Raw genomic sequence first — 115,343 nt, 5'->3', positions numbered from 1 at the left:
TGCATGGCTATTTCTTGTGCAGTGTCTACTTTATAGCCAGTCAGGACATGAAAAATATCATGATCTTCACATAATGGTTGCGGTTCGAATTTATGTTGTAATAAAAAGCAACCTAAATGATATCCTAGACTTTCTTCTGGATAGGACAGAAGCTGTCTAGTATGAACATTCCACGAGGTGCCAGTTTTAAGTTTTACATAAAGTTTGCTAGCGACTTCAAAAGAATGTAAAACAAATACCTCTCTAATTGTTATTAAAGTACTTTGAATTGCAAAGTAAAAAGATAAAAAAAATGTTTTCATAGTTTGAGATTTAAGCCATCTGAGATGGGTTTTTAACTTCGTTATTCGTTCGTATTAAAAGTTCGATTTCAAAATCATTTTTTATCCACCGATCAATTTTTCAAGTGCCTCGATGTGTTTTTTAAACTCTAATTTTCCTGTATCTGTTGCGATATATTTCGTATTAGGTTTACGACCTATAAAACTTTTTTCTACTCTAATATATTCTTCTTTTTCTAAAGCTTTTGCATGACTTGCTAGGTTGCCATCAGTTACATCTAGCAACTCTTTGAGTTCTTTAAAATCGGCATGATCGTTTACTACAAGTACAGACATGATGCCTAGTCGTATGCGATGATCAAATGCTTTATTTAGTTTGTTTATTAAACTCAAATTTGTTTTTTATCTTATTCATAATTGGCAGATTGAAATCTACCGCTATGCATTTATTTGCTTTACTTTAGGTTTGTATTATTCAGCAAAATAAACTCTGTTTTTGTTAGAGAGAATTTTAAAATCCCCATTTCTCTTAACTCTAAACTATTTATCATACTTATGATACATAACAGCACCATAAATGATATGACATATTCCAAAACCAGCTGCCCAAAAGTACAATCCATATCCTATAAATTGGGTGTTGATCAATCCTAAAATAGCACAACTTAGTCCGAGATATCTAACAGTTCCTAAAGTGTATTGTGCTGCATTAATACATGCTAATCCATAAAATACCAGCATTGCTGGTGCTACTAATCCTATCAAATTATATTGTAGTAGCGCCAACGTAAAAAACGCACCAATTGTAAGAGGCACCATAAAATGAATGACCAGTCTTATAGATGGTTTGGTCCATACTTTTTGATTGTGCTTAGCTGCCTTTGCTTTGGTGAGAAAAAAAGCGGTAACTACTGCCATTACTAAAACGGCAAATGCAACAACCAGTATCTGCAAAGATGGGTTTTGATCCCAAGCTGTAGAAAATAAACGATCTAAAGTATCTCTCTGTCCACTGCGCTGCGCATTTTTTATGATTGTATAACCAATCGCACTACCTATCAAAGCATAAATTCCAGCCATAACACCGCTCATTCCGGATAGGGAAATAAATCTAGTCGATTTATTCATAAGCGACTTGATCTCCTTAATGTCTTCTAGATATTTATCTGTGCTCATATTTAAAGTACTTTGAAATGCAAAGTAAGTCTATTTTTTGTAACGTTGCAATACTTTTTCCATTATTTTTAAATTCTAGCTGTTTTTTTATTTGTTCCGCTTTCGCGAAAGCGGAATTACCAATAACTTTAAACCATGAATCCTGTCTTAGAATGTAAAGACAATTTACCAGAGCCGTATCGTTCTATAATGATGCATTTGCACTTGATTATTGAGAGCGTGATTCCTGAAATTGAACTAAAGTATAAATGGCGTTTACCGTTTTATTACCTAGACAATACCACTATGTTTTGTTTTTAAAACTACAGAAAGACCTATGTTGATGTAGGTTTCACCTACGGTAATCGATTAATTGACGGGCATGGTGTTCTTATCGCAGGTGAAAATCGTAAAATGTTGCGATCTCTTAGATATACCTCACTTAAAGATATTGATGATGCCATTTTAATTGAAACACTTGAAGAGCTATTGAAAATATGTAAAGCCATGAAGAATAATGTTAAGTAAAAAATGGCTAGTAGGTTTTGTTATCGTACTAACTTTGTTCTTAATTATCGCTGTGATAATGAACGAGCGTTACTCTTATTATAAAAGCTCAAAGAAACCTTCTAATACCTATTTACATAAGAGAATTAAGAAATATAAGGTTCAAGGAATAGATGTGTCACATCATCAAGGTGTTATTGATTGGGATGAAGTTAAGCATCCTGATATGAATCAGTTACTCGCTTTTACTTTTATAAGAGCTACCGTAGGAACGGAGAATGATTCTCAATTTAAGAGCAATTGGAAAGGAGCAGGCGATCATGGGTTTGCTCGCGGCCCATATCATTATTATTGGAGCAATGTAAACAGCACCATACAGGCAAATCATTTTATAGAAACTGTTACTTTAGTTAAAGGAGATTTACCACCAGTGTTAGATATAGAAGATGTTTCTAATATTCAAGATAAAAAATCATTGCGCAAAGGACTTAAAAATTGGGTCAAAATAATCGAAGCACATTATGGTGTGCAACCTATTGTTTATAGTGGTGAGGCGTTTTATAAAGATGTTTTAAGATCAGATCCTTTTTTTAAAAAATACCCTAGAATATGGATAGCAAATTATAATGGAGTAGAGGCACCACGTTTCTCATGGGATTTCTGGCAATATACAGATAGATTGCCTGTGTCAGGAATACAAACACTAGTCGATGGAAATGTTTTTAATGGCTCTCAACAAGAATTCAATAAGTTACTTGTTCCTTAAATGTATTATTTAGATGTATATCAAAATAAAATGTAAATGACTAGTTTTTAGATTTTACTATCGTATAAAAAGCCCTGCTAGTAATTAAAACTAGCAGGGCTTTTTGAAGTATTTATTTTAAATTTTCTAAAAAGAAGTAATCGTTTTTCTTATAGCAACTAACCTGGTAAGAAGTCCTTCTAGATATTGAAGGTCTAACATATTTGCGCCATCACTTTTTGCATTTGCTGGGTCAAAGTGAGTTTCAATAAACAATCCGTCTACGTGATTTACAACTCCTGCACGAGCGATAGTTTCAATCATCTCTGGTCTTCCACCAGTAACTCCACTAGATTGATTAGGCTGTTGTAAACTATGGGTAACATCTAGTACAGTAGGAGCATATTCTCTCATGGTAGGAATACCTCTAAAGTCTACGATCATATCTTGATAACCGAACATAGTGCCACGATCTGTGATCCATGCTTTTTCATTTCCTGTATCTTTTACCTTTTGCACGGCATGTTTCATGGCTTCTGGAGACATGAATTGACCTTTCTTAAGATTGACTACTTTACCAGTTTCTGCGGCTGCAACCACTAGATCAGTTTGCCTCACAAGAAATGCAGGGATTTGAAGGACATCTACATATTGTGCCGCCATCGCTGCATCGCTTACTTCATGTATGTCTGTTACTGTAGGTATATCAAATGTCTCAGAAACTTTACGCAAAATTTTCAAAGCTTTTTCATCTCCTATTCCAGTAAAGCTATCAATACGGCTGCGATTTGCTTTTTTAAAGCTTCCTTTAAAAATATAAGGTATTTTAAGATGTTCTGTGATTTCAACAACTTTCTCTGCTATACGCAGTGCCATTTCTTCACCTTCAATGGCACATGGTCCAGCTAGAAGGAAAAAATTATCAGAATTTAAATTTTTAAGTTTTGGAATATCTTGAAGTTGCATGAATGCTTTTTTTGAATTAATTTTTTACGATTACTTGTCTACCGCTTTCTTCCCATTTTGCGATGCCACCGTCCATATCATAAATTAAGGTAAAGCCTTTTTCTTTTAAAATCTGAGCGCATCGTTCACTTTGTCCACCTTTATTACAATATACTAAAAGCGGTTCGTCTTTTTTCATTTGATCTAAAACACTATATAGGTCGTCATTTTCTACCTCAATATTGACCGCATTTTTCAAGTGCTTTTTATCAAAATCTAATTCGGCTCTTACATCAATAATTTTTACTTGATCTGATTCGATCAACACTGCAGCTTCTTCTGGGGTAACTAGATTTATAACACCTGCTTTTTCTTTAAAGCAACTTTGTAAACTAATAACCATTAATACAATGCACAGGATATTTGAGAAACGCATCATTATCCTAACATTGTTGTTTCTCCGTCCCAATTGCTATAACCACCGGTAAGGTTAAAAGTGTTTTTTAAACCTAGAGATTCCATCACCTGACATGCCTGAGAACTGCGACTTCCTGCACGACAATAGACGTAGTAATTTTTATTAGGATCCATGTCATTCATAGCATTCATGAATTCTTGCGGCTTGAATATATCATAATGAATGGCATTAGGAATCACTCCTTCACTAACTTCGTCATCGGTGCGAACATCAATAATTAACGCATTAGTATCTTGAGCGGTTAGCTCTTTCCATTCTTGGTTGTTGAGGTTTTTCATATCGTTTTATAAGGAACAGTTACTGGTAGCAACTATTTTTTGGTTTTTTAAATTTGTTTTTTTAATCGCAGCATATCCACCTTCTACATTTACTACATTTTTAATGTCATTAGCTTGTGCTATACTTGCATAAATTACAGATCGATAACCGCCACCACAGTAAATATGGTAGGTTTTAGTCGTATCTAAAGATGTAATTTCTTTATGAACTGCATCCAAAGTCTGTAATGGAACACTACATATATGACCTGATTCATATTCACCAGGTTTACGCGCATCTATGGGGTTTTGAATAGAATGATCTTCTAAGCCATCAATAAAACTTTGAGCAGTAATATTTTCTATACTGGTTGTGTTTGCACCGCTTTCTTCCCAAGTTGAAAATCCACCTAAAAGATAACCTTGCGCATTATCATAACCTACTCTAGCTAATCTTGTAACTGCCTCTTCTTCTCTTCCTAATGGAGCAATAAGAATGATTTTTTGATCTATGTCTTCAATTAAAGAACCTACCCAAGGAGCAAACTGTCCATCCAGTCCAATAAACCAAGATCCAGGAACTGCACCTGCAGTATATTCTTGCGGCGATCTTACATCGAGTACTAGATATTCAGGATCTTGAGCCAGAGTTTTGAACGATTCTAGTTTTAAAGGTGTCATACCTCTTGAAATCACTTCGTCTATACTAGAATTTACGCCTTTGTTCATCCAAACATTTTTGGGAAAATAGGCTGGAGGCGGCGCAATACCAGTAGTAACTTCTTTAATAAAATCTTTTTTACTTAAAGAAGTAGCTAGAGCATAATTCGTTTTCTTCTGATTACCTAAAGAATCACTAGTTTCTTTACTCATGTTTTTACCACAAGCGCTTCCTGCACCATGCGCTGGATAAACGGTAATATGATCTGGTAATGGCATGATTTGATTTCTCAAAGAATCGTATAAATGACCTGCCAGATCTTCTGTGCTTAAATCTGATTTTACAGCAAGATCTGGTCTACCTACATCACCTATAAATAGAGTGTCTCCTGTAAATATCGCTTGTTCTTTACCTTCTTCATCCTTTAAAAGGTAACAAGAAGACTCCATAGTGTGCCCTGGAGTATGTAATAATTGTAAAGTGATTTCACCTATTTTAAAAGTTTGTTGGTGTTCCGCTTTCGCGAAAGCGTAACTAGTAACAGCATTAGGACCTATAACGATTGTTGCCCCAGTTTTATCTGCTAGATCTACATGTCCAGAGACAAAGTCTGCATGAAAATGCGTAAGAAAGATATACTTTATGGTTACATTATCTTCATTTGCGCGATCTATATACTGCTGCACTTCTCTTAAAGGATCTATTATGGCAGCCTCACGATTAGACGCTATATAATAGGTTCCTTGAGCAAGGCACTTTGTATAATACTGTTCAAGAATCATTGTGAAAATTTTATGTAAAAATACGATTTATAAGTTTTTAAATCAAAAAAGCCTATGAGTAGATCACAGGCTTATATAGATAAAAATGATAGTTTTTTATTTAATTCGACATCCTATGGCTACTGACTTTGTCACGTCAATAGGTTTGCCACTTATCAAAGATTGTAGCGCATTTTCTAAATACTTGTTTTTAACAGCTTTTGCATCTTGATAATTATCATCTATGGCACCGATGTATTTAACGATATTTTCATCACCTTCTTTCTGTAGTAAGAATACGTGCGGTGTTTTTGTCGCTCCATATTGTGGATAAATTTTCTGACCTGCATCAAAAAGATAGGGAAAAGTAAATCCTTTCTCTTTTGCTCTAACTTTCATTAAATCAAAACTATCTGTAGGGTGTTCTTTAGGATTGTTAGGATTAATAGCAATTACTGGGTAACCTAAGTTTTTATATTTCTTATCAATAGCGATAATTCTATCTTCATAGGCTACACTATAGGGACAGTGATTACAGGTGAAAATGAGGATAAAACCTTTTGCATCATCAAAATCTTTTAAGGATATTTTTCTGTCATCTATGTTTTTAAGAGAAAAATCAGTTGCGGCGTCACCAATTTCATAGCCATTTACAGAACCAGTTTTGGAAGATAATTCCTTTGATCTATAATTTGGGACAGGTTTGTCTGCATAGAGGTTTTCTCTTTCAACTTTATCTAACATGCCCGTAAGAAAAGCGATTATAAGTGCGCCTACAAGAAGGGTAACTAATATCTTTAATGTTTTCATAAGAATGTATTTATAGCATCTTCTAACTGTGATCGAGTTAATGCTTTATTGTAAAACTGCTTTTTATCTTTTGAAACTATTAGGGTTACTGGTATAGCGCCATCCCAATGACTGTCTATAATTGGAATCCACTCTGCAGCATAAGGGTCATCTAAAAGTAAAACATTTGATTTGATTTGATTTTTATCAAGGAATGGTTGAACTGCGCTATCGATATTTTTTGCATCATCCAGAGAAATTAAATGAACTTCTACTTCATCTCTGTATTGATATCCTATTTCTTCAAAATAAGGAAGTTCTTCCACACATGGCGCGCACCATGTCGCCCAAAAGTTAATCACCTTAACTTTATGATCTAGTGGCTCTATCACCTTTTTCAGTCCTTGTTGATCAATAGTTTTCACTACGGCAACAGGTCGTTGATCACAGGATACAAGAGATACGAGAATAAATAAGTAAAATAATTTCCAATTCATAATATCAAATATAACAGACGCCTTGAAATTAGAAATGAAGTTTAACTAAAGTTAGCATGGAAACTATCAACAATAACAAAAATTATGTAGGAAAATTCGTAATCAGTTGTTTATTCGCGCCTTCATAAGCTCTACGACCTTAAATGCTGCTGGGCAAATGGCAGTATTCTTAACAGTCAATGTTCCAATTTGATAAATTTTACGGCGATCTGTATGTGGATATTCTCTACAAGCCTTGGGTCTTACCTCATAAATAGAGCAGTAATTATCTGCTCCTAAGAAGTGACAAGGAGTTTGTTGTAATACATAATCTTGATCTTCATCAACCTTTAGAAATTGATCAATAAAGTCACTAGGTTTCATTCTAAAATGTTTTGCAATCCTATTGATATCGTTATGAGTAAACAGAGGACCTGTTGTCTTACAACAATTAGCACATTTTAAACAATCTACTTCATCAAACACTTCATTATGAATCTCTTGAACTGCGTTATCTAAGCCTTTGGGCTTTTTTTTGCGCAGTTTTTTAAAGAAATCGGTGTTTTCTTTTTTCTTTTGCTGGGAAAGTTGTGGAAGTTGTTTGAGAAATTTTTCCATTAATTACAACTAGGCATGTGCATGGAACTTTGAAAACCTTGTTCCTTAAGCTTTGTAGTAACAGAGCATATCAACTCTTTTGACCAGTAAATACTAGCGCTTTCCTTAAGTTTATTGATTTGAGTAATGCTACCAAAAAGTTTCATTCCCGTATTAGATGTTTTAAATTCTTCTAATTCTGCAAGTTGTCCTTTTGTAAGGCCAGATCTGTCTTTTTTATACTGAACACCTGTTGAGGATTTATAAAATTTAATCAAGTTACGAATGTCTTGTTTATCTTCAAAGATAGTACGGTATTCTGAGGCCAAAATCCCTTTAAACTTTGCAAGAGATGCATTTTTACCATTATGTATTTTTTGCAGTGTAGTCGCTGGGCCTTCTTGTGTTTGATAAGCGTCTTGTGCCATTTTTACCATTCCATCATACGCTGCTTCATACTCAGAATCGATGCCGCTTACTTCAAAATACTTCATCATTAAGGACTGATATTATGCCTTTTATTGAGCATTTGAAATGCAAATGAATAACAAGAAAGTTATTATTATTTTAATACTATTGTTCATAAGCAATATATATTATTGTCAAAAATATAACTTATATGTCACAATTTAAGATTTTAAGAGCCTTTTTGTTTACTATACTACTAATAACTTTAAGTAGTTGCTCTGATGAAGAAGATTCTAGAAGTTCCAATGATGGTGCAGGATCAAATCAAAATGATAGACTTACTGGAGAAAGCGCAAATGAATTGCTTAGTGATAATCAATTCACAAATCTAGTCATTGAAGCTGTTTATATAAATGGTTTTAGACCTGAGCCTTCTTCACTTACTAACCTAATAAACTTTTTGAGTGAAAGGCTCAATAAACCAGGTGGGATTCGTCTTGTTGAGCGTGATATCCCTGCTCAAACTTTTAATACTTATTCTATTGAAGAAGTAAGACAAATAGAAGATGCAAATAGAACAGAATTTAGTATGGGAAATACTATTGCTGTTTTTGTACTTTTTACAGATCAAGCAAGTGAAAATGATATGAACAATAGAGTGGTACTTGGAACGGCCTATCGTAATACATCCTTAGTAATGTTTCAAAGTACCATTGAAAACTTTAGCGGAGGAATAAATCAACCAAGTCGAGTTAATGTGGAAACTTCTGTATATAATCACGAGTTTGCTCATATAATGGGGCTCGTTAATTTAGGTTCTACACCTCAGTCTGATCATGAAGATGCAAATAATGCACGTCATTGTAATGTTGCTGGTTGTTTAATGCAAGCTCAGATCGAAGGTGGGAATATCTTTGATATGATGGGTCTAATGGGATCAGGTGTACCACAATTAGATGCGCAATGTATTGCAGATTTGAGAGCAAATGGTGGTAGATGATAATGATAAATAGAGTTACAAAAAAAAGCTCCTTAGGATTTATTTTAAGGAGCTTTCTTGTATACTTTTTTTAATAATTACCTATTAGCAGCTCTATGACGTTCTCTAGCAAGTAGTGTATTTTTGAGTAACATTGCTATAGTCATAGGTCCTACACCACCTGGAACAGGAGTTATGAAACTTGCTTTTTTTGAAACGTTTTCAAAATCTACATCTCCAGTGATGTAATATCCACGTTCACGAGTTTCATCAGGAACACGAGTAATACCTACATCAATAATTACAGCGTCATCCTTAACCATTTCTGCTTTTAAGAATCCAGGAACACCTAAAGCGGTAATAATAATGTCTGCTTGTGATGTAATTTGTGTAATATTCTTTGTGTGGCTATGTGTTAAAGTTACGGTAGAATTTCCCGGAAACCCTTTTCTACCCATTAAAATACTCATCGGTCTACCTACAATATGCGAGCGACCTATTACCACAGTGTGTTTTCCTTTTGTATCTACTCCATAGCGATCCATTAACTCTAAAATACCAAAAGGCGTTGCAGGTATAAAGGTGCTCATATCTAAGGCCATTCTTCCAAAGTTAGTAGGGTGGAAGCCATCAACATCTTTATCTGGATCTACTGCCATCAGTACTTTTTGAGTGTTGATCTGTTCTGGTAATGGTAATTGAACAATGAAACCATCTATTTCTGGATTTTCATTGAGCTTTTTAATCTCTCTAAGTAATTCTGTTTCACTAGTCGTATTAGGCATACGAACCATTGTACTCTCAAATCCTACTCGTTCACAAGCACGTACTTTAGAACCTACATAGGTAAGACTGGCACCATCATTACCAACAATTACAGCTGCTAGATGTGGAACTTTTTCACCATTGTCTTTCATCTTTTGAACAATCGCGGTTATTTCTTCCTTTATGTCGTTACTGGTCTTTTTCCCGTCTAGAATAGTCATAATTACTTATTGTATTTTCTATTGTTGTAAAATTCATCAATAATGATCAAATAAGGAAATTTATCCTATTGCAGTTATTAGCTACTTGTTAACGATACCGTTTGCGTAGGTGATAATTGAAATAAAAAAAAATCCTAAGTTAGAACTTAGGATTTGATTTTGTTAAGATAGAAATTATCGCATATTACCTAATGCATTCATCATTGCTTTACCTTTTCCTCCTTGCATCATTTTCATCATCTTACTCATTTGATTAAATTGTTTGAGTAATTGATTTACTTCTGTTACTGTTGTACCACTTCCTTTTGCGATACGTTTTTTTCTTGAACCATTTATAACTTGTGGTTTTGTGCGTTCTTCAACAGTCATAGAATGTATAATTGCCTCAATACCTTTAAAAGCATCGTCATCAATATCTACATCTTTGAGCATTTTTCCGGCTCCTGGAATCATTCCCATTAAGTCCTTCATATTACCCATTTTCTTGATTTGCTGGATCTGAGAAAGGAAATCGTCAAAACCAAATTGATTTTTTGCAATTTTTTTACTCAGTTTCCTAGCTTCTTCTTCGTCAAATTGTTCTTGTGCGCGTTCTACCAGAGAGACAACATCTCCCATTCCTAGGATACGGTCTGCCATACGTTCTGGATAGAAAACATCTAGTGCTTCCATTTTCTCTCCAGTACCTATAAATTTAATAGGCTTGTTAACTACTGTTTTGATAGATAGGGCTGCCCCACCACGAGTGTCACCATCTAATTTTGTTAGAACAACACCGTCAAAATTTAGGCGATCGTTAAAAGCTTTGGCAGTGTTAACAGCATCCTGACCAGTCATAGCATCTACCACAAACAATGTTTCTTGTGGTTGGATAGCGGCATGTACATCTGCAATTTCAGCCATCATTTGCTCATCGACAGCAAGACGACCAGCGGTGTCAATGATAACGGCATTAAATCCATTTGCTTTTGCATAAGCAATGGCTGCTTCAGATATTTTGACTGGATTTTTTTCTTCGCGATTAGAAAATACTTCTACGCCTACACTTTCACCTACCACATGCAATTGATCTATTGCCGCAGGGCGATAAATATCACAAGCAACTAAAAGAGGTTTTTTACTCTTCTTAGTTTTTAAATAGTTAGCCAGTTTACCAGAAAAAGTTGTTTTACCAGATCCTTGAAGACCAGACATTAAAATGATACTAGGATTACCACTCAAATTCATTCCAGCAGCATCGCCACCCATTAAATCTGTCAACTCATCTTTTACAATCTTAGTAAGTAGCTGTCCAGGTTTAAGTGTGGTAAGCACACCTTGACCTAGCGCTTTCTCTTTTGCACGAGATGTAAATTCTTTTGCAATTTTATAGTTGACATCAGCATCTACTAATGCACGACGTATTTCTTTAAGAGTATCTGCAACGTTAACTTCGGTAATGCTTCCATGTCCTTTAAGGACGTGCATGGCTTTATCGAGTTTGTCAGTTAAATTATCAAACATATTTTGACTCATTTTTTGAAGAATGCAAAGATACTATTTGTGCGGTTTAACTTCAAGGTTTTAAAATGGTTTGTGCAACTGGTTATTGGCTTTTTTGAATGTTATACAGCTTTGATTTTGTATAAATTCATCATCTGGCTGTGGCAAGAGCTAACCGGTATGATTCTCTTATAATAAGAAAGCCCATTTTGCAAAAACAAAATGAGCTTTTATAATGGTAATAAGAAATCTTAGTTGATACCTACTACTTCTAGTTCAAATACTAAATCTTGTCCTGCAAGAGGATGATTAGCATCTACAACGATGTGATCTTCTTCTACTTGAGCAACTCTTAACTGGCGCTCTGTACCATCAGGATTTTGAGCCATAAGTCCCATACCTACTTCAGGCTTAACTTCACCAGGTAATTGATCTTTAGGTACTTTGTGAAAAAGCTCTTGCATTATTTCTCCATAAGCTTCTTCCTTAGGAATTTCTATAGTTTTCTTTTCATTTACTTTCATATCCACAAGACCTTTTTCAAAACCTGGGATCAATGCACCTTGACCTAATTGAGCTTCTAGCGGCTCTCTTTCGGCACTGGTGTCAAAAACTTGTCCTGTTGCTTTTAATTTTCCTGTGTAATGCACCTTTACAGTGTCATTTGCTTTTACTTGACTCATAACTATTGATATTTTGTATCAGCAGCAAAGGTATGGTTTACCATTAGATGTTAAAAACGAGAGCTGGATAATGTGGTTTTATTAAGAAAGACTTAACGATAAGAAACATAGTGAGATGTATTCCTAATTTTTTAACATGTAAAGGGGCAACTAACAAAAGCTTTACGTGCTTAAAAAGTTGCTGGATGGAAGCAAACCTGATGATACTTTTTGTGTTTTAAATGCTTAAGTCTGTAAGAAATGAGTTTTTAATTCCGCTTTCGCGAAAGCGGAATACTTAAGATCTATTTACTTATTATTTAGTTTGTTCATTACAAACACATGTGGGAACGTAATGCCGCCCAGAAAAGCAATAATAGTAGATAAGAATAAGTTGGTAAAATCGCTTAAAAAATAATAAAGCACAGCTAAGAATACTAATGCAGCGATCCAATATAGTAAGGAATCGAGGATATATTTTTTAATAGATTTTTTGTTCACCGCACCTTGTAAATATGAAATCTGACTATAGATAGATGGAATGCTATGCCACAATATAAAATATATAGCAAAGCCCCATACCAGACTAGAGGCAGAAAATAGGGTATATATAAGGAGTAGGTAAAAACATTCTTTCAATATTTCCTTCCAAGAAAATAGCCTAGCAAACTTTAAAAAGCTTAATAGCATGGTTGCTACAACTATTATTAAAGGATAGAGCAATACTTCACCTACCAGTTCACTGTTGAGTAAATCATTGATAATAAGCATGCTTTCCTCTAAATGAATCGTTAATAAGGTGAGAATTATAATGATGCCGTAGGAACCAATGAAAATTTTATAATACCAGGTGTTTTTAACTTCATATTTTTCAAAGTGCTCCTGCCCAAAGTGATAGCCACTTATTATTATAAAAAGCGTTAAAATAAATTCAGGAATGATAAAGAATAAGCCAAATCCGATGAGAACTGTTAAGGAATAAATAGATAAAAAGGTAATTTTTTTACGAATACTAAAAGTTTTTCTATTAAAATAAACTTTTAAATCATTTGCTCCATGACCTACACCTATAGTAAGAATTAAAAAATACCCCAATATAAACTCCATGCTTTCAGGTATTTGTATGGAAACCCATAAAGCAAAAAAGCTTATTACCATAATAAGGTTGTAAAGATGGGTTTTCTTTGACATTAATTTTGTTTAACATTAACATTTAAAAGGTAAACAGATTTATTTAATGTTTTGTATATTTACTTCAACATTAAAAAACCAAATTTATGAATTTTTTACTTTTAAATTTAGAAGTGGCAAAAATGGCCACAGATGATTACGTAGGATTTACGTTTTTCATTGGAAGTATGGCTATGATGGCTGCAAGTGCTTTTTTCTTTTTATCATTAAGTCAATTTGACAACAAGTGGCGTACGTCGGTGTTGGTATCTGGACTTATTACCTTTATTGCCGCAGTGCATTATTTTTACATGAGAGATTACTATGCAGCAACTGACAGCTCTCCGACATTTTTTAGATATGTGGATTGGACATTAACAGTTCCACTTATGTGTGTAGAGTTTTACTTAATTCTTAAAGTAGCAGGCGCAAAAATTGGACTTATGTGGAAATTAATCTTCTGGTCTGTTGTGATGTTAGTGACAGGATACTTTGGAGAAGTAATTGCACTAGGAAACCCTACTATGCAATGGGTTTGGGGTCTTGTTTCTGGTATTGCTTACTTCATTATCGTGTACATGATATGGTTTGGAGAGGCTAAGAAGCTTGCTCTTTCTGCCGGCGGTGCCGTGCTTAAAGCTCACAACGTGTTGTGTTGGTTCGTGCTAGTAGGATGGGCTATCTATCCTTTAGGTTATATTCTAGGGACTGAAGGTGGTCTTTTTGGATTACAATTAGTAGAAGACCCTAAAGCTGCACAAGAAGCAATGGATGTTGTATACAATATTGGTGATGCAATAAACAAAATAGGTTTCGGTCTTGTAGTTTACACGCTAGCTGTAGCGTCTACTAAAAAAGTAGAAGCATAAATTAAAATTGATTAAATTAAAAGCGGTGTCTTCTTGAAGATACCGTTTTTTTTATGCTTTAGTTTTTGTATTTACTTATTTAGATTAGGATAGATAGATGTAATTGATTTCAAATGTATATAGTGAATGTCAATTCCCACATTTTGAATTTATTTTATCCTTCCGCTCAATGGTAACTTTTTTCATAGATTTTGAGGGCGCTTATATGCCAATATTTTTCTTAAAATTAATTTGGGATGATAATTGCTTTCTATTTTCTTATAATTTGCATTGAATGATCCAACTTATAAATGTGTCCATTTGATCACATTTCATTTAAATTTCTTCTATGAAATCATCTTTTTTGTCTTTAATCCTTGCCACTTTATTTTTACAGAACGTAAATCTTGGGACTGATCCATATTTAAACAGCATAGCGGTTTATGCTTGTGAACGCATAACAAATAGTGAAATTTCAATAGAGTCACTAAGACAAAGAGATGCACTAGGTTTTTTGCACAAAAGAGGTCTTGAAGAGGTAAATAAGTCATTACAGCATCAAAAGAAAATGGCTGCCAAAGGTATCAAAGGCTTTGATTATGATGGATATGTAAATTTCTACTTATTACAAAGCTGTCCGTCCTTTGATCGGCTTTTTGAACGAATTGATATCAAACACCTTGATAATAAAAGAAAGAGAGTTAAATATATAGAGCTTCATAAATTTTCTAGAGACATCATGCAAGCAGACACTGTTGATGACCTCAATGATTATTTTGCAATACAAAATCAAGTTCAAATTCATAAAACCTTGCAACCAGTCCTTAGAAAAATGCAAGAATTGAGATGGGATATGAGTCTACAAATCTTCCCACCATTCGGTAATTCATACAGTTATGAGCTGATTTTTAAAGACGTTAATGATTTGCAACATACTTTTGAGATTTCAGTTGTTTTCAATAAAGATGGTAAAATAGGTGGTTTGATAAGTAATGAATATACTAAAGATCGTCCTAAGCCAGAAGAAGTCATCGAGACTATTGATGTAGTACCGGCTGGTCATTAAAATCAGTTCAAATATTTATGAAACGATGTGTGAACTGCTTTCAATTATTATCTGCAATTGTTCAGTAGACTATCACAGCGTTGTTTTCTACGATCTTATCAAAAATTATCCAAATAATTGACCAAGTGTCGATGGCTGATTCAATAACCAACCTGTTAAGCTATTCCTTGGTTTATTAGATGCTAATACAGCATGCGGTAGAACTGCGCTTTTAAACATCACACATCTAGATTCTATTGGCTCTACTAAAATGGACGTATCATCTTTCAAGAAGATTTCTAACTCTCCACCATCTCCTTTTTGCCATTTTTTATTCAAATAGATAATAACGCTAATGGTACGATTATTTCTATTATTAAATTGGTCTAAGTGTTTACTATAATGACCGCCTTTAGGATAATGGGCTAAATGAAACTCATATCCTGATAAACCTAGAAAACAATACCTGTTGTAGATGAAGATGGTCTCGTCAATTAAACTCCAAATTTCATTTAAATCTGAATCTCGTTTTCTATCCAGCCAGAAGGTGTAATCTCCTCGTATATCTTCTCTAACAATGTTATCGGTCAATGCTCCTACACCTGCTTTTGTAAAAGCATCATGGTGCGATTTAAAAAAAGATTGAATCTGTTCTAATCGATTTGGATCTAAAAAGTTATCTATAATAACATAATCATTTAAAGAGAGTTCATCCATCCAGGAAAGCCAGTTCTCTAGCTTATGACAATTTTTCAATATATAAAATTAGGTAAGTGAAAGTAGTTCTTTTATACATACGAATTGAAAATAATTGCATGCTAAGTGGTGTATAATTTAATACTTGATTTTGTACGTATCTTACTTCATAACAAATGATTAACAACAAAGAAATAAGTTCAGTCATTTTGGTAAATTCCTAATTTGATTCTAGAAATTTTCTAGTTGGAAGTGTAGTTGCTTACTTCATTACTATTCACCACTTCAACTATTAAGATCGAATCGGTTCTTAATTTGCTTGTTCATAGCGTATTCTATGTAATGCAGCGTCTACAAAAAGACTCAATCCTGTATTAAAAATAATTAGGGCACCTGTTCCATAGCCTACCCATTGCCACCAGTCAGCACCATTATATCTATAAAACGCTGCGTCAACTATACAACTAATTCCAGCACCTATAAGAACTAATCCTACTGGTGCTTGATATTTCCATCTGTTATAATGCTTTTGTGCTTTTTTGTTCATAAGGTAGATTTTAAGATCTAGAAGACCTGAACATGTCAGGTCTTTTCTCTATTTAGTCTTGTCTAGGAAATGACTGTTTTTGTATGTGTGACTAGTCCTAAAATAATCAATACAATTTATAAAAGTTTAAATTTATTATTTAAATCTCACTTGTTATGTTGTGAATTGCTTTCAGTTCTTATCTTTATAAGATAATTCGCAGTTAGGATCTGTAAATTTGATTTCAAACTGATGTTGTGAATTGCTTTCAGTTCTTATCTTTATAAGATAATTCGCAGTCTCGAACTTCGTCGGCTTTTTTTCTTCACTGTTGTGAATTGCTTTCAGTTCTTATCTTTATGAGATAATTCGCAGTAGCAGCTCTGCAACCTAACAGCGTTAGCGGGTTGTGAATTGCTTTCAGTTCTTATCTTTATGAGATAATTCGCAGTCTACTTTTGTTTTTGTTTTCATTATTATATGTTGTGAATTGCTTTCAGTTCTTATCTTTATGAGATAATTCGCAGTAGATTTTAGCGATAAAATAATATACAAAGCGTTGTGAATTGCTTTCAGTTCTTATCTTTATGAGATAATTCGCAGTTCGTTGCCATATTAATTAACGTTAAAGTGAGTTGTGAATTGCTTTCAGTTCTTATCTTTATGAGATAATTCGCAGTCCTCGGCTTCTGAAAAATTCGCAAAGAAGGGTTGTGAATTGCTTTCAGTTCTTATCTTTATGAGATAATTCGCAGTTAAATCTTTTGTTGTGTCTTTCATAATTTAGTTGTGAATTGCTTTCAGTTCTTATCTTTATGAGATAATTCGCAGTAAGCTCCCTTAATCGCATACAGTAGTTGCAGTTGTGAATTGCTTTCAGTTCTTATCTTTATGAGATAATTCGCAGTCGCAAACGAGTAAGTTTATTGCGTTGTACCGTTGTGAATTGCTTTCAGTTCTTATCTTTATGAGATAATTCGCAGTGCCTGGAGTTGATTGTATCCCCTTGGACGTGTTGTGAATTGCTTTCAGTTCTTATCTTTATGAGATAATTCGCAGTTTCCTTACTAAAAAGGGACACACAGAAGAGTTGTGAATTGCTTTCAGTTCTTATCTTTATGAGATAATTCGCAGTTAAGTGGAAAGCCTATCCGTAAATGGGTAGTTGTGAATTGCTTTCAGTTCTTATCTTTATGAGATAATTCGCAGTTTGTACATCTGATATACATTCAAATACATAGTTGTGAATTGCTTTCAGTTCTTATCTTTATGAGATAATTCGCAGTTTGCCGTTAAGCGTCCATTTACCGTTTATGTTGTGAATTGCTTTCAGTTCTTATCTTTATGAGATAATTCGCAGTTTCTAAGAATAGCTTAATAGCAGGAACATCGTTGTGAATTGCTTTCAGTTCTTATCTTTATGAGATAATTCGCAGTCTGATGAACTGCAAAACTTTTACCTTTACGTTGTGAATTGCTTTCAGTTCTTATCTTTATGAGATAATTCGCAGTACTCAAAAACTCCACCATCTTCAATAACTCGTTGTGAATTGCTTTCAGTTCTTATCTTTATGAGATAATTCGCAGTATTCAGGGAGTAGTTGAGCCTATTGCAGCAGTTGTGAATTGCTTTCAGTTCTTATCTTTATGAGATAATTCGCAGTCTAGTAGGTATTACAAAGATCGCTTATGCAGTTGTGAATTGCTTTCAGTTCTTATCTTTATGAGATAATTCGCAGTGAAACACGAATATACAAAGGCTTATCTTTGGTTGTGAATTGCTTTCAGTTCTTATCTTTATGAGATAATTCGCAGTAACAGCGTTGGCATAAAATCGAACGTTCCAGTTGTGAATTGCTTTCAGTTCTTATCTTTATGAGATAATTCGCAGTAAGCCTCTACTAAATCTTTGTAATCGTTTAGTTGTGAATTGCTTTCAGTTCTTATCTTTATGAGATAATTCGCAGTTCTTCCATTAATTTAATAAGCATCTTATCTGTTGTGAATTGCTTTCAGTTCTTATCTTTATGAGATAATTCGCAGTTTGTTGCCATATTAATTAACGTTAAAGTGAGTTGTGAATTGCTTTCAGTTCTTATCTTTATGAGATAATTCGCAGTAAGATAATTGATTTTATAAACGACAGTCCAGTTGTGAATTGCTTTCAGTTCTTATCTTTATGAGATAATTCGCAGTTGATAAAACCCTTCTTCATCGTCGAGTATTGTTGTGAATTGCTTTCAGTTCTTATCTTTATGAGATAATTCGCAGTATACCTGACGCATAGCGTTGGGTATCTGTGTTTTAAGGAGTTTCTTAGAATTAAGAATTTAGAGTAGTAGAATTGTTCTCGACTGCGCTCGAACTGACATTTCTGTATTCTAATATTTTTTAGAATAATTCTAGTTGTTGGTCACCAGTTTCTTTTTCTATTTCTTTTTTACCATGAAATAATTCCATCATACCAAATTGTTTATCAGTAATTTGCATGATACACACTTTACCTTTTTTTGGTAAATTGTTCTTAGTACGTTTAATGTGAACAGCACTATTCTCTCGACTAGGGCAGAAGCGCAGGTAAATAGAAAACTGAAACATATTAAAACCATCATCTAATAGTCGTTTTCTAAAACCACTCGCAGCTTTACGCTCCAGTCGCGTTTCTGTTGGTAAATCAAAAAAGACCAAAACCCACATAGACCTATACTGATTGAGTGTTTCTAGATGATTCATACTTTCTCATGTTTTATACATTCAAAAAGTTTCCATGAAACTTTGGGTATAAGATTTTACGACTGCTGCCATAAAAACATTCCCAGAGGGAATTAGTTGTGCGGCTCATCGCGTTCATCAATGGACTGTTTTTACCATCTATAAAAACATCCATCGCAGGAATCATTAACAATTGCGCTTTTAAAGCTGTACTAACTTCTTCAATATTCTCACCACTTACCACTAGTTCCCAAACAATATGATCTACAAAAGGTCGATAAGGTTCCATCACATCATCTGCTAGTGTAAAGGCGTTATATTTATTAGAATGAAAAATTCCTATGCTGGGTAATAAACCACTAGAGATGAGTGCTCTTGCTGTTACGGCTCTTAAAATGGCATAGCCATAATTGAGCAAACCATTAGGCGCAACCCCTTTTTGATTCCTGCTAAAATCTGGAATATCAAACAAATTTTGAAAATAAAATGCAGCAGCAAGTGCTTCTTGATTATTATGATCGGCTGTTTTTACTTCTTTGGCATAGCGGTGTAACCGTAATGGATTCTTACCTAATTTTTTAAAATGTAAAGCTTGGTTTTCAATTTTTGCAATAACGGTTTGTTGCCATAGGTTCTTTTTCAATGGAACACTGGCATTTAATTGATGACGATACCTTTCTGTCTGCTCACTGTGACCTTGCAGCGGTTGCAGAAAGCCAGTAGGTAAGTGCTGTGCATTACAAGTAATGACCGCCGTTTTATTATCTACCAGTTTCCTTATCAAACCTGTGGTAATGGTAATTTGTGGATGTTCTAAAACGATGTATCCTAGATCTTCAATAGGTATGGTTTTCTTTTCCTGATCCTCATCGGGAAAAGAAACTACCAGCTGATCGTTTTTAGTGCTGAGGTAGGCAGGATTACCGAAGAATAAGGTTCTTTTGATCATGATTTAATATTCTCCTATTTGAACGATTTGACCTAAGTGATTCATCCTCACTTTTACACAATTATGTAACTTCTCATCATTGAGTGATTTAATGTGGAAATACGTTATGTTTTTAAGGTTTGTATTTCCCTTAGGGGAAGCGTCAAGATGATGTCTGAAAATAAAATCTCTTATTACATTATTACCATACTTAACAATGGATATTGATTGAACATAAAATAGATATGGACTAATTACATTCATATTCTCCATACGTTTAAGGTCTAATTTGTCTAATTTAAAATCTTCATCTGGAAAAACAAACATTTCATTTTGCTTTAAACTAAATAACAATTCCCAGCCTTCAGGGTTAGTACTTCTAACGATAGATTCATTATTGTTTTTTCTAACTACAGCTTCATAAAAAGAAACCACTTCTTCATCTAAATTTCCATCTGGACTTTTGTAAATCGCCACATGATGATTATTTCCCGTACTTACGAAGTCTACTGGTATTTGATTTTCTGATTCATCGAGAATGTCATTGCCTAAATGATCTTTCTTGTGATGTAAAGATTCTGCATTACTCACTCCAGTAATCGTAACTCTTTTAATAGCTATTTGTTTTTCTTCATGCAGCCAAATAGGATTTTTGTCAAGGTCAGAAAATGCTTTTTTAGCATCGCCACCACAATCTAGAAAACGTTTTATTAATAACCTACGGATATTTCCATCTACAATTTTTTCTAATAGTTTTTCGGTTTTAAAATTATCTGGATTTACGTCTTTTCTTATCGTGTATATTTCCTCAAAACATTGCACTTCCTTAACTGGTTCATCCTTATAAATTAGAGGTAGGTTTTTTAGAGTTTTTATGTCGAAGGCGATTTCTGGTTTGTTATGATGTAATTCTAGATGTTTAAGTACTGATTTTTTAATTTCAGTATTTACTATCAGTTGAGCATCATTAAGAGTGAACTTCTTGTTTAACTTGGTTTTTTTATCTAGAATTCTTTTAGATTTTCCATAAATAGTTTCTTTGTGTAGTTGCCCTCTAGGAGTTTGCTGCCTTTTTTTATGAATAGATCCATCCTTGCCCTTGGTGGTATTCACATTCCAGGTAACGACCTTATTTTTATTCTTAAAACTGATAAGGATATCTTCAATGTGTTTTTTTGCGCTTTTGCGGAAGCGAGGTAAGGGTTTTATAAATACACGTTTACCATTATTGTTTACCGTAGTGATTTGTTTTTCAATGTTTTTAATAATGGGATGATGGTCACTTTTTTCATTACGTCTTGCGTTGTAATTATTGATGTATTGAACATGATTGCGAGTGGTAAACGCTACAGTTAACGCATCCATAGCATGATGTCTATGGTCATTCCGTTTAGACCAGTCTTTTATGACTTCATATTTCTTCATATTTCCAGACCCAAGGTCTAACCGCTCTTCGAACTTTGTAAGTCCTAAAGCACGATATTTAGGAAGATTGAGTTCTTTCATTACATTGATTAAATCCCAATCTTTGCGCAATCTATCAGTTACAGATCCACTGGTAGAAAGTACATTTTCAAATACCTCAAAAAGCATGTCCTTTGCTTTTTTTGCAATGTACTGACTGTTGCGTAAATCTCTCTCGATAAAACCATCTGGAATATCATTTTGAGTGCGTAAAAGTTTTATCTGTTTTGCCTTACTTATTGCTCCGGTTTTATAAAGCATTTCTACACGTTGCGTATAATTTTCAATACTAGATGCATATTCATTTGTTATGAAATCGATAGCAGTACGATCTGCTTTTTTAAGATTGTCTTCTCTAAATGCAAGCGTTTTATTAGAATAAGAATCATCATAAGTTAAAGCTTTAGGTATGATGTGTTCTATATCTATCTTTTTAGAAAAAAGATCTTCGTGTTTAATAGGTTGATTACGGAATATATCTTTAAACCCATTCTTCTCTAGTTCTAAAAATAAGCGATAGCGTACCACATCATTTTTAGTAGGGTTAGGGATTCCAAATGTTTTTGTGATGTACTTTTTTAAATCTTCATTACGTTTTGTAGCATCGGCAATCCCTTTGGTCATATCTGCTCTTTCTTTTGCAGATTTTTTGAGTTCTCTTGCCAGTTCTATTCTTATTTCATCTGGTTTCCCGTAAGTTTCAATCACTTGGTTAACCACATTTACCATTTGATTGAGGATTTTTTCAACAACAGAATTGCGCAGGCTATTTTTCTTAATTAAATCGAGATGAGGTTTTAATTTACGATTTTCTAACTCTTCTTTAGTTAAACTATGAGAGTGGTTGTATCCTGCTTCTTTGCAAGCATCTGGATAAATATGTCCTGTTTCTAGAAATGGCATTATTTTTCTCAATGCCTTTGCAGATAGGTTTCCATGATCTGCTGTAAAGACAACTGATGCCATCAACTTTGCATACTCTGGTTTAAAACTAAATTTGTGATGAAGTGATTTTTTTAAGTTAACACTTTCGTTACCATAGATGAGCCTGTCAGATTCTGTTATTTTATCGTCTGTTTCAGTTGCGTAAAGAAGGTGCCATAATTGATATGATGCTTGTTTATCCCAATTATCAATATAAGCGTCAAATCGAAGAATGCCTTTGTCGATTCCTATTAACGGTAGAGTGTTTTCTAGTTCTTCAAGGATGTTACTTGCAGTGGCTTTACTCCAGTCTATGCCATAACCTTCATTTGTAGAAATGGTTTGAAGTACATTGAATATTTTAGAATTAGTGTGGTTACCTTCTATGGGAAGAGCAGCTCTATCTTTTGTCTTATCATAGTTACTTTTCCAATTTCTAACTTTTCCTAAATCAATGAAGTTAGATATGATTTTTAATAATACAGTGGCAGATAAATTACCTCTTACATTAAGTTCTTGAAATAATAACTGCCTCACTTCTTCATCTAGTTCTTTAACAATGAGGGATTTACCTTCTTCCTCATTATAATACTCAAGATTGTTTAGGTTTTGCCAGATTTTAGCCTGTTGAAATAAAGGAGAAGATTTAGGAATAACTTTTCTCCCTATGGTTCTTTGTTTAGTTTTACCAGTTTCTGTGTCTATATAATCTTGTTTCCAGCTTTCAAATTTACAGTAACTTAATAGGCCTTTTTGAGATTTTACTTTGCGCTGGTAAAAGATGATTATATCTCTTACTTTTTCCTTCAGTTGCGGTGATAGAACTTCATGATATTTAGCTTGTGTTTCCCATATTTTTTCAAACTCGTCCAGATAGTCTTGTCTATAAAACACCTGGTTTTTTAGTGAGGTATTTGGATTTTTGCTGAGTTGATCATATAAATACTGACCTACCGTTTTATTCTCAAAATGCAATTCTTTACTACGGTCAGATATTTTCCCTAAATAATCACTACTGCTATTAAGTTCTCCGTTTATTTCTTGTAAAACTATAACGAGTTGTTCTAGATCTAATTTTTCTGAAAGCGCTTTTGCACGCCACTGATAGTTCTCTAGTTTCTTTTGAGATGAATTTCCAGTACGTTTTATACCTACGAGATTAAAAGGTATTTCACAAATTGCCCAAGTAGCGTTTTTATTTTTTCCTTGTAATTCTGTAAATAATGAATCTTCTAGAATCTCCTTATAATATTTTTTTTGGTAATTCCAGATTTTTTTAAATTCAGCTAGCAAATCTGAGCGATAAAAATCTGGAATGAATTTTTTACCGTTATTTAACAGTGATAAAACATATTGACCAGGAGTTAAGTTTTCATCATATAACTTTTTAGCTACGTCCATTCCGTCTATAGCTACACCATCAGTCTCTTGAACAGTTTTTCTACTACTCTTGTAGCCACGCTTTTTGTTTATTGTTATTAATACCTTTGTGAAATCTTCTAATGAGATTTCACTGGTGGCTGCTTGAGCTCTTAAGGATAGAGTTTGATGAGTTGTCCCTTTACCTATTTCAGTTAATTGAGTATTAACATCAATTATTTTGTTTTTTAGCAGAACATCGATAAGATTCTTTCTACGCAATTTATAACGTTGTAAATTTCTTCTAGCAGCTCTTTTTAAAGTCCTATCGGCATTGGTTGACAACGGTCTTCCTTTTTCAAAGTCCGTTTTTTCATCTACTGTTAAAGGATTAACTCTAACGCCTAATTTTATAATAGATGAACTCTCATCTTTTTCAGTTGCCTCATTTACAAGTGCCCATCCTATGGATGTTGTCCCTAAATCTAGTCCTAATATTTTTTTCATAATCTAATTCTATGTATTTTCGTAACACTGAAAGCAATTCACAATAAGGATTATTCCGTTGTGAAAACATTTAAAGCGGCCTGAAAGGGTCGCTTTTTTCATTTTCATATTTTCGTACAATTTTTTCTCCTCATTTTTCTCAAAATAAAAACCCCAAAAACCACTCACGTCAAGCAAGCAGTTTTCAGGGGTTTTTAAAAATAAGAAAAAGAACCTTGTTTCAGGTCAACTCCTCAGAAAAAAATATATAAAATCTTCAAAGGATAAAGTGAGAATAGTCTAGAAAGGCTTTAGTTGGATTGATTTACTAGGTGTTTGGTACACTTTCGCGAAAGCGAAATTTTAATAATCAAAAACAAGAAATAAGAGTCAAGAAGAAAGAAACAAGAAACAAGAAACAAAATCAAAACTTAAACTTAAAAGCTCACAAACTCACATCTCAACGACTCACAACTCACAAACTCACAGCTCAGAGACTAAAACCTCACAACCTCAATAACTTAAGCCATAACGATCATTTAACGTAACAAAACGTTAAATACCAATAAATAAGAGTACTTTTGCAGCCGCTTAGAAGCATTATTTTTTATGAAAGATATCAGAAACATCGCGATTATTGCTCACGTAGACCACGGTAAGACTACGTTAGTAGACAAGATTTTACACCATTGTGAAACCTTCCGTGAGAATGAAACTACCGGAGATTTAATACTTGATAACAACGATATTGAACGTGAACGTGGGATTACTATTCTTGCAAAGAACGTTTCAGTAATGTACAAAGGAACAAAGATTAACATTATCGATACTCCTGGTCACGCCGATTTTGGTGGTGAGGTAGAACGTGTATTGAACATGGCAGATGGTGTACTACTTCTAGTAGATGCATTTGAAGGTCCTATGCCACAAACTCGTTTTGTACTACAAAAAGCGATCGACCTTGGGTTAAAGCCTTGTGTAGTTGTTAATAAAGTAGATAAAGAAAATTGTACTCCTGACGAGGTGCATGAATCTGTTTTTGATTTAATGTTTGAACTAGGTGCTGAAGAATGGCAACTAGACTTCCCAACCGTTTATGGTAGTGCAAAGAATAACTGGATGTCTGAGGACTGGAAGAATGAAACTACTGATATTGAGCCATTATTAGATATGGTTATCGAGCATGTTCCTGCTCCTAAAGTGGAAGAAGGAACTACTCAATTATTGATTACTTCTTTAGATTTTTCTAACTATACAGGTCGTATTGCGATAGGTAGAGTAAAAAGAGGTTCTATAAAAGAAGGGCAAAATGTTTCTCTTTGTAAGCGTGATGGTACTATCCAAAAAACAAAAGTAAAAGAAGTTTACGTTTTTGACGGAATGGGAAAGGCCAAAACCGATGAAGTAATGGCTGGTGATATTTGTGCTGTTGTAGGACTAGAAGGTTTTGAAATAGGCGATAGTGTTGCCGATTTTGAAAATCCAGAAGCGATGGAAACTATTGCTATTGATGAGCCTACAATGAGTATGTTGTTTACAATTAACGATTCTCCATTCTTTGGTAAGGATGGTAAATTTGTAACCTCTAGACACATTAATGACCGTCTTACTAAAGAATTAGAAAAAAACCTTGCTTTACAGGTACACGATACTGGTAGTGCAGATAAATTCATGGTTTTCGGTCGTGGTGTATTGCACCTTTCTGTATTAATTGAAACGATGCGTCGTGAAGGTTATGAATTACAAATAGGACAGCCACAAGTAATCATTAAAGAAATTGATGGTGTTAAATGTGAGCCTGTTGAAGAGCTTACCATTGACTTACCAGAAGAAGTAAGTGGTAAAGCTGTTGAAATGGTAACGCTTAGAAAAGGTGAAATGACTAGTATGGCGCCTAAAGGGCAACGTATGATTTGTGAATTTAAAATACCTTCTCGTGGTATCATAGGTTTACGTAATCAGTTGATCACAGCTACTGCTGGAGAGGCGATTATGAACCACCGTTTTGTAGGTTTTGAACCATATAAAGGAGAGATAGCAGGACGTATCAATGGATCTATGATCTCTATGGAAAAAGGAACTTCTATTCCTTATTCCATGGATAAATTACAAGATCGTGGTAAATTCTTTATTTATCCAGGTGAAGAGATTTATGGTGGTCAGGTAGTAGGAGAGAATTCTAGACCAGATGATCTAGCGATTAACCTTACTAAGACTAAGAAATTATCTAACGTACGTAGTGCTGGTAATGATGATAAAGTAAAAATTGCTCCACCAGTAAAGTTTACTCTAGAAGAAGCTCTTGAATACATACAAAAAGATGAATATGTAGAAGTAACGCCTAATCACTTAAGACTGCGTAAAATCATTCTTGATGAAGGAATGCGTAAACGTGCAGGAAAGCAAGTAGGATAATATTTTATAATGTTATATTTAAAAAGGCCGTCTTAATTGACGGTCTTTTTTGTTTGAAATACTTTTTTCTGCAAAATTTAGGATTAGAAATAATGTGTGAATAATAGTAAACAGTCATAAAAAGCTTTCTAGAAATCCTGCCAGTGCTTATGTTTCCTTCTTCTTATATTTACAACAAATAAATCTTTTGAGTATTACGATCAAAAAATACCAACCAGAAAATGCTACCCATTGGAATGCTTTTTTAAAGAAGTCTATCAACGGTACATTTCTTTTTGATCGCAGTTTTATGGATTATCACAGCGATCGATTTGATGATCATAGTTTGATGATTTATGAAGAGGACCAATTGATAGGAATTGTACCTGCGCATACAAAAGAAAACTGTTTTTACAGTCATCGAGGTCTGACTTATGGTATTCCAGTTGTGTTAGAAAATAAAACTAGAGCAGTTATAGTTGCCGTTTTAGAGTACTTGGATAACTCCGCTTTCGCGAAAGCGGAATTTAATCTAACACCTCAACATTACCATAAAGATAACTATATTCTATCTTCAAAATTAGTAGAAAATGGTTTCAAAATAGGTCGAATACTTCACAATATGTCTGTCGATCTTAAAGCAAACCTGAATATATCTTCAAAAAAAAGCATCGGTTACCGAAATGGTAAATTTGAAAACCTGAAAATAGAAAGAGGTGCAGATTTTAAGTCTTTTTGGGAATTAGTCTTAGTACCTTCTTTAAGAGCACGTCATAATTCTATGCCTGTGCATAGTCTAGAAGAAATAGAATTACTGGCATCTAGATTTCCTAATCATATCATCCAGCATAATGTTTATAGCGATCAAGAATTACTAGCAGGAATAACGTTTTTTATTAAGGGTAAGGTTATCAAGTCACAGTATGCTGCCAGTTCACCTGCAGGGATGAAAACAGATGCCGTAGGTTATATTTATATAGAAGCCATGAAAGAATATAAACATATAGGATATCATGTAATGGATCTAGGACCAGTTAATACATCTGATGGTAGTATTAATGAAGGTTTGTATAGATTTAAAAAACAGTTAGGAAGTGAAATGGAAGAAGTGTTAAGACTAGAAAAAGCCTATAAATAAAAAACCGCCTTTAATAAGTAGCTATCAAACACTTATTTCAAGACGGTTATTCAACCAAACTTAACTTATTTTTCTTTTTCATAATATCAGAGGAGTTTATAATTAATTAAAGGCTAATTCAATAATCTAAACAATAGTTCTTTTAATATGATAGTACAAATTTAGAGCTATTAAGAAGTTTAAGGTACTAATTGCTTGTTAAGCAATGTTAACCAGTGTTATCAATTTTTAGCAAAAAAGCGATTATTTTTGCTACATACTTTTAACAAATGAAGCATACCAAAAGATCTTTTCATTTTGCGATAATCTCGTCAGTTTTACTAGTTGTATTTACCATTCTATCGCAAACAACAAGAACTGTAGACAACAACATTAACGACATTACTGGATATTTAATGACCTTATTTTTTGTTACAATTCTAATGGGTTTTTTCTTTAGTATTTTGAGTATCAAAGAAAATTATCACTGGAAAAAGTATTTGGGAATAGGTATTAATTTTTTCTTAGTAATCATGACAGGTATCGCAATTGCTGGTAATTTACAAGACATTATAAAAGTCTTTGGTTAGCTTAGTTTTGTTGCTGTATATTCGTTATTCTATAGTATCTAAATGATTTAAAAATAAAAACGCAAATTCCATATTTAGATTTAAAACCTTTAAACGATAGGTTTGCACGGCAGGACTTAAAAACTTTCAAAGAAATTCATACCTCTGGGAGATTTATAGGTGGTGAATGGGTCACTAGATTTGAGAAAGAATTTGCTTCTTATTGTGGTGCTGTTCATTGTGTGGGAACCGGAAATGGTCTAGATGCGTTAACTATAATTTTGAAAGCAGAAATTGCCTTAGGAAATCTTCCTGTTAATGCAAAAATATTGGTGCCAGCGCATACGTATATCGCAACTTTTTTGAGTATCATTCATGCAGGTATGCAACCTATACCGGTAGATGTAGAACAGCTCAATTTAACTGGAAATATTCTACAACAAATCACATCAGAATATGATGCGATAATAGTGGTGGACATTTATGGTAAACTGGTTGAGGATGAGGTCTACGCTTTCGCGAAAGCGAAACAAAAAAAAATCTATTGCGACACAGCACAATCTCATGGAGCAACAAATGCCTGTGGTGTAAAATCGGGAAACCTGGCAAGAGCAAGTGCTTTTTCTTTTTACCCTACTAAAAACTTGGGCGCCATAGGTGATGCAGGAGCTATCACCACAAATGATAAGGAGCTGGCTAATATGTGCCGCAAAATAGCTAATTACGGTAGGCAAAGTCGTTATAAAAATAGCGTCATAGGAGTCAACTCTAGATTAGATCCATTGCAAGCTGGATTTTTATTAAATAGATTACCACTTCTAGATTCAGATAATAAAAGGCGTGTTGAGATTGCTAATTATTACTTGGATCACATTGATAACGATAAAGTAATCGTATTATCTCATGATTTTACAAATCATAGTGCTGTACATGTATTTCCTGTTTTTGTAAAAAATAGAAATGTATTTGTTAGTTATCTAGATCATAAAGGGATAGGAACAAGTGTCCATTATGAAGTGCCACCGCATAAACAAAATGCCTTTAAGGAGTTGAATCATCTTACATTTCCAGTTACTGAAGAATTACATCGTACCGAGGTAAGTTTACCATGTCATCCATTATTAAAAGATGAAGAAGTGTTACAAATAGTAAGAGTTGTTAATGCTTACTAGATGAGAAGATTGCTAGATAAATTTAATAAAAATTTATTGCTCAAGGTTGCTGGGTTCAATTCTATTCATATTTTTCTTAAAATAGGAACAGGTGCCATCATGTCCTGGATTCTGGCTAATTATGTAGGTGCTGCAGGAATGGGTGTTTTAGGTAATTTGCGCAATTTTATGCAAGGACTATTAACCTTTTCTGTGCTAGGACTAGAGAACGGTTTAGTTAAAAATACAGCTCAATATCAAGAACAGCCGCTTCAATTAAAAAAAGTTTTTAATACCAGTTGGGTATTGAGTATTGCTGCAAGTAGTGTTGCGGCAATTATTGTTTTTTTTGCTGCTTCGTGGTTGGATCAACAGCTTATTGCTACAGATGTTGATTTTTCAATAGTTTTTAAGCTCATCGCTTTTTCACTACCGTTTTATGTGATTTTTATTTTCATCACTAGTTTGATGCAGGGATTTGAATGGTATAAGAAATTTATCATACTTAATATCATCATCAGTATTTTAGTGTTTGCCATGTCTGCAGGACTAGTTTATCAGTACAATTTAACTGGTGCTTTATATTCCTTAGTTTTTGTTCCTGTAATTCAATGTGCAGCAGCATTATTTTATTGGTTATCTCAATATGATCAACCGGTACATTTAAAAGAATTATTGGGCTTTCATTTTGATGGACGTACAAGTCGACAGTTGTTTAAATACAGTATTATGGCATTAGTAAGTGCCTTATTGATACCTCTAGTGAATATTTTAGTAAGAGAATATGTACGATCAGAGGTTAGTGATGAGGCTGCTGGCTGGTGGGAAGCTGTGGTTCGTATTTCTAGTTATTACATGCTTTTTGTGACTAGTTTAATCAGTCTTTATGTTTTACCTAGTTTGAGTAAAGACACAACTTATTCTAATTACCGATCTACGATTTTAAATTTTTATAAAACTATTTTGCCACTGGTAATCATCGGTTTAATTGCCGTTTACCTCTCTAGGAATTTCCTTATATCATTTCTTTTTACTGAAGAGTTTGAGCCATCTACTACCATGTTTAAATGGCAGTTGCTTGGTGACTTTGTCAAAATTATAACTACTGTAATGGCTTTTAGGTTTATAGCTGTTAATGATTTATGGCGCTATCTCATTGCAGAAGTTTTGAGCATTCTTTCCTTTTATTTATTCTCCTTATACTTTATACCTTTGTATCAAGAAGAAGGTGTGGTGATCGCTTACTTAGGTAACTATTTATTTTATTTTGTTCTACTTCTTATCATATTGCGTAAGGAACTTTTTACTAAACACCAACTGATTTAATTGCTATCAGGTACGCCGGTGCGTCTAACTTGTTTGATAACAGTGTCTGATTTTTTTAAATTAAGACGGTTATCTTTTTCGGTTATAATTGCCATAAAGGTATACGTCGTTTCAGCATTTTTCAATGGAATCATTTCTAGAAGACCCACTTTAGTTTTAGCTGGAATAGTTTTATTCATCCGTCGGTCTGCACGTTCTCTAATAGCCTTACTGTTTACTCTAAAAAATGATCTAGATCTTTATCAGTAGTATTCTCTGCAACATATACAATACTTCTTTTTTTTACGGATAGTAATATCTATGCCTGGTTGCATACTTTGATCGGGAGAAATGAAAAGAAGCAAGAGAATAAAACTTGTGAACTTCATAGCACTATTTTTATAAATGCTTTCAAATTTTATGCCTCGCTAGTTCGCACCAACTTATATTTGTAAAATTAGTAAATTTCTCTTTTTGCTGTTGGTGGTTGTTCCGCTTTCGCGAAAGCAGATTCATTTAATACTTATCCACATCATTATGAAACTAAACTTAAACAGACCTATTTGCTTTTTTGACCTAGAAACTACCGGTGTAAATATTTCTAAAGATAGAATAGTTGAGATTTCTATACACAAGGTTTTTCCTAATGGAGACGAAAAAACCTATACGTTTAAAGTGAATCCTACAGTACCTATACCAGCTGCAACTACTGAAGTTCATGGTATCACTGATGATATGGTTAAAGACGAGCCTACCTTTAAAGAAAGAGCACATGAAGTGCACAATATCATCAAAGATTCTGATCTGGCAGGTTTCAATTCTAATAGGTTTGACATTCCTTTACTTGCAGAAGAGATGTTGCGTGCAGGAGTAGATTTTGATATGGGCAATCGCAATGCTATTGATGTACAAAACATTTTTCATAAAATGGAGCAACGTACACTAGTTGCAGCGTACAAATTTTATTGTGATAAAGATCTTACCGATGCTCACAGTGCTGAGGCAGATACGATTGCTACCTATGAGGTGTTGAAAGGTCAATTAGATCGTTATGATAATCTAGATAATGATATGAAATCCCTTGCAGAATTTTCTACTCGTAGAAAGCCGGTTGATTTTGCTGGTATGTTAGCTTTTAATGAAGCAGGAGAAGAATGTTTTAATTTTGGAAAGCATAAGGGCAAACGTATAGTAGATGTTTTAGAAAAAGAACCAGGTTACTATAGCTGGATTCAAAATGCAGATTTCCCTCTTTATACTAAGAAAGTACTAACAGCCATAAAGCTGAGAGGTTTTAATAGTTAGATTATTGTTGAGGTTGTAGAAGCTGTTCGTGATTATAAATATGTGTTTACATGATGCTTACGTTTTTATAGTTTGATTTATGTAATGATTTTGATGTGTTATTTTTAGCTATATTTGGTTCAAATGATTTCTCTTGAAAACACAACACTACTTTTTTATTTTCTTTTTATCCTTTTTTGTTAATGGTCAAGAGTTGCCACCGATTAATAATTATGAACCATCTGACTATAATGCTGGTAACCAAAACTGGATGGTGTCAGAATCAGAGGACCATTTTATTTACGTAGCTAATAATAAAGGACTGCTGGAATACAACGGATCTCAATGGAACTTATACAAAACTCCTAATGAGAGTATCATGCGATCAGTTAAAGTTAAAGATGATCGCATATATACTGGCTGTTATATGGATTTTGGGTTTTGGACACGCACGGATACTGGCCAGTTAAGTTATACCTCTATAATCGAGACTTCAAATTTTGAACTTCAAGAGGATGAGCAGTTTTGGAATATTATTGTTAAAAATGATTACGTTCTTTTTCAGTCCCTTTCACATATCTATTCTTTTGATGTTAAGTCTGAAAAAGTTACCCAAATAGCAAAACAATCGGAAATCAATAAACTTTTTCAAGTTGGTGATTCTTACTACTATCATGTATTAGGAGAAGGTTTGTTTCAAGTCATCAATAAAAAGCCTCAGTTAAAAGGGTATTCTGATTTTTTTGTTAATGAAACGATTGTTTTGATGTTTGAATTTGGTACTCAAATTTATTTAATCACACAAGATGCTGATATTTATATTTATGATAATGGTAATGTGACACAAGTCGCTACTTCTCAATTTAAAGAGAAAGTAACTGTTTACAGTGCTGCGCTTTTAAGTGATAATAGCTTATTACTGGGTACAATTGCCAATGGAGTTATTTCTATGAATCTAAAAGGAGAAATTAATTACTCCTTAAATCAAGCAGATGGATTAGTAAACAATACCTGCTTGTTTGTATTTGAGGATAGTGCTAAAAATGTTTGGTTTGCTTTAGATAATGGAATTAGCTCTATAAATATAGACTCGCCTTATAAAATATACAGCGACAAGAACGGAAATTTAGGAACTGTTTATGCATCTTATCAATCAAATGATATTTTATATATAGGTACAAATCAAGGTTTGTTTTACAAACAAGATAATGATGAAAATTTTAAGTTTATTGATGGGACAGAAGGTCAAGTTTGGTCTATAAGTGAAATTAACGGAACTATTTTTTGTACGCATCACTTAGGTGTATTTATTTTAAATGATACGAATGCAGAGAAATTGAATAAGACCATAGGCACATGGCAATTAGAAAAGCTTCCTAATCATCCAGATAAATTACTTGCAGGAACTTATAGAGGGTTGCAAATCTTAAAATTACAAAATGATGAGTGGATATTTAGTAATAAAATAGAAGGTTTTGATATTAGTTCCAAAGGAATAGTAGCTTTTGAAGATCAAGTTTATGTTAATCATGAATATAAAGGAGTTTTTAAAATTAAGTTAGATGATCGATTTGAAAAACTTGTGAAACTGGATAAAGTAGTCACATTAGGTAAAGGCATTGCCTCTGATATTATAGATTTCAAAGGGGAATTGTTTTTTTCAAAGCGTGGTGAAATTTATGTAAATACTGATTCTAGCGACGATTTTATTAAGGACGAAGAGTTAACTAAACTTGTTGCAAATGATCAATATACATCAGGTACTTTTATTAAAAACGATGGGTATCTATGGTTGTTTACATCAGAAAATATTCATAAAATTAATATAGAAGACATTAATGGGAAGTATAATATAGAAAGCATTCCTCTTAGTTATGAGCTTAGGAAAGAAAAGATTGGATATGAGAATTTAACTAAGGTAGGTCCTAAAAAGTATTTGATTGGAACTTCTTACGGTTACACTACCTTAGATCAAAATTACGATTATACAAAAAGCCATAAAGTCTATATCAATAGTTTTGATCGAATAGACAAAAATGAAGTTTCTAATCTTAGTTTAATTACACCTTCTGAAATTCCTTATCAGGGCAATCATTTACAAATAAGTTACTCTTCTCCATTTTATCAAACTTTAAGTACGGTAGAGTTCCAATATAGGCTACTAGGGCAAAATGAAGAATGGAGCTCATGGAGTAAATCAAATAGTATTGAATTTAAAAATTTGTCTTACGGCGATTACACATTCGAAGTAAAATCAAGGGTCAATACCATTGAATCTGATAATATTGATTCACTCAGTTTTACAATCCTTAGACCTTATTACTTAACTAATTTAGCCATTATATTTTATGTTATCTTATTGGTGTTACTTATAATAGTCCTCAATGTTTTTTATATCTGGTATTTTAAGAAACAAAAAGAACTTGCGTTGCAAAAGCAGCAGAAGGAGTTAGAACTTAAGAACATGACCAACGAAAAGAATTTAGTTGAATTACGTAATGCTAAATTAAGAAGTGATATAGAACATAGAAATAAAGAGTTAGCAATTTCTACAATGGCTATGATAAAGAAAAATGAAACGCTTAACGAGCTTAAGGAAGAACTTGATAACCTTCCCAAATCCGAAGAGTCTAAATCGTTGAAGAAGATGCTAGATAAGAATTTGAATAGCAAACAAGACTGGTTGACTTTTGAAGAAGCTTTCAATAATGCAGATAAAGATTTTTTTAAGAAAATTAAGGAATTACATCCTACATTAAGTTCAGGTGATTTAAGGTTATGTGTATATTTAAGACTGAACCTCTCTTCAAAAGAAATAGCTCCTTTATTGAATATTTCACCTAGAAGTGTCGAGATTAAACGATATCGTTTGCGAAAAAAACTAGCTCTGTCTAGAGAAGAAAGTCTCACAAGTTACATTGTTGAGATTTAGATCTCGCATATTTTTTATTCATATAACTCAACATCCCTACATCAATTAGTAAATCAAAGTGATTTTTTATACGTTATTGTTTTTTTAAAGTGTTAAAAATCAGTTGAATGTGTTTTTTTATTTCTCTTTTGATATAAAAGTGTTTTTTTAACACTGTGTATGATTTTTGTTGTAGTCCATTTTCAGTTCATAAAATTTCATTACGGCTATATTTAAAACATGGAAAATCTCACTTGATTTTTTTCAATATTTTTTAAAACTGCTACCTATGAAGAATTTTTATTTCACTTTAATTTTGACATTATTTGTCTCCATTGCTTTTGCTCAAAGCCAAAAAGTTTCTATCCTAAATGATTTAAATGGTCAAACTCTATTAGTTAATGGTAAACCTTTTATGATTAATGGTATGAATTGGGATTATGTGCCAATAGGAACTAATTATTCATATAATTTCTGGACAAAGCCTGATGATTTTATTAAATCTGCTTTGGATGCAGAAATGAGCCTTTTAAAAAATATGGGAGTGAATACTATTCGTGTGTACACAGGTATGCAGCCTAGATGGGTTCAGTACATTTATGAAAATTATGGTATTTATACGATGATTAACCATTCCTTTGGACGATATGGTTTGACGCTAGATGGTAGCTGGGTTCCTAATACAGAATACTCTGATCCTAGAACAAGGAAATATCTTCTGAAAGAAGCAACCGATCTAGTAAATGAGTTTAAAAACACTCCTGGCCTTTTATTATTTATGTTAGGAAATGAAAATAACTATGGACTTTCATGGGGTGGAGCAGAGACAGAAGATATACCAATTGAGACAGAAGGCACGGTAATAACTAGAGCAAGAGCTATGTACAAGCTTATGAACGATGCTGTTGTAGCCATGAAAGCTATTGATTCCAATCACCCAATTGCTATTTGTAACGGTGACTTGCTATACGCAAATCTAGTTGCTGAGTATTTAACTGATATGGATATATATGCAACTAATATGTATAGAGGTGTTTCTTTTGGAGATGCGTTTGAAAGAGTTAAAAATGAAATAGGAAAACCTATCATGTTTGCAGAGTTCGGTTCGGATGCATTTAATGCTAAAGAAAATCAAGAGGATCAAAAAATGCAAGCTTATTACACCGTAAATAATTGGAGAGAGATTTATGAAAATGCAGCTGGCTTAGGTAAGTCTGGAAACTCTATTGGTGGATTTACTTTTCAATTTAGTGATGGATGGTGGAAAAGAGGACAAACAGAGAACCTGGATATTCATGATACTGAAGCTTCTTGGGCTGCCGGAGGTTATGATATCGATTTAGCACCTGGTGGAAAAAACATGAATGAAGAGTGGTTTGGGATATGTGCCAAAGGTCCAACAAATGAAAGAGGTTTATATACATTATATCCTAGGGCAGCATATTATGCTTTAAAAGAAGTCCACGATTTTAACCCTTATAATTCTAGTGTTACTTCAGCGTCTTTTGCCAGTTATTTTAATGAAATCAGCTTAATGGATGCAGTTTTAAGAGCTAGAGGAGATAAAGCCGCTTTGGGCGGAAGTGATTCTCAAAAACTAAGAATAAGTCAGCTTAGTGCTCGTTTTACTTCATTTAATACTGGTGGTAGTTTAATTACTACTCCAGATACTCCAGATCCAGATGCAAATGTTTTTCCAAATCAATTAGGTTTTGATCATATGCAATCCTATTTCATTGGGGTAGAAGGTAAGCCTTCTTCGAACATGAGGGCAAATGTCAACTTTAATATTATCGGTAAAGTGGCTGAAAATCCGATTGATGAGATATTTTATGAAAACAGAGCTAGGCCTATTTTTACATTGGATTCTAATGGGCAGCAAGTGCTTCAAAATGACGTCAATAGGGTCAATGTTTATGACGCAGAGTTTGAGTGGAATGCAAAGGATTTTGACTTAAGAGGATTTTATAGAACTGGTCATTACCATTGGGGTTATGAAGGAGATTTCTTTGGGTTATATCCTGAAGCAAATTATGGTCCTAATCTAGATATTTATGGTGGAGAAATTCTAGGCTTTGAAATAGACGCAAAAGGAGCAGCAAAAGGATTGAAAGCAGCATTCGGACCACAGCTATGGTGGGGCGCAAACCCAACCGCTTTAATAAAGTATAGTCGTCAGGTCGGCCAGTGGGGACTTACAGGTATTTACCATAGAGATTTTGAAACCGATATTGAGTTAGATGAAAATGGTGTTCGAGTTTTAGATCAAAATCAAGTACGTAGTGGAATCATTCCAGCTTTTCCTACAGAAAGAGCCACTCTGGTAGTAGAAAGAAATTTAGGGAGTTTTGGTATCACTTTAGGAGGGATTTGGGGTGGTAGTCCTCTTAATGGAACTTCTTATCAGGATTTTACAGGAACTGAAGGCAATTATACAGTTTTTAGTGATGTTGTTAAATCTAGTGATAATTGGGGAGGAAAAGCAAAACTTACTTATCAAGGTGGTAAAGTAAATGCTTACATCCAAGGTGGTGTTATGGGTCTAGTAGCTAACGGTGGTGCAGATCAAACGCAAACCTTTACAGGATGGAGATTAAAGGATAATGGTAGTGGTAATCAATCTAACTTCTTGGCAGGAATGACATACACATTAGGTAATTTTCAGATAGCACCTAATTTCCTATGGCAACAGCCACTAGTAGATCCGATGCCTAACGACGTAGGAGCACCTGGAAGATTAAGAAACTTTATCGATGATCCATTTGCAGTAAGAGGTAATCGAGAGACAACTGCTGGAGAATTGCTATTGACTTATGATCCTACACCGGGAACATGGATGTATGACTGGGACAGCGATAGAAAAGAAGATGCAATATTTGCTATGAGTGCAGGATTTGTTTTCCGCCATTTACCAACTACACAAGATGGACACATAGGATTTACAAACACAAGAGAGTTTTTAAGATTTGCGCAATCAGCTCCTGCTGAGGATTTATGGGAAGCTCACACACGTATTGTTTCCAAATTAAGTCCAAACTTAGGTCTTATTGGTAATTTTTTCTACGGAAACGGTCAAGCGAATGGTGACTCTGAAAGATTAATTAATCGTTACGGCGGAGACATCAGAATGATTTATAATAATATAAAGGTACAATCTCATGTTAAGTTTAATGATTGGGGCCCATTTGATTACCATCGAGATTTTAACTTGACTTATCCCGTACAATTAATGTTGGATTTGTCGACCACTCTAGGAAAGCCTGATTGGTTCATATTACCTAGTACGGTAGTGGGTATTAGAGGTACCTTCAGAACAATGGATGCTAATTCTCCAAGATATTCCCCTAATCTAGTAGCACCTAATACTTTTCCTCCAGTGCCTACAATAAGCCCAGTAGGATTCCCTGATGGCACGGAATGGGAAATTAGAACATACATACACATCAATATTGGAAATTAAAAAATGACAGCAATGAAAAATATTAAAATTAAGTATTTGAAGACTTTCAGTCTTGTGATAATGATCTTAGGCTTTATCATGGGATGTGAAAGAGATATATCTGATGAAGCAGTGTTAGCAACATTTGCCTCTACACCAGAAGTTTTTACAGATTCACCTGTTGGATTAGGAACGGACTTTTACTTTCCGTATGCAGATTCAAAGTTCACTGCGTTTTCTGTAGATAATGAAGAAGGTTATCAGAGTAACAGCTCTATTCGTATCGATGTACCTAACGAGAATGATCCTCTTGGTGCCTACGCAGGTGGGATTTTTAGAATTGACGGTGCTGGCCGTGATTTAACTAGGTATGATGCTCTTACTTTTTGGGCAAAAGCATCACAAGGTGTAACAGTAGGTGAGATAGGTTTTGGTGAAGACTTTTTGGAAAATCGATTTCAAGCGACAAGAACTAATGTAAGTGTTGGGACTAATTGGACTAAATACATTATTCCTATCCCTGATCCATCAAAACTTACAGAGGAAAGAGGTATGCTTAGATATGCGGCTGGTACGCAAGGAACTGGTGGTTCTGGATATGTTTTGTGGATTGATGAATTAAAATTTGAAAAATTAGGAACTATAGCACAACCTCGTCCATCTATTGTTAATGGTCAGGATGTAGTTGTAAGTTCTTTTATAGGGGTTACTTCTAATGTGACAGAATTGGTCCAAACCTTTAATTTAGGTACTGGTCAAGATGTTTCAATTTCTGCTGCACCAGGCTACTTTGAATTTACATCTAGTACTCCATCGGTGGCGTCTGTTAGTCCTACAGGTTTGATATCAGTAAATACAGCTGGGACGACTGAAATAACAGCTAGCCTTGGAGGTAATGATGCCTCTGGATCCATAACAATTAATTCTTTAGGTAACTTTCAACTGGCCCCAATACCGACTAGAGCGCCTAGCAATGTTGCTGCTATTTTTAGTGATGCCTATAATCAAGAGCCAGTAGATTTTTACAATGGGTTTTGGGAACCTTTTCAAACGACTTTATCAGCAGATTTTGATGTGAATGGAGATAATATTTTAAATTATACTAACTTTAATTTTGTCGGGCATCAATTTGCTAACCCTACTCTTGATATCACTGATAAGTCTAATTTACATGTTAACATGTATATCCCAGGAAGTATACCAGCAAATCTAGATTTTCTAATTTCTGTAGTGGATTTTGGAGCAGATGGAGTTGACGGTGGTGGTGACGATACGAGACAACAAATATTTTTTAATGGATCTGACTTCACAGCAGACTCATGGGCCACTCTTGATGTACCTATTACATTAGCTAATAAATCAAACATCGGATTAATCATTTACGAGAATATCAATGGATCATCCTTAAGAAATTTCTATTTAGATAATGTGTATTTTTATGGAGAGCCTACATCTCCATCAGTTCCTGCAGCAGCGCCTACAGACCCAGCTGGAAATGTCATTTCTATTTACAGTGATGCCTACACAGATGTTAATGTCGACACATTTAGAACACCTTGGTCGTCTACTTTAACAACGCTTACCGATGAAGTAATTGCCGGCGACAATGTAAAAAAATATGCCTCTTTAGGATTTGCAGGTATTGAAACTATCGTGAATACGGTGGATGCAAGTGCTATGACTCATTTAAGATTCGATACATGGTCTGCTAATTATACTTCGTTTGCCATAAAGCTAGTAGATCTTGGGGCAGATAATACCATCGGCACCGCAGATGACTCAGAACATGAAATTACGATTACAAATCCAGCAACAGGTCAATGGGTAAATCACGATATTCCATTATCAAGCTTTACTGGTCTTACTGCCAGATCTAATATTGGGCAGTACATTATCGTAGGACAACCTACAAATGCAAATGACGTATTTATCGATAACCTGTATTTCAGGAATTAGATTCATTCTCGTTTATAGATCAATTCTTTATATAGGTTGGATGATCTCGCTTTCGCGAAAGAGAAACCATTAAGAGCCTCTAAGGAAGTAATAATATATAATGAGGTGAAGAACATATCCTCACCTTAAAAACTTACAGACATGAAACATAATTTTAAATTCTCACAAATAGGGATCTTAGCCTTACTTTTTGTAACAGTATTAAGCTGTTCCACAGATGAGAAACAACAAGTAACAACACTCAATAAATTAGTGTTAGAAGATAATTTTGATGTTAACGGAGCACCAGATGCAGCCCTATGGGGATTTGATATAGGTAATGGTGCTGCAGAAGGTATTCCTGGTTGGGGAAATAATGAACTTCAATATTATACGGACCGATCGGAAAATGTAGTTGTAGAAGATGGTATGCTTAAGATTACTGCCATTAAAGAGAATTTTCAAGGTTCTGGATTTACATCTGCTAGATTATTAACAAAAGGAAAATTTCAGAAAAAGTTTGGTCGTTTTGAGGCAAGAATAAAACTTCCATGGGGACAAGGTTTATGGCCTGCATTCTGGATGTTAGGTGATGACGAGAATGGCACAGTAAGCTGGCCACAGCGAGGAGAAATAGATATTATGGAAAACAGAGGTCAAGAGCCTACTATAACTCATGGTAGTGTACATGGTCCAGGTTATTCTGGAGCAAATGCAGTAACTAAATCTTATGACCTAGTTACAGAAAGATTAGATACTGAATTTCATGTATACGGTATAGAATGGGGACCAGATTATATCAATTATTACATTGATGATGTACTGTTTAATCAAATCACTCCAGAAAGTAATGGACTAAACGGAGAATGGGTTTTTAATGACAGAGAATTTTATATGTTATTAAATGTTGCTGTTGGAGGTTCTTTTGTTGGAGCACCGAATCAAAACACAGTTTTTCCACAAACGATGCATGTAGATTACATTCGAGTTTATGAATAATTTATATGTGAGATTTTGAATTGATAGAATTGATGGCTTTTAATTCTAAACTATAAAAGCTTTTTTATCCATTTTTTATCTCATAACTAATACAAAATTTCAATTTAAGAGTAACCAATTACAAAATGACCGACAAAGAAATATTCCTTGGAAATCAAAAAGCCACTTTTCAAAAAAATGAAGTGAAAGGTGAATTAGTAGATTTCAAAAATGAGAAATACTACAAAATAAGTAATCACGATGCCATGCGCCCTTTTTTTATGAGCATAGTCAGTGATTCAAACCACTGGATGTTCTTATCGAGTAACGGTGGTCTAACAGCTGGTCGTAAGAATAGTGATGCTGCTCTTTTTCCATATTATACAGATGATAAAATTACAGAATCTGCAGATGTTACCGGTAGTAAAACCATTATTAAAATCCAGCAAGATGATCGTGAGCTGTTATGGGAGCCTTTTTCTGATCGTTACACAGGAATTTATAAAGTAACACGTAATCTCTACAAGAATGTTTATGGTAATAAATTAGTTTTTGAAGAGATCAATCACGATTTAAAACTAACCTTCAGATATTCTTGGAATTCAAGTGATATCTATGGGTTTGTAAAAAAATCAGAGTTGATAAATGATGGTTCTGACATGGTTAGAATGACTGTTTTAGATGGTCTACAAAATGTACTACCAGCAACAGTAGGAGAAGATTTGCAAAAAGCCTCTAGCAATCTTGTAGACGCTTACAAAAGATCAGAGCTTAAAAAAGAATCTGGAATAGGAATCATAACCCTTAGTGCTGTAATCGTTGATAAGGCAGAACCTAGTGAAGCTTTAAAGGCTAATATAGTTTGGGCCTTAGGTGTAGAAAATCCTAAATTTTTATTATCCAGCACTCAGTTAGATAGTTTTAGAAAAGGATATAGTATCCATGAAGAGACAGATGTAAAAGCAGAAAAAGGCGCTTACTTTATAGTTTCAGACATGTTAATAGGATCTGGCGATACTAGAGAATGGTATTTCCTAGCAGATGTGAACCAAAACATTGTTTCCATAAATGAAATCTCACATCAAATAGAGACGGATACCAATCTTATTGATAGAGTTAATAAAGATATTGAGTTAGGTTCTAATAAATTGATAGCTCTTACTGCTGCATCAGACGGTTTACAGTTAACAGAAGATCCTTTGACTAATAACAGGCATTTTGCAAACACTATGTTCAACATTATGCGTGGCGGTATCTTTGATCACAATTATGTTGTTGAAAAAGATGATTTTTTAGAATACCTTAAAGCAGCAAATATTGAAGTGTTTGAAAGCTGCAAACATTTAATTAAAAACCTAACTTCAGAATTTAATAAATCTGATTTAAAAGAGATTGTAGACTCAAGCGATGATCCAGACTTTAAAAGGTTAGTCATTGAGTATCTACCTTTAAAATTCAGTAGAAGGCATGGAGACCCTAGTCGTCCATGGAATAAATTTTCTATCAACACACGTAGTGAAGTAGATGGTTCTAAGATTTTAGACTATGAAGGAAACTGGCGTGATATTTTCCAGAATTGGGAAGCATTAGCTCATTCTTATCCAGAGTTCATAGATGGAATGATTCATAAATTTTTGAACGCGACTACCTTTGATGGCTATAACCCTTATAGAGTTACAAAAGGAGGTTTTGACTGGGAAGTAATAGAAGAAGATGATCCATGGTCTTACATAGGTTATTGGGGTGATCATCAAATAATTTACTTACTGAAATTCTTAGAATTTATACGAGATTATTATCCTGGAAAATTAGACAGCTTCTTAACTGAAGATCTGTTTGTTTATGCAAATGTTCCTTATAAAATAAAGAAGTATTCAGATATACTGCAAAACCCAAAGGATACGATAGATTTTGATTACCGCTTACAAGAAGTAATTGAGGAAAGACGTGAAGAGCTAGGAGCAGATGGAGCATTAATAAAAACTTCTTCAGGAGCTATTTATAAAGTAAATCTAGTAGAAAAACTTCTTGCAACTGTTCTAGCTAAAGTTTCTAACTTGATCCCAGAAGCAGGAATATGGTTAAATACGCAACGACCAGAATGGAATGATGCAAATAATGCCCTCGTTGGTAATGGTGTTTCCATGGTAACACTTTATTATTTAAGACGTTTCCTAAATTATTTCCAAAACTTCATTCAAAATGCAGATTTTGAAACATCGGCTGTTTCATCAGAGTTAGAAACTTTTTATGCCGCAGTTGTATCCACTTTAAAAAATCATCAAGGTCTACTTTCTGGGTCTATAGATGATGCGCATCGCAGAGCAGTTCTTGACGGTGTTTCCCAACCAGCAAGTGATTATAGAGAAAGTATTTATAAAGATAATTTCTCTGGAGATAAAAAGGAAATATCAAAAACAAACTTGTTAGATTTTATTAAAGTTACTTTAAAATATTTAGAACATAGTATTGATGCAAATAAGCGAGCAGATGGTATGTACCATGCCTATAATCTTATGACTCTTGAAGATAATGGCGATGTTAGTGTTTCTTATCTATCAGAAATGTTAGAAGGGCAAGTAGCGGTTTTGAGTTCTGGATATTTGAGCTCGCAGCAAGCTCTTGATGTAATGGATGGATTAAAATCCAGTGCTTTATTTAGAGAAGATCAATACAGTTATATTTTATATCCTAATAAAGATTTACCTGGATTTGAAGAAAAGAATATTATTCCCAAAGAGCTAGTTACAAAATCAGAATTACTGCAAAAACTAGTTAAAGATAATAACAGCCAAATCATCGTTCAAGACAATACCGGAAGTTATCACTTCAATGCTAGTTTTAATAATGTAAACAGTTTAAAAAAGGCCTTAAAAGGAATGTCAACGGGCACGTATACAAATCTAGTAAATAAAGAGCAAAAACAACTTGAAAAAACTTTTGAAGCTGTCTTTAATCATAAAGCTTTCACAGGTCGTTCAGGTACATTCTTTGGTTATGAAGGCTTAGGGTCTATTTACTGGCATATGGTTTCAAAACTATTACTCGCGGTTCAGGAATGTTGTTTAAAAGCGTTCAATGAAGGAGCAAGCGATGTAGTTATTGGTAAAATGCTAGATCATTATTATGAAATTCAAGCAGGAATAGGAGCGCATAAATCACCAGAATTATACGGTGCAATTCCTACAGACCCTTATTCTCACACACCAGCTACAAAAGGTGCACAGCAACCGGGAATGACAGGACAAGTGAAGGAAGATATTTTAAGTCGTTTTGGCGAATTAGGAATAGTCGTTAAAAATGGTGTGGTAAGCTTTGAACCTAATTTATTGCGCAAGCAAGAGTTTCTTAAGACCACACAAAAATTCAATTATATAGATCTTAATCAGAAACAACTATCTATAGTCCTTCAACCGGAATCACTTGCTTTTACTTATTGTCAAGTACCTGTTATTTATTCGTTAGATAAGCAAGCTGGCATTCAAGTAACTCTTATCGACGGTACGGTAAAAGTCTTAAATCAATTAGAGTTAGATAAATCCACAAGTAATGACCTTTTCAAACGAACAGGAAACGTAAAATATATTGAAGTAAACATTAATAAGTAATACAAATAGGTGGTTCAATTTTACGCTTTCGCGAAAGCGTATAAGAACCTATCATAAATTTTACAACTAGATATGAGAATTCAAATAACACTTTTTCTTTCAGTCCTGTTATTTACGATAACGGCATGTAAAGATGTGGTAAAGAAGGACCAGTCGGTTAAAGAAATTCCTAAGATGACAGCCAAAGAGATTTTATCAAATCCAGAATACCTAGCCATTTCATATGGTGGTTATCGTGATACCACAAGAAGTGTGCAGCCTTCATTAGTTCAGATCAAGAACGATATGAAGATTCTTGCCGCTATGAATATCAAAATATTGCGTACTTATAATATGCAATTGCCTCAGGCAACTAATGTTGTTAAAGCAATTGATCAACTTAAGAAAGAGCAACCAGGTTTTGAAATGTATGTCATGCTAGGAGCGTGGATTGATTGTAAAAATGCATGGACAGGACTCGAACCAGATCATCATATAGAAAGTGAACAAAATGCTGCCGAAATAGATAGAGCAGTAGCCCTAGCAGCTCAATATCCGGATATTATAAAAATTATTGCCGTAGGAAACGAGGCTATGGTGAAATGGGCAACTAGTTATTATGTACAACCTAATGTGATTTTAAAATGGGTTAATTATTTACAAGATTTAAAGAAACAAGACAAGTTACCTGCAGATTTATGGATCACTAGCTCAGATAATTTTGCCTCATGGGGCGGCGGCGAGGATCTCTACCACGTTCCAGCATTAAACAAGCTCATAAAAGCGGTAGATTATATTTCTATGCACACGTATCCTATGCACGATACGCACTATAACCCAGTTTTTTGGGGAACGGCTGAAAAAGATTCCTTATTGAATAAAGAGCAAAAGATTGAAAATGCCATGAAACGCTCTTTAGGATATGCCCAAAATCAATACTCTAGGGTAAAAAATTACATGAAATCAGTAGGAGTAGATAAACCTGTTCATATAGGAGAAACTGGATGGGCTACTTATTCTAGTGGTCTTTATGGTGATGATGGCTCTCATGCGGCAGATCAATACAAGTCTGGTCGATACTATCAACTAATGAGAGAATGGACCACAAAAAATAAAATCTCATGTTTTTACTTTGAGGCATTTAATGAAAAATGGAAAGACGCGGCAAACCCTAAAGGATCTGAAAATCATTTTGGTCTTTTTAATATAGATGGTGAGGCAAAATATGCAGTTTGGGATCTTGTAGATCAAGGTGTCTTCAACGGTCTTACTAGAAATGGAAATAAGATCACTAAAAGTTTTAATGGTAGCAAGAAAAAGCTCTTAGAGTATGTAAAACTACCACCTGTAAAACAAAATTTTAAAGGTTATGAATAACTGGAAGCAAATAACATTTTATGTATTGTCAGCGATAATATTGATTGCCATAATGAGTTGTAAGAATCAAAATGAGGATATAGAGACAGTAGCTTTAAAAGTAGAGGTTTATGAAACTTCAGCATCTGGTAATAACTTGACTAAATTGATGCCGTTTAATGTCAAAGACAGCGTTTCTATCATTACGATTAATGAAAATAAAACCTATCAAAAAATCACTGGTTTCGGCGGTGCATTTACAGAGTCTTCTGCCTATTTACTAAATAGATTGAGCAAGGAAAATAGAGATGCTATCATTAATGCATATTTCTCACGAGAAGGGGCAAATTACTCACTCACGCGCACTCACATGAATAGTTGTGACTTTTCCTTATCACAATACTCTTACTCACCGGTAGAAGATGACATGAAGCTGGAGCATTTTAGTATAGAAGAAGATCGCGATGATTTAATACCTATGATTAAAGATGCCATGGCGGCTTCAGAAGATGGTTTTGACATATTTGCCTCTCCATGGACAGCAGCGCCATGGATGAAAGATAATAACGCATGGGTAGGAGGAAAGCTTTTACCTAAATATTATGACACTTGGGCGCTTTTCTTTTCTAAGTACGTAGATGCTTATGAGGCCGAAGGAATTCCTATCTGGGGTTTTACCGTAGAAAATGAGCCGCACGGCAATGGGAATAACTGGGAAAGTATGCATTTTACACCTAAAGAAATGACAGACTTTGTTCAGTTTCATTTAGGTCCTAAATTGGAAGCAGATGGTTATGGAGATAAAATTATTTTAGGTTATGATCAAAATAGAGCTGGAATTAGAGAATGGGTCGATGAGATGTATCGAGATGAAGCATCTTCTAAATATTTTGATGGTACAGCTATTCACTGGTATGAAAGCACCTATGATTACTTTCCAGAAGAACTACAGTATGCGCATAATAAAGCACCAGATAAATACTTAATCGAGACAGAAGGTTGTGTAGACTCTGAAGTACCAGCCTGGAAAGATGATAACTGGTACTGGTCTAAAGAAGCAACAGATTGGGGTTGGGATTGGGCAAGTGAAGAAGATAAGCATTTACATCCTAAATACGCTCCAGTTAATCGATATGCCCGTGACATCATAGGCTGCATGAACAATTGGGTCGATGGTTGGGTAGACTGGAATATGGTTCTTGATAAGCAAGGAGGCCCCAACTGGTTTGAAAATTGGTGTGCTGCTCCGGTAATTGTAGATCCAGATAATGATGAGGTGTATTTCACGCCCTTGTATTATACCATGGCACATTTCAGCAAATTTATAAGACCTGGTGCTGAGGTGATCGAAGCAAATAATACAGATAAAGACTTGATGGTTACCGCCGCAAAAAACCCTGATGGAACCATTGCCGTAGTAGTTTTTAATGAAGGCATGGAAGATAAAAGTTACGAACTACGCTTTCGCGAAAGCGACATTAAAATACAACTAGGTCCACAAAGTTTACAAACTGTAATTATTCCAACTAAAAACTAATACTTATGAGTACAACTGCACATAAAGTTCCTTTCGGTCAGAAAATTGCTTTCGGTTTAGGAATGCTGGCTAACCAGATGTTTCCTGCTATACTTGGGATTTTTATGGTAGTGTTAGTAGAAGACTTAAAGTTTACTGGTTTGTTATGGGCCATGATTTATCTATTCCCGCGATTATTAGATGCTATAACAGACCCAATAATGGGATTTATTTCAGATAACACTAGGTCAAGATGGGGAAGAAGGCGCGTTTATGTATTTCTAGGAGCTATCGTAATGGGTGTTGCATACATATTTATGTGGCAATTATTTAAAGAAAACTCTGTAGAGTATAATTTTTGGTATTTCTTCTTCTGGTCCGTTATTTTTTATTTAGGGTTGACTTTATTTAGTGTTCCTTACGTAGCTATGGGTTATGAAATGAGCGATGATTTTCATGAGCGAACGGATATAATGGCAATTGCGCAGTGGATAGGTCAGTGGGCTTGGGTAATTGCTCCATGTTTTTGGGTAATTATGTACGATCCAGAATGGTTCCCGTCTGCAGATGTGGCAGCACGTGAACTTGCAATTTGGGTAGCGATTCCTTGTGCTATATGTGCAATGGTTCCAGCTATTTTTATCAAAAGTAAATCTACTCTTGATGAAGATTATGAGACCTTAAGTTTTTCTAACATAGGAGGTAGTCTTACATCGATTATTAAAAGTTTTAGTGAAGCTTTTAAGATAAAAGAGTTTAGAAAATTATGTTTTGCTACCTTTTTTATTTTCAACGCTTTTAATACGGTAGCATCTCTTACTTTTTTTGTTATTGTTTATAAACTTTTTAACGGTGACGCAGGTGATGCGGGAATATGGGTAGGGCTTTTTGGTGGATTAGGAGCCTTGGGGACCACATTCATAGTGATCCCAGTGGTCACTGCACTTTCTAAAAAATTAGGGAAGAAAAAGGCATTTATGGTGTCACAGAGTATTTCTATTGTTGGATACATTGCGCTCTATTTCTTATTTATACCAGGTAAACCTTGGATGTACATATTTGCCTTACCACTTTTTTCTTTTGGTATAGGAAGCTTGTTCACAATAATGATGTCTATGACGGCCGATGTTATCGATATAGACGAATTAAATACTGGTAAGCGACGAGAAGGGACCTTTGGAGCGATTTATTGGTGGATGGTAAAAGTAGGTTTTGCCATTGCTGGTGCGTTGAGTGGTTTGATCATTTGGGTAGTAGGTTTTGATTCTGATCTAGCAACAGTAGATCAACAAGGGGCTGTTGATGGATTACATGCCTTCTTTTGTTTTTTTCCTATGCTAGGTACTATTGCGGCTATGTTGATTATGCGTACTTATGATGTTACAGAAGAGAAAGCCACTAAAATCAGTGAGCAACTAGCTCTGAGAAAAAAGAATAAAAAAGAACCGATAAGCTCTTCTAATTATGATTTGAATAAATTATTATCCTTAGGTTCTTTTGATGATGAAATTACCTATCCAACAGACCTTAAAATAAATATACCATTTTTAGAATTGGATGCGCAATTCAAAGTTACTTTAAATGATGGATTACACGGTATCTGCTTTAGTCCCTATAAAGAAGGTCAGGATGTAGGTCATCAATTATCAGGCACACAAATCGATAATAGGATGGAGATTATTAGTCCATATGTTAAATGGATCCGTTCTTTTTCTACAACAAAAGGAAATGAACTTACTCCACTTTCTGCACGTTCTAAAGGTTTGAAAACTATGGTAGGAGCATGGATTAGTGGTAACAAAAAACAAAATGAATTAGAGATTCAAAATCTATTAGAACAGGCCAAAAAAGGAATGGTCGATATTGCTGTAATAGGTAACGAGGTGCTATTAAGAAAAGAATTACCCTTGGATGAAATCTTAGATTATATCAATAGGGTTAAACAAGAAATTCCAGATATTCAAGTAGGATATGTAGACGCTTATTATCAATTTATTGAGAATCCTAGACTGATAGAAGCATGTGATGTTATTTTAACTAATTGTTATCCCTTCTGGGAAGGATGTCATATAGATAATGCAATAGCATATCTTAATGAAATGCATAGCATGGTTGTCGCAGTTGCCAAAGGTAAATCGGTTATAGTTACTGAAACAGGATGGCCCAACCAAGGTGAGGTAAATCAAAACGCTGTTCCTTCTAAATCAAATGCCATGAAATACTTCATTAATGTGATTAATTGGGCAAAGGATAAAGGAGTAGAAACTTTCTATTTTTCTTCTTTTGATGAATCCTGGAAAGTACGTCATGAAGGAGAAGTAGGAGCGAGATGGGGTTTGTGGGATAAAAATGAAAATTTAAAGTATTAACAATGTCATTTAGAAAAAAACATTTTTTAAAAGCAAACACAGCGCACTTTGCAGATTCAGAAGGTATTGATCTTATAGATCATAACAGGGAAGATCTTCAACAGTTGTGGCGCCACACTATTGATAATGGTATGCACGGTATATGCTTTAGTATGTATGAAGATGGTCAGGAGCCAGGAGATATTATTACAGAAAATCAAGTAGAACGACGTATCAAGATTTTAAAACCCTATACCAAATGGATTAGATCATTTTCATGTATTGAAGGAAATGAATTTGTTCCTCAAATGGCTAAAAAAAATGGTCTAAAAACGCTGGTAGGCGCTTGGTTAAGTGATGACTTAGAAAAAAATGAATTAGAAATAGCAGCTCTAGTTGATCTTGCAAAAAAAGGTTTTGTAGATATTGCTGCAGTAGGTAATGAAGTACTTTATCGCAATGACCTTTCGGTAAATCAATTACTGGCTTATATAAAAAGAGTTAAAGATGCAATTCCTGATACTCCTGTAGGTTATGTAGATGCTTATTATGAGTTTACTCTTCATCCAGAACTAGTTGAACAGTCTGATGTTATTCTAACCAATTGTTACCCTTATTGGGAAGGAACTTCTATAGAAAATTCTTTAGACCACATGAACGACATGTTTAATAAAGTACTCAATGTTAGTAAAGGTAAGAGAGTAATAGTTACAGAAACTGGTTGGCCTAGTCAAGGAGAAAGTCTGGGCGGTGCAAACCCTTCTTCTATAAATGCGATGAAATACTTTATAGATACACAAAACTGGTCACATGATCATAATATCGATGTCTTTTACTTCTCATCCTTTGATGAGTCTTGGAAAAAAGGAGATGAAGGAGAAGTAGGGGCTTACTGGGGACTTTGGGACAAAGACGAGGTGCTAAAGTTTTAGTAGAAACATGAATAGAATGATAAACAGAACTTGTTAGACAGATTATTAACCTGCCTAACAAGTTTTTGTTTTTAGTAAAATTGATAAGTATCTCGCTTTCGCGAAAGCGAGATGAATACATTAACCCATATAAATTTAAATCTATTAAGATGCCTGATCTTCCCAAATCTATTGTTCTAGCTTTTGTCATTTTCATGTTTTGTTGTATTTCATGTAAGAATAACAATGAGCGTAATCTTGTAAATCAACAGATGGCCAACGATAAGAAGAGTGTAATTGATCAAAAAGTAGACTCTTTGCTTAGTCTTATGACTTTAGAAGAGAAAATAGGGCAAATGAATCAATATAATGGCTTCATGGATTTTACAGGTCCAGTTCCTAATGAAGAAGATATAGAACGAAAGTTTGAGCATATTAAAAAGGGATATGTTGGGTCTATTTTAAATGTAAGAGGTGTAGAAGAAATTAGAGCGGTTCAAAAAATTGCAGTAGAACAGTCTAGATTAGGTATTCCTTTGATTTTTGGTTTTGATGTCATTCATGGATATCAAACAATGAGCCCCATTCCTCTTGCAGAGGCTGCTAGTTGGGATTTAAAAGCAATAAAAGAATCTGCTAGACTTGCAGCAAAAGAAGCTGCAGCAGCGGGAATTAATTGGACATTTGCTCCTATGGTAGATATATCTAGAGATGCCAGATGGGGTAGAGTTATGGAAGGTGCTGGAGAAGACCCTTATTTAGGTAGTAAAATTGCAACGGCTAGAGTAAAGGGTTTTCAAGGAGATGATCTTTCTGATAAAGAGTCAATTATAGCATGTGCAAAACATTTTGCGGCTTATGGTTTTCCAGAATCAGGAAGAGAGTACAATAATGCTGACTTAGGAACTTCAACTCTCTATAATGTTGTGTTACCTCCATTTCAGGCAGCAAATAGTGCAGGTGTCAGAACTTTTATGAATAGTTTTAATCAACTTAATGGTATTCCAGCAACGGCAAATTCATTTTTGTTAAGAGATATTTTAAAGGAAAAGTGGTCTTTTGATGGTTTTGTAGTTTCCGATTGGGGATCTGTGGCAGAGTTAATCCCGCATGGCTATGCAAGAGATGCTTCTATAGCGTCAAAACTAGCAGTAAACGCAGGTACAGATATGGATATGGAATCCTATTTTTATTTAAACGAATTAGTCAAACTGGTTAATGATGATCAGGTTAACACTTCAACTATAAACGATGCTGTTAGGCGCATTTTAAAGGTGAAGTTTGAACTTGGTTTGTTTGACAACCCATATAAATATTGCGACAAAAATCTTGAAAAGAAAATAATAGGTAGTACAGAAATAGCTAGTGGTGCACTAGATATGGCGTTAAAATCAGTTGTACTTCTTAAAAATGAAAATCAAACCCTACCTCTTAAGAAGAAAGGTCAAAAAGTGCTTTTAGTAGGTGCTTTGGCAAGTGATAAGGATAGCCCTTTAGGAAATTGGCGTGCAGCTGCTATAGAGAATAGTGCAGTAAGTATTCTCGAAGGAATGCAACAATATGATGAAAATTTAATTTATTCAAAAGGCCCTGAACTTATTCTAGGAAAAACAGAATTTGCTAAAGAAGTACAAATTAATACCCAAGATAGATTTGGCATGAAGGAAGCGATTCAGGCCGCAAAAGATGTTGATGTTGTGGTGATGGTATTGGGTGAACATGGGCTGCAAAGTGGTGAAGGTCGTAGCCGCTCTCGACTTGATTTACCTGGATTACAACAAGAATTATTAGAGAAGGTTTTTAAAGTGAACAGAAATATTGTTTTGGTTTTAAATAATGGAAGACCACTTGCTATTCCTTGGGCAAAAAAAAATATTCCAGCAATAGTTGAAGCCTGGCAATTAGGTTCTCAAAGTGGCAACGCTGTTGCGCAAGTTCTTTATGGAGACTATAATCCATCAGGTAAATTACCAATGACATTTCCTAGAAGTATAGGTCAAGTACCTATTTATTATAATCATAAGAGTACAGGAAGGCCTAATCTTCCTTCAGCGGATTTTGTGTTTTGGTCGCATTATCAAGATGAATCTAATGAACCATTGTGGGCTTTTGGTCATGGTTTAAGTTATTCAAAATTTGAATATACAGATCTAAAAGTTGTCAATAATTATAGTACAAATGGTATTGTTAAGGTTGAATTAACTTTAACAAATAACAGTAACCGTAAGGGTAAAGAGGTGGTTCAATTATACTTAAAGGATAAATTTTCTAAAGTGGTAAGACCTGTCAAAGAGCTCAAAGGATTTCAATTAATAGAATTGGCACCCAATACTTCTATTCAAGTAAAGTTTGAATTAGCTGACCGTGAATTAGGTTTTTATGATAATGAAGGGAAATGGTTCATTGAGCAAGGCGATTTTGAGGTATATGTCGGTGGTAGTTCCTCAACAGATTTGAGCCGCTCTTTTAAATTACTAAATTAAAAACATAATTCTAGTTAAGGTAATTCAAATTCATTTTAGGGTACTGAACATTATTATACTTGTTTAAGGGCTTTGTTTCATTTTGTTTGTTTTTCAATCGTTGTAGTAAAGTTAATTATGGTTTGAAATACTACAACATTTCTACAACATTACCATTTTTATGAACATACTTGGACAATTGTAAGATGTTGTAAAATAGGATAAACATCTGTAATAGAGGTGTTTAATATAGTTTTAGAAGGGTTTGGTCTTATTGTAGTCGTGTATGATTTTTGTAAAGGTGTTATATTATTAATAACTAGAACTCTTTATTTATATTTATCTTAAATTAATTATATAAAAATACTAAATCTACAACTATGCAAAAAATTACTTTTTTATTAATTCTGTTTATTACCACGTTAGGCTTTAGTCAATCTTTACCTATGGATTTCGAGGTGGCTGAGGATGACGCTTGGGGTGCTTTTAACGGTACGGTAGCGACGGTTTTGACAGATCCCACAGACTCATCAAATACTGTCCTTGAAATGATAGGTGCAGGTGTTGACTTTGATGGTGCTGCAATCACTTTAGATACATATATTGATCTTTCAGATGATGCAAATAATACTATTTCAATGCGTATTTGGGCTCCAGATGCAACTTTAAGAACTCATATATTAAAGCTTGAAGGAGGAAGTACAGGAGCTACGGAGCTAACCTTTACGACGAATATGATGGGATGGCAAACTGTAAATATTGACTTTGGCGTAGGATTAGGTACCGAATATCCAACTATGGTTATTTTCACTGATTCTACATCAGGAAACACAGCTACTGGGACTTACTATATTGACGATATAAATGGTCCTAATGGCGCTGTTATACCAGTTGACCCTATTCCTATGGGACCAGCTCCTATACCTTCAAACCCTGATGCAACCGTTTACAGTATTTATAATGATACTAATAACTATTCGACAACATTTCCAGTAGCATATTCTTTTGGAACTTTATCTGGAGAGCTGGATTTAGACTCTGGTGCTGCAGTTAATAATGCTTTGAAATTTAATTTTGCTGTTGCAGGTTGGGGACAAGGTGAAGCTTTAGATGATGTAAGTTCATATGGTTTCTTCTCTTTCAATTACTGGGCTAGTGCCGGTACAGTAGGTTTCAATATTGAACTTATCAGCAGGAATGGTGGGGCTGGAGGACCAGTAACTGGTTACATATATGAATACGGTGGTGCAAATGCTACAATAGTTACAGATTCATGGCAAACGGTTAGTATTCCTATGTCTACATTTACAGCTTTAGGATTTGATGATGTTAATTTCTTTCAATGGAAAATCGATCCTTACCAGCAAAGCGTAAATAATGCAGGTATCGTTTACTTTGATAATATCATGTTTACACAAACTACTTTAAGCGTATCAACTACCACTAATAGAGAGTTATCTATTTCCCCCAATCCTACTAATGATATATGGAATATTAGCGCACAAGATCTAGAAATAGATAGTATACAGGTGTATGATCTTACAGGTAAATTACTAATTAACGATACTAATAATAGTTCGAATGCAAGGATAGATGGAACTACTTTACGTAGTGGAATTTATATTGCACGTATTACATCTGGAGAATCCATCCAAAGTATAAAGTTGATTAAGGACTAGTCTTCTGTTTATAGCTCAATTAAATTGAAAAGGCTTGCGTTTGCAAGCCTTTTTTTTTATTGCTAATTTCTTTATTGATCATAGTATTTCATATTTGAATCAGACTAGTTTTGAAAAAACCGTTTTTGACAACTTTAGTAACTTTTCGTTAGAACAATAATTTCATAGATAATTAAAAATAAGTAGTATTTGTAATCTCATTTTAATTTACACGCTTTCGCGAAAGCAAAACACTTGACCTAATAACCATATCACTTAAAAACAATTTTAGTTATTTAAAATACCGTCATCTAATTTTAAATTGCTAATTTTGAGAAGTCCCTCAAAATATGCTTCAAAAATTTAAACTCTTTACGGTAACAAAGCAATTAATGATAATTGCTTTAATTTTTGGAGTACTTAATTTTATTGCTGTAGTTTTTTTAGATATTAACGCTTCTAGGGCGATGAGAGCTATAACTTCTGTAGTCGTTTTTATTTATTATTTATTTTTTCTAAGATGCAATCATAAATGGCTATTTACTGTTTTACTTTTAATTATTTTGACTAATATAGGCTTAGTTTTTTATGGTTTTGATTATGGGATGTTGCTATTTACAATGACTTCAGTAGTTGTATATCTTCTGTTTTCTTTAAAAGCTTTTTTGCAATTAGAATGGATGAAAGTTAAATGGTTTGAATACTTATCTTATTTATTAATCTTTGCGTTTAATCTATACAGTTTTAATTATCTATCTGATATTATAAGCCCTTTATTTGAAGAGGTGATGATGTTTTATATGCTAAAACTTATGGGATTCGTTGGTATTACAATGTGTCTCATTGTTGGATTTTACAATTCGACTAGGGCTAGTTTTAAATCGGCATATTTTATGTATGCTGTCTTTGGTTTTGTTTTCTCAGATTTTTGCGCCATGATTGCCTTTTACTTTGAGATTGCACCACAAATATTCTTTTTTCTAGACAGAGGATTGTTTTTGTTTGGGATATATTTTCTGATGCGCTATGCTTATGAGATGCATTTAGAGCAACAATCTGTATCTAATTAAAAACTTTTCCTGGATTCAATAAATTATTAGGGTCCATATGATTTTTAATGGATTGCATTAAACTGATTTCTTCCGGTGTTCTACACAATTTTAAATAGTCCTTTTTATGTGTTCCAATTCCATGTTCTGCACTTACAGAACCGCCTATTTCTTTAAGGCCATCATAAATACAATGATCAATTTTCTTTTTGAGAGAACTACTTGAATTAGATTTACCTATCATAAAATGAATGTTTCCGTCGGCGACATGCCCAAAAGCATAAACTTGCTCGACCCCATTGATTTCATTTAGGGAATTGTATCTATCAGCGATATAGTTTCCTATCATAGGAATGGGTAGGCTAATATCAAAATGCTGATCGTAATTCATGAAGTCTACTAAATTATTTACATCTTCTCTAATTCTAAAAAACCATTCTACCTCGCTTTCAGATTGCGCCATTACGGCATCTATAATTAAATTTGTTTCTAAAGCTTTTTCTAATATACTTTGAAACTCTTCTCGATCTTTTTCTTGATGACTACCTAAAGATTCAATAAGCACATAATATTGATATTCATATGGTAATGGCGGTCTTACAGCATCGCTCACACTGGTCATTTGTTGATAGCTGTTTTTCCATATAAGTTCAAAGCCGCTTAATTTTCCAGCCAGATTACTGTCAACATATTTTAAAAAAGCAACAACGTGACTATAATCATCTAAACCTATAAACGCAGCATTGCGGCTTTTAGGCGCCTCTTCAAGTTTAAGTATAGCACGTGTAATAATTCCTAAGGTTCCTTCACTTCCTATGAATAATTGCTTAATATCATAAGCACTATTGTCTTTTATAATTTTTTTCATGGAAGAGGTGATAGTTCCATTTGCTGTAACAGCCTCAAGGCCTAAAACTAACTGTCTAGTCATACCATATTTAAGTACTCTCAATCCACCTGCGTTTGTTGAGATCACACCGCCTATTTGAGCACTACCTCTTGCTCCAAAGTTTAATGGGAAAAGCAAATCTTCTTTTGATGCAGCTTCATGAATATGTTCTAGAATAACTCCGGCTTGTACTGTTATAGTTCTACTAGCAGTGTCTATTTCTTCTATATTGTTTAGGCGTTCGGTAGAGATTACTACTTCGTCTCCATTTGTTTCTGTACTTCCTACTAGATTAGTTAGTCCACCATGAACGACAACAGCAAGGTTTTGTTCATAACAAACCTTCATTATTTCACTCACTTGAATAGTGTTTTCTGGTAATACTAAACAAAATGCCTTAAGTGATACATCCATATGCCAGATATGGTGGTAACGGTCTGTTAGTTGGTCTTTTTCTAATATTTGACTTTCTTTAAGGCAATGTGAAAAAAGTTGAGAAGCAAGCATAAATTTAAATGTCAATTAAAAGTCTAAACTAAACAAATTATAAAATTAATTGTATCATTTACTAGACTGATTTAACTTAAGATTATCCGTAAAAAATTAATTATTCATACGGTTGTAGTTATTGATAGACTAACGTATTTTCAATTAATCGATTTTATTATAGTTGAGAATATGCGTTTGGTCGGCTTTTATTGTTTTTAAACGATTCAGATAAGTAGCTTTTAGATTCTTTATAATTTTATATTAAACTCAATTAGCTTGCTCAAGTTATGGGAAAAGAACGTTTTGTTCCTTTTGTAAAGGAATTTATTTTTGTCGCTTTATTGCTCTGTGCGATCAATGCAATTGTAATTTTTTCAGAAGATATATTACTATTAAAAAGCAGTCGTTTTTGTACTTCATTTTTACTCACAGGATATTTAATCGTAAAACACAAGATATATACTAAAACCGGCTTCTTTATTGGTTTTATAGGCATTGTATCGATAGACTTTTTCCTGATTTATTATGATTATTTTATTTCCAGTTTACTTGTTGGATTACTTATTCTAGTAGTGTTCAGATTTTTTTTATGGAACATCATAAAATCAATTAATTGGAAAAAAACCACCTTTTCAAATATCATAATACTCTCATTATCAATTTTACCTGAAGTTCTACTTAGTGATCTATATTTTCAAACTAATAAGTGACAATGTGGATTTACAATTGTTAAACGTATTTTACATTCATACATTAATTTCAATGGTATTTACTTTTCTTTCTGGTCTAGCTTATTTGCAGTCGGAAAATGAAGGGAATGAACACTTTGTAATCATTTCTTATACTTACTTAATTTTTAACACCTTTCTAGTGTTTGCTATTTACTCACAAAACTACTGGAGTTATTACTTTTCGAGACTTTTTTACATTATAACCGTTTGTGCAATTGGTCATTATATAATTAGTAGGTTTTTCTATAATAAATTAAGAACTTAAAAGATGAAATAGATTAAGGATAGGAATTGATTTTTTATCAATTAGATCAATTTAAATTTGCCATAGGTGTTAACTGGATATTTGCAGTGCTTAGTGTATACCCATTTTACATAAAAGTAATTACTTTTTTCTTTAATACTCCTAGTTGAATGACTAATCATTCCACAATTGACCACGATGTGGTTTTAATGCATCTCTTACTGCTGGCATGTAAATTTCTTCTAAAGCCAGGTAGGCAATATGGTGTTTGTCACTTAATTTCTCTACGCCTGTGGTGATACATGTAACTTTTTCACTTTTCACATATTCTTTAAGATGTATCAAATGATGTGCGGCTGTCATTTCTGCATCGGGACCTTTAAAATCCCATATAAGTTTTAATTTTCTCATGAATTAGTGGTAATATAGTTTTCTCTATTTTCTGCAAAGTTCTTGAAATCTTGCATATGTTGTACTGTCTGTCCTTTGAATAATTGTGGTTGTGCTTTACCAATAAGTCGCATCATACCAGTAAATTTAAAAGTACTGCTGGCATCCCATAATGTGGTTTCAATGGTTTTGTTGTTTATGATTGTTTCGCTTTCGCGAAAGCGGTTGCTTTGCATGTTTAAAACACCACTGGTTCTATAAGTAGCTTCCCATAAATGTGGAAGATCTACGGTGGTAATTTCTTCCTTCATAGTAATAGTGGTTCCAGCTACTTTTATCTTCATTTCTCGTGTACTGTTTTCTTCACCTGGTGTTCCTGATAAGTTTCTAGAGCTTATCAAACCTTTTTGCCAGTATTTAAAATAATCTTGGTTTTTGAATAATTCCATTACTTCTCTTATGGAGAGTAAAACCTCAATAGAATGTTTGCTTTTTATCATACTTCAAAAGTCGATGTAAATGCTAGAAACTTAAAGCTGATTTGAAATATTCTACCAATAGCTGCGTTTTGAAAGGCAATCTTAAATAACTATTTTTGCAACTCTTGAAAAGAAAAATTTATGAAGTTTATTAATAGCTTGTTGTGCTTAATTGTATTGTTTTTTTCTGCAGGAATTAGTGCACAAAGTTTAAAAGATAAAACATTGCTTACTATCGATGGTGTCGACTTTGATGCAGGCACTTTTATGAAGTTTTATTTCAAAAATATAGATATTGTTCAACAAGAAGAACAAAAAGATGTAAATAATTATCTAGATCTTTATATTGATTACCGTTTAAAATTGCAACAGGCTTACGAACTAGGTTTAGATAAAAAAGAGAGTCATATCAATGATATTAAAGGGACAAGAGCTAGTCTTGCACAACCTTATTTAACCGATAATAAGGTTACAGAAAGTCTAGTAAAGGAAGCTTATGAAAGGGAAAAGGAACAGATTAACGCCAGTCATATTCTAATAAAATTAAGTCGTGGCGCTTCACCTGCTGACACACTTAAGGCATGGAATAGAATTCAAGATATCTACGACCAGTTGAAAGATGGTGCTGATTTTGCTGCTCTTGCTAGAACAAAAAGTGAAGGTCCTAGTGCAGGAAATGAAGGTAAAGTAGGTTGGTTCGGTCCTTTTAGAATGGCTTATGAATTTGAAACGGCTTCCTATGAAACTCCGGTAAATACGTTTTCAAAACCTACAAGAACTGATTTTGGCTATCACATCGTTTATGTAAATGAAAGAAGACCTAATCCGGGAGAGATTACAGTTGCGCATATCATGACCTTTGATAAAAAGGATTCAAACGAAAATACTGCAACAAAGCGCATTCAAGAACTTTATACGCAATTAGAACAAGGGAAAAGATTTGAAGAATTAGCAAGAGAGTTTTCTGATGATTTAAATAGTGCACCTCGTGGTGGGAAATTGAACCGATTCGGTATAGGAGGAATTGATGAGACTTTTGCAAATGCTGCTTATGAAATAAAAGAAATAGGGGCGTATAGCGAGCCTGTTCAAACTAAATTTGGCTGGCATATCATTAAACTTTTAGAGAAACATCCTTTAAAGAATTTTGAAGAACTTGAAAAAGTTTTAATGGATAAGTTAAAGAATTCTCCTAGGTCTAGAAAAATAACAGAATCTTTTACTAATAATCTGAAGAAGCAGTATAATGTTTCAGAAAAATTACTATTACCTAAAGAGGTTTATTCATTAGTAGAGGACAGTCTGATCATGATACGTAAATATGAATTAAATAAAAACCTACCATCTAACAACACACGTCTTTTCCATATAAACGAAACTAATTTTTACGTCAAGGATTTCCTTTCTTACATAGAGAAGAGGCAATTAAAAGACGCCACAGTTTACAGCAGTAAAATAGAAAAGCTAGATGCATTCTATCAATCTTTTATTACCGATAAAATAATAGAATATTATGATACTAATTTAGAACGTGATAATGAAGATTTTAGATTCCTTTATAATGAATTTAAAGAAGGTTTTTTAGTCTTTGATCTTATAGAAACTCAAGTTTGGAAAAAAGCAGATAATGATTCTATAGGTCAACGCAACTATTACGATACTCATAAAGAAAGTTACAAATGGGAACGAAGGATAGACATCGACTTAACACAAAGTATTTCAGAAGAAGTAGCAAATGAGGTTAGCGACATGTTAAAAAAGGGTATCGCAATCGATAGTATTAAGGCACAACTTAATGTAGATAATAAAACTAAAGTAATAGTATCCTCAGGTAAGGTAGAAGAGACTTATAATCGATTACCTGAAGGTTTTGATGTAAAGTTAGGTGTGTCTGATATTTATCATGAAGATGGCGAAAGTTTTTACAAAGTTATTTCAGTAAAAGAAATTGTCGAACCAACTTTCAAAACGTTAGAAGAGGCAAGAGGTAGAGTTATAAATGATTATAAGCAAGAGTTAGAAAAAAAATGGATAGATAATTTGAGAGAAGGACACGAAATAAAAGTGCACAAAAATGTACTTAAAAAAATAAAAGCTGAAATAAAAAAACAACTTGGTTAAAAGATCGATTTACATATTACTATTTATTTCTCTTGTCTCGTGTGAGTACTTTGCCAAAGAGACAGCGCCAGATGCCGTTGTGACTTTAGGTAAACATTATTTAGATAAAGATGATTTAGCAGCCGTTTTACCTCAAGACTATAATGATCAAGACAGTGCTCGTATAGTGAGCGCTTACATTTATAAATGGGCAACAGATCATTTGTTAATGGAGAGAGCTTTAAATAATATAGATCAAGGTAGGCAGGAGGAACTGGATAGGTTAGTTAAAAATTATCATGTAGAATTATATGCTCAAGAGTATTTAGGAGAATTAACAAAGCAAAATTTAAATACACTTATTTCAGAAGATGAGATCAACTCTTACTATGAAGATCGTAAGGAAGATTTTAAACTTAATGAAGATTTAATTCAGTTTAGATACATTCAATTAGATCCACTTAACACTGATTTGCAAAAAATAACAAAACTCTTTAATAAAGGAGACTTAAATTCGTTGTCAAAATTAGATAGCCTTAAGTTAACATATCGCAATTACTTTTTGAACGACAGTATTTGGGTTAAAAAAAGTAATCTATTTGACGCTATGGATGTTATTAATCCATTAAATGAAAAGTTCTACATAAAAGAAAATAAAACGTGGAAGCTAGAAGACAGTCTTGGTGTATATTTGGTCCGATTCAATAAAATCCTTACACGCGGCGATAGAGCACCATTGTCCTATGTGAAACCAACGGTAAAACAAGTGTTACTCAATAAGAGTAAATTAGCTTATATTAAAAAATTAGAAAAAGATCTATTAAATGATGCGATTAACAGTGATCAACTTAAAATTAATAATTAAATATCTTGGGGTTATTTTAGTTTTCGCTTTCGCGGAAGCAGTAACGGCACAAACTACAACCAATGAGGAAGTAGAAAGTTCGGATAAAAAAAACTTGCAAGAAACCATTGCGGCCCTTGATAGTGTAAAGCCTTCGGCAAAAAAGAGATTTCTTATCGATGGCGTTGCAGGAGTAATAGGTGATTATGTGATCTTAGGTTCTGATATAGTTTCAGCAAAAGAGCAAACAAAAAGGCAGGCAGGAATTTCAGATATTTCAAGTTGTGAACTAATGGAAAGCCTTCTGTCAGAAAAAATGTATGCGCACCATGCTATACAAGATAGTATCGCTATAAGTGATAGAGAAATTGAAGGAAGTACTGAAGGTCAAATACAGTATTTCAAAAATGCACTTCAAACAGATGATGATCAAAAAATTGCAGATTTCTATAAGAAAGAAAATATTACACAGGTTAGAGAGGCGCTTAATCGTGTAAATCGAGATAGGCTTCTTGCACAGCGTATGCAAGAACGTATTACTGAAGCTGTAGAGATAACTCCAGAAGAAGTCCGTGAATTTTTTCAATCCATACCGGTAGATCAAAGACCTCTTTTTAATACAGAGGTAGAAATGGCGCAAATAGTCGTAATTCCTGAACCTGAACAAGAAGAGATCGACCTGGTTATTAACAAATTGAAAGGATACCGAGCAGATGTATTAGATAACGGTGCAGATTTTGCTGCAAAAGCAACCTTATATTCTGATGATACAGGTACAGAGAGACAAGGTGGAGTATTATCTCTAAAACGCAGCGACCCTTTTGTAAAAGAATTTAAAGATCAAGCATTTTCACTTCAAGAAGGAGAAATAAGTGAGCCATTTGAAACCATGTTCGGATATCATATCCTTTATGTTCAGAAAATACGTGGGCAAGTAAGAGATGTAAGACACATTCTTTTGAAACCGTATATTTCTGTGGCACAGATTGAAAAATCAAAAGAAGAATTGAATGCGATGAGAGATCGAATTATTTTAGGAGAGATTAGTTTTGAAGATGCGGCAAGAGAAATCAGTGATGAAAAAAATGCTGAAAATGGTGGTAAAATTATCAACCCAAATACTGGAACAGGTAGAGTAGAGGCAGTAAGATTAGAAGGTGATATGGCTTCAACAGTTCAGTTTCTTGAAAAAGGTGATATCAGCGGTATTATTGAAGAGACAGACCCTAGATTAGGTTCAAAATCATTTAAGATAGTTTACCTCATTGATAAAATCCCTGATCATAAAGCAGATTATGCAAACGATTATTTAAAAATTAAAGATCTTGCATTAAAGAACAAGCAGGTAGAAGCCATAAATAAATGGCGCAATGAAAAGTTAGGAGATACCTATATAAAAATTGGATCAGAATATATGGATTGCGATATCCTCAATTCCTGGAATTAATACTCTTAAACCCAACAATTCATGTCAGATGTAGCTGCAATAGATAACTTGGTTAAAAAGCACCAAGAACTTAAAAAAGAAATCGCCAAAGTAATTATAGGACAAGATAGAGTAATCGACGAGATTTTGATTTCTGTATTTTCTGGTGGTCACGCACTACTTGTAGGTGTTCCTGGACTGGCTAAAACTTTAATGGTAAATACTATTGCACAAGCTTTAGGTCTTAATTTTAAAAGAATTCAGTTTACTCCAGACTTGATGCCTAGTGATATTTTAGGAAGCGAGATACTAGATGAAAATAGAACTTTCAAATTCTTAAAAGGTCCTGTTTTTTCAAATATTATCCTTGCAGACGAGATCAATCGTACACCACCTAAAACTCAAGCAGCCCTTCTCGAGGCGATGCAAGAGAAATCAGTAACTGTTGCAGGACACAATTACCAACTGGATAAACCTTATTTCGTATTAGCTACTCAAAACCCTATCGAGCAAGAAGGGACTTATCCTTTACCAGAAGCACAGCTAGACCGATTCATGTTTTCAATTTTATTGCAGTACCCTTCTTTTCAAGAAGAAATAGATGTAGTAAAATCTACAACTAGTGATCATAAACCACATGTAAATGCTCTTTTTACAGCTCAAGAAATTGTAGATTTTCAGCAATTGATAAGACGTATTCCTGTTGCAGATAATGTAATTGAATATGCTGTAACTTTAGTAGGTAAAACAAGACCTAAGAGTGATGCTGCTCCAGATATCGTTAAAGAATATATAGATTGGGGTGCTGGACCTAGAGCCTCCCAAAATTTAATACTGGCCGCAAAAACACATGCCGCAATTAACGGAAAGTACAGTCCAGATATTGAAGATGTTAAAGCAGTAGCGACAGGTATTCTTAGACACCGTATCATAAAAAATTATAAGGCTGAAGCAGAAGGTCACACAGAAGAAAGCATTATTGATAAGATTTTGTGATTTTAAATTATATCTGATACCCCTTTAAAGCACTATTGTTAAGATGGTGCTTTTTGTTTTTATTTTTTTAAGATTAGTGTCCAATACTTTCTAGCAGAATTCAAACTGCTGTTTTAAAAAGTTAATAGGTTTTCCTTACTTTAAATGCCGTTATAGATAATATTGATCTCGCTTTTGCGAAAGCGAAAATACTGTCATCTTTTTAGTAAATTATTAAACTGATAATAATGTACTATCTAAATTATTAATTTGATAATAGTAAGCCCTCTTAAAGCACGCTATTTTGAGATTATCTAAACTACTGTGGTAGTGCAGTAACGCTTTCATTTCACGTCTCATTTTTGTAACTTCGCAAATCTTAAAAAACGATTAATAAAAATTACATATATGGCTTTTGATATTGATATGATAAAAAAGGTGTATGCTGAGATGCCAGCGCGCGTAGATAAAGCGCGTAAGTTAACTGGTAAACCACTTACACTTTCTGAGAAAATTTTATATTCTCACTTATGGGATGGAACTCCTGGTAAACCTTTTACTAGAGGGAAAGACTATGTGGATTTTGCCCCAGATCGTATCGCATGTCAAGATGCAACGGCACAAATGGCTTTGTTGCAGTTTATGCAAGCTGGAAAAACCGAAGTTGCTGTTCCAACAACGGTTCACTGTGATCATTTGATCCAGGCAAAGAATGGTGCAAGCATGGACCTTCAAAGCGCAATGAACACTTCTAATGAAGTTTTTAACTTTCTAGAATCAGTATCAGATAAATATGGTATCGGTTTCTGGAAACCAGGTGCTGGTATTATTCACCAAGTAGTGCTAGAAAATTATGCTTTCCCTGGCGGAATGATGATAGGAACAGATTCTCATACCGTAAACGCAGGTGGACTAGGAATGGTTGCCATAGGTGTAGGTGGAGCAGATGCTGTAGACGTAATGGCAGGAATGGCTTGGGAATTGAAATTTCCTAAATTAATAGGTGTAAAACTTACTGGTAAATTATCAGGATGGACGGCGCCTAAAGATGTTATTCTTAAAGTTGCTGAAATCCTTACCGTAAAAGGAGGAACAGGAGCGATAGTAGAATACTTCGGTGATGGAGCAGTTAACCTTTCTTGTACAGGAAAAGGGACCATTTGTAACATGGGTGCTGAGATAGGAGCAACGACTTCTACATTTGGTTATGACGATTCTATGGAACGTTATTTACGTGCTACAGAAAGAGCAGATATCGCAGATGCTGCAAATGAAGTAAGAGAATACCTTACTGGTGATCCAGAAGTGTATGCAAATCCAGAACAATATTTTGATCAAGTAATTGAAATCAATTTAGACACCTTAATGCCATTAATTAATGGACCTTTCACTCCAGACCTAGCTACACAGGTAGGATCTATGAATGAAAAAGCGACTAAAAATGAATGGCCGTTAAAAGTAGAATGGGGACTTATCGGTTCTTGTACTAACTCTTCTTATGAAGATCTTTCTCGTGCAAGTTCTGTAGCTCAACAAGCTATTGATAAAAAACTAGTGACTAAAGCAGAATTTGGTATCAATCCAGGTTCTGAAAAAGTACGTTATACAACAGAACGTGACGGTATTTTAGGAGTATTTGAAAAGGTGAATGCAAAGATTTTTACAAATGCTTGTGGACCATGTATAGGTCAATGGGCACGTTACAGCGATCCTAAAAATGCACCTAAAAACTCTATTATTCACTCTTTTAATAGAAACTTTGCAAAACGTGCTGATGGTAACCCTAATACACATGCCTTTGTAGCGTCTCCAGAAATTGTTGCAGCAATAGCAATTGCAGGAAGATTGGATTTTAACCCTATGACAGATACTCTAATCAATGAAGATGGAGAAGAAGTGATGTTAGATGAGCCTACTGGATGGGAATTACCTCCTAAAGGTTTTGAAGTAAAAGACGATGGTTACCTTGCTCCACAAGAAGATGGTACTGGTGTTGTTGTTAATGTTGCAGATGATTCTGATCGTTTACAATTACTAGAGCCTTTTACGCCTATAGGAACAAACTTGAGTAATGCTAAGTTGTTGATCAAGGCTTTTGGAAAATGTACTACTGATCATATTTCTATGGCCGGACCATGGTTGCGTTATAGAGGTCACCTAGATAACATTGCAAACAATACATTAATTGGTGCGGTAAACGCTTTTGGTAAGAAAACCAATTTTGTTAAGAATCAGTTGACCGGAGAATTTGGCGGTGTGCCAGATACGGCTAGAGCTTATAAGGCAGCAGGAATTCCTTCTATCGTTATAGGAGACCATAATTATGGAGAAGGTTCTTCTCGTGAGCATGCAGCAATGCAACCACGTCACTTAGGAGTTGTTGCAGTGATTGTAAAATCATTTGCGCGTATCCATGAAACCAACTTGAAGAAGCAAGGGATGTTAGGTCTTACGTTTGCAAATGAAGCAGATTATGATTTGATACAAGAAGATGATACCTTCAACTTTGTGGATTTAGCAAACTTTACTCCAGATGTTCCATTGACTGTGGAGATTACTCATGCAGATGGATCTAAGGACACGATCAAAGCAAATCATACGTACAACGCTGCTCAAATTGAATGGTTCCATAAAGGAAGTGCTTTGAATAAAATCAAAGAAGATAACGCAGCTTAAAAAAGCATTTTATCATATTCAAAAGCCTCTTGATATTTCAAGAGGCTTTTTTATATAAATAGGTTCTCGCTTTCGCGAAAGTGGAGAGTTAATCAAACTACAATTTAATAAATGAGTGATTACTTCTAAGATCACATTTATAATTCGTTTATATTCGAATTAAAAATGTTTAACTAGAAGCGCACTCGTTGCAAATACGCACGAAGGGAAATTAAATCTAGTTTATGAATGTAGTAGAACATTATTTTTTAAAATCATGAAGAAGTTAAATTTATGTTCGTAATTATTTTTGCGATTGGAATGGTTGTTTTTTTTCAGTATCAATCAAATATTACTAATGAAAATGTTTTTCAAGACTCTTTTAATGGAACTGTACAAAAGGTAGAATATAACAAAAGAGATAGACCGACTGTAACTATAAAAAATAAAAAAATTGGACTTAATGCGTTTGGAATTTATAGTGATAATAGAATAGAGGTGACTGATTCATTAGTCAAGAATGATACCTCTTCAAAGCTTTTTCATTTTAAATTAAATGAAGATGGCAAACAAATTTTATATAACACGTATCAAATTAAGAAATAATAGCCTATAAATTTCTTACGTCCCAGCTGGCGAGAGCGTCTGGCTCGTGATCTCAAAATTTATATAATAAAAATATTTCCCTACAAATAACTCTTCAAAAACAATTCTGGTGTCATAACGGCCAGTTGACTGTGTTTATAGTCTTTAATATTTCTGGTAATAATCGTGTCTATTTTTCCAGAAGCTACAGCGCTATAGTTTTGTAACGCATCTTTAAAATCTTTGAAGTTAGAGTCTAGAGCTAGAAAGACACTATTCTTATCAGTATTTAAAATATCAATATGCGTTAAGAGCTCTTTTATTTTTTGTCTCACTACTTTATCAGGATGCCATTTACGAGCAACAAAATAAATATTAGCAATTATTACCGATGTGAAGTACAGTCCTAGTTTTTGATCTAAACATTTTTCTATAGCTAGAATCGCATTTTCTCTAAAAGGTTCTCGCTCTAATAGGACATCTAATATCACGTCAGAGTCTACAAAAATACCTTTCACTTTTTCAAGTATCTTTTGATTCGTTCTTCCTGTATATCTCTATTATAATTAAAATCATAGTCTTTAGGAGCTTTTAAGCTTCCTGATAGTTTTCTAATAAAGGATATTTCTTCTTCGGCTACTTCACTTTTATTTTGATCCATGCTATATGGATTTGAAATCATCTTAAAATAATTCTCTACAATATCAGACAAACTGCGTCCTTGTTCTTTAGCATATTTTTTTGCCATTTCTATAACGGCTTTGTCCATGGTAAGCGTTAACTTAGTATTCATAATTGACACGTGTAAAGTTTATTGAAAAAGACACGTGTAAATATAATCATTTTATTAAAACGCTTTAAATCAAATAATCAACTTGTCAAAACAAATCACAACGCTTACTTTTTTTAAATACCCAAGTTTCAAGCAAAAGTTATGGGCTTTTGGTATGATGCAATTTGCCCATCGTCCCTTGAAAAAAGTGAAAGGATTACAATTTTATAAGTTATTAGGCTCTGGAAAAGAAAATTTTGACCCTAAACCAGACTGGAGCGTCTACGGATTGTTACAAGTTTGGGATAATGAAGAGGTAGCAAGAGACTTTTTTGACAACTCAAAACTTTATAAACGTTACCAAAATTACAGCGAGCAACAGCTTACTTTTTATATGAAAAGTATAAAAGCCCATGGACAATGGTCCAAACAAAATCCGTTTGAGCCTAGTGACTCTTTAGATGAGAATAACTCTTATATTTCGGTCATTACAAGAGCCACGATTAAAATAAGTATGTTGAAGAAGTTTTGGGATTACGTTCCTACTTCGCAGTTAGATTTAGTAGATAATCCTAATCTACTTTTTACTGCAGGAGTAGGAGAGCGACCAGTTACTCAAATGGCAACCTTTAGTTTGTGGAATGATGCAAGAGCCTTAAAGAAGTTTGCGTACCGCAGTCAAAATCATCGCCATGCTGTACAACAAACTCAAGCGTTACAATGGTACAAGGAAGAAATGTTTACCAGATTCCAGCCTTATAAAATTATAGGTAGTTGGCCCAATTTTGAAATCCCTAGAGATTTACAAGTTCAAAAGCTTTAAAATAACTTTCTAAAAAAGGCACTTAAAAATGGCTTAGAAGTCATAGGCAACATTATCCCAAGTTCTTCTCCAAAACTAGTTTCTTCATCCAAGAAACGAAAAATGGTATTTATGTTGTTCTTTTTATAAAGCGTATGGAATACTTGAGCGCCGCGTTCATTGTCGCCATGTAAAACATCTAGCATGATCTCATCATAAAACCTAAATTTCTTAGAAATCATTCCATAATTAAGGTCCTGATCAGCAATGATATTATCTACCAGTTGATAAGCTTTTTTCTCACTCATTTTAAAACTGTATCCAGTAGAAGGTTTTACCCAGCCGCCAGCAGTTCCTATTTTAAAAAGGTTTTTTTCATGATGCTTTTCAAATTTATAGGTAGTCATAGGTATGATGCCTTGTTCTGTTTTTTGAATGGTAAAAGAATCAATTTTTAAAAAATCACTGATATACTCTTTGAGATACTTTTCATAAGTCTCATCAGAAACCACATCTTTAGAGAAATATGTAAACTCCACTAAAGCTTCTGTAGTAGAGTGTGGTAAGACGTAAGTAAAGCTCGTTGTACCTGTATCCCTAAGGCGGTAATCCATCATTACAAATTCTTCAAGATTAAATACTGGCTCTTCCGTTTTTATCACCCAACCTTTGAAATGCTGTTTTAATGTAGTTGCATTTGTGTCTTTAAAAAATGCTGGATCAATACGGCTGTCTAATACGAGATTTGCTGTTATTTTTACCGTATCGCAATGAATCGTTCTCAGTTCTTTACCAGATACTCGTAGTACTTTTTCTTCTATTAAAGTGAAATTAGAGTCTTTTTGTAGTTCCGCTTTCGCGAAAGCGATAAAATCACGACTTTCTATAGATTTATATACATAATCGTTAAGACCAAAATCTATTCTATTATTTGGTACAATAAAGCTTCCGTTTTTCCAACTATGAGAGATCAAATGATCCCACTTACCTTTTCCTAGTTCCCAAAAAGACCATGTTTTATCTAAAGAATCTGATTTAAAATCGTCTATAACGACAACTTTAAGGTCTGTTTTACGACGCAACAATTCCTGCACCACGTGACTTCCTGCGCAGCCCATACCTATAATCGCTATATCGTAATGATGATCCATAATCCTAGTGCAAAAATGAGTTGAACTCCGTAGAGGTGATATGAGATAAGCGCATTTCCTTTGAGCTTAAATTTAAATGAGATCGCATGTAAAACAGCAGCAATTATGTACCAGCATACGTAATTAAACCATCCTGCGCCATTTTCAAAATGCCAGAAGCCAGAGAAATCGCAAATTTGTTCTAAAAAGAAGTCTAAGCCTACCATAAGTGCAGCGCCAGCAGCAATTACAGCAATAGCCGATTTGAAAAAATTCTTTGCAATTATATGTGTGATAAAAGTTAGTATCGCCCAGTTTACACCTATAAGAAGTGGTATGCCGTCTATTTTTGGACCAAAGTTTTTACCGTAATAGTAGTCTCCAAATAAACTGCCTGTGTGAACACCTATCCATTCTACACTTATTCCTATAATCATAAACAGCCCAAACAATAAAACCTTTATTTGAGTATCTATCTTAAAAAGAAGCACCATGCAAAAGAATAAATAAACTAACGTAAAAGGAGATTTAGGCAAAAAGAAATCTTCGTACCCTAATGCTATACCTACAAGTGCAGCTACATGAACAATCCATAAAAATACAATTGCGGCTAACTTCATTGTTCTTTTTTGATTAAATCTGCTGTGATCTGTGCACTCAATAAACATAAAGGGATTCCACCACCAGGATGAACAGAGCCACCTACATGATATAAATTTTTAATCTTACCATTGAAGTTAGGATGTCTTAAGAATGCTGCAAATTTATTATTACTTGCTGCGCCATACAGTGCGCCTCTATAGGAACTTGTGTTTTTCTCAATTCCTTGAGGCGTTAAAATATATTCAGTTGTAATGTGTTCGGTAATATCTACCTGAAGACATTTTTTTATTTTTTTAATAATTTGAGCTTTGGATTCTTGAACCATTAGATCCCAATTTTGTCCATAATCGCCAGGTGCGTTGATCATCACAAACCAGTTTTCATGACCGGATGGTGCATCCTTTTTTGACTCTTTACTAGTAATGTTTATATATACTGTTGGATCACTGTGTAGAGTCTTGTTTTCAAAAATTTCTTTGAACTCTGCCTTGTAATTCTCTGAAAATAGAATGTTATGCAGATCTAATTGAGGGAATTCTCTATCAATTCCCCAATAAAAAATTAGTGCGCTACTAGATCTCTCTTGACTTAATGTTTTCTCAGGAGCTTTTATATTTTTCATCAAGTTTCTATAGGTAGGAACAATATCCATGTTAGAAACGACTAGGTCAGCATGGTAATCACCATCTTTTGTCACTACACCTGTTGTCTTGTTGTTTAAGTGTTTAATACTGGTTACGCTTTCGCGAAAGCGGAAATCAATACCAACTTTTTGCGCCAGTTCATATAGCGATTGAGAAATACGGTGCATACCACCATTAGGATAAAAGGTTCCTAAACCTAATTCTAAATGAGGAATCATGGTCATGATACCTGGAGTTTGATACGGAGAAGAACCGTTGTAAGTGGCGTATCTATTAAATAGTTGTGTTAGTTTAGGGTTCTTAAATGTACTATTTTCTTCATTTAAAGTGTTGTTAAGTCCTAAAAATGGTGCGTTTATAATAGCTTTTAATGTGTCCAGTGACAAATATGTAGACGCCTTATGTAATGATTTTTCGAGAAAAAGAGTTTTGGTAAGGTCATATCTAGACTTACTTTTTTCTAAATATTTTTTTATTGACGATTTTTCTTCATTAAAAACCTCGGCAGCGTCATCTATAAATTTTGTAAAATTAGTACTTGCTTTAAATGCAGTACCATCTTCCCAAAAGTAATGGAAAGATGTTTCTTTACTCTTATAGGTAAAATCAATCTTTTGATCTGGAAATAATCTGAGAAGATTTTCTACCAAATCGGGTAACGTAAAAAGTGATGGTCCTAAATCAAAACGATAACCATCTTGTTCTATAGCATGTAACTTACCACCGGCATAATCGTTTTGCTCAAACACGGTTACAAAATAGCCTTTGTGTTTTAAACGCAAAGCGACTGCTAGACCAGCTATTCCAGCGCCTATGACAATGGCTTTTTTCATTTTATTATTTAAAATACTTGAAAGGGACTACTAACATGCCAAAATTTTCACCATCTTCTTTGCCTAAATGTTTGTGATGCATTTTGTGAGCCCGACGTAAACCTTTAGCATATTTATTATTTGCTTTACGTAGCCATTTGAACCGTTGGTGGATAAAAATATCATGTACTACAAAATATGCTATTCCATAGGCTAAAATACCTGCGCTTAATGGAAGTGCCCACCAAAGGTCTAACTCACTGTGAGCAACTTTTAATGCGATGCTTATTACTGCATAAAAAACAAAAAATAAGTCGTTCTTTTCAAACCAACTATTGTGTTTTTTGTGATGATGATCTTCATGAATATTCCATAAAAAACCGTGCATCACGTATTTATGCATCCACCATGCATTAAATTCCATAATGGAGAAAGTGCCTAGAAAAATTAAGATCCAGAGAAATACTTGCATGTGTTATATCAAATTAAGACGGTAAGCAACATATCCTTTTGAAAGTAAAAAGAATTTTTCATAATTAGGAACGCGTATTCTTTTATTTCTAATTTCTTTAGAAGGTGTACGTTCAAGTCTAGTTAATAGTCTTCTATAGTATGTGTAAGCGGTGTACACTCCTAATTTAGCTTCAATTGGTAATCTTTGAATGCCTCTTAAACCTGCGTCAAAGTCTTCCTTTATTTCCTGAATAAGTCTCGCTTTATCTTCTTCACTTAGATCATGCAAATCTGTATTTGGGAAATAACTTCTTTCTAATGTTTCTAGGTCTGCTTTGAGGTCTCTTAGAAAGTTTACTTTTTGAAAAGCGCTTCCTAGTCTCATGGCATCATCTTTTAGATCATTATATTTCTCCATATCACCTTTTACAAAAACTTTAAGTGACATTAGTCCGACAACATCTGCACTGCCATAAATGTAGTTTCTATATTCTTCATCTGTCAAATAAATTGATTTATCTAAATCCAGACGCATGCTATGAATAAAAGCACCATACATATCTGGTGTAATATCATATTTATTAACCGTTTCTTGAAATGAGTTTAAAATAGGGTTTAGGCTTATTTTTTCATCAATCGCACGTTTTACATCTTCTTCAAATCGATCTAAAAGCGTTCTTTTGTCAAAGTCATGGAAAGTGTCCACGATCTCATCTGCAAAACGAACAAATCCATAGATGTTATGAATATCTTGTCTTATGGAAGGCCCTAACATTTTACTCGCAAGTGAGAATGATGTACTGTAATTGCTAGTAACAGTTTTACTACATTCTCTAGAGACTTTATCAAATAAGCTTTTCATTATGAATTGTGTTTTTTAATTAGTTCGGCAGCTAGTTTACCAGAAATTAATGAAGGAGGAACTCCTGGGCCTGGCACGGTTAACTGACCTGTAAAATAAAGGTTTTTAACTTTACGACTTCTTAAATTAGGTCTAAGAAATGCGGTTTGTAATAAAGTATTTGCCATTCCATAGGCATTTCCTTTGTAACTATTGTACTCTGAAATAAAATCGTTTACACAGAAAGATTCTTTAAAAATAATATTTTCTCTAACGGTTTGGTCTGTTCTTGATTCAAAACGTGTCATTATTTTATCAAAATACTCTTCTCTTAGTTCTGGAGTATCTTCAAGATTTGGAGCAAGAGGGATTAAAAAGAATCCATTCTCACAACCTTCTGGAGCAGTTTCAGGATCAGATAGTGATGTGAAATTTGCATAGAATAAAGGCTCTTCCGGCCATTTAGGGTCTTCATAAATTTCATTTGCATGCTTTGTAAAGTCGGTATCAAAAAATAGGTTATGATGGTCGATATTCTTAAGCCTTTTATTAAAACCTACATAGAAAATCAGCGAACTAGGAGCAAAAGTTTTCTTTTCCCAGTAAGACTCTGAATATTGTCTATACTTTTTCGGTAATAGTGTTTCAGAATGATGGTAATCTGCTCCTGATAAAATAGTAGGATAAAGAAACTTCTGGTCATTAGTTATTAAACCTTCTGCACGCCCCATGTCATCAACTAATATTTTATCTACAGGAGAATTAGTTTTTATTACAACACCTAATTCTTTAGCTAGTTTTTCCATGGCAAGGATTACCTCATACATTCCACCTTTAGGATGCCAAGTTCCTAAACCAAAGTCGGCATAATTCATGAAGTTATAAAAGCTAGGAGTGTTTTGAGGTGTTGCGCCTAAAAATAGTACAGGGAACTCAAGTATACTTACCAATTTAGGATTAGTAAATTTTTTACGAACGTCCTTAGAAACATTACCGATAAATGCACCTACCTTTTTAGCAGTTTGTGGGGTAATTAATTCTAAAGGTGATTCTCCAGGTCGATAAACTAGGTTTTTTATGGCGATTTCATAGTTCTCTTCAGCTTTAGACATAAACTGTTGTAGAGGCTTAGAACTACCCTTTTCTACTTTTTCAAAAGTAGCTTTGATATCCTCAAGATTATCTGCTATTTCTATTTTATCGTCCTCAAAAACAACAGAATAAGCAGGGTTTAATTTATCAAGTTGATAATAATCTTGTGGTTTTTTATCAAAATCTGCAAAAAATCTTTCAAAAATGTCTGGCATCCAGTACCAAGAAGGTCCTATATCAAACGTAAAACCGTCTTTGATCAGACGCCTAGCTCTTCCTCCTACAGTATCATTTTTTTCATATATAGTTACTTCATAACCAGCTTGTGCTAGATAACAAGATGCCGCTAGGGAAGAGAACCCTGATCCTATAATCGCTACTTTACTCATGCTTCAATTAGTTGTGGTATTCTTTCTATTACTTCACCTATACCTTTAAATACCGTTTGATTTTTAGATAGGTCTTTAGGTTTTATCTTTTGTGCTAGTTGTCCTAAAATCCATAGTTCTACATCATCGTTTTTAGCAACTTTACGATTGAATTTTTTAAGGAATGACGGTGTTTCTTGCTCAGTGGGTTGAACGGTAATGTATGTTATATAAGTAGGAGAGACACCTTTGTTTATGAAATATGGTAAAGCTTCTAACACCATACTTGCTCCTAAATAAACGGTTTTACAACCTTTTTTTAATAACTCATAATTAAGAAACAGTAAACCTAGATCGTGCATTTCATTTTCAGGTAAAAACAAAACGTAAATTTTATCGTCATTTCTAGATTTTTGGTATTGTACTTTTTCTAGGTTTATTAAAACTTTCTGTTTAATTAAATGGCTTATAAAGTGTTCGTGTGCTATGTTTATAGTTTTAGATTGCCATAAGAAACCTAATTCTTCTAAGAAAGGAATAAAAAGATTATAAAAAACACCAGAAAATCCAACTTCTTTTAACACGGAATCATAAACTCTTTGAAACATAAATTGATCAAAGTTTACCATAGCAAGTTTTAATTCTTGAATGGCATGATCGTTTTTATTATTTCTTACTGCTAGATTACGAACTTGTGTTTCAATATCTTCAGTAGATAAGCTAGCTATAGTTGATATTTTGATGCCAGCATTTTTTAGATAACTCACATTGAGTATCTTACATAAAGCGCCCAAATCATAGGTTCTAATGTTAGTGTCAGTTCTATCTGGTTCTAATAGGTTATATCTTTTTTCCCAGATTCTAATAGTATGTGATTTGATACCACTTAAATTTTCCAGATCCTTGATACTAAACTTACTTTTTATCAAAATAGATTTGTTTAATTAATTTGCTGTAAAGCTAAACAAATAATTCAGAAAGATCAGAAATTGATATTTTATTAACTATTGAAGATTATGGTTAACAATAAGTCAGGTGGTATATATGATTGAAAATAGTACCTGGAATGGGACTTGAACCCACACGTACAAAGTACACACGGCCCTCAACCGTGCCTGTCTACCAATTTCAGCACCCAGGTAAATAAAAAAAGTCCTTTAAATAAGGACTTTTATAGTGATCTGGCTGGGGCTCGAACCCAGGACCCTCTCCTTAAAAGGGAGATGCTCTGCCAACTGAGCTACCAGATCTTTTTGCGTTAGCGGCTGCAAATATACAGCCTATTATTAATTACAACCTAATTTTTTTTAGATTAATTTTCCAAAAATAAATTCAAATTAAAAAAAGATAGAGAAATGGCTTTTAAAATTATTTTATTAGGTTATATGGGGTCTGGTAAAAGTACTGTGTCAAAGGAACTTGCAAAAAAATTACAAGTATCTTCGATTGATTTAGATGATGAAATAGAAAATTTTGAAAAAAGTACTATTCCCCAAATCTTTGACTCGAAAGGAGCAATTTACTTTAGAAAACTTGAAAAAACTGTTCTTGATAAAATTATCGAAAGAGATGATAGTTTTGTTTTATCATTAGGAGGTGGTACTCCTTGCTATTTTAATAACATGAAGTTTCTAAATAATCGCGAAGAAGTTCTTACTATTTATTTGGATGTAAATATCTCTACATTGATTAAAAGGCTTAAGGATGAGGTCGAACATAGACCTATACTTAATAATATTAATTCTGCACAAGAATTGACTGAATTTATAGGGAAACATCTGTTTGAAAGAAGACCATTTTATAATCAAGCTAAAGAACGTATTCAAATAGTTGATGAATCTACTGAACAAATTATTGAAAAAATTATTCCTCTGTTATTTTAAAGTAACATTATATGGTTTAGTATCTAAATTTACTTCAATATGTTCTTCCATCGTGGTGGATAAAGAGATGCCTTTAAAGTCTGCTTTTACTGGATACTTTTTATGGTTTCTATTTACTAATACCGCAGTTTTCAATCTATCTAAAGGGACATTTAAAAAGTGTTTAACGGCATAGATTAATGTTGTTCCACTATTCAATACGTCATCACAAATTATCACCCCACTATTTGTATATTCTTCTGGCTTAAGATTGGTGTTTACAGGTTGTAAAGGATCTACTTTATTGACAATAACTTTGCATAATTTCACCTCGGTAGCGATAATTCCAGAAAGCACCTTTTTTAATTCTTTGGCAAAAGTGTAACCTCCGTTTGCAATTCCAGCGAGAATAATGTGATCATGATTTAAGTATACTTCGGCAATTTGATAAGCAATTCTTCTTATTTTATGCTGAACCTGTTTGTGATCCAAAATTTCATTTTTCATCATTTTCTTTTCATTTTAATAATCAATTCTTTTCCTTGTCTAGATGTTTCAGAATTTAGACATCTGGATAGTTTGATAATTTCAAAGTAATTTTCAAACAAATTTATGTACTCTTCTCTAGATCCAGAATAGGGTGGTTCATTTCTTTCGGCCTTAAAATCAAATAAAACACCTTCTATCCAACCTTCTTTTTTTAATAATTCATAGCTTTTTTTAATATAGCTTTCGCGAAAGCGAGTCTCTAACGCACAAAAGAATGTTTGTTCTAATATAAGATCATACCTTCCGATATGGTCAAAATAATCTTCTTGAAGTACACGAAGATTTATGTTGCCAGCTAGTCTTTCTTTCAAACGAACTAATGGTTGTGATGCAATATCCAAAACCGTTACATTTTTAAAACCTTTTGCAATCAAATACTCTGCTTCATAAGAGTTTCCAGCACCAGGAAGTAGTATGGATAAATATTTGTTTTCAATTTTATCGATAATATTTTTGAGAGGTTTGGAGATGTGACCTAAATCCCAACCTGTGTTTGCCGATAAATATCTATTTTCCCAGTACTTTTCATCTAGATTCATTCTTCTTCTTGATTTAATAAATCAGTTAAATCACGGCGGTCTTTTTTAGTGGGTCTTCCCTCTCCTTTTGTTCGATAATAATCTTGATTAAGGGCAATTAGTTTTTTAGCATCAAAATTTTCTTGAGGTGTTCTATCTACTCGATATAAGTTGACTATTTTATTTCCAACACGACCATCTGGTAAATCAAGAACCTCTACTTTATATTCTATTTGATCTTTACGTAGCTCTATAATATCGCCAGCATAAACATCTCTTGATGGTTTAATGGTAGAACCATTTACCTTAATGCGTCCTTTTTTAGCGGCATCAGTTGCCTTACTTCTAGTTTTGTAGTAGCGTACACTCCATAAATATTTATCTACTCGCATAAGACGATTTGTTATTAAACGTTATCACGGTACTACAAAAATAGTGGAAAATAGTATCTTTGGATGCTCAAAAAATTAATGATGAAAAAAATAACATATTTATTAACTTTTATTATAGTCGTGCTATTCTTATTCTCATGTGGATCTGAGGATGATAGTAATGATGTTGTAGTAAGAGATCGAGGAGAAGTCTTTGCCGAAGATTTAATTGAATTACAAGCTTTTTTAGATACTCACTTTTATAATTATGAAGAGTTCGCAACTAACCCTTCAGGGACTGATTTTGTTGTAAGATTTGATACGATAGCTGGCGTAAATTCAGGAAAAATACCGCTTTCCAATCAAGTTGATACCAAATCATTGACAAGAGATGGAATTAATTATACGTACTATACTTTAAATGTACGCCAAGGCGGTGGCGCAGCACAGCCTACATTTGCGGATAGTACATTAGTTTCTTACAGAGGAACTTTATTAGATAATACCGTGTTTGACGAATCAGCAAATGCAATATGGTTTGATCTTCCTTCAGTTGTAGATGGTTTTACCGCAGGTGTCACAGAACTTAATGAGGCTGCTAGCATAACTTCAAATCCTGATGGGACACTTTCTTACGCTGATTCTGGAATAGGTGCAGTGTTTATGCCTTCTGGTTTGGGTTACTTTAATCTTTTTCAAATAGGAATACCCCAATATTCACCTATTATCTTTTCTTATCAACTGAGAAAAGTAAAAACTACCGATCATGATGCAGATGGAATATTTTCAAAGTTTGAGGATTTAGATGGGGATTTCAGTTTGAGAACTAATGGTGATGACAATACTGATGGAGATAGTGTTAATAATGGTGTATTATTTAATTATGTAGATAATGACGATGATGGTGATGGTGTCCCTACTAGACTTGAAAATGCAGATCCTAATGGTGATGGAGACCCTAGTGATGCAGAAGATCTAGACGGTGATGGTATTCCTGGATATCTCGATGCTGATGAAGTGAATATAGACATTGATGGTGATGGAATTCAAAATAGATTTGAGCAACCAGACCCTAATGGAAATGGTAATCCTGCAGATGCACGCGATACAGATAACGATGGTATTCCTGACTATCTAGATCCTGATGATGACGGTGATGGTATTCCAACTAGCCAAGAGAATGCAGATCCTAATAATAATGGAAACCCTATCGACGCTAGAGATTCTGACGGTGATGGTGTTCCTGATTATTTAGATTCAGATTCATAGGTCTAAATTTCAGTACATAATAATAAAAAAGGAGTTTTGATTATTTATCAAAACTCCTTTTTTAATGGATATCTATTTGCGTTTTTCACAAAATAATATAAATGATTTATGGATTATTACTTATGACCATGTTTTTATCGCTATAAATTTGATGATTAATTAAATCTATATCTTATGAAAACGATTCACAGTATTACATTTTTTATTTGTTTTTCATTTTTTTCTAATGCGCAGGACCTAAGTCAAAATCCATCTAATAATAATTCATTATGGCAAGGGCAAACTATTCAAGAAGTAGCGTTTTTGAAAGTAGGTTTTGGTTACTGGATGCCTAAGGGGAATTTATCTGATTATTTAGATAGCTCTCCATTGTTCGAACTCGCTTTAGTTATACCAGATTCAAAGAGAAAAAGATCTTTTGAGTTAGGGATACAATTAGCTGTTCCTCAACAGAGAAGATTTTTTATCTTAACAGATGAAATAGATGAGTTTGATATTGAGGCAACTTCTATTGTTAATGGGTATATTAAACTTAATAAATGTCTTTATCAAAAGCCTAATAATAAATTGGCTTTATCTGTATCCCTAGGAATCGCGTCTATTTTTCTAGATCCAGTACAGAATGATGGGGTTGCAGTTCTAGATTATGGCAGTGTAAATTCTGTACTTGTAGCTCCTGGTTTGTCTTATGATTTCTTGTTTAAAGATCAATCAATGCTACAACTATCATTAGACCTTCAGTACACACCATTTAAGTTAGAACGTGCCATAACAAAGAGCATCAATTCTTTTAACTTGTTGCCTAAGGTTTCTTACAGGTTCTGATTAGATGAATGATGAATAAAAAAAGTCCTCATCATTTGATGAGGACTTTATAAATAAAAGCAACGAAAAATTACTTTCTCTTTATTGCTTTTTCTGCTTTAAGTGCAATATTCTCTGCATTCAAACCATATTTTTCAAGCAATTGCGCAGGCGTCCCACTTTCTCCAAAAGTATCATTAGTAGCCACAAATTCTTGAGCAGTAGGGTGATGCAACGATAGTGTTCTTGCAACGCTTTCACCTAATCCTCCTAAGAAATTGTGCTCTTCAGCAGTTACTACACAGCCAGTTTTCTTAGCAGATTTTATAATTGCCTCTTCATCTAGAGGTTTTATTGTGTGGATGTTGATCACTTCTGCACTGATTCCTTTTTCATTTAGAACTTTTGCAGCTTCTAGAGCTTCCCAAACTAAATGTCCCGTAGCAATAATTGTTACATCCGTTCCTTCTTGAAGTATTACAGCTTTTCCTATTTCAAACGCTCCATTTACAGGAGTGAAATTTGCTACTTTAGGACGCCCAAATCTTAAATAAACAGGTCCATGATGCTCTGCAATAGCTAGAGTTGCTGCTTTGGTTTGATTGTAGTCACAAGTATTGATTACCGTCATTCCAGGTAACATTTTCATCAATCCTATGTCTTCAAGAATCTGGTGTGTAGCGCCATCTTCACCTAAAGTAAGACCTGAGTGAGAAGCACAAATTTTCACATTCTTATCAGAATAAGCAATACTTTGTCTGATTTGATCATAAACACGACCAGTGGAAAAGTTAGCAAAAGTTCCTGTAAACGGTATTTTACCACCTATAGTCATTCCGGCAGCCATTCCCATCATGTTAGCCTCTGCAATACCTACTTGAAAGAAACGATCTGGATGATTAGCTGCAAATGCGTTCATTTTAAGTGATCCAGTAAGATCTGCACAAAGTGCAACTACATCTTTATTTTTTTGTCCTAGTTCAGTAAGTCCATCGCCAAAACCTGATCTCGTGTCCTTACTTCCTGTGTTTTCGTAAATTTTCATATCTAAAAATCTGCTGGGCAGATGATTTTAATTAATAGTCGCCTAAAGTTTCTGGATTTTGTTTCAATGCCTCAGCCAGTTGCTCATCATTAGGAGCAATACCATGCCATGCGTGCGATCCCATCATAAAATCTACACCATTACCCATTTCTGTGTGCAAAAGAATACAGATAGGTTGGCCTTTTCCAGTAAGTGATTTAGCTTCGGTAAGACCTGCTAGAACAGCATCTACATCATTACCTCTTGTAACAGTGATTACTTTCCAACCGAAAGATTCAAACTTATTCCTTAAATCCCCTAATGCAAGAACCTGATCGGTACTTCCATCTATTTGTTGTCCGTTAACGTCTACAGTAGAAATTAAATTATCTACTTTATTTGCTGCTGCATACATGGCTGCTTCCCATATCTGACCTTCTTGAAGTTCTCCATCACCGTGAAGTGTAAAAATGGTTTTGTTATCACCATTTAATTTTTTTACAGCTGCTGCACCTATAGCAACACTCATTCCTTGACCTAAAGAACCACTAGCAATACGTACTCCAGGTAAACCTTCATGAGTAGTTGGGTGACCTTGTAATCTTGTATTAAGCTTTCTGAAGGTGCTTAGTTCTGTAACAGGGAAGTAACCAGCGCGAGCCAGTACACTATAAAGTACAGGAGAGATATGACCGTTAGATAAAAAGAATAAGTCTTCTTTTTTACCATCCATATTAAAAGATGGCTCATGATCCATAACCTCATTATAAAGGGTTACTAAAAATTCTGTACAACCTAGTGATCCACCAGGATGCCCGCTACTTACTGCGTGTACTTGTCTCAAGATATCGCGACGTACTTGAGATACTAAATCTTTTAAGTGCTGTGTATCAGCCATTTTAGAGTTTTTTAATGATCCTTCAAAGTTAGGTCTATTGTAGTTTGTTATAAATTTTTAAGATTATCAGTTATTAACGATATCAGGCGTTTTGTGAACAAATTGATATAAATGAAAAAAAATAAAACCTAAGTTTTAAAATAATTTTAAAATCTTGTTTGTAATGATCTCGCTTTCGCGAAAGCGTAACACTTCACAAACTCTCTACTTGAACGATTTGTTTCAAAAGCTTTCAATTTAAATTCGAGTTTATATTCGAGTTCATATAAGTATCTTTGCCATCCATGAAATTTGATTTATTACAAAACGATCCACAAAGTCAGGCGAGAGCAGGAGTTATTCATACGGATCACGGAAAAATAGAAACACCGATTTTTATGCCTGTTGGGACAATAGGTACTGTAAAAGGTGTACACCAGCGCGAGTTAGAAGAAGAGGTGAATCCAGATATTATTCTAGGAAACACCTACCATTTATATTTACGTCCTGGTACGGAAATTCTAGAGAAAGCTGGTGGTCTTCATAAATTTATGAACTGGCAACGACCTATCCTTACCGATTCTGGTGGTTATCAAGTGTATTCTTTAAGTTCTAATCGTAAGATCAAGGAAGAAGGTGTGAAGTTTAAATCTCATATCGATGGCTCTTATCATACGTTCACACCAGAACGTGCCATGGATATACAACGCAGTATAGGTGCAGATATCATTATGGCATTTGATGAATGTACGCCCTATCCTTGTGATTATAACTATGCACGACGCAGTATGCACATGACGCATCGATGGTTAAAGAGATGTATCACTAGGTTTGATAACACTCCAGATCTTTACGGTCACAAACAAACGCTTTTCCCTATAGTTCAAGGAAGTACGTATGTTGATTTAAGACAACAAAGTGCAGAAGCTATTGCGGCAGCAGACCAATTTGGTAACGCAATAGGTGGACTTTCTGTTGGAGAACCTGCAGATGAAATGTATGCAATGACTGAAGTCGTTACTGCTATATTACCTAAGGAAAAACCACGTTATCTCATGGGTGTTGGAACACCTATTAATTTATTAGAAAATGTGGCTTTAGGTGTTGATATGTTTGATTGTGTGATGCCTACTCGTAATGGTCGCAATGGTATGATTTTTACCGCAAACGGTACGATGAATATGAAAAACTTAAAATGGGCTGAAGATTTTAGTCCATTAGATCCAGCAAATTATGCATGGGTAGATACCGCTTACACTAAGGCTTACGTTAGACATTTATTTACAGTAAATGAAATGTTAGGAAGACAAATTTGTACCATACACAATCTTTCTTTCTATTTGTGGTTAATGAGAGAGGCACGCAAGCATATTCTTGCAGGTGATTTTAGAACTTGGAAAGATAAAATGGTAAAACAAATGGATAATAGACTCTAGTGTTAAGTATATTAGATAAATATATACTAAAGAGGTATTTAGGAGCATTTGCACTTTTATTAGTGCTTTTCTTGCCTATCATGGTAACAGTACATATTGCTGAAAAAGTAGGGAAAATTATAGCAAAGGATGTTCCTGCTGGTGAGGTAATCATTTACTTGTTAGACTTCACCATTTATTTTTCTAATTTCCTTTTTCCATTATTTCTTTTCATCTCTACCATGTTTTTTACCTCAAAGCTAGCGATGAATACAGAGGTAATTGCATTCCTAAGTTCTGGGGTATCTTTCAATAGATTTTTGCGACCTTACATTATAGGAGCAACTATTGTTTGTGTTTTTGCTTTAATATTTAGTGCTGTATTTGTACCCAATGCTTCTTCTGGTTTTAATGAATTTCAAAGCAAATACTTTAGAAGAGGTGATGATAAGAATACTACCAATGTCTTTAGACAAATTAATGATAATGAAAATATTTATGTAAGTAATTATCAGCCTTCTAATAAAAATGGTTTTGACTTTACCCTAGAACATTTTGATGGTATCGATCTTAAGTATAAAATTTATGCACAAAGAATCAAATTTAAAGATTCCATTTATACCTTAACTGGCTACAAAAAAAGAACCATACTAGAAAATGGCGAAATAATTGAACGTGAGCAGAAAAAGGATACTCTTTTTAGCTTTGATATAGACGAATTAACACCAACCGATTACATTGCGGAAACAAAAACATTCACAGAACTCAATAAATTTATCGAGTTAGAAGAAAAACGAGGTAATAGCAATCTAAATATTTATTATGTAGAAAAATATAAACGCACATCCATTCCTGTAAGTGCATTTATTTTTACCATTATTGCGGTTGCCGTTTCTTCAGTAAAAAAACGTGGTGGAATGGGTATGAATCTAGCCATAGGTATTGTTATAGCGATGACTTATGTGTTTTTAGATAAGGTATTTGGAACCATCGCAGAAAAAAGTACGTTCAATCCATGGATTGCAGTTTGGTTTCCTAATATATTCTTTGCTGTAGTAGCATTTTTCCTGATTAGAAATGCGAGACGATAAACTCCTTAATTACCTACACCTACATTTTATAGTATTCATCTGGGGTTTTACCGCAGTATTGGGTGCCTTGATTAGTATTGAATCCATTCCATTAGTCTGGTGGCGTATGAGTATGGCAGTAGTTCTGATATTCATTTATATGAAATGGAAGAAAATTCCCTTTCAGTTATTTGGTAAAGGTGCGCTTTCGCGAAAGCGGATTTCAGGTTTCCTACTTGCGGGCGTGGTTATCGCCTTACACTGGGTCACTTTTTTTGGCGCAATTAAAGAATCCAACGTTTCTGTAACTCTTGCTATGTTAAGTATGGGATCATTCTTTACAGCTTTACTAGAGCCTATTTTTACGTCAAAGAAATTTGTTTGGTATGAGCTTATTTTTGGGGTCATTATAATAGGAGCTTTATATTACATTTTTCAGATTGAAACTGACTATGTGGTAGGAATGATTTTAGGATTGGTCAGCGCATTGCTCAGTGCTATATTCTCCATTATGAACGTAAAATGGGCAAAAGAGAATCCGCCGTCTTTGATTTCTTTTTACGAACTGTTAAGTGGTGTGATATTGTTGTCCTTGTTTTTTGTGTTTCTGCCAGTTGATTTTGTAATGCCATCAGAATTAACATCGATGGATTGGTTGTGGTTGGGTATCTTGGCTTCTGTTTGTACAGCTTACGCATTTATAGCAAGTGTAAAAGTGATGAAGTTTTTAAGTGCCTATACGGTTATGTTAACCATAAACCTAGAACCAGTCTACGGTATTTTTCTTGCTTACTTGATCTTAGGTGATTCAGAAGAAATGACACCTCAATTTTACATTGGTGCGGTAGTAATTGTTTTAGTCATTATTGCTAACGGTATCCTAAAAACTAAACTTTCTAAGAAGTAAACTGACGAAATCTAGTTTAGAAATGCTCGATTTCTCTAGTTTTTCCCAATACCTTTTTTAAAAGAAGAACTCAATTATCTTTTCAGTTCACAACTTCAAAACCAATTTCACCTATACTTCATCTCATATTACTATATTTGTCTACCCAAAAAACGAATCCCCTTATATGGAGTATTTAGAATTTGAATTACCGATCAAGGAGCTGGAAGAGAAGTATCAGCAAACCATTACCTTAGGTGAAGAAAGTGATGTAGATGTAAGTGCGACCATCAAACAAATAGAGAAAAAGCTTAAAGCAACTCGTAAAGATATTTATGCAAACCTTACGGCATGGCAACGTGTGCAAATGTCACGTCATCCTAGTCGTCCATATACCTTAGATTATATAAAAGCAATTTGTGGAGACACGTGGTTAGAATTACACGGTGATCGCAATGTGAAGGATGACAAAGCCATGATAGGCGGATTAGGTAAAATAGGTGAACAAAGTTTCATGTTTATCGGTCAGCAAAAAGGTTTTAATACAAAAACACGTCAGTACCGTAACTTTGGTATGGCAAATCCAGAAGGTTATAGAAAAGCCTTGCGCTTAATGAAAAGTGCCGAAAAATTTGGTGTGCCAGTTGTAGCTTTAATTGACACTCCAGGTGCTTATCCTGGACTTGAAGCAGAAGAGCGTGGTCAAGGAGAAGCGATTGCAAGAAATATACTTGAAATGACACGCCTCAAAGTGCCAATTATTGTGATGATTATAGGTGAAGGAGCCAGTGGCGGAGCGTTAGGTATAGGTGTAGGCGATAGAGTAGTGATGTTAGAAAATACTTGGTACTCTGTTATCTCACCAGAATCTTGTTCTTCTATTTTATGGAGAAGCTGGGAATATAAAGAACAAGCTGCAGATGCCTTGAAGCTGACTTCTACAGATATGAAGAAACTTAAGTTAGTTGATGAGATTTTAAAAGAACCCATCGGCGGTGCTCATAAAGACAGAGAGACGACGTTCAAATCTGTTGCTGAATGTATTACACAACATTATGAAGAGTTAAAGAAATTAGATGCTAAAGAACTCGTAGAGCAGCGTATGGATAAATATGCAAACATGGGTGTTTTCAAAGGATAAACACTTTAGAAGAATTTAGTTTTTTACTATACAAGCTACAAAGTTTTCAAAATGACTTTGTAGCTTTTTTAACCGCCTAATTTAAAAATTTGATTGTCTAAATGATTTATCAACTTTAAAATTAAGTTCAAAAAAATTATTTATTTTTTGTGAATAGCGGTGCTCACTAGCTTTCACAAAAAACTAACGGTTATTAACAGGTTGTAAACCTCAATTTTATAGTAATTGTTGATGACTGTATCATAACCCTAATCGAGTAAAACCCATTTAAAACCCTACTTTTGAATCCTATGGAAAAAGTTCAACAACGCCCTAATATTATTTCAGGAAATACCTCTGTTGTAACGCTTGAAAAAGGAAAGATACCACCTCAAGCAGTTGATTTAGAGAAAGTTGTTATAGGTGCATTGATGATCGATGGTAAAGGGGTTGATGAGGTTATCGACCTTCTTACTCCAGAGGTTTTTTATCAAAAAAACCATCAATTTATTTTTGAAGCCATAGACATTCTCTTCAAAGAAGGGAAACCAGTCGACTTGTTAACCGTTAGTGCACAGTTGCGTAAAATGGAAAAACTAGATGCTTCTGGTGGTGACCATAATTTGGTTCAATTATCACAATTAGTCAGTTCTACCGCACACATAGAGTTTCATGCAAGGATCATTCTTCAAAAGTATATTCAACGTAGTTTAATTAAAATTTCTACAGAAATTATTAATGAATCTTATGAAGAATCTACTGATGTTTTTGATTTACTAGATAAAGCAGAATCTAAACTTTATGAAGTTACACAAGGTAACATTAGAAAAAGTACAGAGACAGCTATGGATCTCGTACGTCAGGCAAAAGAACGTATAGAAGAAATAGCAAATCGCGATGGACTTTCTGGAATACCATCAGGATTTACTGATCTTGATCGATTAACTAGTGGATGGCAGCCGTCTGATTTAATTATTATTGCTGCACGTCCAGGTATGGGAAAAACAGCTTTTACACTTAGTATGGCACGTAATATTGCAGTAGGAAGCGATATACCTGTTGCTTTCTTTTCTCTGGAGATGAGTTCTGTTCAGTTAATTACTCGTTTGATCTCTTCAGAAACTGGTTTAAGTTCTGAAAAGTTGCGTACTGGAAAATTAGAACCACATGAATGGGAACAATTAAATGTTAAGGTTAAGGACCTGGAAAGAGCACCTATTTTTATTGATGACACGCCGTCGCTATCCATTTTTGACTTGCGTGCAAAATGTAGAAGACTTGCTTCACAATACGGCATTAAATTGATCATGATTGATTATTTGCAATTAATGACTGCTCAAACTGGTAATAAAGGTGGTAATCGTGAACAAGAAATATCTACTATCTCGCGTAATTTAAAAGCACTTGCAAAAGAACTTTCTGTGCCTGTAATTGCTCTTTCACAATTGTCTCGTGCGGTAGAATCTCGTGGAGGATCAAAACGACCGTTGCTTTCTGACCTGCGTGAATCTGGAGCGATCGAGCAAGATGCAGATATCGTATCATTTATCTATAGACCAGAATATTACGGTCTAGAAGAATGGGATGATGATGACCGCAGTCCTACGGCTGGTCAAGGTGAATTTATTGTTGCAAAACACCGTAACGGTGCGACAGATTCGATACGTTTGAAGTTTATGGGACAATTCGGTAAGTTTGATAACCTGGATCAATTTTTCACTCCACCGGAAGAATTTGGGTCTAAAATGAACGCTGCAAATGATGACACCTTCAAAGCAGATCCTTTTGATAGTCCTAAAGCTGGAAATCCTGGTGATGCCTTTGGCATTCCTAACGACGACATGCCGTTTTAGATCAAAAACTTGGTTTGATTATTGTTTCTCATCTCGCACCCAATCCTTATATTAGTGCATCGCTAGTATCGTGAATGGATGGTGTTTAATTCCGCTTTCGCGAAAGCGAGATCTCAATAATTGAAAAGAATGTTTAAAAGATATATCTTACTCTTACTATTCTGTGCTAGTGGCCTATTTGCACAGTCACAATATTTGTTCATACCGATGGATGCTGAAACACAGGCAGACCACTTAAAAGCCTATGGAATTTCCTACTGGATTCTTTCTAAAGGAACAAAAGTAAAGTGGTTACTCAATTATCGTGGTGGATCATTTTTAGTTCCTAATGTACAAGAAATCAAAAATGAGCTTACGGTAAGAGGTGTCAGTTATGAAGAAATGAGTGAAGGCGAGGTGAGTTCTATTCTTGAACTTGTAGCCAGTCCATCTCAAAATATGCAGGAAGTCCTACTAGAAAAAGCTCCTAAAATAGCCGTTTATACACCTTCTGGAGCGTTGCCATGGGATGATGCGGTTACCATGGTGCTTACCTATGCAGAAATTCCATATACCAAAGTCTATGATGAAGAAGTGCTTACCGACCAGCTTTTGTTATACGACTGGCTGCACTTACATCACGAGGATTTTACTGGACAATATGGTAAGTTTTATCGCAGTTTTAGAGCAGCGCCGTGGTATATAAAAGAAAAGAAACAGGCTGAAGAACTAGCTCAAAAGCTAGGTTACGGTAAAGTAAGTGAGGCAAAACGTGATGTAGCTCTTAAAATTAGAGACTATGTAGTCGGTGGCGGATTTATGTTTGCCATGTGTAGTGCGACAGATAGTTTTGATATAGCCTTAAGTGCCGAAGGTGTGGATATCGCAGAGCCTATGTTTGATGGTGACGCGAGTGATGCTGGTTACCAAAATAAGATAGATTATTCAAAGACTTTTGCGTTTACAGATTTTAGCCTAGAAAGGTCACCTATGGTTTACGAATTCAGCTCTATTGATATGACCGAAAAGCGTAAAATTAAACGAGAATTGGATTATTTTTCCTTAATGGATTTTAGTGCAAAATGGGATCCTATCCCTACTATGCTCAATCAAAATCATACCAGTCTAGTAAAAGGATTTATGGGGCAGACTACTAGTTTCAATAGACCTGAAGTAAAGAAAAATGTATTGGTTTTGGGAGAAAATAGAACTAATAGTGAAGCAAAATATATTCATGGTATACGCGGTAAAGGATTTTTTACTTTTTACGGCGGTCATGATCCAGAAGATTACCAGCATAGAGTAGGAGATCCACCGACTGAACTGAGCCTACATCCTAATTCCCCAGGTTACCGCTTGATATTAAACAATGTGTTGTTTCCAGCAGCGAGAAAGAAAAAGCAGAAGACTTGATTTGAGTTGCTTTAGGTCTGTCTATTAAATGTAAAACGAGCTTTATTCCATACTATCTAACAGGGTTGAGGTCATCGCAGACGTTTATGATTCCGCTTTTGCGAAAGCTATAATATTCTTATTCAAAAAACTTAAAGGATATTCAAAGCTGATAAAAGTCATCGTTTGTAACTAGGTGTTGCCTGTAAATTTGTACCATAATCATTAAAAGAAATTGATATGAGTATGATGTATTTAAAACTAGAAAAAGACTGGCAAGATCATTTTATGCTTTATGCTTCTATTGCAATAATAGTTTGTACATGTTTAGGAGGAATTACTGTGATGTCCATATTTCAAAATGGAAGTGGTCTTTTTGAAATGTTTGAGGTGTTTACAATAGTAGTTTTATGTACTACCGTTCTTGCTTCTATATTAACGGTACAGAAGCCTAAGCTAGTTTTAAAAGCTGCTATTGCAAGTGTGGCAATATGTTCCATTATTGCAGCGTGTAATTTTATTTTATAATCTATGTGTAGCTCGCTCATTTCTAAGTATAATGTAGCCGGACCTAGATATACCAGCTATCCTACAGTTCCTTATTGGGATCAGGATAGCTTTTCTGTTTCTGGTTGGAAAGAATCGTTACAAAAGAGTTTTAAAGAAAGTAACGCTACAGAAGGTATCAGTCTTTATATTCATTTGCCATTTTGTGAAAGCATGTGTACATTCTGTGGATGTAATAAACGCATTACTAAAAACCACAAAGTAGAGGTTCCTTATATGGAATCTGTCATTAAAGAATTTCAATTGTATTTAGCTTTATTTGAAGAAAAGCCAAGGATCAAGCAAATACACTTAGGTGGAGGAACACCTACGTTTTTTTCTGCTGAGAACCTGGAGTATTTAATGACTCAAATTTTTTCTATGGCAGATAAAGCTCATGATGTAGAATTTAGTTTTGAAGGTCATCCTAATAACACCACTTTTAAACATCTGTCTACTTTAAATAAGTTAGGTTTTAATCGCGTTTGTTATGGTGTTCAAGATTATAATATATCTGTTCAAAAAGCTATAAATCGTGTTCAACCTTTTGAAAATGTATTGCAAGCGACAGAAAATGCTAGAGCAGTAGGCTATGAGTCTGTAGGACATGATATTATTTATGGATTGCCTTTTCAAACTATTGAAAATGTAATTCATACAATAGAGAAAACTATAGAATTACGACCAGATCGCATCGCTTATTACAGTTATGCGCACGTACCATGGATAAAAGGAAATGGGCAGCGCGGTTTTAAAGACAGTGATTTACCTAGTGCAGCGATTAAACGCCAGCAATATGAAATAGGTAAGGAATTACTTGCAAAAGCTGGATATGTAGAAATAGGAATGGATCATTTTGCTTTACAAACAGATTCACTTTATAAAGCACAACAGACTGGAACTATACATCGCAATTTTATGGGGTATAATTCTAGCAAGACACAAGTGATGATAGGCTTGGGAGTTTCTTCTATTAGTGATTCCTGGTATAGTTTTGCACAAAACGTAAAGAATCTAGAAGAGTATCAAAGTCTGGTAGAAGATGGAGAGATACCTGTTTACAGAGGTCATATTTTAACTGCTGAAGATTTAATTATTAGAAAGCATATCTCTAATCTCATGTGTACATTTGAAACCTCTTGGAGTGATGATTCACTTTACTTTAAAGAACTTCCAGACGTTTTATCTAGCCTTATAGAACTAGAACAGGACAACTTATTAGAGTTGCATAGCAATAAATTGATGGTTACAGAAAAGGGAAGAGCCTATGTTAGAAATATATGCCTACCATTTGACTTAAGACTGCAAAGAAAAATGCCAGAAACCCAATTGTTTTCTATGACAGTTTGATTTTTAAATTGTCAAATTTTAAAAAAGCCATTTCAAATTTTTGAAATGGCTTTTTTAATGAGGTATGTTTTAAGGTAGATTGATATATCAACTGAATATCTATTCTATCGTAGAATTAGAATCGGTTTTCTGTTTTTTATCACTATTGACCATATTGTAAATGATCAATACCATTGCGATGCATACAACGGCAAAAACTCCTATTATAATAGATCCCATTCCCCAGTTTACTAAAGGTAGTATAGATGTTAATTTCATAATTATATAATTTAAAGGTTGAATTTTAATGACATTCTTCTTGAGAAGATAGTAGTTCTACAGATACGTTTTGTGATGGTGAGATGTAAGGAATTCCTAGTCCTAAACCACGCAGAATAAAAAGCATGCCCATGATAACTACTACGTAGGGAATCGCTTTAAGAACTCGTTGTTTTACTGTATTAGTTAAAAAATTACCTAAATAAATAGCAGTAGTCATTAAAGGAATAGTTCCTATCCCGAACAGTGCCATGTATAAACTTCCTTTTAATGGCTCTCCAGCCGCAATCGCCCCAAAAACAGCCATATAGACCAGTCCACAAGGTAAAAGACCGTTCAAGAAACCAATAATGAAAAATGTTTCTGGATCTCTTTTTTTAAGCTCTTGTCCTAAAGTACTTTTAACCTTACCAACTAGTTTATATATAGGTTTTGTAAGACTAAATTTATTAGTAAAATGTGCCGGTGTCAAAATTGCGAGAATCATTAGAATTCCGATTGCGATAGACAATTGCTGCTGGATTCCAAAAAAATGAAATGTGTTTCCAGCAATTCCAAACAACAGTCCTAATAAAGAATAGGTAAGAATACGCCCTGCATGATAGCTTATTAATTGCCATATGCGCTTCATCTTATTTTCACGATCCAGCGGAAGTAAAAACGCAATCGGGCCGCACATTCCCACACAGTGGAAACTACCTAACAAACCTAATATGAGCGCAGAATATAACATTAATATACTATAGAATTTTTGTACAAGAAGTCTTTACCGTTATGTTTAAAATCTATGGTGATGTTCCAGCGACCACCTATCAGATTTTTGTCAGGTATGAGCAAATTTGATCCAGATAAGACTAATGGTAAGTCAAAGTCTAGTTGCTGATTAGATGGTCGATAAAGGAACACTTTTCCAGTAATAGTTTCATTCTTAATCTCTGATGGAAAGGATAACAACCATCCATCTTTTGTTTTTGTGCCAGTAATTCTTTCTTCTAAAGAGTTCAAATTATTTTCTGCATCGATCTCGTTTTGATAGACCATGGTTTTTGCATAGTATTCTTCCGTTACCAGATCATAACTATAATTTTTATCTGTGCTCATTGTGATCACCATGTACAGTATGAAAGCTATAAATGAGATCATTCCTATGGCAATACCTGTTCCCCAGTTCCATTTCATGATGTTGTCGTTTTAACGAGTTGTTTTTTACTGTTTAATTCTTCAAACAATAGTTTTGCTTGACAACTCAAATTTTGTCCCGGCTGTCCATTTTTACAACCTTTGCAGCATTTATCTTTTTTTTCTGAACTCATGTTTAAAGTTTTTTGTGTGTTTCGCTTTCGCGAAAGCGAGATGATTATAAAACGCTGCTTTTAGTTAAAACTGCGTGGCCCTAAGAAGGATGCAGTCGTTGTCTCAATTAACTGGTCATTACTATAAATACCTATTTCTACTCGATCTTTATCGCTACTTAAAGCACGAGAATCAATCTCTATAAAAATGGTTCCCTGCGCAAGACCTTGACCATCGATAGTAAAATGATCCTCAGACACTTGTTTAATCGTTCCTTTATGTGATTGTAATTTAAAGCTTACGTTTTCAATATCATTTACTGTTTTATTTACTAGTTTAAAAGTGTACACATTACTGATGATAAACTCACCTTTGTGTTCATACAGCTGTCCAGGTAATCTCAATATATTTGCTTCTACATCATTACGGAGAAACAGCATACCTATTAAAACCGCGGTAAGAATTCCCAATACGACCGTATAGCCTTTTAAACGAGGAGTAAATTTGAACTTCTCTTTCTTTTCAATATTATCTTCACTAGCATAACGTATCAAACCTTTAGGTAAGTTTACAGCTTCCATCATGTGGTCGCATGCATCTATACAAGCCGTACAATTGATACATTCTAATTGTGTGCCGTTACGTATATCAATACCTGTTGGGCAAACATGAACGCATGCAGAACAATCTATACAATCTCCTTTTCCTGTGGTAGCTCTTTCCTCATTTTTCTTAAATTTTGCTCGTCCTTCTTCTTTTTCACCGCGTTTATGATCATAAGCAACGACTATAGACTTTTTATCTAATAAAACTCCTTGTAACCTACCATAAGGACATACTATGATGCAAACTTGTTCCCTAAACCAGGCAAATACAAAATAGAATACACCGGTAAAAATAAGTAGTGATATAAACGTACTCAAGTTTTTAAACGGTCCTTCTGTAATATACCTAATCAATTGATCACTACCGATAAGGTAAGCAAGGAATACATTTGCGATAAGAAAAGAAATGATAAAAAATACCGTCCATTTTAAAGCCCTTTTTTTAATTTTTTCTTTATTCCATGGCATTTTAGATAACCGTATTTGCTTTCCACGATCACCATCGATCCAGTACTCGATACGACGGAAAACCATCTCCATAAATATGGTTTGTGGGCAAACCCAACCACAAAATAAACGACCAAAGGCAACTGTAAACAGTATCACAAATACGACACCTATAATCATTATGATTACAAATAAATGAAAGTCTTGCGGCCAAAATGGAAATCCAAAAATATTAAAACGTCTTTCTAGGACGTTGAACATCAAAAACTGATTGCCTCTTATTTTTATAAATGGCGCTGCAAACAGAAAAGCTAGAAGTACGTAGCTCACATATTTACGATATTCATACCATTTACCATCTGGCTTTTTAGGAAATACCCAAGCACGTTGTCCTTCTTTGTCCAGAGTTCCTATAGTATCTCTAAAATTGTCTTTTCCTTGTTCTGCCATTTTGTAGGGTTGTTATGATTCTAGCATCAGTAAAAAAAGCGCATCTTCATAGGCTTCAACAGAGTGTGGCATATCTAACGGTATGTCATAACTGTCATAAGTCGCAAGGCGTCTACTTTCTGTTTGTGTATTGAAATCTATTTCTCCTTTAATGACCATTAACTTTGCTTTGCAAGGAGCAATGTGTTCTTTTAAAATCACACCACATTTCATACCTATCGCTATCAGTTTTGATCCATCGGTATTAAAAATGTTTTTTACCACCGGTGTGTCAGAAAGTATGGATGCTTTTTCTATATCGTTAAGAGTCATCATAGCATCAATTTTCTTCAGTTATCACTTTCAATTCATCTACATCAATAGCTGGATGATTTAGAGAGTCTTGTACAATCTCATTGATTTGAGATTCAAAAACTTCTTTTTGAGGAGCATCTGGATCGATCCATATGTCACCTTCGGCAGCTTTAGGTTCTGCAGCAGTCGTTCCTTGAAATCCTAACACATAACTTGCTACTTGCGCCATTTCTACTGGTTTTAAATCTTGTTTCCATGGCACCATTCCTTTACCGGATCTACCACCTTCAGAAATGGTGTTAAATACGTTTTTGATTCCGCCACCTAGAATCCAGTGTTGATCGGTTAGGTTAGGACCTATTCCACCACCACCATCTGCTTTGTGACAGGCCACACAGTTGCTTTCAAAAATTGTTTTACCAGCACTAAGGTCTGAGGCATCAGTAAGTAAGATAACTGTGTTGACATCTACGAGGTTTTTGGCTGTTTTTTTCCATTCGTCTATTTCTATTTGAGCGGCTGCTACAGCTGTTTCATATTCTTCATGTTGATTGTAATCATGGAATACCTCAAAACGTACTAAATAAATAACGCCAAATAGAATACTTGCATAGAATCCATAAACCCACCAAGGCGGTAAATTGTTATCTAGTTCTTGAATTCCATCATAATTATGATCTAATATGATTTCATGCTCTTCTTCAATCTCTTTACTATCTAGAGATTTTTTGTAAAGACCTTTGATCCATTTAAATTGATTCGCTTTCGCGGAAGCGGTATTTTTATCAAACTTTTCTTGAGCTTCTGGTTTTAAACTTAAGTACAAAACTCTATTCAAAGCGCCTAAACTAGCTTCTCCAACTATGTAGAATAAGATGATTACTGCATAAGCATACCATAACCATGGAAGGGCTTCAAAGACAGATACATCTTCTGTATTACCTATCCAGTTGAAAAAGAAATAAGCTAGTATAGCAAATACAAATGTTCTTATATATGATGCGGTAGTATTCATAATTTGATATCGTTATTAGTTATAGCTTCATCATTTAAAGGGATGTTACTTACCTCTTCTATATGATCTTTTTTAGCTGTAAATACCCACCAAAAAAGCGCGCTGAAAAAGATGAAAAATATGAGTAATGAAATGATGGGATATATTTCTACGCCATCGATTTGTTCTAGATTTCCTTTGATAAATTTTAACATCGCTTATTCGTTTATGTTTACAACAGTTCCATCTGGATTGGTAACTTTTATATCTGTACCCAATCGCTGTAAGTAGGATATAATCGCTACCACTTCACGATCGCGCATTTCTACAAAAGGAAGATTATTTTCTTTTGCGTACTGCTTGTCAGCCTCATAGGTCTTGACAAAATCGGGATCGCTGTAAAGGTTTTTTTCAATTTGCGTACCTTGCTCTTGCATCCATTCTTGTGCACGGTCTATTTCCTCCTGACTGTATGGAACACCTAGCGTTAACATAGCTTCCATTTTTGTTTCTGTATTACTCTTATCTAGTTCATTTTTAATCAACCATTTATAAGAAGGCATGATAGATTTCTCATTCATCCTTTGTGGATCGTAAAAGTGATTTAAATGCCAGTTGTCGCTGTATTTACCACCTACACGCATAAGGTCTGGACCAGTACGTTTGCTACCCCATAAGAAAGGGTGATCGTATACATATTCTCCTGCTTTGGAGTATTCTCCATAACGCTCTACTTCACTTCTAAATGGTCTTATCATTTGTGAGTGACAACCGACACAACCTTCACGTATATAAATATCTCTTCCTTCTAACTCTAGCGGCGTGTAAGGTTTTACACTGGATATCACCGGTATGTAATCATCTACCATTAAAGAAGGTATAATTTGAACCATTCCACCTATTAGAATTGCTATGGTAGCATAAATGGTAAGTTTCACAGGTCTTCTTTCTAACCAAGTATGGTATGCTTCTTTAGGAGTACGTTTATTAGTCACGTTAGATAATGCAGCAGCTTCTGCAAGTTCATCAGTCACAACACTACCAGCTCTAGCAGTGCGTATTAAGTTGTACACACCTATCAATGCACCTGTTATATAAAGTGTACCACCTATGGCTCTCATCCAGTACATAGGCATAATTTCAGTAACGGTTTCTAAAAAGTTACCATAAGTAAGTGTGCCATCAGGATTAAATTGTTTCCACATAGAGGCTTGAACAAATCCTGCAACATACATAGGAAGTGCATATAAAATAACTCCTAAAGTACCTACCCAAAAGTGAACATTAGCCAATTTTGTAGACCATAAATCTGTTTTAAATAATTTAGGAACTAACCAGTAAATCATACCGAATGCCAAGAAACCATTCCAAGCTAAAGCACCAACGTGAACGTGTGCAATAATCCAGTCGCTAAAGTGTGCTATAGCGTTAACGTTCTTAAGAGAAAGCATTGGGCCTTCAAAAGTTGCCATACCATATCCAGTAATAGCGACTACCATAAATTTTAAAACAGGATCTGTACGCACTTTATCCCATGCACCTCTTAAGGTAAGAAGACCATTGATCATTCCACCCCAAGATGGCATTAATAACATGATAGAAAAAGCAACACCTAAATTTTGAGCCCATCCTGGAAGCGCAGAGTATAATAAATGGTGAGGTCCAGCCCATATATAAATAAAAATCAATGACCAGAAGTGAACTATAGATAATCTGTAAGAATAAACAGGTCTATTTGCTGCTTTGGGAACAAAATAATACATCAAGCCTAAAAAAGGTGTGGTCAGAAAAAATGCTACAGCATTGTGACCATACCACCATTGTACTAGAGCATCTTGAACACCTGCATAAGCAGAGTAACTTTTAAAAGCACTTACTGGTAACTCTATACTATTAACAATATGAAGCACAGCAACAGTTACAAATGTCGCTAGATAAAACCAGATCGCTACATATAAATGTCGTTGTCTTCTTTTTATCATTGTACCTATCAAGTTGGCACCGAAGGCGACCCAAATCAAAGCAATAGCGATATCAAATGGCCATTCTAGCTCTGCATATTCTTTAGAAGTAGAGTAACCTAATGGTAGTGTGATAGCAGCACCAACTATTATAGCTTGCCAACCCCAAAAATTAAGATTGCTTAACCAGTCTTTCCACATACGTGCCTTAAGCAAACGTTGAGTAGAATAATAAACACCAGCAAAAATGGCATTACCAACAAAAGCAAAAATAACAGCATTAGTGTGCAATGGTCTTAAACGTCCATAACTTAACCAGGAAACACCATCGGTTACATTAGGAAATAAATACATATAAGCAAGTAAGAGTCCAACACTCATACCTATAACACCCCAGAACAATGTTGCGATGATAAATTTGCTTACGATTTTATTATCGTAGTAAAATTTTTGTACTTCCATAATTATTTAGATTCTTGATTTAGGTTTAAGGCTTGTTGTTCAGGTTTTGTTTTTTCTTTTATTAATTCATCATCAAATAGCATTCTCACTGATGGTGTGTAGGTATCATCATATTGACCAGATTTAACTGAAAAAAGAAATGCTGCGAGAAAGATGAGAGCAACTACTACACTTATGGCTAAAAGCATGTATATAATATTCATACTGGTTGTTTATTAGATGACAAAATTAAGTTTCAAGCATTTTCAAAAAGATGACTTTTGTCAGCTTTAGACATTTTGTTCATTTTTTTACTTTTAATTAGGTATAGTTTAAACGTTCATGTATAGCAAGGTTACTTGAATTTTTTGCTGCACGGTAAGTAATTGTTTGTGGTAAAATTGAGCCGCTTTTGATAGTTCTACTTTGTTTATAGTTAAGCTTTTGTTTAATTCATCAATAACAGTGTTGCAGCCAGTTATTTTACTAACCATTGAATTGTATAGAGTAGGACACAAGTGGTAACTATTGTAAAGCAGTTGCTCTAATTGATCTACTTGCTCTACTGTATTATGAATCTATGCTTGTAAGGATGAGTTTTCAAGATTTTGATGAATAGAATTGTTGAACAAATAGACTATTTGATTTTCAAAAGAAGTGTCTAACCAAAAATTAAAGTTGAGTTCATTGGTTATTTCAGATGTGTTCTGTGAATTTAAATTCATCATGTTGTTTTTTTAGGGCTAAGTTTTCTACCTAGTAAATAAGTGATTACAGTTGTGAAGATTACTATACTTATAGAACTTAAAGGCATTAAAATAGCAGCAACTACTGGAGCAAGTTTTCCGGTAAGAGCAAATCCTAGACCTATCATATTATAAAAAAGAGAAAATATAAAAGCATATTTAATCGTTTGTAATCCTTGTCTAGAGATGGACAAAAAAGTACTGATGTCCCTAAACCTTGAGGCATCTAGAATTCCATCACAAGCTGGAGAGAATACATTGATATTTTCTGAAATAGTAATACCTACATTACTTTGCGCAAGTGCGCCAGCGTCGTTAAGACCATCACCTACCATTAAAACCGTTTTGCCGGCTCGCTGTTGATTTTTTATATAATTGAGTTTATCCTCTGGTTTTTGATTAAAGAGTAAGCTCTTGTTAATAGGTAATAGTTGAGCCAGATGTTCTCTTTCCCCATCATTATCTCCAGAAAGAATAACAATTTGTGTCGTTTTTTTCAATTGGTTAAAAACTTCTTGAACGCCTTCACGATATTCATTAAAAAATATAAAGCAACCTTTATACGTGTCATTACAGCACACGTGTACCGCCGTGTTTTGATAAGTATTGATCGCTGCACCTTGTTCAGGAGAACCTAAAAATTCAAATGATCCAACTTTAATTTTTTGATTATTAATGGTACCTGAAATTCCCTTTCCTACATCTTCTTGAAAATCATCCAGTGATTTGATATCGTTTTTATCTAACACCGCATAAAGAGAGCGACTTAATGGGTGATTAGAAGAACGTAACGTGCTAGTTAATAAGGACTTTTCTTCTTCTGTAAGTTCGACTCCTTCATAAGTAATCGTGTTCTTTGCATTAGTAGTTAGTGTTCCAGTTTTATCAAAAACGACTAGGTCTATATGTGCCAGTTGTTCAATAGAAGAACTATCTTTCATATACAGTTTATGACGCCCAAAAATGCGTAGCAAATTACCTAGTGTAAAAGGAGCTGCTAAGGCAATGGCACAAGGACAGGCTACTATCAATACAGATGTAAATACATTTAGTGCAATAGTAGGGTCTATAAATAACCATACAGTTGTTGCTATAAAGGCTATAAGCAGCAGCGTTACAGTAAATCGACGGCTTATTTTATCAGTGAGCGATTGAAATACATTTCGTCCTTTTTTGGAAAAAATTTCATTGGACCATAATTGAGTCAAATAACTTTGCTCAACACTTTTCAATACTTCTACCTCTATAGAACCGGCTAGTTGTCTTCCTCCAGCAAATAACGAGTCGCCAGATACTTTTGAAACAGGCTCTGCTTCGCCAGTTACAAAGCTGTAATCGATCAGTGCATTACCTTTAATAAGAATCCCGTCTACAGGCAGTAATTCGCTATTTCTTATCAGAATGCGATCACCTTTTTTCAATTCATTGACCTGAATTTGTTGTTCTTTTTTATCAATGTTTGATTTTTGTTCCGCTTTCGTGCCGTTCTGCAACGGGATAAACTTGGATGATCTCGCTTTCGCGAAAGCGGAATCATCCAAGGCGAGATCAACACCATCATCGCTTTTAAATAATCTAGTTACAGCGATAGGAAAATAAGATTTGTAATCACGCTCAAAAGAAAGAAATGCATACGTCTGTTGCTGAAAGAACCTTCCTAAAAGCAAGAAAAATACCAGTCCAGCCATACTATCAAAAAAGCCAGAACCCCAATCCATTAAAATATCAACAAAAGAGCGCAAGAAAAGAACTGTAATACCGATAACAATTGGTACATCTATATTTAAAATCCTACTGCGCAATCCTTTTATTGCAGAGGTAAAATAATCACGACCAGAATAAAGAACTACAGGTAAGCTAAAGGTAAACATCAACCAGCGGAAGACGTGTTTATAACGTTCTAGCCAGAAGTCACTGACTTCAAAATACTCAGGAAAAGAAAGAAACATGATGTTGCCAAAAGCAAAACCAGCTACACCTAGTTTATAGATAAGACTTCTATCGATTTTGGATTTTTTTTCATCTGTATCTTCCAGTGATAGGTATGGCTCGTATCCTATTCTGGATAATAAGATTACTAAATCTTGTAAACTCATTTCACTAGAGGAATAGGTGATGCGTACTGTTTTTTCTGGAAAATTAACTTGAGATGTTTTAACCGCAGGTTGCAGCTTTTGTAAATTTTCTAAAACCCAAATACAAGAACTACAGTGAATAGTGGGAATAAGTAAAGAGATTACCTGAATACCTTGCTCGTCAAATTCTAATAATTTAGCAACGATTTGTTCATTTTCTAAGAAATCAAATTTTCCTTCTTGATCTACTGGCGTAGTTCCTGGTGTGCGTTCTAGGTCATAGTAGTAAGAAAGATCATTGTCGTTTAAAATATCATAAACCGTCTTGCAGCCGTGACAGCAAAACGCCTTATCCTCGTGTTTGATTAATGTCGTACGACACTCATCTCCACAATGGAAACAGTTATCCATAATTCATTCATTTGCTCCAGTGCCAAAGCACTTTAATTATACCTAATGCAAATATGTGCCGCCTTATGATGTTAAACGATGACATTTATCATCATTAGTAAAAATGAAACACAATAGCGTCTTTAAATTATCACTGATAACTTTTATGATAGAATCTGTTTAATCTAATCTTAAAATTATACTACATTAATTTAACAAGATCACATGCTGTTATTGCTTTGAATTGCGCCTTGTAAACTTTATTTTTAATTTTTGATAAGAATAAATATGAGTCATCCTATAGAAAGCAGGTGTGAGAATTGTATCGTTAGACAGCTCAATACTTTAAAAGCTCTTACTAAAGAAGAGCTGAAGCGTATTTCGGACAGTAAAGAAATGAAAAACATCAAAAAAGGAGCGTCTATTTTTAATGAAGGCGATAGACTTAACGGTGTTTTTTGCGTGAGAGATGGTGTTTCTAAGTTGTCCAAAATGAGTGATAATGGTAAGGATCAAATTGTAAAATTAGCTACAAAAGGAGAGTTGTTAGGTCAAAGATCTGTAATTACTGAAGAGTCTACTAATTTAAGCGCAGTAGCCTTAAATGATATGCAGGTTTGTTTTATTCCCAAAACGCATTTGAAAGATAATATAAGCAACAATATTAAGTTTACTAATGCCATTCTACAACAACTAGCTACAGATTTAAAATTTGCTGATGACGTGATCGTTAACATGGCTCAAAAAAATGTAAAACAAAGATTAGCTGAATCCCTGAAATATTTAGAGGACAATTTTGGGAAAGATGAAGATGGTTTTATAAAAGTTATACTAACTCGCGAGGATATTGCAAACATAGTAGGAACAGCAAAAGAGGCGTGTATAAGACAGTTAACGACTTTTAAAAAATCTGGATGGATAGAAACAGATGGAAAACGAATAAAAATCATAAATGATAAAGCCCTCTATAATATTATAGAAGGCTTTAAATAATATGAATGATTGTAATTATTAGAGTTTAAAACTCATTACTGGTAATTGAGATTGATTTGCAAGATCTTCTGACACGCTACCTATGAAAAAATGTGAAAGCCCTTTTCTTGCATGAGTGCTTATCGCAATACAATTAGCTTTTGTTTCTTCTGCAAATTGTAATAAGCCATCTTCAATATTATAAGCAGCAATAAATGCTACTTGATCGGTTCCACCAGCTGCTGCAAATTCTTCACTCATTTTTTTAAACTCTACAGAGCTTATAAAGTTGTTATGTGGCCTGTTTATAAAAACTGGTTGGATGGAGCTTCCTAATCTAGAAAATATTTGTGAAGCTCTTTGGTAAGCTGACACACTTGCAACAGATAAATCTGTCGCTAGTATCACTTTTTGAAGACTAAATTTATCTGGAGAAGATTTTATAGTTAGAACAGGAGTACTGCTGTTTCTTACCATTTTTTCAGTATTAGATCCTGAAAAAGCACTTTGACTAGGTGTTAAACCTTTGGATCCCATAACGATTAAATCAGCGTTAATAGATTGGGCTAGATCATCTACTTCTTTATAAACCTTATGATGCTTGATGATCGCTTCCATCTTGACATCTATTAAATAGTCCTTGTCTAGAAACGGTTCAAATTTCTTTTTAGAAAGCGCTAACAAGAACATCATTTCATTTGTGTTATCATTAGAAGAATTTGAAATAAGTGATTCTGATAGTTCTAGCATGTGAAGAACATGTAAAGTTGCATCATGCTTTCTGGCTAAAATAGCGGCGGTTTCTAATGCATATTCTGAATGTTTTGAAAAGTCTACAGGAACAATTATGTTTTTCATGTTAAAGGTGTTTAATCGTGTTTTTAATTATCTTCAAAATTAAAAGCTTTCTACTTGAAAAAAGGTGACATATATCACCCTCATGAGATATGTCTATATTAAAAACTTTGTCCTTTAAAAAGTACAGTTTAAAAACTGCTGAGATTGTAGAGTAAGAGTTTGTTTCCAACAAGCAGCCAGGTAGCATTTCTGATTTCATAGATTTTTTAGATCAAAATCTAATTTTGTTTCAGCAAGAACAAATGCATTAAAAAGAAAAAGTCCGATTTTCATTTGAAAATCGGACTTTACTAAAGCGGAGAGTAAGGGATTCGAACCCCTGGAGGTGTGACCCTCAACAGTTTTCAAGACTGCCGCATTCGACCACTCTGCCAACTCTCCTTTATTGCTTAAATAAAATAGCTTTTGTTTAAGCGGTTGCAAATATACATTTATTCTTTTTAAAATAAAGTCTCCTTCAAAAAAAATCTGTAATTAAATTACAGATTTTCAATTTCTATTTTAGGACTGATCTTGCGTCTTATCCCTAGGTTGATGATGCTCTTTTTTATCTTTTACTTGATAGTTAATCTCTTTACCATGTGTCGCCTCTAGATTAATAGCTTGTTCTTTTTTACTTGTTTTTTCTGGATTGGGCTTTTCTATGCTCATAATTTTTATTTTTAAATTAAAAATAATTGGCATCTTATCAACATGATTAACTATTTTTAACCATACAGATGTAAATATTTAATAATTTATTAGTGATTTGGTTAGAAATTAAAAATAAAGACACTAGTTTTAGGTGTAAAAAATTATATATCAAACACTTATATCTGTATTTCTTGATTTTAATTATTATTTATCATGTGAGAGTTTACTATCTCCAGTAATAGGAATTACCGAGCCTGTATAAGTAGGAGCTTTTTCAATGTTCAATTCCATCCAGGCTTTAATATTTGCCAGCCATTCTCTTCTTGAAAAATGTTTGTTTCCGGGATATTCGCGAGCATCTGCAATATAACCTTGCACATTAAGCCCCATGTTTTTACCTATGTAAATAGCTCTAGGTAAATGGAACTCTTGTGTAAAAACGATAGCGCTTTGTACTTGAAAAACATCCCTCGCTCTAAACATGCTGTCGTAAGTGTCAAAACCGGCATGATCTAGGAAAATATCTTCGTCTGGAACGCCTTTTTTGTTGAGGTAGGTTTTCATTGCGTTTACCTCGTCATAATTTTTATCTCCGTGGTCGCCACTCAATAGGAATTTTTCAAATTTCTGATTCTCATAAGCGAGTAAGGCGGCATCTACACGGTCTTGTAAAATGGGAGAAAGGCTTTTATCTGGTTTTACACTTGCACCTAGTACAATACCTGTGTACGCTTTTTCAAGTTGAGAGACATTGGTTTTAATTACATCTCTAGAAGTTCTTTTAACGTGAAGTTGAAGTATAAGTACACCTACGATCCCTATAATCACACTAAAAACAAGAAAGTTTAAAAGTCTACGCATTAATTTAAGATTGTAGGGTTTTGATGTTTGTCATCAGTAACAAATGTAGATATTCCACTGAGTAAAATTTGCAAAGAAAAATATTTTATATAACGCAAAAAAACCTTCTTTTATGTTATCCATTAATAATCTTCTGTTGTACATATTGTTAAGAGAATCTATTAGAATCAGATCGTATGTAGCTTATCTTATTCATTTATCGATGTACAGCATTGAAATTTGTTATCGTAAACTTCTTAGAGAGTAAAATAGGTAGCTTATTTTTGTTATTTATAAAAATAATGGTGGTTAAATTGGTATTTATTGTTCCGCTTTCGCGAAAGCGAAATTCTAAAAATAGCTGCGGTTGTGCAATTGATTTGTTATCAAGACTTACATTAAATTTTTATTTATAATTAGAACGTATGACACATTTGAATAGTATAGAAAGTTTGCAATGGAGATATGCTACTAAGAAATTTGATCCTGAAAAAAAGTTAGATAAAGAGCAATTAGAACTACTGGCTCATGCATTTAATTTAACGGCAACCTCGTACGGTTTGCAGCCATGTCGTCTTGTAATAGTTCAAGATCAGGAGATTAAAGAAAAGATGGTTCCTCATTCTTATGGTCAGATGCAAGTAAAGGATTCTAGTGCGGTGCTGGTCTTGTGTACAACAGCCGTGGATGCAAGTTATGTAAAAGAATATTTTTCTATTGTTAAAAAAGAACGTGGTACACCAGATGAAGTTCTACAACCATTTCAAGACTTTCTAACCGATACTTTTTCAAAGAAAGAAGTAGAAGAAATTGAATTATGGGCAAAAAACCAAGCCTATTTGATCTTAGGTAATCTTCTTACAGTTTGTGCACAGGAACAGATTGACTCCTGTCCTATGGAAGGATTTGTGCCTGATAAAATAGACGACTTATTAGGCTTAAAAGAAAAAAGTCTAAAAAGCACCTTGCTTTTACCAGTGGGATATCGGGCAACTGATGATATGATGTCACAGCTTAAAAAGGTACGCAGGCCAGAACAGGAGATGATTTCTTATTTATAGAAATTGGTAAGATAATGGTCTAATTTATGGTATTAATATACATTTGAATTGAAATTAGATATTTATGAGATCCTATTTTATTTTAATCCTATTATTTGTTTCCTCCTTTTCCATAGCTCAAAATATGAATATGGAAGGTTTAGACCAGGTAACGGATGAGGTCGAGGTAAAGTAGACAATAAAGGAAGTGAAGTTAGAATGGTTGACTAATTTAGATGTTGCAAAGGCAAAGGCAAAAAAAAATAAAAAACCCATTCTTGTTTACTTTACAGGCAGCGACTGGTGTCCACCTTGTAAAAAATTAGAAAAATATTTTTTTCAAACCGATCAATTTGAATCAGAATCAAAAAAATATAATTTAGTATACCTAGATAATCCTTATAGAGACGATATTATTCCTATACAGGAAAAAAAGGAAAATAAAATAATTGCCACAAAATTCAATGTAGACTTTTTCCCAGTTCTAATTGCGTTAGATTATAAAGGTAACGAGTGCAATCGTGTAGAACGTTTTAGTGGAGAAGACGCCACGTATCATTGGAAATTTATGGATAAAAATAAAGGTATTTTTAAACTTTAGGTTTTAAAAGTGATAATAAAAAAAGAGTGGTTTTCTTAAGAAAACCACTCTTTTTTTATTTCTAATTGAACCTTATTTTATTCTATAGTATATTCTGTTTCAAATACTTCAGAAATTCTAAAATATCCGAAAGGAAACTTTTCAGCATCTGTAGTATTGATAATATTACCTCTTACAACGGCTGGCTGCACCGCAAAAGGACCGCCACCGCCGCCATCAGCTTGTTGCAATAATGTTTCATAGAAATTAAAACAGCGCTGGTTAATTCCCATGATACGTATGTTTGCAACGGTACCAGGCTCTAATTCTTCAATAAAGAAGGTGGTTTGAGAACGATTACCATCTGTAAACTCGTCATCACCTATATCTACTTGATCATTTTCATCATCATTATATTCAAAGAGGTAAAAATTTCCTTGTCCTGATGGATCATTAAAAAAAGCTGTGATTTCAGTAATATCATCACCAAAGCCTGAAATTGTTTGTTGTTCTACATCAATTAAAGGAACCGTTTGTTGGAATACTTCAGTTGCTGTGTAAACATCACCATTATCATCAATATTTAACGTATAACTTACAGCGGTAGGATCTGTACTACGAATAAATGGAAAGTTAGACTCATATACACCATCTGCAACAAAGTTTATTGGTATGATCTGACCTGTGTCATTATCTGTTATAGTTATAGTAGCATCATCAACAAAAACTAGATCTTCATCATAAAATCCAGCAGATCTTGTCAACTTTATTATCGTTGATGTTGTTCCCATTTCATTGCGTTCCATAGCAGCATCTATCACTAATCTAGGATCTGAATTATTAAGATCTAATTCTATGACGTCAGAGCAAGAAGCAATTAAAAATAAACCTAATATGTATATAAAATACTTCTTCATCTCTTAAAAATTAAAATTATAAGTAACTGCAGGTACGATACCAAAAATAGAAAGTCTAGTAGCCTCATTTCTATTCGTATCTTCATTCTCACCAAACGTAATACTCACCGCATTTCTTCTATTGTAAGCATTGTATAAACTAAAAACCCAGCTAGATTGCCATCCTTTTTTCTTATCAGGTTTAGGAGTGTAAGTTGCTGATAAGTCTAAACGGTGAACCATAGGAAGTCTACTGCTATTTCTAGCTTCAAAAGTTGGTATAAATAGTCCGTCAAATTCATATTGTCCATTAGGATAAGTAATAGGTTGTCCAGTTTGCAAAGTAAAGTTTGCACCTAGATCCCATTTTCTATTTAAATTGTAATTTGCGGTTATAGTCAGGTCATGGGTTTTGTCCCATGCGGCGCTGTACCATTCTCCATTATTTATGCCAGGTTCTAAAGCAGTTCTTCCAGGTGTGCGTTGTTCACTTCTAGAAAGTGTGTAGGCAATCCATCCTTGTAATTTTCCTTCATTTTTTCTCAATAACATTTCTAGACCGTAAGCTCTTGCTTCTCCTGCCAGTAATATTTGTTCAACCGCATCATTTGCTATTAGATCTGCACCATCGATGTAATCTAGTCTATTTTGTACGGTTTTATAGAAAGCCTCTGTTTCAATACTGTAGTCTCCTATATTTTTGAAAAACCCAGCAGCTACTTGATCGCCTACTTGTGGATCTATAAAAGTGCCGCTAGGTGCGTATAGATCAAAAGGAGTAGGAGCGTTAGTATTAGAAATTAAATGTATGTATTGATTTATACGTTGATAACTGGCCTTGATACTGGTGTCATCATTTATAGAATAAGCTATTGAGAATCTAGGTTCTAGATTAACAAAAGATTTTAATGTTTCACTACGGCTACTGGAAAAGGTTCCTATTTCCTCTGCACTTTCATAAACTTCTAAATCTTGATTATACAAAAGTGCTTGGTTATTTTCGTAAATATTTAAGCTTTCTTGTCCCAATCTATTAAAACTACTAATTCTCAAACCAGCGTTGATGTTGATGTGGTCAGTGATCGCAAACTCGCCATCTGCATAGATGCCATTTTCCCATGCATATTTTTTAATAAGCTGACGATCGTTAATACCACTAGTAGGAGTAGAAGGAGTAATTCTTCCAGGATCAAATTCATAATATATGGAATTGATACCGTATTTCATTTTTACCTTATCATTTACAAAATGCGTTAAATCATATTTTGCATTAAGATTAGTGATACCGCTGTCAAAAGTGAATTCTACAAACTCTAACTCTAGTCCATAATTATAATCGCTGTAAATTACTGAGGCATTTGAAAACCACTTTTCATTAAAAAGATGGTTCCATCTTACATTAACAAAACTGTTGCCAAATGTGTTGCCAAAAAGATTATTCACGTTAAACACATCTCTACCAAAGTAACTGGATAAATAAAGACGATTGTTTTCATCTAGATTGAAGCTTAGTTTTGCGTTTAAATCATAAAAATAAGCCTCATTATCTACATCAAATAAGGGTAGAAATAAGTGCGCATAACTACTGCGTCCACCTATTAAAAAAGATGCTTTTTCTTTAATTATAGGCCCTTCAAAAAGCAATCTGCTAGCTACAAGTCCTATTCCTCCAGTACCACTGAAGTTATTTTTGTTTCCGTCTCTTTGATAAATATCGAGTACACTAGAAACACGTCCACCATATCTTGCAGGAATTCCTCCTTTATACAATTTCAAATCCTTAATCGCATCTGGATTAAAAACAGAAAAGAAACCAAATAAGTGATCACTTCCATATAAGGTAGCTTCATCTAGTAAAACTAGATTCTGGTCTGCTGCACCACCACGAACATTAAATCCAGCAGCACCTTCACCAGCATTACTTACACCAGGTAATAAAGTAAGCGCTTTGATCAAATCTGTCTCACCTAAAACTACAGGTATTTTTTTAATCGTCTCAATAGAAAGAGCGTTCACACTCATCTGCGGAGATTTTGTGCTCAGTTTCTCCACATCAGCTTTTATGACTATCACATCTAGAGCTTCACCTTGCTCTTTCATGGAAATATCTTGCTTCACATTTTCAGTCAAAGAAACTTTTTTTTCAATTGTTTCGTAGCCTATACTAGAATATTGCACGGTATAGTCTCCTGTAGGAAGTGTGATAGAATAATAACCATATTCATTTGTAATCGTTCCTGTTTTCAACTCAGTGATGATTACGTTTACGTTAAGCATGGTCTCACCAGTAGATGCCTCAATAACGGTTCCTGATAAGGTTGCTTTTTGTGAGTACGCTTTCGCGAAAGCGAGAACAGTAAAAACACTTAATAATATTATTTTTTTCAAAAGATGGATCTTATTGCTTAAGAATGAACAGTATAATTATATCTGTTGTACAAATGTAAAATTGCAGTTGAACTATGAAGTCTACTTAACATTTAATTTTGATATCTTTTTCTAATGTTATGCGTACATAGTAAAACACTTTATTAACTTTGATTAAAATTATTCCTATGACAACTACACAACTTACCGACCAACTTTCTTTGCCAGTAGTGGCAGCACCTATGTTTTTGATTTCAGGACCAGAACTGGTTATTTCCTGTTGTAAAAACGGCATTGTAGGAACTTTTCCTGCACTAAATCAACGATCTAGCGAAGGTTTTGAGGAATGGTTGATCCAGATTAAAACAGAGCTAGCGCAATGGGAAGAGGAAACAGGTAAAAAAGCCGCACCTTTTGGCGTTAACTTAATTGTTCACGGTAGTAACCCACGTCTCAAGGCAGATTTAATGTTGTGTATAAAACACAAAGTACCGATGGTGATTACATCATTAGGTGCCGTTAGCGATGTAGTAGATGCGGTGCATAGTTACGGAGGCGTAGTTTTTCATGATGTCATTAAAAAACGTCATGCAGAGAAAGCTCAAGAAGCTGGAGTAGATGGATTAATTTTAGTCTGTGCAGGTGCAGGTGGACACGCAGGAACACACAATCCTATGCCATTTATTAGAGAGGTAAAAGAATTTTTTGATGGAACGATCTTACTTTCTGGCGCTATGAGTTCTGGGCAAGATGTTGCTAGTGCATTACAAATGGGTGCAGACCTAGCCTATATGGGAACACGTTTTATAAACACCGACGAATCAAAAGCTACTGACGAATACCGCGATATGATCATTAATGCGGGCTGTAGTGATATTGTTTATACCGCAGCAATCTCTGGAGTTAGTGCTAACTTTTTAGGAGCAAGTCTTCAGGCAGCCGGTATTACAGAAGAACAAATGAAAGCCAAAGTAAAAATAGACTTTGGAAAAGAAATGGATACCGAGGCAAAAGCATGGAAAACAATCTGGAGCGCTGGTCAAGGAAGTGCGACCATTAAGGACAGTATGCCAGCAACAGACTTGATCAATAGAATGAAAGCCGAATTTAAAACGGCAATTGAAATGCAAGTGAAGAATTTAAAAAAGTATAATTTTTAAATAGAGCGATCAATTAATTCAGTTAAAATGTTTTATAAGGGTAGAATCAATTCTACCCTTATGTATGATAAGTATTTAAAAAAGGAAATTACATAGTTAAATGTTCTTATAACTATTTTATTCTTAAAAGCTAGGAGCATTTTTTCTATCATAAATATCAAGACTTCTAGATAAATTCTTCTTTACCTTTGTCGCATGAGTCACCTAGTACAAATATCCATTTTACCACATCGTTTAGAAGATGAAGAACATATTCTAGATAAGGTTTTTGAAAAAGTAAAGCTAGGTATGGATGATGTTCAAAAATGGAACATTAGAAAGAGATCCATTGACGCAAGACAAAAGAAAGTAAAATACAATCTGCAAATAGAAATCTGGGAAAAAGGAGAAGAAATCACTTCCAGAGAAATTTATAAAATTCAAGATGTTTCTGAAGCAAAAGAAGTAGCTATAATTGGTGCAGGACCTGCAGGATTATATGCAGCGTTGCGTGCAATAGAAGGTGGTATGAAACCTATAATTTATGAACGCGGGAAAGACGTACGTTCTAGAAGACGTGATCTTGCCGCTATCAATAAAAACCATATCGTTAATCCAGAGTCTAATTATTGTTTTGGAGAAGGTGGCGCAGGTACTTATAGTGATGGCAAATTATATACCAGGTCAAAAAAGCGTGGTAACGTTCTTAAAGCTCTAGAATGGTTTGTTGATTTTGGTGCTACTCCAGATATATTAATTGATGCTCATCCACATATAGGAACTAATAAGCTACCTCAGATTATTACGTCCATGCGAGAAACTATTGAAAAGGCAGGTGGACAGGTTCATTTTTCATCTAAAATGACAGATATACGTCATGAAAACAAACAGATTACAGGAATTCAAATTAATGATGGTGAATGGTTGACATATGATAACGTCATTCTTGCGACTGGTCACAGTGCCAGAGATATCTTTTATTTACTCCATAAAAGAGGTATAAAAGTACAGGCAAAACCCTTTGCCATAGGAGTACGTATAGAACATCAACAAGAGTTAATTGACCAGATTCAATATCATGGAGATGATCAAAATCCATATTTGCCACCAGCCAGTTACAGTCTTGTAGAGCAAGTAGACGGAATGGGAGTTTACTCTTTTTGTATGTGTCCTGGAGGTATTATCGCCCCATGCGCAACAGATACTGATGAGGTTGTAACAAACGGCTGGAGTCCTAGTAAAAGAAACAATCCATATGCAAATAGTGGCATTGTAGTAAGTGTATCTCCAGAAGATTTACCTAATTACAGCCCAGAAGATCCTTTTGTGTCACTTAATTTTCAAAAGCAAGTAGAGCATGATTGTTGGGTTGCAGCAGGAAAAACTCAAAACGTTCCTGCACAACGTATGATCGATTTTGTAGAAGGTAAAACTTCTACAGATTTGCCAAAAACATCTTATTTTCCTGGGTTAACAAGTGTAGATTTAAATAAGATTTTGCCAGAGTTGTTAGCCACTCGATTAAGTGCTGCTTTTTTAGCTTTCGGTAAAAAGATGAAAGGTTACTATACAAATGAAGCCATTCTTCATGCTCCAGAAAGTAGAACAAGTTCTCCTGTTCAAATTCCAAGAGATCCATTTACTATGGAACACATAGAAATCAAAGGTTTATACCCTTGTGCAGAAGGTGCAGGATATGCCGGTGGTATTATTAGTGCTGCAATTGATGGGATTAATTGTATGGATCGCGTGATTGTAAAAAATCAAATTTTCTAAGTGCTTATAAAAGCTTTTACATAACATATGTTAGTTATTCAACTAGGGAACTATTTTCCACTAATTTTGTATAGAATCCTTAAAATTTCTCATGTCAACTATCACTTATTACGATTTATCGTTTGCAGAGCTGTTTGTATTTCCTAAATACTTAATAGCACAAGTAAGAGAAGATACAGTTCTGTAGCCTAAGGATAATGAAGAACTGAATAAGATAGCGCAAAAGCATTTTGAAGGTAAGAACTTTATTTATATCTCCAACCGTGTTTTTGATTACAATGTAAGTCCTTTAATCTATCATGAAACTTCAAAAATCTCTAACCTTGTTGGTATTTCAATTGTAACTACTTCTGAAATTGGTAAACGAACGGCTCAGTTTGAAAGCACCTTTTATTCAAAAGAATTTTTTATTGCTTCAAGTATTGAAGATGCCATTAATTGGTCCCTACTTTTATTAGAGCAAACAGATGTGTAATTTAGTTTCGCTTCCGCGAAAGCGAGAATTATAAAGTAAAATATCTCTAATTTTAATCAATAGTTCAAAACGCTAGACACAATTGAGTTATGAAGTAGTTTTCTTCCATTCAAAAAATCTAATTCTATAATAAAACTATAACCTGTAACTTGAGCACCTGTTTGTTTAATTAGAGAGCTAGCTGCTGCTGCTGTGCCACCAGTAGCTAAAACGTCATCATGAATCAATACTTTATTGGATTGTTGAATACAACCCTTTTGAACTTCTAAGGCATCCTTACCATATTCTAAATCATATTCTTTACTCATTATTTCTCCTGGAAGTTTACCTGGTTTACGCATCATTACAAATCTCGCATTTAGTGCATCTGCCATAAGCATTCCAAAAAGAAAACCTCTAGATTCTATTCCTACAACCACATCAATATCCTTATTTTTAAAATTCTCAATCAATTTTTGAGTCATACTTTTTCTAGCAACTTGAGATGCCAGTAAAGGAGATATATCTTTAAAGATTATCCCTGGTTTAGGAAAGTTGGCTACGTCTTTTATGTAGGAGGAAAGTAGGGTTTTATTCATGGTTTAAATATAGAAAACACATTTGTATGGCGCCTAGAAACCTGTATGGTTTTTATAGATAGATTTGTAAAAAAATGAGGAACTCAAAAAAAAGCAACTTTATTACAATTAACGTTGGCTTTATTCTAATAATAAATTATATTTGCAGCCGCTTAAGTAATAGCTTTTGCAACAGGCCTCGTAGCATAACTGAATAGTGCACCACATTACGGCTGTGGAGGTTGCAGGTTTGAATCCTGCCGAGGTCACTAAATCGGAGAATTGATTCAAAGGAATCGGTTCTCCTTTTTTTATGTTCTCTATTTTTATTGATAATGAAGGGATTACAGAAAAAATAGTATTTTCTCTCGTGGTTTGAACTCTATCATTTGGCTTGTCATAACCCAAACCGTTGGGAAACACCAGTTTTTGTAGTTTCTGTTTTTGTTTTAAATCGCCATTTACCCATATATCCTGGAGTGAAGCGGATAGTTGAAGTGCCTTTTCAATCGCATTATTAAGGTTCGAACTAGCAATAGTAGGATTTTTAATTTTTGATTGTAATTCCTTTCTTTGGGTCTCATATGTACCCTTAAACTTTTTGTAGATATCTGCATCTATCTCACCAATGCAGGCTTCCCAAAAAATAGGACAATGATTAATTAGAAAATTTTAATTTTAAACATCAATTGTCATTATGAAGCAAAGTAGATTTACAGAGAGCCAGATTATCAAGGCACTCAAAGAAAA

100 protein-coding genes, 4 tRNA genes and 1 CRISPR repeat array (1 of these 105 running past the window's edge) are annotated in these 115,343 nt (G+C 34.2%); of the genes, 47 read left to right on the top strand and 57 right to left on the bottom strand.

All coding sequences use genetic code 11. From position 1 onward, the window contains the following. From ACTF54_RS10440 to ACTF54_RS10430, 3 genes are all read right to left on the bottom strand, one after another. On the bottom strand, positions 1–302 hold the 5' portion of the coding sequence (locus tag ACTF54_RS10440; RefSeq protein WP_347195476.1) for a hypothetical protein. It extends 211 nt beyond the left edge of the window; the window shows 302 of its 513 coding nt (coding positions 1–302); its start codon is at positions 300–302; the stop codon falls past the left edge of the window. 81 nt (positions 303–383) lie between these two features. Then, positions 384–674: a winged helix-turn-helix domain-containing protein gene (locus tag ACTF54_RS10435; protein ID WP_347195475.1), complete on the bottom strand. Its 291-nt coding sequence runs from the start codon at positions 672–674 to the stop codon at positions 384–386. Positions 675–821: 147 nt separating this feature from the next. Further along, on the bottom strand, positions 822–1,457 hold the full coding sequence (locus ACTF54_RS10430; protein WP_438969299.1) for a hypothetical protein: 636 nt from the start codon (positions 1,455–1,457) through the stop codon (positions 822–824). A 135-nt stretch (positions 1,458–1,592) separates the two neighbouring features. On the opposite strand from ACTF54_RS10430, the gene ACTF54_RS10425 reads away from it, so the two are divergent. Both ACTF54_RS10425 and ACTF54_RS10420 read left to right on the top strand, forming a co-directional pair. Further along, positions 1,593–1,757, top strand: a complete 165-nt coding sequence (locus ACTF54_RS10425) for a hypothetical protein (RefSeq protein WP_347195473.1) — start codon at positions 1,593–1,595, stop codon at positions 1,755–1,757. 196 nt (positions 1,758–1,953) lie between these two features. Beyond that, on the top strand, positions 1,954–2,709 hold the full coding sequence (locus ACTF54_RS10420; protein WP_438969298.1) for a glycoside hydrolase family 25 protein: 756 nt from the start codon (positions 1,954–1,956) through the stop codon (positions 2,707–2,709). Positions 2,710–2,835: 126 nt separating this feature from the next. Here the strand turns inward: ACTF54_RS10420 and kdsA are convergent, their stop codons facing one another. The 8 genes from kdsA to ACTF54_RS10380 form a co-directional block, all read right to left on the bottom strand. After that, complete coding sequence (kdsA, locus tag ACTF54_RS10415; RefSeq protein WP_347195471.1) at positions 2,836–3,654, bottom strand: 3-deoxy-8-phosphooctulonate synthase; 819 nt, start codon at positions 3,652–3,654, stop codon at positions 2,836–2,838. Between the two features lie 16 nt (positions 3,655–3,670). Then, positions 3,671–4,072: a rhodanese-like domain-containing protein gene (locus ACTF54_RS10410; RefSeq protein WP_438969297.1), complete on the bottom strand. Its 402-nt coding sequence runs from the start codon at positions 4,070–4,072 to the stop codon at positions 3,671–3,673. Next, on the bottom strand, positions 4,072–4,389 hold the full coding sequence (locus ACTF54_RS10405; protein WP_347195469.1) for a rhodanese-like domain-containing protein: 318 nt from the start codon (positions 4,387–4,389) through the stop codon (positions 4,072–4,074). The genes ACTF54_RS10410 and ACTF54_RS10405 overlap by 1 nt, the downstream gene beginning before the upstream one ends. 6 nt (positions 4,390–4,395) lie before the next feature. Continuing rightward, positions 4,396–5,811: an MBL fold metallo-hydrolase gene (locus ACTF54_RS10400; protein ID WP_347195468.1), complete on the bottom strand. Its 1,416-nt coding sequence runs from the start codon at positions 5,809–5,811 to the stop codon at positions 4,396–4,398. A 96-nt stretch (positions 5,812–5,907) separates the two neighbouring features. Then, a complete protein-coding gene (locus tag ACTF54_RS10395) occupies positions 5,908–6,600 on the bottom strand; it encodes a thioredoxin family protein (protein ID WP_347195467.1) in 693 nt (230 codons plus the stop codon). After that, the gene (locus tag ACTF54_RS10390; RefSeq protein WP_347195466.1) at positions 6,597–7,076 is read right to left on the bottom strand and encodes a TlpA family protein disulfide reductase; all 480 of its coding nucleotides are present in this window, start codon (positions 7,074–7,076) and stop codon (positions 6,597–6,599) included. The genes ACTF54_RS10395 and ACTF54_RS10390 overlap by 4 nt, the downstream gene beginning before the upstream one ends. A gap of 102 nt (positions 7,077–7,178) precedes the next feature. After that, positions 7,179–7,673: a YkgJ family cysteine cluster protein gene (locus ACTF54_RS10385; protein ID WP_347195465.1), complete on the bottom strand. Its 495-nt coding sequence runs from the start codon at positions 7,671–7,673 to the stop codon at positions 7,179–7,181. Beyond that, a complete protein-coding gene (locus ACTF54_RS10380; protein ID WP_347195464.1) occupies positions 7,673–8,149 on the bottom strand; it encodes an excinuclease ABC subunit B in 477 nt (158 codons plus the stop codon). The genes ACTF54_RS10385 and ACTF54_RS10380 overlap by 1 nt, the downstream gene beginning before the upstream one ends. 122 nt (positions 8,150–8,271) lie before the next feature. Here ACTF54_RS10380 and ACTF54_RS10375 point away from each other — a divergent pair, with 122 nt between their 5' ends. Beyond that, entirely contained in the window at positions 8,272–9,060 is a 789-nt protein-coding gene (locus ACTF54_RS10375; RefSeq protein WP_347195463.1) for a membrane metalloprotease, read from the top strand. 77 nt (positions 9,061–9,137) lie between these two features. Here the strand turns inward: ACTF54_RS10375 and ACTF54_RS10370 are convergent, their stop codons facing one another. From ACTF54_RS10370 to ACTF54_RS10355, 4 genes are all read right to left on the bottom strand, one after another. Continuing rightward, the gene (locus ACTF54_RS10370; RefSeq protein ID WP_347195462.1) at positions 9,138–10,025 is read right to left on the bottom strand and encodes a bifunctional 5,10-methylenetetrahydrofolate dehydrogenase/5,10-methenyltetrahydrofolate cyclohydrolase; all 888 of its coding nucleotides are present in this window, start codon (positions 10,023–10,025) and stop codon (positions 9,138–9,140) included. A 174-nt stretch (positions 10,026–10,199) separates the two neighbouring features. Continuing rightward, positions 10,200–11,528, bottom strand: coding sequence for a signal recognition particle protein (ffh, locus tag ACTF54_RS10365; protein WP_347195478.1), 1,329 nt, complete (start codon positions 11,526–11,528; stop codon positions 10,200–10,202). A 230-nt stretch (positions 11,529–11,758) separates the two neighbouring features. Then, the gene (locus ACTF54_RS10360; protein ID WP_347195461.1) at positions 11,759–12,190 is read right to left on the bottom strand and encodes an FKBP-type peptidyl-prolyl cis-trans isomerase; all 432 of its coding nucleotides are present in this window, start codon (positions 12,188–12,190) and stop codon (positions 11,759–11,761) included. A 288-nt stretch (positions 12,191–12,478) separates the two neighbouring features. Continuing rightward, a complete protein-coding gene (locus tag ACTF54_RS10355; protein ID WP_438969296.1) occupies positions 12,479–13,360 on the bottom strand; it encodes a Brp/Blh family beta-carotene 15,15'-dioxygenase in 882 nt (293 codons plus the stop codon). An 86-nt stretch (positions 13,361–13,446) separates the two neighbouring features. Between ACTF54_RS10355 and ACTF54_RS10350 the strand changes: the two genes are divergently transcribed. Both ACTF54_RS10350 and ACTF54_RS10345 read left to right on the top strand, forming a co-directional pair. Next, the gene (locus tag ACTF54_RS10350; protein ID WP_347202427.1) at positions 13,447–14,208 is read left to right on the top strand and encodes a bacteriorhodopsin-like; all 762 of its coding nucleotides are present in this window, start codon (positions 13,447–13,449) and stop codon (positions 14,206–14,208) included. A gap of 328 nt (positions 14,209–14,536) precedes the next feature. Then, the gene (locus ACTF54_RS10345) at positions 14,537–15,253 is read left to right on the top strand and encodes a hypothetical protein (protein WP_347197207.1); all 717 of its coding nucleotides are present in this window, start codon (positions 14,537–14,539) and stop codon (positions 15,251–15,253) included. A 105-nt stretch (positions 15,254–15,358) separates the two neighbouring features. Here ACTF54_RS10345 and ACTF54_RS10340 read toward each other — a convergent pair whose 3' ends face one another. The 5 genes from ACTF54_RS10340 to cas9 form a co-directional block, all read right to left on the bottom strand. Next, positions 15,359–15,988, bottom strand: a complete 630-nt coding sequence (locus tag ACTF54_RS10340; protein ID WP_438969295.1) for a 2OG-Fe(II) oxygenase — start codon at positions 15,986–15,988, stop codon at positions 15,359–15,361. 250 nt (positions 15,989–16,238) lie between these two features. Continuing rightward, positions 16,239–16,475, bottom strand: a complete 237-nt coding sequence (locus tag ACTF54_RS10335) for a hypothetical protein (RefSeq protein WP_438969294.1) — start codon at positions 16,473–16,475, stop codon at positions 16,239–16,241. 157 nt (positions 16,476–16,632) lie between these two features. Next, positions 16,633–18,726: a CRISPR direct-repeat array (repeat unit 46 nt; unit sequence GTTGTGAATTGCTTTCAGTTCTTATCTTTATGAGATAATTCGCAGT). A gap of 119 nt (positions 18,727–18,845) precedes the next feature. Further along, complete coding sequence (gene cas2 / locus ACTF54_RS10330; protein WP_438969293.1) at positions 18,846–19,187, bottom strand: CRISPR-associated endonuclease Cas2; 342 nt, start codon at positions 19,185–19,187, stop codon at positions 18,846–18,848. 13 nt (positions 19,188–19,200) lie between these two features. Beyond that, positions 19,201–20,115, bottom strand: coding sequence for a type II CRISPR-associated endonuclease Cas1 (gene cas1 / locus ACTF54_RS10325; protein ID WP_438969292.1), 915 nt, complete (start codon positions 20,113–20,115; stop codon positions 19,201–19,203). 3 nt (positions 20,116–20,118) lie between these two features. Beyond that, positions 20,119–24,348 (bottom strand): type II CRISPR RNA-guided endonuclease Cas9, encoded by a 4,230-nt coding sequence (gene cas9 / locus ACTF54_RS10320; protein WP_438969291.1) that lies wholly within the window; start codon positions 24,346–24,348, stop codon positions 20,119–20,121. Between the two features lie 588 nt (positions 24,349–24,936). Between cas9 and typA the strand changes: the two genes are divergently transcribed. The 5 genes from typA to ACTF54_RS10295 all read left to right on the top strand — a co-directional run bounded on the left by typA (position 24,937) and on the right by ACTF54_RS10295 (position 30,884). Continuing rightward, positions 24,937–26,742, top strand: coding sequence for a translational GTPase TypA (gene typA, locus ACTF54_RS10315; protein WP_347201981.1), 1,806 nt, complete (start codon positions 24,937–24,939; stop codon positions 26,740–26,742). Between the two features lie 187 nt (positions 26,743–26,929). Beyond that, positions 26,930–27,859, top strand: a complete 930-nt coding sequence (locus ACTF54_RS10310) for a hypothetical protein (RefSeq protein WP_438969290.1) — start codon at positions 26,930–26,932, stop codon at positions 27,857–27,859. A gap of 269 nt (positions 27,860–28,128) precedes the next feature. Next, a complete protein-coding gene (locus ACTF54_RS10305; RefSeq protein WP_438969289.1) occupies positions 28,129–28,428 on the top strand; it encodes a hypothetical protein in 300 nt (99 codons plus the stop codon). Between the two features lie 53 nt (positions 28,429–28,481). Then, positions 28,482–29,579: a DegT/DnrJ/EryC1/StrS family aminotransferase gene (locus ACTF54_RS10300; RefSeq protein ID WP_438969314.1), complete on the top strand. Its 1,098-nt coding sequence runs from the start codon at positions 28,482–28,484 to the stop codon at positions 29,577–29,579. Beyond that, positions 29,580–30,884 carry an O-antigen translocase gene (locus tag ACTF54_RS10295; protein ID WP_438969288.1) on the top strand — a complete coding sequence of 435 codons (1,305 nt, stop codon included), beginning with the start codon at positions 29,580–29,582 and terminating at the stop codon, positions 30,882–30,884. Here ACTF54_RS10295 and ACTF54_RS10290 read toward each other — a convergent pair. Then, the gene (locus ACTF54_RS10290) at positions 30,881–31,063 is read right to left on the bottom strand and encodes a hypothetical protein (protein WP_438969287.1); all 183 of its coding nucleotides are present in this window, start codon (positions 31,061–31,063) and stop codon (positions 30,881–30,883) included. The two genes, ACTF54_RS10295 and ACTF54_RS10290, sit on opposite strands and share 4 nt — an antisense overlap. Before the next feature lie 337 nt (positions 31,064–31,400). Between ACTF54_RS10290 and ACTF54_RS10285 the strand changes: the two genes are divergently transcribed. The 13 genes from ACTF54_RS10285 to ACTF54_RS10225 all read left to right on the top strand — a co-directional run bounded on the left by ACTF54_RS10285 (position 31,401) and on the right by ACTF54_RS10225 (position 56,318). After that, positions 31,401–32,168, top strand: coding sequence for an exonuclease domain-containing protein (locus tag ACTF54_RS10285; protein ID WP_347196147.1), 768 nt, complete (start codon positions 31,401–31,403; stop codon positions 32,166–32,168). A 133-nt stretch (positions 32,169–32,301) separates the two neighbouring features. Then, positions 32,302–35,079 (top strand): triple tyrosine motif-containing protein, encoded by a 2,778-nt coding sequence (locus tag ACTF54_RS10280; protein WP_438969286.1) that lies wholly within the window; start codon positions 32,302–32,304, stop codon positions 35,077–35,079. A 268-nt stretch (positions 35,080–35,347) separates the two neighbouring features. Further along, positions 35,348–38,518: a glycoside hydrolase family 2 TIM barrel-domain containing protein gene (locus ACTF54_RS10275; protein ID WP_438969285.1), complete on the top strand. Its 3,171-nt coding sequence runs from the start codon at positions 35,348–35,350 to the stop codon at positions 38,516–38,518. Between the two features lie 12 nt (positions 38,519–38,530). Further along, on the top strand, positions 38,531–40,453 hold the full coding sequence (locus tag ACTF54_RS10270) for a glycosyl hydrolase family 16 (RefSeq protein WP_347196144.1): 1,923 nt from the start codon (positions 38,531–38,533) through the stop codon (positions 40,451–40,453). A 141-nt stretch (positions 40,454–40,594) separates the two neighbouring features. Further along, positions 40,595–41,431, top strand: a complete 837-nt coding sequence (locus ACTF54_RS10265; protein ID WP_347196143.1) for a glycoside hydrolase family 16 protein — start codon at positions 40,595–40,597, stop codon at positions 41,429–41,431. Positions 41,432–41,556: 125 nt separating this feature from the next. Next, positions 41,557–45,018: a hypothetical protein gene (locus ACTF54_RS10260; protein ID WP_438969284.1), complete on the top strand. Its 3,462-nt coding sequence runs from the start codon at positions 41,557–41,559 to the stop codon at positions 45,016–45,018. A 72-nt stretch (positions 45,019–45,090) separates the two neighbouring features. After that, on the top strand, positions 45,091–46,374 hold the full coding sequence (locus ACTF54_RS10255) for a glycosyl hydrolase family 17 (protein WP_438969283.1): 1,284 nt from the start codon (positions 45,091–45,093) through the stop codon (positions 46,372–46,374). Continuing rightward, positions 46,367–47,890: a glycoside hydrolase family 30 protein gene (locus tag ACTF54_RS10250; protein WP_438969282.1), complete on the top strand. Its 1,524-nt coding sequence runs from the start codon at positions 46,367–46,369 to the stop codon at positions 47,888–47,890. The genes ACTF54_RS10255 and ACTF54_RS10250 overlap by 8 nt, the downstream gene beginning before the upstream one ends. Before the next feature lie 5 nt (positions 47,891–47,895). Beyond that, positions 47,896–50,238, top strand: a complete 2,343-nt coding sequence (locus ACTF54_RS10245; RefSeq protein WP_347196141.1) for an MFS transporter — start codon at positions 47,896–47,898, stop codon at positions 50,236–50,238. A 2-nt stretch (positions 50,239–50,240) separates the two neighbouring features. Beyond that, complete coding sequence (locus tag ACTF54_RS10240) at positions 50,241–51,149, top strand: glycosyl hydrolase family 17 protein (protein ID WP_438969281.1); 909 nt, start codon at positions 50,241–50,243, stop codon at positions 51,147–51,149. A 194-nt stretch (positions 51,150–51,343) separates the two neighbouring features. Then, complete coding sequence (gene bglX / locus ACTF54_RS10235) at positions 51,344–53,611, top strand: beta-glucosidase BglX (protein ID WP_438969313.1); 2,268 nt, start codon at positions 51,344–51,346, stop codon at positions 53,609–53,611. A 359-nt stretch (positions 53,612–53,970) separates the two neighbouring features. Beyond that, positions 53,971–55,269, top strand: coding sequence for a T9SS type A sorting domain-containing protein (locus tag ACTF54_RS10230; protein ID WP_438969280.1), 1,299 nt, complete (start codon positions 53,971–53,973; stop codon positions 55,267–55,269). Positions 55,270–55,598: 329 nt separating this feature from the next. After that, entirely contained in the window at positions 55,599–56,318 is a 720-nt protein-coding gene (locus ACTF54_RS10225; RefSeq protein ID WP_347196138.1) for a hypothetical protein, read from the top strand. On the opposite strand, the gene ACTF54_RS10220 is transcribed toward ACTF54_RS10225, so the two are convergent. From ACTF54_RS10220 to ACTF54_RS10210, 3 genes are all read right to left on the bottom strand, one after another. After that, the gene (locus ACTF54_RS10220) at positions 56,311–57,693 is read right to left on the bottom strand and encodes an FAD-binding oxidoreductase (protein ID WP_347196137.1); all 1,383 of its coding nucleotides are present in this window, start codon (positions 57,691–57,693) and stop codon (positions 56,311–56,313) included. The two genes, ACTF54_RS10225 and ACTF54_RS10220, sit on opposite strands and share 8 nt — an antisense overlap. A gap of 1,131 nt (positions 57,694–58,824) precedes the next feature. Next, positions 58,825–59,061 carry a hypothetical protein gene (locus tag ACTF54_RS10215; RefSeq protein ID WP_347196136.1) on the bottom strand — a complete coding sequence of 79 codons (237 nt, stop codon included), beginning with the start codon at positions 59,059–59,061 and terminating at the stop codon, positions 58,825–58,827. Then, complete coding sequence (locus ACTF54_RS10210) at positions 59,058–59,540, bottom strand: SRPBCC family protein (protein WP_347196135.1); 483 nt, start codon at positions 59,538–59,540, stop codon at positions 59,058–59,060. The genes ACTF54_RS10215 and ACTF54_RS10210 overlap by 4 nt, the downstream gene beginning before the upstream one ends. A gap of 120 nt (positions 59,541–59,660) precedes the next feature. Between ACTF54_RS10210 and ACTF54_RS10205 the strand changes: the two genes are divergently transcribed. The 6 genes from ACTF54_RS10205 (at position 59,661) to ACTF54_RS10180 (ending at position 68,125) form a co-directional block, all read left to right on the top strand. Next, positions 59,661–61,640: a peptidylprolyl isomerase gene (locus ACTF54_RS10205; protein WP_438969279.1), complete on the top strand. Its 1,980-nt coding sequence runs from the start codon at positions 59,661–59,663 to the stop codon at positions 61,638–61,640. Beyond that, the gene (locus ACTF54_RS10200; RefSeq protein WP_347196133.1) at positions 61,633–62,484 is read left to right on the top strand and encodes a hypothetical protein; all 852 of its coding nucleotides are present in this window, start codon (positions 61,633–61,635) and stop codon (positions 62,482–62,484) included. Before ACTF54_RS10205 ends, ACTF54_RS10200 begins: the two co-directional genes overlap by 8 nt. Next, positions 62,444–63,910 carry a peptidylprolyl isomerase gene (locus tag ACTF54_RS10195; RefSeq protein ID WP_347196132.1) on the top strand — a complete coding sequence of 489 codons (1,467 nt, stop codon included), beginning with the start codon at positions 62,444–62,446 and terminating at the stop codon, positions 63,908–63,910. The genes ACTF54_RS10200 and ACTF54_RS10195 overlap by 41 nt, the downstream gene beginning before the upstream one ends. Positions 63,911–63,931: 21 nt before the next feature. Further along, on the top strand, positions 63,932–64,885 hold the full coding sequence (locus ACTF54_RS10190) for an AAA family ATPase (protein WP_347196131.1): 954 nt from the start codon (positions 63,932–63,934) through the stop codon (positions 64,883–64,885). Between the two features lie 387 nt (positions 64,886–65,272). Next, the gene (locus ACTF54_RS10185; RefSeq protein WP_347196130.1) at positions 65,273–67,540 is read left to right on the top strand and encodes an aconitate hydratase; all 2,268 of its coding nucleotides are present in this window, start codon (positions 65,273–65,275) and stop codon (positions 67,538–67,540) included. 273 nt (positions 67,541–67,813) lie between these two features. After that, positions 67,814–68,125 carry a hypothetical protein gene (locus ACTF54_RS10180; protein ID WP_438969278.1) on the top strand — a complete coding sequence of 104 codons (312 nt, stop codon included), beginning with the start codon at positions 67,814–67,816 and terminating at the stop codon, positions 68,123–68,125. Between the two features lie 80 nt (positions 68,126–68,205). On the opposite strand, the gene ACTF54_RS10175 is transcribed toward ACTF54_RS10180, so the two are convergent. Then, positions 68,206–68,622: a PIN domain-containing protein gene (locus tag ACTF54_RS10175; protein ID WP_347196128.1), complete on the bottom strand. Its 417-nt coding sequence runs from the start codon at positions 68,620–68,622 to the stop codon at positions 68,206–68,208. Continuing rightward, complete coding sequence (locus ACTF54_RS10170) at positions 68,619–68,897, bottom strand: DUF6364 family protein (RefSeq protein ID WP_438969277.1); 279 nt, start codon at positions 68,895–68,897, stop codon at positions 68,619–68,621. Before ACTF54_RS10170 ends, ACTF54_RS10175 begins: the two co-directional genes overlap by 4 nt. A gap of 82 nt (positions 68,898–68,979) precedes the next feature. Here ACTF54_RS10170 and ACTF54_RS10165 point away from each other — a divergent pair, with 82 nt between their 5' ends. Next, positions 68,980–69,699, top strand: coding sequence for a DUF3291 domain-containing protein (locus tag ACTF54_RS10165; protein WP_347196126.1), 720 nt, complete (start codon positions 68,980–68,982; stop codon positions 69,697–69,699). On the opposite strand, the gene ACTF54_RS10160 is transcribed toward ACTF54_RS10165, so the two are convergent. The 9 genes from ACTF54_RS10160 to ACTF54_RS10120 all read right to left on the bottom strand — a co-directional run bounded on the left by ACTF54_RS10160 (position 69,696) and on the right by ACTF54_RS10120 (position 76,871). Continuing rightward, positions 69,696–70,829: a lycopene cyclase family protein gene (locus ACTF54_RS10160; RefSeq protein ID WP_347196125.1), complete on the bottom strand. Its 1,134-nt coding sequence runs from the start codon at positions 70,827–70,829 to the stop codon at positions 69,696–69,698. The two genes, ACTF54_RS10165 and ACTF54_RS10160, sit on opposite strands and share 4 nt — an antisense overlap. Continuing rightward, positions 70,808–71,428: a carotenoid biosynthesis protein gene (locus ACTF54_RS10155; RefSeq protein ID WP_438969276.1), complete on the bottom strand. Its 621-nt coding sequence runs from the start codon at positions 71,426–71,428 to the stop codon at positions 70,808–70,810. Before ACTF54_RS10155 ends, ACTF54_RS10160 begins: the two co-directional genes overlap by 22 nt. After that, a complete protein-coding gene (gene crtD, locus ACTF54_RS10150) occupies positions 71,425–72,888 on the bottom strand; it encodes a 1-hydroxycarotenoid 3,4-desaturase CrtD (RefSeq protein ID WP_438969275.1) in 1,464 nt (487 codons plus the stop codon). Before crtD ends, ACTF54_RS10155 begins: the two co-directional genes overlap by 4 nt. Positions 72,889–72,892: 4 nt before the next feature. After that, positions 72,893–73,339, bottom strand: coding sequence for a beta-carotene hydroxylase (locus ACTF54_RS10145; RefSeq protein ID WP_347196122.1), 447 nt, complete (start codon positions 73,337–73,339; stop codon positions 72,893–72,895). Between the two features lie 3 nt (positions 73,340–73,342). Continuing rightward, complete coding sequence (locus tag ACTF54_RS10140; RefSeq protein ID WP_347196121.1) at positions 73,343–74,182, bottom strand: phytoene/squalene synthase family protein; 840 nt, start codon at positions 74,180–74,182, stop codon at positions 73,343–73,345. Beyond that, entirely contained in the window at positions 74,182–75,642 is a 1,461-nt protein-coding gene (locus ACTF54_RS10135; RefSeq protein WP_347196120.1) for a phytoene desaturase family protein, read from the bottom strand. The genes ACTF54_RS10140 and ACTF54_RS10135 overlap by 1 nt, the downstream gene beginning before the upstream one ends. Then, entirely contained in the window at positions 75,639–76,550 is a 912-nt protein-coding gene (locus tag ACTF54_RS10130; protein ID WP_347196119.1) for a MerR family transcriptional regulator, read from the bottom strand. Before ACTF54_RS10130 ends, ACTF54_RS10135 begins: the two co-directional genes overlap by 4 nt. A 129-nt stretch (positions 76,551–76,679) precedes the next feature. Next, positions 76,680–76,762, bottom strand: a tRNA-Leu gene (locus ACTF54_RS10125). 36 nt (positions 76,763–76,798) lie between these two features. Beyond that, positions 76,799–76,871 (bottom strand) — tRNA-Lys (locus ACTF54_RS10120). Positions 76,872–76,976: 105 nt separating this feature from the next. Here ACTF54_RS10120 and ACTF54_RS10115 point away from each other — a divergent pair. Then, positions 76,977–77,504 carry a shikimate kinase gene (locus ACTF54_RS10115; RefSeq protein WP_347196118.1) on the top strand — a complete coding sequence of 176 codons (528 nt, stop codon included), beginning with the start codon at positions 76,977–76,979 and terminating at the stop codon, positions 77,502–77,504. Here the strand turns inward: ACTF54_RS10115 and ACTF54_RS10110 are convergent. From ACTF54_RS10110 to ACTF54_RS10100, 3 genes are read right to left on the bottom strand one after another with little or no spacing between them, the layout of a single operon-like run. Then, positions 77,496–77,990: a phosphoribosyltransferase domain-containing protein gene (locus ACTF54_RS10110; protein WP_347196153.1), complete on the bottom strand. Its 495-nt coding sequence runs from the start codon at positions 77,988–77,990 to the stop codon at positions 77,496–77,498. The genes ACTF54_RS10115 and ACTF54_RS10110 overlap by 9 nt on opposite strands. Further along, positions 77,990–78,571: an SAM-dependent methyltransferase gene (locus tag ACTF54_RS10105; protein ID WP_347196117.1), complete on the bottom strand. Its 582-nt coding sequence runs from the start codon at positions 78,569–78,571 to the stop codon at positions 77,990–77,992. Before ACTF54_RS10105 ends, ACTF54_RS10110 begins: the two co-directional genes overlap by 1 nt. After that, positions 78,568–78,942, bottom strand: coding sequence for an RNA-binding S4 domain-containing protein (locus ACTF54_RS10100; RefSeq protein WP_347196116.1), 375 nt, complete (start codon positions 78,940–78,942; stop codon positions 78,568–78,570). The genes ACTF54_RS10105 and ACTF54_RS10100 overlap by 4 nt, the downstream gene beginning before the upstream one ends. 81 nt (positions 78,943–79,023) lie before the next feature. On the opposite strand from ACTF54_RS10100, the gene ACTF54_RS10095 reads away from it, so the two are divergent. After that, the gene (locus ACTF54_RS10095) at positions 79,024–80,190 is read left to right on the top strand and encodes an FKBP-type peptidyl-prolyl cis-trans isomerase (RefSeq protein ID WP_347196115.1); all 1,167 of its coding nucleotides are present in this window, start codon (positions 79,024–79,026) and stop codon (positions 80,188–80,190) included. A gap of 174 nt (positions 80,191–80,364) precedes the next feature. Next, a complete protein-coding gene (locus ACTF54_RS10090; protein ID WP_347196114.1) occupies positions 80,365–81,015 on the top strand; it encodes a hypothetical protein in 651 nt (216 codons plus the stop codon). 70 nt (positions 81,016–81,085) lie between these two features. Here ACTF54_RS10090 and ACTF54_RS10085 read toward each other — a convergent pair whose 3' ends face one another. After that, positions 81,086–82,039, bottom strand: coding sequence for a transketolase family protein (locus ACTF54_RS10085; protein WP_347196113.1), 954 nt, complete (start codon positions 82,037–82,039; stop codon positions 81,086–81,088). Between the two features lie 31 nt (positions 82,040–82,070). Further along, positions 82,071–82,916: a transketolase gene (locus ACTF54_RS10080; RefSeq protein WP_347196112.1), complete on the bottom strand. Its 846-nt coding sequence runs from the start codon at positions 82,914–82,916 to the stop codon at positions 82,071–82,073. A gap of 284 nt (positions 82,917–83,200) precedes the next feature. Here ACTF54_RS10080 and tgt point away from each other — a divergent pair, with 284 nt between their 5' ends. The 8 genes from tgt to hemN all read left to right on the top strand — a co-directional run bounded on the left by tgt (position 83,201) and on the right by hemN (position 92,506). After that, the gene (tgt, locus tag ACTF54_RS10075) at positions 83,201–84,331 is read left to right on the top strand and encodes a tRNA guanosine(34) transglycosylase Tgt (RefSeq protein WP_347196111.1); all 1,131 of its coding nucleotides are present in this window, start codon (positions 83,201–83,203) and stop codon (positions 84,329–84,331) included. After that, positions 84,331–85,401, top strand: a complete 1,071-nt coding sequence (locus tag ACTF54_RS10070; RefSeq protein ID WP_347196110.1) for an LptF/LptG family permease — start codon at positions 84,331–84,333, stop codon at positions 85,399–85,401. Before tgt ends, ACTF54_RS10070 begins: the two co-directional genes overlap by 1 nt. Next, positions 85,388–86,287, top strand: coding sequence for a DMT family transporter (locus ACTF54_RS10065; RefSeq protein WP_438969274.1), 900 nt, complete (start codon positions 85,388–85,390; stop codon positions 86,285–86,287). Before ACTF54_RS10070 ends, ACTF54_RS10065 begins: the two co-directional genes overlap by 14 nt. A gap of 166 nt (positions 86,288–86,453) precedes the next feature. Continuing rightward, on the top strand, positions 86,454–87,407 hold the full coding sequence (locus tag ACTF54_RS10060) for an acetyl-CoA carboxylase carboxyltransferase subunit alpha (protein ID WP_347196108.1): 954 nt from the start codon (positions 86,454–86,456) through the stop codon (positions 87,405–87,407). A gap of 290 nt (positions 87,408–87,697) precedes the next feature. After that, complete coding sequence (gene dnaB / locus ACTF54_RS10055) at positions 87,698–89,239, top strand: replicative DNA helicase (RefSeq protein ID WP_347196107.1); 1,542 nt, start codon at positions 87,698–87,700, stop codon at positions 89,237–89,239. Between the two features lie 207 nt (positions 89,240–89,446). After that, positions 89,447–90,631: an asparagine synthetase B gene (locus tag ACTF54_RS10050; RefSeq protein WP_438969312.1), complete on the top strand. Its 1,185-nt coding sequence runs from the start codon at positions 89,447–89,449 to the stop codon at positions 90,629–90,631. Between the two features lie 219 nt (positions 90,632–90,850). After that, positions 90,851–91,138 carry a hypothetical protein gene (locus ACTF54_RS10045; protein ID WP_347196105.1) on the top strand — a complete coding sequence of 96 codons (288 nt, stop codon included), beginning with the start codon at positions 90,851–90,853 and terminating at the stop codon, positions 91,136–91,138. A 3-nt stretch (positions 91,139–91,141) separates the two neighbouring features. Further along, complete coding sequence (hemN, locus tag ACTF54_RS10040) at positions 91,142–92,506, top strand: oxygen-independent coproporphyrinogen III oxidase (protein WP_438969273.1); 1,365 nt, start codon at positions 91,142–91,144, stop codon at positions 92,504–92,506. Positions 92,507–92,605: 99 nt separating this feature from the next. Here hemN and ACTF54_RS10035 read toward each other — a convergent pair whose 3' ends face one another. The 10 genes from ACTF54_RS10035 to ACTF54_RS09990 form a co-directional block, all read right to left on the bottom strand. After that, positions 92,606–92,764 carry a hypothetical protein gene (locus ACTF54_RS10035; protein WP_347196103.1) on the bottom strand — a complete coding sequence of 53 codons (159 nt, stop codon included), beginning with the start codon at positions 92,762–92,764 and terminating at the stop codon, positions 92,606–92,608. 25 nt (positions 92,765–92,789) lie between these two features. Beyond that, entirely contained in the window at positions 92,790–93,497 is a 708-nt protein-coding gene (locus ACTF54_RS10030) for a sulfite exporter TauE/SafE family protein (protein ID WP_438969272.1), read from the bottom strand. After that, a complete protein-coding gene (locus tag ACTF54_RS10025; protein WP_347196101.1) occupies positions 93,497–93,943 on the bottom strand; it encodes a FixH family protein in 447 nt (148 codons plus the stop codon). The genes ACTF54_RS10030 and ACTF54_RS10025 overlap by 1 nt, the downstream gene beginning before the upstream one ends. Before the next feature lie 194 nt (positions 93,944–94,137). Beyond that, a complete protein-coding gene (gene ccoG, locus ACTF54_RS10020; RefSeq protein ID WP_438969271.1) occupies positions 94,138–95,559 on the bottom strand; it encodes a cytochrome c oxidase accessory protein CcoG in 1,422 nt (473 codons plus the stop codon). A gap of 12 nt (positions 95,560–95,571) precedes the next feature. After that, on the bottom strand, positions 95,572–95,874 hold the full coding sequence (locus tag ACTF54_RS10015; RefSeq protein ID WP_347196098.1) for a hypothetical protein: 303 nt from the start codon (positions 95,872–95,874) through the stop codon (positions 95,572–95,574). Positions 95,875–95,878: 4 nt separating this feature from the next. Continuing rightward, on the bottom strand, positions 95,879–96,868 hold the full coding sequence (locus ACTF54_RS10010; protein WP_347196097.1) for a cbb3-type cytochrome c oxidase N-terminal domain-containing protein: 990 nt from the start codon (positions 96,866–96,868) through the stop codon (positions 95,879–95,881). Further along, the gene (locus ACTF54_RS10005; RefSeq protein WP_347196096.1) at positions 96,865–97,062 is read right to left on the bottom strand and encodes a CcoQ/FixQ family Cbb3-type cytochrome c oxidase assembly chaperone; all 198 of its coding nucleotides are present in this window, start codon (positions 97,060–97,062) and stop codon (positions 96,865–96,867) included. The genes ACTF54_RS10010 and ACTF54_RS10005 overlap by 4 nt, the downstream gene beginning before the upstream one ends. A gap of 3 nt (positions 97,063–97,065) precedes the next feature. Beyond that, positions 97,066–99,270: a cytochrome-c oxidase, cbb3-type subunit I gene (ccoN, locus tag ACTF54_RS10000; RefSeq protein WP_438969270.1), complete on the bottom strand. Its 2,205-nt coding sequence runs from the start codon at positions 99,268–99,270 to the stop codon at positions 97,066–97,068. Positions 99,271–99,272: 2 nt separating this feature from the next. Beyond that, positions 99,273–99,473, bottom strand: coding sequence for a cbb3-type cytochrome oxidase assembly protein CcoS (ccoS, locus tag ACTF54_RS09995; RefSeq protein ID WP_347196094.1), 201 nt, complete (start codon positions 99,471–99,473; stop codon positions 99,273–99,275). Positions 99,474–99,973: 500 nt separating this feature from the next. Continuing rightward, positions 99,974–102,481, bottom strand: a complete 2,508-nt coding sequence (locus ACTF54_RS09990) for a heavy metal translocating P-type ATPase (RefSeq protein WP_438969269.1) — start codon at positions 102,479–102,481, stop codon at positions 99,974–99,976. Positions 102,482–102,748: 267 nt separating this feature from the next. Here ACTF54_RS09990 and ACTF54_RS09985 point away from each other — a divergent pair, with 267 nt between their 5' ends. Beyond that, on the top strand, positions 102,749–103,453 hold the full coding sequence (locus ACTF54_RS09985; protein ID WP_347196092.1) for a Crp/Fnr family transcriptional regulator: 705 nt from the start codon (positions 102,749–102,751) through the stop codon (positions 103,451–103,453). Positions 103,454–103,471: 18 nt separating this feature from the next. Here the strand turns inward: ACTF54_RS09985 and ACTF54_RS09980 are convergent, their stop codons facing one another. The 4 genes from ACTF54_RS09980 to ACTF54_RS09965 form a co-directional block, all read right to left on the bottom strand. Continuing rightward, entirely contained in the window at positions 103,472–104,290 is an 819-nt protein-coding gene (locus ACTF54_RS09980) for a universal stress protein (protein WP_347196091.1), read from the bottom strand. Between the two features lie 296 nt (positions 104,291–104,586). Beyond that, positions 104,587–104,671: transfer RNA gene (locus ACTF54_RS09975), tRNA-Ser, on the bottom strand. 120 nt (positions 104,672–104,791) lie between these two features. Continuing rightward, positions 104,792–104,941 (bottom strand): hypothetical protein, encoded by a 150-nt coding sequence (locus ACTF54_RS09970; protein WP_438969268.1) that lies wholly within the window; start codon positions 104,939–104,941, stop codon positions 104,792–104,794. Positions 104,942–105,127: 186 nt separating this feature from the next. Beyond that, positions 105,128–105,784: a SanA/YdcF family protein gene (locus tag ACTF54_RS09965; RefSeq protein ID WP_347196089.1), complete on the bottom strand. Its 657-nt coding sequence runs from the start codon at positions 105,782–105,784 to the stop codon at positions 105,128–105,130. A 404-nt stretch (positions 105,785–106,188) separates the two neighbouring features. Between ACTF54_RS09965 and ACTF54_RS09960 the strand changes: the two genes are divergently transcribed. Further along, positions 106,189–106,824, top strand: a complete 636-nt coding sequence (locus ACTF54_RS09960) for an NAD(P)H-dependent oxidoreductase (protein ID WP_347196088.1) — start codon at positions 106,189–106,191, stop codon at positions 106,822–106,824. A 187-nt stretch (positions 106,825–107,011) separates the two neighbouring features. Further along, the gene (locus tag ACTF54_RS09955) at positions 107,012–107,404 is read left to right on the top strand and encodes a thioredoxin family protein (protein ID WP_438969267.1); all 393 of its coding nucleotides are present in this window, start codon (positions 107,012–107,014) and stop codon (positions 107,402–107,404) included. Between the two features lie 77 nt (positions 107,405–107,481). Here the strand turns inward: ACTF54_RS09955 and ACTF54_RS09950 are convergent, their stop codons facing one another. Further along, entirely contained in the window at positions 107,482–108,300 is an 819-nt protein-coding gene (locus tag ACTF54_RS09950) for a DUF4249 family protein (RefSeq protein ID WP_347196086.1), read from the bottom strand. Positions 108,301–108,303: 3 nt separating this feature from the next. Continuing rightward, positions 108,304–110,667 carry a TonB-dependent receptor gene (locus ACTF54_RS09945; protein WP_347196085.1) on the bottom strand — a complete coding sequence of 788 codons (2,364 nt, stop codon included), beginning with the start codon at positions 110,665–110,667 and terminating at the stop codon, positions 108,304–108,306. A gap of 167 nt (positions 110,668–110,834) precedes the next feature. On the opposite strand from ACTF54_RS09945, the gene ACTF54_RS09940 reads away from it, so the two are divergent. Then, entirely contained in the window at positions 110,835–111,806 is a 972-nt protein-coding gene (locus tag ACTF54_RS09940; protein ID WP_347196084.1) for an NAD(P)H-dependent flavin oxidoreductase, read from the top strand. Between the two features lie 195 nt (positions 111,807–112,001). Then, positions 112,002–113,561: an NAD(P)/FAD-dependent oxidoreductase gene (locus tag ACTF54_RS09935; protein ID WP_438969266.1), complete on the top strand. Its 1,560-nt coding sequence runs from the start codon at positions 112,002–112,004 to the stop codon at positions 113,559–113,561. Positions 113,562–114,092: 531 nt separating this feature from the next. Here the strand turns inward: ACTF54_RS09935 and ACTF54_RS09930 are convergent. Further along, a complete protein-coding gene (locus ACTF54_RS09930) occupies positions 114,093–114,614 on the bottom strand; it encodes an adenine phosphoribosyltransferase (RefSeq protein ID WP_347196082.1) in 522 nt (173 codons plus the stop codon). A 174-nt stretch (positions 114,615–114,788) separates the two neighbouring features. Between ACTF54_RS09930 and ACTF54_RS09925 the strand changes: the two genes are divergently transcribed. Next, positions 114,789–114,862, top strand: a tRNA-Arg gene (locus ACTF54_RS09925). Positions 114,863–115,343 lie beyond the last annotated feature (481 nt).

This window comes from Nonlabens sp. (assembly GCF_965657255.1).
GTDB lineage: Bacteria > Bacteroidota > Bacteroidia > Flavobacteriales > Flavobacteriaceae > Nonlabens.
Note: the sequence above shows the minus strand (reverse complement) of the source record. Positions and strands in the feature narration are given on the sequence as shown.

What these genes read in the sequence shown, in the direction of transcription:
- ACTF54_RS10430 (WP_438969299.1), bottom strand. Translation starts at nt 1,457, where the DNA reads ATGAGCACAGATAAATATCTAGAAGACATTAAGGAGATCAAGTCGCTT.
- ACTF54_RS10425 (WP_347195473.1), top strand. Translation starts at nt 1,593, where the DNA reads ATGAATCCTGTCTTAGAATGTAAAGACAATTTACCAGAGCCGTATCGT.
- ACTF54_RS10420 (WP_438969298.1), top strand. Translation starts at nt 1,954, where the DNA reads ATGTTAAGTAAAAAATGGCTAGTAGGTTTTGTTATCGTACTAACTTTG.
- kdsA (WP_347195471.1), bottom strand. Translation starts at nt 3,654, where the DNA reads ATGCAACTTCAAGATATTCCAAAACTTAAAAATTTAAATTCTGATAAT.
- ACTF54_RS10410 (WP_438969297.1), bottom strand. Translation starts at nt 4,072, where the DNA reads ATGATGCGTTTCTCAAATATCCTGTGCATTGTATTAATGGTTATTAGT.
- ACTF54_RS10405 (WP_347195469.1), bottom strand. Translation starts at nt 4,389, where the DNA reads ATGAAAAACCTCAACAACCAAGAATGGAAAGAGCTAACCGCTCAAGAT.
- ACTF54_RS10400 (WP_347195468.1), bottom strand. Translation starts at nt 5,811, where the DNA reads ATGATTCTTGAACAGTATTATACAAAGTGCCTTGCTCAAGGAACCTAT.
- ACTF54_RS10395 (WP_347195467.1), bottom strand. Translation starts at nt 6,600, where the DNA reads ATGAAAACATTAAAGATATTAGTTACCCTTCTTGTAGGCGCACTTATA.
- ACTF54_RS10390 (WP_347195466.1), bottom strand. Translation starts at nt 7,076, where the DNA reads ATGAATTGGAAATTATTTTACTTATTTATTCTCGTATCTCTTGTATCC.
- ACTF54_RS10385 (WP_347195465.1), bottom strand. Translation starts at nt 7,673, where the DNA reads ATGGAAAAATTTCTCAAACAACTTCCACAACTTTCCCAGCAAAAGAAA.
- ACTF54_RS10380 (WP_347195464.1), bottom strand. Translation starts at nt 8,149, where the DNA reads ATGATGAAGTATTTTGAAGTAAGCGGCATCGATTCTGAGTATGAAGCA.
- ACTF54_RS10375 (WP_347195463.1), top strand. Translation starts at nt 8,272, where the DNA reads ATGTCACAATTTAAGATTTTAAGAGCCTTTTTGTTTACTATACTACTA.
- ACTF54_RS10370 (WP_347195462.1), bottom strand. Translation starts at nt 10,025, where the DNA reads ATGACTATTCTAGACGGGAAAAAGACCAGTAACGACATAAAGGAAGAA.
- ffh (WP_347195478.1), bottom strand. Translation starts at nt 11,528, where the DNA reads ATGTTTGATAATTTAACTGACAAACTCGATAAAGCCATGCACGTCCTT.
- ACTF54_RS10360 (WP_347195461.1), bottom strand. Translation starts at nt 12,190, where the DNA reads ATGAGTCAAGTAAAAGCAAATGACACTGTAAAGGTGCATTACACAGGA.
- ACTF54_RS10355 (WP_438969296.1), bottom strand. Translation starts at nt 13,360, where the DNA reads ATGTCAAAGAAAACCCATCTTTACAACCTTATTATGGTAATAAGCTTT.
- ACTF54_RS10350 (WP_347202427.1), top strand. Translation starts at nt 13,447, where the DNA reads ATGAATTTTTTACTTTTAAATTTAGAAGTGGCAAAAATGGCCACAGAT.
- ACTF54_RS10345 (WP_347197207.1), top strand. Translation starts at nt 14,537, where the DNA reads ATGAAATCATCTTTTTTGTCTTTAATCCTTGCCACTTTATTTTTACAG.
- ACTF54_RS10335 (WP_438969294.1), bottom strand. Translation starts at nt 16,475, where the DNA reads ATGAACAAAAAAGCACAAAAGCATTATAACAGATGGAAATATCAAGCA.
- cas2 (WP_438969293.1), bottom strand. Translation starts at nt 19,187, where the DNA reads ATGAATCATCTAGAAACACTCAATCAGTATAGGTCTATGTGGGTTTTG.
- cas1 (WP_438969292.1), bottom strand. Translation starts at nt 20,115, where the DNA reads ATGATCAAAAGAACCTTATTCTTCGGTAATCCTGCCTACCTCAGCACT.
- cas9 (WP_438969291.1), bottom strand. Translation starts at nt 24,348, where the DNA reads ATGAAAAAAATATTAGGACTAGATTTAGGGACAACATCCATAGGATGG.
- typA (WP_347201981.1), top strand. Translation starts at nt 24,937, where the DNA reads ATGAAAGATATCAGAAACATCGCGATTATTGCTCACGTAGACCACGGT.
- ACTF54_RS10305 (WP_438969289.1), top strand. Translation starts at nt 28,129, where the DNA reads ATGAAGCATACCAAAAGATCTTTTCATTTTGCGATAATCTCGTCAGTT.
- ACTF54_RS10295 (WP_438969288.1), top strand. Translation starts at nt 29,580, where the DNA reads ATGAGAAGATTGCTAGATAAATTTAATAAAAATTTATTGCTCAAGGTT.
- ACTF54_RS10290 (WP_438969287.1), bottom strand. Translation starts at nt 31,063, where the DNA reads ATGAATAAAACTATTCCAGCTAAAACTAAAGTGGGTCTTCTAGAAATG.
- ACTF54_RS10285 (WP_347196147.1), top strand. Translation starts at nt 31,401, where the DNA reads ATGAAACTAAACTTAAACAGACCTATTTGCTTTTTTGACCTAGAAACT.
- ACTF54_RS10275 (WP_438969285.1), top strand. Translation starts at nt 35,348, where the DNA reads ATGAAGAATTTTTATTTCACTTTAATTTTGACATTATTTGTCTCCATT.
- ACTF54_RS10270 (WP_347196144.1), top strand. Translation starts at nt 38,531, where the DNA reads ATGAAAAATATTAAAATTAAGTATTTGAAGACTTTCAGTCTTGTGATA.
- ACTF54_RS10265 (WP_347196143.1), top strand. Translation starts at nt 40,595, where the DNA reads ATGAAACATAATTTTAAATTCTCACAAATAGGGATCTTAGCCTTACTT.
- ACTF54_RS10260 (WP_438969284.1), top strand. Translation starts at nt 41,557, where the DNA reads ATGACCGACAAAGAAATATTCCTTGGAAATCAAAAAGCCACTTTTCAA.
- ACTF54_RS10255 (WP_438969283.1), top strand. Translation starts at nt 45,091, where the DNA reads ATGAGAATTCAAATAACACTTTTTCTTTCAGTCCTGTTATTTACGATA.
- ACTF54_RS10250 (WP_438969282.1), top strand. Translation starts at nt 46,367, where the DNA reads ATGAATAACTGGAAGCAAATAACATTTTATGTATTGTCAGCGATAATA.
- ACTF54_RS10245 (WP_347196141.1), top strand. Translation starts at nt 47,896, where the DNA reads ATGAGTACAACTGCACATAAAGTTCCTTTCGGTCAGAAAATTGCTTTC.
- ACTF54_RS10240 (WP_438969281.1), top strand. Translation starts at nt 50,241, where the DNA reads ATGTCATTTAGAAAAAAACATTTTTTAAAAGCAAACACAGCGCACTTT.
- bglX (WP_438969313.1), top strand. Translation starts at nt 51,344, where the DNA reads ATGTTTTGTTGTATTTCATGTAAGAATAACAATGAGCGTAATCTTGTA.
- ACTF54_RS10230 (WP_438969280.1), top strand. Translation starts at nt 53,971, where the DNA reads ATGCAAAAAATTACTTTTTTATTAATTCTGTTTATTACCACGTTAGGC.
- ACTF54_RS10225 (WP_347196138.1), top strand. Translation starts at nt 55,599, where the DNA reads ATGCTTCAAAAATTTAAACTCTTTACGGTAACAAAGCAATTAATGATA.
- ACTF54_RS10220 (WP_347196137.1), bottom strand. Translation starts at nt 57,693, where the DNA reads ATGCTTGCTTCTCAACTTTTTTCACATTGCCTTAAAGAAAGTCAAATA.
- ACTF54_RS10215 (WP_347196136.1), bottom strand. Translation starts at nt 59,061, where the DNA reads ATGAGAAAATTAAAACTTATATGGGATTTTAAAGGTCCCGATGCAGAA.
- ACTF54_RS10210 (WP_347196135.1), bottom strand. Translation starts at nt 59,540, where the DNA reads ATGATAAAAAGCAAACATTCTATTGAGGTTTTACTCTCCATAAGAGAA.
- ACTF54_RS10205 (WP_438969279.1), top strand. Translation starts at nt 59,661, where the DNA reads ATGAAGTTTATTAATAGCTTGTTGTGCTTAATTGTATTGTTTTTTTCT.
- ACTF54_RS10195 (WP_347196132.1), top strand. Translation starts at nt 62,444, where the DNA reads ATGATGCGATTAACAGTGATCAACTTAAAATTAATAATTAAATATCTT.
- ACTF54_RS10190 (WP_347196131.1), top strand. Translation starts at nt 63,932, where the DNA reads ATGTCAGATGTAGCTGCAATAGATAACTTGGTTAAAAAGCACCAAGAA.
- ACTF54_RS10185 (WP_347196130.1), top strand. Translation starts at nt 65,273, where the DNA reads ATGGCTTTTGATATTGATATGATAAAAAAGGTGTATGCTGAGATGCCA.
- ACTF54_RS10180 (WP_438969278.1), top strand. Translation starts at nt 67,814, where the DNA reads ATGTTCGTAATTATTTTTGCGATTGGAATGGTTGTTTTTTTTCAGTAT.
- ACTF54_RS10170 (WP_438969277.1), bottom strand. Translation starts at nt 68,897, where the DNA reads ATGAATACTAAGTTAACGCTTACCATGGACAAAGCCGTTATAGAAATG.
- ACTF54_RS10160 (WP_347196125.1), bottom strand. Translation starts at nt 70,829, where the DNA reads ATGGATCATCATTACGATATAGCGATTATAGGTATGGGCTGCGCAGGA.
- ACTF54_RS10155 (WP_438969276.1), bottom strand. Translation starts at nt 71,428, where the DNA reads ATGAAGTTAGCCGCAATTGTATTTTTATGGATTGTTCATGTAGCTGCA.
- crtD (WP_438969275.1), bottom strand. Translation starts at nt 72,888, where the DNA reads ATGAAAAAAGCCATTGTCATAGGCGCTGGAATAGCTGGTCTAGCAGTC.
- ACTF54_RS10145 (WP_347196122.1), bottom strand. Translation starts at nt 73,339, where the DNA reads ATGCAAGTATTTCTCTGGATCTTAATTTTTCTAGGCACTTTCTCCATT.
- ACTF54_RS10140 (WP_347196121.1), bottom strand. Translation starts at nt 74,182, where the DNA reads ATGAAAAGCTTATTTGATAAAGTCTCTAGAGAATGTAGTAAAACTGTT.
- ACTF54_RS10135 (WP_347196120.1), bottom strand. Translation starts at nt 75,642, where the DNA reads ATGAGTAAAGTAGCGATTATAGGATCAGGGTTCTCTTCCCTAGCGGCA.
- ACTF54_RS10115 (WP_347196118.1), top strand. Translation starts at nt 76,977, where the DNA reads ATGGCTTTTAAAATTATTTTATTAGGTTATATGGGGTCTGGTAAAAGT.
- ACTF54_RS10110 (WP_347196153.1), bottom strand. Translation starts at nt 77,990, where the DNA reads ATGAAAAATGAAATTTTGGATCACAAACAGGTTCAGCATAAAATAAGA.
- ACTF54_RS10105 (WP_347196117.1), bottom strand. Translation starts at nt 78,571, where the DNA reads ATGAATCTAGATGAAAAGTACTGGGAAAATAGATATTTATCGGCAAAC.
- ACTF54_RS10100 (WP_347196116.1), bottom strand. Translation starts at nt 78,942, where the DNA reads ATGCGAGTAGATAAATATTTATGGAGTGTACGCTACTACAAAACTAGA.
- ACTF54_RS10095 (WP_347196115.1), top strand. Translation starts at nt 79,024, where the DNA reads ATGAAAAAAATAACATATTTATTAACTTTTATTATAGTCGTGCTATTC.
- ACTF54_RS10090 (WP_347196114.1), top strand. Translation starts at nt 80,365, where the DNA reads ATGAAAACGATTCACAGTATTACATTTTTTATTTGTTTTTCATTTTTT.
- ACTF54_RS10085 (WP_347196113.1), bottom strand. Translation starts at nt 82,039, where the DNA reads ATGAAAATTTACGAAAACACAGGAAGTAAGGACACGAGATCAGGTTTT.
- ACTF54_RS10080 (WP_347196112.1), bottom strand. Translation starts at nt 82,916, where the DNA reads ATGGCTGATACACAGCACTTAAAAGATTTAGTATCTCAAGTACGTCGC.
- tgt (WP_347196111.1), top strand. Translation starts at nt 83,201, where the DNA reads ATGAAATTTGATTTATTACAAAACGATCCACAAAGTCAGGCGAGAGCA.
- ACTF54_RS10065 (WP_438969274.1), top strand. Translation starts at nt 85,388, where the DNA reads ATGCGAGACGATAAACTCCTTAATTACCTACACCTACATTTTATAGTA.
- ACTF54_RS10060 (WP_347196108.1), top strand. Translation starts at nt 86,454, where the DNA reads ATGGAGTATTTAGAATTTGAATTACCGATCAAGGAGCTGGAAGAGAAG.
- dnaB (WP_347196107.1), top strand. Translation starts at nt 87,698, where the DNA reads ATGGAAAAAGTTCAACAACGCCCTAATATTATTTCAGGAAATACCTCT.
- ACTF54_RS10050 (WP_438969312.1), top strand. Translation starts at nt 89,447, where the DNA reads ATGGATGCTGAAACACAGGCAGACCACTTAAAAGCCTATGGAATTTCC.
- ACTF54_RS10045 (WP_347196105.1), top strand. Translation starts at nt 90,851, where the DNA reads ATGAGTATGATGTATTTAAAACTAGAAAAAGACTGGCAAGATCATTTT.
- hemN (WP_438969273.1), top strand. Translation starts at nt 91,142, where the DNA reads ATGTGTAGCTCGCTCATTTCTAAGTATAATGTAGCCGGACCTAGATAT.
- ACTF54_RS10035 (WP_347196103.1), bottom strand. Translation starts at nt 92,764, where the DNA reads ATGAAATTAACATCTATACTACCTTTAGTAAACTGGGGAATGGGATCT.
- ACTF54_RS10030 (WP_438969272.1), bottom strand. Translation starts at nt 93,497, where the DNA reads ATGTTATATTCTGCGCTCATATTAGGTTTGTTAGGTAGTTTCCACTGT.
- ACTF54_RS10025 (WP_347196101.1), bottom strand. Translation starts at nt 93,943, where the DNA reads ATGAAATGGAACTGGGGAACAGGTATTGCCATAGGAATGATCTCATTT.
- ccoG (WP_438969271.1), bottom strand. Translation starts at nt 95,559, where the DNA reads ATGGCAGAACAAGGAAAAGACAATTTTAGAGATACTATAGGAACTCTG.
- ACTF54_RS10015 (WP_347196098.1), bottom strand. Translation starts at nt 95,874, where the DNA reads ATGATGACTCTTAACGATATAGAAAAAGCATCCATACTTTCTGACACA.
- ACTF54_RS10010 (WP_347196097.1), bottom strand. Translation starts at nt 96,868, where the DNA reads ATGAATACTACCGCATCATATATAAGAACATTTGTATTTGCTATACTA.
- ACTF54_RS10005 (WP_347196096.1), bottom strand. Translation starts at nt 97,062, where the DNA reads ATGTTAAAATTTATCAAAGGAAATCTAGAACAAATCGATGGCGTAGAA.
- ccoN (WP_438969270.1), bottom strand. Translation starts at nt 99,270, where the DNA reads ATGGAAGTACAAAAATTTTACTACGATAATAAAATCGTAAGCAAATTT.
- ccoS (WP_347196094.1), bottom strand. Translation starts at nt 99,473, where the DNA reads ATGAATATTATATACATGCTTTTAGCCATAAGTGTAGTAGTTGCTCTC.
- ACTF54_RS09990 (WP_438969269.1), bottom strand. Translation starts at nt 102,481, where the DNA reads ATGGATAACTGTTTCCATTGTGGAGATGAGTGTCGTACGACATTAATC.
- ACTF54_RS09985 (WP_347196092.1), top strand. Translation starts at nt 102,749, where the DNA reads ATGAGTCATCCTATAGAAAGCAGGTGTGAGAATTGTATCGTTAGACAG.
- ACTF54_RS09980 (WP_347196091.1), bottom strand. Translation starts at nt 104,290, where the DNA reads ATGAAAAACATAATTGTTCCTGTAGACTTTTCAAAACATTCAGAATAT.
- ACTF54_RS09970 (WP_438969268.1), bottom strand. Translation starts at nt 104,941, where the DNA reads ATGAGCATAGAAAAGCCCAATCCAGAAAAAACAAGTAAAAAAGAACAA.
- ACTF54_RS09965 (WP_347196089.1), bottom strand. Translation starts at nt 105,784, where the DNA reads ATGCGTAGACTTTTAAACTTTCTTGTTTTTAGTGTGATTATAGGGATC.
- ACTF54_RS09960 (WP_347196088.1), top strand. Translation starts at nt 106,189, where the DNA reads ATGACACATTTGAATAGTATAGAAAGTTTGCAATGGAGATATGCTACT.
- ACTF54_RS09950 (WP_347196086.1), bottom strand. Translation starts at nt 108,300, where the DNA reads ATGAAGAAGTATTTTATATACATATTAGGTTTATTTTTAATTGCTTCT.
- ACTF54_RS09940 (WP_347196084.1), top strand. Translation starts at nt 110,835, where the DNA reads ATGACAACTACACAACTTACCGACCAACTTTCTTTGCCAGTAGTGGCA.
- ACTF54_RS09935 (WP_438969266.1), top strand. Translation starts at nt 112,002, where the DNA reads ATGAGTCACCTAGTACAAATATCCATTTTACCACATCGTTTAGAAGAT.
- ACTF54_RS09930 (WP_347196082.1), bottom strand. Translation starts at nt 114,614, where the DNA reads ATGAATAAAACCCTACTTTCCTCCTACATAAAAGACGTAGCCAACTTT.